The sequence below is a fragment of the Mesorhizobium sp. M1334 genome, from assembly GCF_040317995.1.
GTDB lineage: Bacteria > Pseudomonadota > Alphaproteobacteria > Rhizobiales > Rhizobiaceae > Mesorhizobium.
In genome coordinates this window covers 1-110,304 of sequence record NZ_JAMYLM010000014.1, presented here as the reverse complement: position 1 = coordinate 110,304, position 110,304 = coordinate 1, and the positions used below count along the sequence as shown (strand labels likewise).

120 protein-coding genes, 2 tRNA genes and 2 pseudogenes (1 of these 124 only partly in view) are annotated in these 110,304 nt (G+C 63.0%); 71 read left to right on the top strand and 53 right to left on the bottom strand.

What is annotated here, in order from left to right; translation table 11 throughout:
• A protein-coding gene (locus NKH17_RS22350; RefSeq protein ID WP_352479232.1) for an LTA synthase family protein crosses the window boundary here: on the bottom strand, positions 1-1,708 show its 5' portion. The gene continues 218 nt to the left of window position 1, outside the view; 1,708 of the gene's 1,926 nt are visible here — the first part of the coding sequence; the start codon lies at positions 1,706-1,708; the stop codon falls past the left edge of the window.
• A gap of 247 nt (positions 1,709-1,955) precedes the next feature.
• On the opposite strand from NKH17_RS22350, the gene fabD reads away from it, so the two are divergent.
• The 7 genes from fabD to gmk all read left to right on the top strand — a co-directional run bounded on the left by fabD (position 1,956) and on the right by gmk (position 8,472).
• Complete coding sequence (gene fabD, locus NKH17_RS22345; protein WP_352479233.1) at positions 1,956-2,921, top strand: ACP S-malonyltransferase; 966 nt, start codon at positions 1,956-1,958, stop codon at positions 2,919-2,921.
• A gap of 60 nt (positions 2,922-2,981) precedes the next feature.
• Positions 2,982-3,719 (top strand): 3-oxoacyl-[acyl-carrier-protein] reductase, encoded by a 738-nt coding sequence (gene fabG / locus NKH17_RS22340; RefSeq protein ID WP_352453223.1) that lies wholly within the window; start codon positions 2,982-2,984, stop codon positions 3,717-3,719.
• A 187-nt stretch (positions 3,720-3,906) separates the two neighbouring features.
• A complete protein-coding gene (locus NKH17_RS22335; protein WP_006203723.1) occupies positions 3,907-4,143 on the top strand; it encodes an acyl carrier protein in 237 nt (78 codons plus the stop codon).
• A 34-nt stretch (positions 4,144-4,177) separates the two neighbouring features.
• Positions 4,178-5,440, top strand: a complete 1,263-nt coding sequence (gene fabF / locus NKH17_RS22330) for a beta-ketoacyl-ACP synthase II (protein WP_352479234.1) — start codon at positions 4,178-4,180, stop codon at positions 5,438-5,440.
• Positions 5,441-5,533: 93 nt separating this feature from the next.
• A complete protein-coding gene (gene mltG, locus NKH17_RS22325) occupies positions 5,534-6,754 on the top strand; it encodes an endolytic transglycosylase MltG (RefSeq protein WP_352479235.1) in 1,221 nt (406 codons plus the stop codon).
• A gap of 137 nt (positions 6,755-6,891) precedes the next feature.
• A complete protein-coding gene (locus tag NKH17_RS22320; protein ID WP_352479325.1) occupies positions 6,892-7,782 on the top strand; it encodes a YicC/YloC family endoribonuclease in 891 nt (296 codons plus the stop codon).
• Positions 7,783-7,815: 33 nt separating this feature from the next.
• The gene (gene gmk, locus NKH17_RS22315) at positions 7,816-8,472 is read left to right on the top strand and encodes a guanylate kinase (RefSeq protein ID WP_254820312.1); all 657 of its coding nucleotides are present in this window, start codon (positions 7,816-7,818) and stop codon (positions 8,470-8,472) included.
• Here gmk and NKH17_RS22310 read toward each other — a convergent pair whose 3' ends face one another.
• The 7 genes from NKH17_RS22310 to lptF all read right to left on the bottom strand — a co-directional run bounded on the left by NKH17_RS22310 (position 8,473) and on the right by lptF (position 16,538).
• Complete coding sequence (locus tag NKH17_RS22310) at positions 8,473-8,766, bottom strand: DUF1330 domain-containing protein (RefSeq protein ID WP_352479236.1); 294 nt, start codon at positions 8,764-8,766, stop codon at positions 8,473-8,475. It lies immediately after the preceding gene.
• 74 nt (positions 8,767-8,840) lie between these two features.
• Positions 8,841-9,680 carry a 16S rRNA (adenine(1518)-N(6)/adenine(1519)-N(6))-dimethyltransferase RsmA gene (gene rsmA / locus NKH17_RS22305; protein WP_352479237.1) on the bottom strand — a complete coding sequence of 280 codons (840 nt, stop codon included), beginning with the start codon at positions 9,678-9,680 and terminating at the stop codon, positions 8,841-8,843.
• An 83-nt stretch (positions 9,681-9,763) separates the two neighbouring features.
• Positions 9,764-10,783: a 4-hydroxythreonine-4-phosphate dehydrogenase PdxA gene (gene pdxA / locus NKH17_RS22300; RefSeq protein ID WP_352479238.1), complete on the bottom strand. Its 1,020-nt coding sequence runs from the start codon at positions 10,781-10,783 to the stop codon at positions 9,764-9,766.
• A gap of 13 nt (positions 10,784-10,796) precedes the next feature.
• Positions 10,797-11,723: a peptidylprolyl isomerase gene (locus NKH17_RS22295; protein ID WP_352705349.1), complete on the bottom strand. Its 927-nt coding sequence runs from the start codon at positions 11,721-11,723 to the stop codon at positions 10,797-10,799.
• A gap of 113 nt (positions 11,724-11,836) precedes the next feature.
• Positions 11,837-14,254, bottom strand: coding sequence for an LPS-assembly protein LptD (locus NKH17_RS22290; protein ID WP_352896860.1), 2,418 nt, complete (start codon positions 14,252-14,254; stop codon positions 11,837-11,839).
• On the bottom strand, positions 14,254-15,339 hold the full coding sequence (gene lptG / locus NKH17_RS22285; protein ID WP_352479326.1) for an LPS export ABC transporter permease LptG: 1,086 nt from the start codon (positions 15,337-15,339) through the stop codon (positions 14,254-14,256). Before lptG ends, NKH17_RS22290 begins: the two co-directional genes overlap by 1 nt.
• Positions 15,336-16,538, bottom strand: coding sequence for an LPS export ABC transporter permease LptF (gene lptF, locus NKH17_RS22280; RefSeq protein ID WP_352896858.1), 1,203 nt, complete (start codon positions 16,536-16,538; stop codon positions 15,336-15,338). The genes lptG and lptF overlap by 4 nt, the downstream gene beginning before the upstream one ends.
• 354 nt (positions 16,539-16,892) lie before the next feature.
• Here lptF and NKH17_RS22275 point away from each other — a divergent pair, with 354 nt between their 5' ends.
• The 5 genes from NKH17_RS22275 to NKH17_RS22255 all read left to right on the top strand — a co-directional run bounded on the left by NKH17_RS22275 (position 16,893) and on the right by NKH17_RS22255 (position 21,601).
• Positions 16,893-18,059 (top strand): flavin-containing monooxygenase, encoded by a 1,167-nt coding sequence (locus NKH17_RS22275; RefSeq protein WP_352896856.1) that lies wholly within the window; start codon positions 16,893-16,895, stop codon positions 18,057-18,059.
• A 73-nt stretch (positions 18,060-18,132) separates the two neighbouring features.
• Entirely contained in the window at positions 18,133-18,516 is a 384-nt protein-coding gene (locus NKH17_RS22270; protein WP_352507925.1) for a VOC family protein, read from the top strand.
• Between the two features lie 81 nt (positions 18,517-18,597).
• Positions 18,598-20,094, top strand: coding sequence for a leucyl aminopeptidase (locus NKH17_RS22265; RefSeq protein ID WP_352972269.1), 1,497 nt, complete (start codon positions 18,598-18,600; stop codon positions 20,092-20,094).
• Between the two features lie 38 nt (positions 20,095-20,132).
• Positions 20,133-20,582, top strand: a complete 450-nt coding sequence (locus NKH17_RS22260) for a DNA polymerase III subunit chi (RefSeq protein ID WP_352896854.1) — start codon at positions 20,133-20,135, stop codon at positions 20,580-20,582.
• Between the two features lie 119 nt (positions 20,583-20,701).
• A complete protein-coding gene (locus tag NKH17_RS22255) occupies positions 20,702-21,601 on the top strand; it encodes an aminoglycoside phosphotransferase family protein (protein ID WP_352896852.1) in 900 nt (299 codons plus the stop codon).
• Positions 21,602-21,627: 26 nt separating this feature from the next.
• Here the strand turns inward: NKH17_RS22255 and NKH17_RS22250 are convergent, their stop codons facing one another.
• The gene (locus NKH17_RS22250) at positions 21,628-22,095 is read right to left on the bottom strand and encodes a carboxymuconolactone decarboxylase family protein (RefSeq protein ID WP_352896850.1); all 468 of its coding nucleotides are present in this window, start codon (positions 22,093-22,095) and stop codon (positions 21,628-21,630) included.
• Positions 22,096-22,180: 85 nt separating this feature from the next.
• On the opposite strand from NKH17_RS22250, the gene NKH17_RS22245 reads away from it, so the two are divergent.
• The 5 genes from NKH17_RS22245 (at position 22,181) to NKH17_RS22225 (ending at position 25,768) form a co-directional block, all read left to right on the top strand.
• A complete protein-coding gene (locus NKH17_RS22245) occupies positions 22,181-22,852 on the top strand; it encodes a TetR/AcrR family transcriptional regulator (RefSeq protein WP_352896848.1) in 672 nt (223 codons plus the stop codon).
• A gap of 4 nt (positions 22,853-22,856) precedes the next feature.
• Positions 22,857-23,468, top strand: coding sequence for a hypothetical protein (locus NKH17_RS22240; protein ID WP_352739657.1), 612 nt, complete (start codon positions 22,857-22,859; stop codon positions 23,466-23,468).
• Positions 23,465-24,313: a 23S rRNA (adenine(2030)-N(6))-methyltransferase RlmJ gene (locus NKH17_RS22235; RefSeq protein WP_352739655.1), complete on the top strand. Its 849-nt coding sequence runs from the start codon at positions 23,465-23,467 to the stop codon at positions 24,311-24,313. The genes NKH17_RS22240 and NKH17_RS22235 overlap by 4 nt, the downstream gene beginning before the upstream one ends.
• 124 nt (positions 24,314-24,437) lie before the next feature.
• Positions 24,438-24,890, top strand: coding sequence for a hypothetical protein (locus NKH17_RS22230; protein WP_352896846.1), 453 nt, complete (start codon positions 24,438-24,440; stop codon positions 24,888-24,890).
• Positions 24,891-25,015: 125 nt separating this feature from the next.
• On the top strand, positions 25,016-25,768 hold the full coding sequence (locus NKH17_RS22225) for a sulfite exporter TauE/SafE family protein (RefSeq protein ID WP_352896845.1): 753 nt from the start codon (positions 25,016-25,018) through the stop codon (positions 25,766-25,768).
• A 38-nt stretch (positions 25,769-25,806) separates the two neighbouring features.
• Here NKH17_RS22225 and NKH17_RS22220 read toward each other — a convergent pair whose 3' ends face one another.
• Complete coding sequence (locus NKH17_RS22220) at positions 25,807-26,442, bottom strand: TetR/AcrR family transcriptional regulator (protein ID WP_352896843.1); 636 nt, start codon at positions 26,440-26,442, stop codon at positions 25,807-25,809.
• 62 nt (positions 26,443-26,504) lie between these two features.
• Here NKH17_RS22220 and NKH17_RS22215 point away from each other — a divergent pair, with 62 nt between their 5' ends.
• The 3 genes from NKH17_RS22215 (at position 26,505) to NKH17_RS22205 (ending at position 29,037) form a co-directional block, all read left to right on the top strand.
• Positions 26,505-27,035, top strand: coding sequence for a DinB family protein (locus NKH17_RS22215; RefSeq protein ID WP_352896841.1), 531 nt, complete (start codon positions 26,505-26,507; stop codon positions 27,033-27,035).
• Positions 27,036-27,529: 494 nt separating this feature from the next.
• Complete coding sequence (locus tag NKH17_RS22210; RefSeq protein ID WP_352896839.1) at positions 27,530-27,949, top strand: hypothetical protein; 420 nt, start codon at positions 27,530-27,532, stop codon at positions 27,947-27,949.
• A 491-nt stretch (positions 27,950-28,440) separates the two neighbouring features.
• Positions 28,441-29,037 carry a glutathione S-transferase family protein gene (locus tag NKH17_RS22205; protein WP_352896837.1) on the top strand — a complete coding sequence of 199 codons (597 nt, stop codon included), beginning with the start codon at positions 28,441-28,443 and terminating at the stop codon, positions 29,035-29,037.
• A gap of 77 nt (positions 29,038-29,114) precedes the next feature.
• Here NKH17_RS22205 and NKH17_RS22200 read toward each other — a convergent pair whose 3' ends face one another.
• Entirely contained in the window at positions 29,115-29,765 is a 651-nt protein-coding gene (locus tag NKH17_RS22200) for an outer membrane protein (RefSeq protein ID WP_254820293.1), read from the bottom strand.
• Positions 29,766-30,184: 419 nt separating this feature from the next.
• On the opposite strand from NKH17_RS22200, the gene NKH17_RS22195 reads away from it, so the two are divergent.
• The 5 genes from NKH17_RS22195 (at position 30,185) to NKH17_RS22175 (ending at position 34,466) form a co-directional block, all read left to right on the top strand.
• On the top strand, positions 30,185-30,961 hold the full coding sequence (locus NKH17_RS22195) for an SDR family oxidoreductase (RefSeq protein WP_352896835.1): 777 nt from the start codon (positions 30,185-30,187) through the stop codon (positions 30,959-30,961).
• Positions 30,958-33,036, top strand: a complete 2,079-nt coding sequence (uvrC, locus tag NKH17_RS22190) for an excinuclease ABC subunit UvrC (RefSeq protein ID WP_352896833.1) — start codon at positions 30,958-30,960, stop codon at positions 33,034-33,036. Before NKH17_RS22195 ends, uvrC begins: the two co-directional genes overlap by 4 nt.
• A 100-nt stretch (positions 33,037-33,136) precedes the next feature.
• Complete coding sequence (gene pgsA / locus NKH17_RS22185) at positions 33,137-33,733, top strand: CDP-diacylglycerol--glycerol-3-phosphate 3-phosphatidyltransferase (protein WP_254820290.1); 597 nt, start codon at positions 33,137-33,139, stop codon at positions 33,731-33,733.
• A gap of 1 nt (position 33,734) precedes the next feature.
• Complete coding sequence (gene moaD, locus NKH17_RS22180) at positions 33,735-33,992, top strand: molybdopterin converting factor subunit 1 (RefSeq protein ID WP_352507910.1); 258 nt, start codon at positions 33,735-33,737, stop codon at positions 33,990-33,992.
• A gap of 3 nt (positions 33,993-33,995) precedes the next feature.
• Positions 33,996-34,466, top strand: coding sequence for a molybdenum cofactor biosynthesis protein MoaE (locus NKH17_RS22175; protein ID WP_254820288.1), 471 nt, complete (start codon positions 33,996-33,998; stop codon positions 34,464-34,466).
• Between the two features lie 18 nt (positions 34,467-34,484).
• Here the strand turns inward: NKH17_RS22175 and NKH17_RS22170 are convergent, their stop codons facing one another.
• From NKH17_RS22170 to NKH17_RS22155, 4 genes are read right to left on the bottom strand one after another with little or no spacing between them, the layout of a single operon-like run.
• Positions 34,485-34,979, bottom strand: coding sequence for a DoxX family protein (locus NKH17_RS22170; protein ID WP_352479255.1), 495 nt, complete (start codon positions 34,977-34,979; stop codon positions 34,485-34,487).
• Between the two features lie 5 nt (positions 34,980-34,984).
• A complete protein-coding gene (locus tag NKH17_RS22165) occupies positions 34,985-35,785 on the bottom strand; it encodes an HvfC/BufC family peptide modification chaperone (RefSeq protein ID WP_352479256.1) in 801 nt (266 codons plus the stop codon).
• Positions 35,772-36,698: an MNIO family bufferin maturase gene (gene bufB, locus NKH17_RS22160; RefSeq protein ID WP_352479257.1), complete on the bottom strand. Its 927-nt coding sequence runs from the start codon at positions 36,696-36,698 to the stop codon at positions 35,772-35,774. Before bufB ends, NKH17_RS22165 begins: the two co-directional genes overlap by 14 nt.
• A gap of 26 nt (positions 36,699-36,724) precedes the next feature.
• Positions 36,725-37,048, bottom strand: coding sequence for a BufA1 family periplasmic bufferin-type metallophore (locus NKH17_RS22155; protein WP_352479258.1), 324 nt, complete (start codon positions 37,046-37,048; stop codon positions 36,725-36,727).
• Between the two features lie 294 nt (positions 37,049-37,342).
• Between NKH17_RS22155 and NKH17_RS22150 the strand changes: the two genes are divergently transcribed.
• Together NKH17_RS22150 and NKH17_RS22145 are read left to right on the top strand one after the other, a co-directional pair.
• Complete coding sequence (locus NKH17_RS22150) at positions 37,343-38,110, top strand: YbaY family lipoprotein (RefSeq protein ID WP_352479259.1); 768 nt, start codon at positions 37,343-37,345, stop codon at positions 38,108-38,110.
• A 194-nt stretch (positions 38,111-38,304) separates the two neighbouring features.
• Positions 38,305-38,574, top strand: a complete 270-nt coding sequence (locus NKH17_RS22145) for a hypothetical protein (protein WP_254820285.1) — start codon at positions 38,305-38,307, stop codon at positions 38,572-38,574.
• A 75-nt stretch (positions 38,575-38,649) separates the two neighbouring features.
• On the opposite strand, the gene NKH17_RS22140 is transcribed toward NKH17_RS22145, so the two are convergent.
• The 5 genes and pseudogenes from NKH17_RS22140 to NKH17_RS22120 all read right to left on the bottom strand — a co-directional run bounded on the left by NKH17_RS22140 (position 38,650) and on the right by NKH17_RS22120 (position 42,441).
• A complete protein-coding gene (locus NKH17_RS22140; protein WP_352479260.1) occupies positions 38,650-39,258 on the bottom strand; it encodes a class I SAM-dependent methyltransferase in 609 nt (202 codons plus the stop codon).
• Positions 39,259-39,526: 268 nt separating this feature from the next.
• Complete coding sequence (gene ndk, locus NKH17_RS22135) at positions 39,527-39,949, bottom strand: nucleoside-diphosphate kinase (RefSeq protein WP_023677669.1); 423 nt, start codon at positions 39,947-39,949, stop codon at positions 39,527-39,529.
• 243 nt (positions 39,950-40,192) lie between these two features.
• On the bottom strand, positions 40,193-40,489 hold the full coding sequence (locus NKH17_RS22130) for a DUF1905 domain-containing protein (protein WP_352479261.1): 297 nt from the start codon (positions 40,487-40,489) through the stop codon (positions 40,193-40,195).
• A gap of 154 nt (positions 40,490-40,643) precedes the next feature.
• The gene (gene bluB, locus NKH17_RS22125; protein WP_352507903.1) at positions 40,644-41,279 is read right to left on the bottom strand and encodes a 5,6-dimethylbenzimidazole synthase; all 636 of its coding nucleotides are present in this window, start codon (positions 41,277-41,279) and stop codon (positions 40,644-40,646) included.
• A gap of 464 nt (positions 41,280-41,743) precedes the next feature.
• Positions 41,744-42,441 (bottom strand): annotated as a pseudogene (locus NKH17_RS22120) (glutathione S-transferase family protein).
• Between the two features lie 77 nt (positions 42,442-42,518).
• On the opposite strand from NKH17_RS22120, the gene NKH17_RS22115 reads away from it, so the two are divergent.
• The 3 genes from NKH17_RS22115 (at position 42,519) to NKH17_RS22105 (ending at position 44,264) form a co-directional block, all read left to right on the top strand.
• Positions 42,519-43,031: a DinB family protein gene (locus NKH17_RS22115; RefSeq protein ID WP_352479264.1), complete on the top strand. Its 513-nt coding sequence runs from the start codon at positions 42,519-42,521 to the stop codon at positions 43,029-43,031.
• Positions 43,032-43,045: 14 nt separating this feature from the next.
• On the top strand, positions 43,046-43,345 hold the full coding sequence (locus NKH17_RS22110; RefSeq protein WP_352479265.1) for a hypothetical protein: 300 nt from the start codon (positions 43,046-43,048) through the stop codon (positions 43,343-43,345).
• A 130-nt stretch (positions 43,346-43,475) separates the two neighbouring features.
• Entirely contained in the window at positions 43,476-44,264 is a 789-nt protein-coding gene (locus tag NKH17_RS22105) for a GGDEF domain-containing protein (RefSeq protein ID WP_352896826.1), read from the top strand.
• Positions 44,265-44,276: 12 nt separating this feature from the next.
• Here the strand turns inward: NKH17_RS22105 and NKH17_RS22100 are convergent, their stop codons facing one another.
• From NKH17_RS22100 to NKH17_RS22090, 3 genes are all read right to left on the bottom strand, one after another.
• Positions 44,277-44,579 (bottom strand): DUF982 domain-containing protein, encoded by a 303-nt coding sequence (locus NKH17_RS22100; protein ID WP_352452964.1) that lies wholly within the window; start codon positions 44,577-44,579, stop codon positions 44,277-44,279.
• A 165-nt stretch (positions 44,580-44,744) separates the two neighbouring features.
• The gene (locus NKH17_RS22095; RefSeq protein WP_352896824.1) at positions 44,745-46,826 is read right to left on the bottom strand and encodes an ATP-dependent helicase; all 2,082 of its coding nucleotides are present in this window, start codon (positions 46,824-46,826) and stop codon (positions 44,745-44,747) included.
• Positions 46,827-46,920: 94 nt separating this feature from the next.
• Positions 46,921-47,094, bottom strand: a complete 174-nt coding sequence (locus tag NKH17_RS22090) for a hypothetical protein (RefSeq protein WP_254820276.1) — start codon at positions 47,092-47,094, stop codon at positions 46,921-46,923.
• Between the two features lie 132 nt (positions 47,095-47,226).
• Between NKH17_RS22090 and NKH17_RS22085 the strand changes: the two genes are divergently transcribed.
• From NKH17_RS22085 to NKH17_RS22060, 6 genes are all read left to right on the top strand, one after another.
• Positions 47,227-47,406: a hypothetical protein gene (locus NKH17_RS22085; protein ID WP_254820275.1), complete on the top strand. Its 180-nt coding sequence runs from the start codon at positions 47,227-47,229 to the stop codon at positions 47,404-47,406.
• Positions 47,407-47,859: 453 nt separating this feature from the next.
• Complete coding sequence (locus NKH17_RS22080) at positions 47,860-49,737, top strand: ABC-F family ATP-binding cassette domain-containing protein (protein WP_352896823.1); 1,878 nt, start codon at positions 47,860-47,862, stop codon at positions 49,735-49,737.
• Positions 49,738-49,831: 94 nt separating this feature from the next.
• The gene (locus NKH17_RS22075) at positions 49,832-51,940 is read left to right on the top strand and encodes a molybdopterin-containing oxidoreductase family protein (RefSeq protein ID WP_352896821.1); all 2,109 of its coding nucleotides are present in this window, start codon (positions 49,832-49,834) and stop codon (positions 51,938-51,940) included.
• A gap of 56 nt (positions 51,941-51,996) precedes the next feature.
• Positions 51,997-52,695 (top strand): DUF2270 domain-containing protein, encoded by a 699-nt coding sequence (locus NKH17_RS22070; protein ID WP_352802630.1) that lies wholly within the window; start codon positions 51,997-51,999, stop codon positions 52,693-52,695.
• Between the two features lie 171 nt (positions 52,696-52,866).
• Complete coding sequence (locus tag NKH17_RS22065) at positions 52,867-55,089, top strand: cation:proton antiporter domain-containing protein (protein WP_502910618.1); 2,223 nt, start codon at positions 52,867-52,869, stop codon at positions 55,087-55,089.
• Positions 55,090-55,466: 377 nt separating this feature from the next.
• Positions 55,467-55,700 carry a DUF680 domain-containing protein gene (locus NKH17_RS22060; protein WP_352507893.1) on the top strand — a complete coding sequence of 78 codons (234 nt, stop codon included), beginning with the start codon at positions 55,467-55,469 and terminating at the stop codon, positions 55,698-55,700.
• 109 nt (positions 55,701-55,809) lie between these two features.
• On the opposite strand, the gene NKH17_RS22055 is transcribed toward NKH17_RS22060, so the two are convergent.
• The 5 genes from NKH17_RS22055 to NKH17_RS22035 form a co-directional block, all read right to left on the bottom strand.
• Positions 55,810-56,325 carry a SixA phosphatase family protein gene (locus NKH17_RS22055; RefSeq protein WP_352802522.1) on the bottom strand — a complete coding sequence of 172 codons (516 nt, stop codon included), beginning with the start codon at positions 56,323-56,325 and terminating at the stop codon, positions 55,810-55,812.
• A gap of 9 nt (positions 56,326-56,334) precedes the next feature.
• Complete coding sequence (locus NKH17_RS22050) at positions 56,335-56,667, bottom strand: hypothetical protein (RefSeq protein ID WP_352802525.1); 333 nt, start codon at positions 56,665-56,667, stop codon at positions 56,335-56,337.
• 49 nt (positions 56,668-56,716) lie between these two features.
• Positions 56,717-57,424 carry a phosphoribosylglycinamide formyltransferase gene (gene purN / locus NKH17_RS22045; protein ID WP_352802528.1) on the bottom strand — a complete coding sequence of 236 codons (708 nt, stop codon included), beginning with the start codon at positions 57,422-57,424 and terminating at the stop codon, positions 56,717-56,719.
• On the bottom strand, positions 57,421-58,485 hold the full coding sequence (purM, locus tag NKH17_RS22040; protein WP_352896816.1) for a phosphoribosylformylglycinamidine cyclo-ligase: 1,065 nt from the start codon (positions 58,483-58,485) through the stop codon (positions 57,421-57,423). The genes purN and purM overlap by 4 nt, the downstream gene beginning before the upstream one ends.
• A gap of 235 nt (positions 58,486-58,720) precedes the next feature.
• Positions 58,721-59,377 carry a glutathione S-transferase family protein gene (locus tag NKH17_RS22035; protein WP_352896814.1) on the bottom strand — a complete coding sequence of 219 codons (657 nt, stop codon included), beginning with the start codon at positions 59,375-59,377 and terminating at the stop codon, positions 58,721-58,723.
• Between the two features lie 237 nt (positions 59,378-59,614).
• Between NKH17_RS22035 and NKH17_RS22030 the strand changes: the two genes are divergently transcribed.
• The 3 genes from NKH17_RS22030 to hdaA are packed head-to-tail and all read left to right on the top strand — an operon-like array spanning position 59,615 to position 62,062.
• Positions 59,615-60,172, top strand: coding sequence for a CDP-alcohol phosphatidyltransferase family protein (locus tag NKH17_RS22030; RefSeq protein ID WP_023677645.1), 558 nt, complete (start codon positions 59,615-59,617; stop codon positions 60,170-60,172).
• Positions 60,144-61,355, top strand: coding sequence for an AI-2E family transporter (locus NKH17_RS22025; protein ID WP_352896812.1), 1,212 nt, complete (start codon positions 60,144-60,146; stop codon positions 61,353-61,355). Before NKH17_RS22030 ends, NKH17_RS22025 begins: the two co-directional genes overlap by 29 nt.
• Positions 61,356-61,360: 5 nt before the next feature.
• Positions 61,361-62,062, top strand: a complete 702-nt coding sequence (gene hdaA / locus NKH17_RS22020) for a DnaA regulatory inactivator HdaA (protein WP_352896811.1) — start codon at positions 61,361-61,363, stop codon at positions 62,060-62,062.
• Positions 62,063-62,260: 198 nt separating this feature from the next.
• On the opposite strand, the gene NKH17_RS22015 is transcribed toward hdaA, so the two are convergent.
• Entirely contained in the window at positions 62,261-63,262 is a 1,002-nt protein-coding gene (locus tag NKH17_RS22015) for a GlxA family transcriptional regulator (RefSeq protein WP_352896810.1), read from the bottom strand.
• 129 nt (positions 63,263-63,391) lie between these two features.
• On the opposite strand from NKH17_RS22015, the gene NKH17_RS22010 reads away from it, so the two are divergent.
• On the top strand, positions 63,392-64,219 hold the full coding sequence (locus NKH17_RS22010) for an alpha/beta fold hydrolase (RefSeq protein ID WP_352689607.1): 828 nt from the start codon (positions 63,392-63,394) through the stop codon (positions 64,217-64,219).
• A gap of 124 nt (positions 64,220-64,343) precedes the next feature.
• On the opposite strand, the gene NKH17_RS22005 is transcribed toward NKH17_RS22010, so the two are convergent.
• A tRNA-Pro gene (locus tag NKH17_RS22005) sits at positions 64,344-64,420 on the bottom strand.
• Positions 64,421-64,580: 160 nt separating this feature from the next.
• Here NKH17_RS22005 and NKH17_RS22000 point away from each other — a divergent pair.
• The 3 genes from NKH17_RS22000 (at position 64,581) to NKH17_RS21990 (ending at position 66,292) form a co-directional block, all read left to right on the top strand.
• Entirely contained in the window at positions 64,581-64,886 is a 306-nt protein-coding gene (locus NKH17_RS22000) for an ETC complex I subunit (protein WP_352479279.1), read from the top strand.
• 50 nt (positions 64,887-64,936) lie between these two features.
• A tRNA-Arg gene (locus NKH17_RS21995) sits at positions 64,937-65,013 on the top strand.
• Between the two features lie 58 nt (positions 65,014-65,071).
• Positions 65,072-66,292 (top strand): anion transporter, encoded by a 1,221-nt coding sequence (locus NKH17_RS21990; RefSeq protein ID WP_352649734.1) that lies wholly within the window; start codon positions 65,072-65,074, stop codon positions 66,290-66,292.
• A 106-nt stretch (positions 66,293-66,398) separates the two neighbouring features.
• Here the strand turns inward: NKH17_RS21990 and NKH17_RS21985 are convergent, their stop codons facing one another.
• The 4 genes from NKH17_RS21985 to NKH17_RS21970 form a co-directional block, all read right to left on the bottom strand.
• Positions 66,399-66,710: a cupredoxin domain-containing protein gene (locus tag NKH17_RS21985; RefSeq protein WP_352649754.1), complete on the bottom strand. Its 312-nt coding sequence runs from the start codon at positions 66,708-66,710 to the stop codon at positions 66,399-66,401.
• A 14-nt stretch (positions 66,711-66,724) separates the two neighbouring features.
• On the bottom strand, positions 66,725-67,249 hold the full coding sequence (locus NKH17_RS21980; protein ID WP_352896809.1) for a DUF4142 domain-containing protein: 525 nt from the start codon (positions 67,247-67,249) through the stop codon (positions 66,725-66,727).
• Positions 67,250-67,353: 104 nt separating this feature from the next.
• Positions 67,354-68,025 (bottom strand): RNA polymerase sigma factor, encoded by a 672-nt coding sequence (locus NKH17_RS21975; protein WP_352649732.1) that lies wholly within the window; start codon positions 68,023-68,025, stop codon positions 67,354-67,356.
• Positions 68,026-68,270: 245 nt separating this feature from the next.
• Positions 68,271-69,440 carry a cystathionine beta-lyase gene (locus NKH17_RS21970; protein WP_352649731.1) on the bottom strand — a complete coding sequence of 390 codons (1,170 nt, stop codon included), beginning with the start codon at positions 69,438-69,440 and terminating at the stop codon, positions 68,271-68,273.
• A gap of 427 nt (positions 69,441-69,867) precedes the next feature.
• Here NKH17_RS21970 and NKH17_RS21965 point away from each other — a divergent pair, with 427 nt between their 5' ends.
• From NKH17_RS21965 to NKH17_RS21945, 5 genes are all read left to right on the top strand, one after another.
• Complete coding sequence (locus NKH17_RS21965; protein ID WP_254820740.1) at positions 69,868-70,896, top strand: amino acid ABC transporter substrate-binding protein; 1,029 nt, start codon at positions 69,868-69,870, stop codon at positions 70,894-70,896.
• A 63-nt stretch (positions 70,897-70,959) separates the two neighbouring features.
• Positions 70,960-72,147: an amino acid ABC transporter permease gene (locus NKH17_RS21960; RefSeq protein WP_254820739.1), complete on the top strand. Its 1,188-nt coding sequence runs from the start codon at positions 70,960-70,962 to the stop codon at positions 72,145-72,147.
• 4 nt (positions 72,148-72,151) lie between these two features.
• Positions 72,152-73,309 carry an amino acid ABC transporter permease gene (locus NKH17_RS21955; RefSeq protein WP_352896808.1) on the top strand — a complete coding sequence of 386 codons (1,158 nt, stop codon included), beginning with the start codon at positions 72,152-72,154 and terminating at the stop codon, positions 73,307-73,309.
• Between the two features lie 69 nt (positions 73,310-73,378).
• The gene (locus NKH17_RS21950; protein WP_031194215.1) at positions 73,379-74,128 is read left to right on the top strand and encodes an amino acid ABC transporter ATP-binding protein; all 750 of its coding nucleotides are present in this window, start codon (positions 73,379-73,381) and stop codon (positions 74,126-74,128) included.
• 259 nt (positions 74,129-74,387) lie between these two features.
• Positions 74,388-76,304 carry a multicopper oxidase domain-containing protein gene (locus NKH17_RS21945; RefSeq protein ID WP_352896807.1) on the top strand — a complete coding sequence of 639 codons (1,917 nt, stop codon included), beginning with the start codon at positions 74,388-74,390 and terminating at the stop codon, positions 76,302-76,304.
• Positions 76,305-76,330: 26 nt separating this feature from the next.
• On the opposite strand, the pseudogene NKH17_RS21940 reads toward NKH17_RS21945, so the two are convergent.
• Both NKH17_RS21940 and NKH17_RS21935 read right to left on the bottom strand, forming a co-directional pair.
• Positions 76,331-77,353 (bottom strand): annotated as a pseudogene (locus NKH17_RS21940) (cation diffusion facilitator family transporter); the annotation flags it as partial.
• 5 nt (positions 77,354-77,358) lie between these two features.
• On the bottom strand, positions 77,359-77,622 hold the full coding sequence (locus NKH17_RS21935; RefSeq protein ID WP_023719742.1) for a metal-sensing transcriptional repressor: 264 nt from the start codon (positions 77,620-77,622) through the stop codon (positions 77,359-77,361).
• Positions 77,623-77,726: 104 nt separating this feature from the next.
• Here NKH17_RS21935 and NKH17_RS21930 point away from each other — a divergent pair, with 104 nt between their 5' ends.
• Positions 77,727-78,398 carry a TIGR02117 family protein gene (locus NKH17_RS21930; RefSeq protein ID WP_352896806.1) on the top strand — a complete coding sequence of 224 codons (672 nt, stop codon included), beginning with the start codon at positions 77,727-77,729 and terminating at the stop codon, positions 78,396-78,398.
• 15 nt (positions 78,399-78,413) lie between these two features.
• On the opposite strand, the gene NKH17_RS21925 is transcribed toward NKH17_RS21930, so the two are convergent.
• Complete coding sequence (locus tag NKH17_RS21925) at positions 78,414-79,643, bottom strand: FAD-dependent monooxygenase (protein ID WP_352896804.1); 1,230 nt, start codon at positions 79,641-79,643, stop codon at positions 78,414-78,416.
• 19 nt (positions 79,644-79,662) lie between these two features.
• A complete protein-coding gene (locus NKH17_RS21920) occupies positions 79,663-79,908 on the bottom strand; it encodes a zinc-finger domain-containing protein (protein WP_352896802.1) in 246 nt (81 codons plus the stop codon).
• 149 nt (positions 79,909-80,057) lie between these two features.
• Between NKH17_RS21920 and NKH17_RS21915 the strand changes: the two genes are divergently transcribed.
• Both NKH17_RS21915 and ppx read left to right on the top strand, forming a co-directional pair.
• Entirely contained in the window at positions 80,058-82,259 is a 2,202-nt protein-coding gene (locus NKH17_RS21915; RefSeq protein ID WP_352896800.1) for an RNA degradosome polyphosphate kinase, read from the top strand.
• Positions 82,259-83,791 (top strand): exopolyphosphatase, encoded by a 1,533-nt coding sequence (gene ppx / locus NKH17_RS21910; RefSeq protein ID WP_352896798.1) that lies wholly within the window; start codon positions 82,259-82,261, stop codon positions 83,789-83,791. The genes NKH17_RS21915 and ppx overlap by 1 nt, the downstream gene beginning before the upstream one ends.
• A gap of 167 nt (positions 83,792-83,958) precedes the next feature.
• On the opposite strand, the gene NKH17_RS21905 is transcribed toward ppx, so the two are convergent.
• The 5 genes from NKH17_RS21905 to betI all read right to left on the bottom strand — a co-directional run bounded on the left by NKH17_RS21905 (position 83,959) and on the right by betI (position 88,099).
• Positions 83,959-84,372, bottom strand: coding sequence for a DoxX family protein (locus tag NKH17_RS21905; protein WP_352508872.1), 414 nt, complete (start codon positions 84,370-84,372; stop codon positions 83,959-83,961).
• 118 nt (positions 84,373-84,490) lie between these two features.
• Positions 84,491-84,925 carry a DoxX family protein gene (locus NKH17_RS21900; protein WP_352472646.1) on the bottom strand — a complete coding sequence of 145 codons (435 nt, stop codon included), beginning with the start codon at positions 84,923-84,925 and terminating at the stop codon, positions 84,491-84,493.
• A 159-nt stretch (positions 84,926-85,084) separates the two neighbouring features.
• On the bottom strand, positions 85,085-86,482 hold the full coding sequence (gene fumC / locus NKH17_RS21895) for a class II fumarate hydratase (protein ID WP_352802563.1): 1,398 nt from the start codon (positions 86,480-86,482) through the stop codon (positions 85,085-85,087).
• A 143-nt stretch (positions 86,483-86,625) separates the two neighbouring features.
• On the bottom strand, positions 86,626-87,384 hold the full coding sequence (locus NKH17_RS21890) for an SDR family NAD(P)-dependent oxidoreductase (RefSeq protein ID WP_352802566.1): 759 nt from the start codon (positions 87,382-87,384) through the stop codon (positions 86,626-86,628).
• Between the two features lie 112 nt (positions 87,385-87,496).
• Positions 87,497-88,099: a choline-binding transcriptional repressor BetI gene (betI, locus tag NKH17_RS21885; RefSeq protein ID WP_254820639.1), complete on the bottom strand. Its 603-nt coding sequence runs from the start codon at positions 88,097-88,099 to the stop codon at positions 87,497-87,499.
• A 123-nt stretch (positions 88,100-88,222) separates the two neighbouring features.
• Between betI and choX the strand changes: the two genes are divergently transcribed.
• The 3 genes from choX to NKH17_RS21870 are packed head-to-tail and all read left to right on the top strand — an operon-like array spanning position 88,223 to position 91,460.
• Positions 88,223-89,158 carry a choline ABC transporter substrate-binding protein gene (choX, locus tag NKH17_RS21880; protein WP_352508868.1) on the top strand — a complete coding sequence of 312 codons (936 nt, stop codon included), beginning with the start codon at positions 88,223-88,225 and terminating at the stop codon, positions 89,156-89,158.
• Positions 89,155-90,003, top strand: coding sequence for an alpha/beta fold hydrolase (locus NKH17_RS21875; protein WP_352896796.1), 849 nt, complete (start codon positions 89,155-89,157; stop codon positions 90,001-90,003). Before choX ends, NKH17_RS21875 begins: the two co-directional genes overlap by 4 nt.
• Before the next feature lie 8 nt (positions 90,004-90,011).
• Positions 90,012-91,460, top strand: coding sequence for an amidase (locus NKH17_RS21870; protein ID WP_352896794.1), 1,449 nt, complete (start codon positions 90,012-90,014; stop codon positions 91,458-91,460).
• A 43-nt stretch (positions 91,461-91,503) separates the two neighbouring features.
• On the opposite strand, the gene NKH17_RS21865 is transcribed toward NKH17_RS21870, so the two are convergent.
• Positions 91,504-92,301: an NIPSNAP family protein gene (locus NKH17_RS21865; RefSeq protein WP_352896792.1), complete on the bottom strand. Its 798-nt coding sequence runs from the start codon at positions 92,299-92,301 to the stop codon at positions 91,504-91,506.
• 150 nt (positions 92,302-92,451) lie between these two features.
• Between NKH17_RS21865 and NKH17_RS21860 the strand changes: the two genes are divergently transcribed.
• Positions 92,452-93,063: an LmrA/YxaF family transcription factor gene (locus NKH17_RS21860; protein WP_352896791.1), complete on the top strand. Its 612-nt coding sequence runs from the start codon at positions 92,452-92,454 to the stop codon at positions 93,061-93,063.
• A gap of 49 nt (positions 93,064-93,112) precedes the next feature.
• Here NKH17_RS21860 and NKH17_RS21855 read toward each other — a convergent pair whose 3' ends face one another.
• Positions 93,113-93,706: a hypothetical protein gene (locus tag NKH17_RS21855; protein WP_352896789.1), complete on the bottom strand. Its 594-nt coding sequence runs from the start codon at positions 93,704-93,706 to the stop codon at positions 93,113-93,115.
• A gap of 119 nt (positions 93,707-93,825) precedes the next feature.
• Here NKH17_RS21855 and NKH17_RS21850 point away from each other — a divergent pair, with 119 nt between their 5' ends.
• Positions 93,826-94,956, top strand: a complete 1,131-nt coding sequence (locus NKH17_RS21850; protein ID WP_352896787.1) for a metallophosphoesterase — start codon at positions 93,826-93,828, stop codon at positions 94,954-94,956.
• A gap of 65 nt (positions 94,957-95,021) precedes the next feature.
• Here NKH17_RS21850 and NKH17_RS21845 read toward each other — a convergent pair whose 3' ends face one another.
• Positions 95,022-95,201, bottom strand: a complete 180-nt coding sequence (locus NKH17_RS21845) for a CsbD family protein (protein ID WP_254820647.1) — start codon at positions 95,199-95,201, stop codon at positions 95,022-95,024.
• 148 nt (positions 95,202-95,349) lie between these two features.
• Between NKH17_RS21845 and NKH17_RS21840 the strand changes: the two genes are divergently transcribed.
• The gene (locus NKH17_RS21840) at positions 95,350-96,018 is read left to right on the top strand and encodes a glutathione S-transferase family protein (protein ID WP_352508861.1); all 669 of its coding nucleotides are present in this window, start codon (positions 95,350-95,352) and stop codon (positions 96,016-96,018) included.
• Positions 96,019-96,095: 77 nt separating this feature from the next.
• Positions 96,096-96,851, top strand: coding sequence for an SDR family NAD(P)-dependent oxidoreductase (locus NKH17_RS21835; RefSeq protein WP_352896784.1), 756 nt, complete (start codon positions 96,096-96,098; stop codon positions 96,849-96,851).
• A gap of 19 nt (positions 96,852-96,870) precedes the next feature.
• Here the strand turns inward: NKH17_RS21835 and NKH17_RS21830 are convergent, their stop codons facing one another.
• On the bottom strand, positions 96,871-97,722 hold the full coding sequence (locus NKH17_RS21830; protein WP_352896782.1) for a LysR family transcriptional regulator: 852 nt from the start codon (positions 97,720-97,722) through the stop codon (positions 96,871-96,873).
• 97 nt (positions 97,723-97,819) lie between these two features.
• Between NKH17_RS21830 and NKH17_RS21825 the strand changes: the two genes are divergently transcribed.
• The 8 genes from NKH17_RS21825 to NKH17_RS21790 all read left to right on the top strand — a co-directional run bounded on the left by NKH17_RS21825 (position 97,820) and on the right by NKH17_RS21790 (position 101,515).
• Complete coding sequence (locus NKH17_RS21825) at positions 97,820-98,281, top strand: RidA family protein (protein ID WP_352508858.1); 462 nt, start codon at positions 97,820-97,822, stop codon at positions 98,279-98,281.
• Between the two features lie 66 nt (positions 98,282-98,347).
• Entirely contained in the window at positions 98,348-99,139 is a 792-nt protein-coding gene (locus NKH17_RS21820; RefSeq protein WP_352896780.1) for an SDR family oxidoreductase, read from the top strand.
• A 234-nt stretch (positions 99,140-99,373) separates the two neighbouring features.
• Positions 99,374-99,559: a hypothetical protein gene (locus NKH17_RS21815; protein WP_352896778.1), complete on the top strand. Its 186-nt coding sequence runs from the start codon at positions 99,374-99,376 to the stop codon at positions 99,557-99,559.
• A gap of 84 nt (positions 99,560-99,643) precedes the next feature.
• Entirely contained in the window at positions 99,644-99,853 is a 210-nt protein-coding gene (locus NKH17_RS21810; protein ID WP_010915421.1) for a cold-shock protein, read from the top strand.
• 472 nt (positions 99,854-100,325) lie between these two features.
• A complete protein-coding gene (locus tag NKH17_RS21805; protein ID WP_352479329.1) occupies positions 100,326-100,553 on the top strand; it encodes a hypothetical protein in 228 nt (75 codons plus the stop codon).
• Positions 100,553-100,960 carry a hypothetical protein gene (locus NKH17_RS21800; protein WP_254820653.1) on the top strand — a complete coding sequence of 136 codons (408 nt, stop codon included), beginning with the start codon at positions 100,553-100,555 and terminating at the stop codon, positions 100,958-100,960. Before NKH17_RS21805 ends, NKH17_RS21800 begins: the two co-directional genes overlap by 1 nt.
• 1 nt (position 100,961) lies before the next feature.
• A complete protein-coding gene (locus tag NKH17_RS21795; protein ID WP_023722752.1) occupies positions 100,962-101,126 on the top strand; it encodes a hypothetical protein in 165 nt (54 codons plus the stop codon).
• Positions 101,127-101,176: 50 nt separating this feature from the next.
• Positions 101,177-101,515 carry a YkgJ family cysteine cluster protein gene (locus NKH17_RS21790; protein WP_352896938.1) on the top strand — a complete coding sequence of 113 codons (339 nt, stop codon included), beginning with the start codon at positions 101,177-101,179 and terminating at the stop codon, positions 101,513-101,515.
• Between the two features lie 38 nt (positions 101,516-101,553).
• Here the strand turns inward: NKH17_RS21790 and NKH17_RS21785 are convergent, their stop codons facing one another.
• Positions 101,554-102,474, bottom strand: coding sequence for an AraC family transcriptional regulator (locus tag NKH17_RS21785; protein ID WP_352972240.1), 921 nt, complete (start codon positions 102,472-102,474; stop codon positions 101,554-101,556).
• Positions 102,475-102,590: 116 nt separating this feature from the next.
• On the opposite strand from NKH17_RS21785, the gene NKH17_RS21780 reads away from it, so the two are divergent.
• Both NKH17_RS21780 and NKH17_RS21775 read left to right on the top strand, forming a co-directional pair.
• Positions 102,591-103,064, top strand: a complete 474-nt coding sequence (locus NKH17_RS21780) for a nuclear transport factor 2 family protein (protein WP_352896776.1) — start codon at positions 102,591-102,593, stop codon at positions 103,062-103,064.
• A gap of 86 nt (positions 103,065-103,150) precedes the next feature.
• A complete protein-coding gene (locus NKH17_RS21775) occupies positions 103,151-103,762 on the top strand; it encodes a LysE family translocator (protein WP_352896774.1) in 612 nt (203 codons plus the stop codon).
• Between the two features lie 60 nt (positions 103,763-103,822).
• Here NKH17_RS21775 and NKH17_RS21770 read toward each other — a convergent pair whose 3' ends face one another.
• Positions 103,823-104,866: an AraC family transcriptional regulator gene (locus NKH17_RS21770; protein ID WP_352896772.1), complete on the bottom strand. Its 1,044-nt coding sequence runs from the start codon at positions 104,864-104,866 to the stop codon at positions 103,823-103,825.
• 182 nt (positions 104,867-105,048) lie between these two features.
• On the opposite strand from NKH17_RS21770, the gene NKH17_RS21765 reads away from it, so the two are divergent.
• Both NKH17_RS21765 and NKH17_RS21760 read left to right on the top strand, forming a co-directional pair.
• Positions 105,049-105,474: a GFA family protein gene (locus NKH17_RS21765; protein WP_352896770.1), complete on the top strand. Its 426-nt coding sequence runs from the start codon at positions 105,049-105,051 to the stop codon at positions 105,472-105,474.
• A gap of 54 nt (positions 105,475-105,528) precedes the next feature.
• Complete coding sequence (locus tag NKH17_RS21760) at positions 105,529-106,044, top strand: OsmC family protein (protein WP_352896768.1); 516 nt, start codon at positions 105,529-105,531, stop codon at positions 106,042-106,044.
• Between the two features lie 102 nt (positions 106,045-106,146).
• Here the strand turns inward: NKH17_RS21760 and NKH17_RS21755 are convergent, their stop codons facing one another.
• The 3 genes from NKH17_RS21755 to NKH17_RS21745 are packed head-to-tail and all read right to left on the bottom strand — an operon-like array spanning position 106,147 to position 108,059.
• Positions 106,147-106,533: a nuclear transport factor 2 family protein gene (locus NKH17_RS21755; protein WP_352896766.1), complete on the bottom strand. Its 387-nt coding sequence runs from the start codon at positions 106,531-106,533 to the stop codon at positions 106,147-106,149.
• Positions 106,534-106,550: 17 nt separating this feature from the next.
• On the bottom strand, positions 106,551-106,997 hold the full coding sequence (locus NKH17_RS21750; protein WP_352896764.1) for an OsmC family protein: 447 nt from the start codon (positions 106,995-106,997) through the stop codon (positions 106,551-106,553).
• Positions 106,998-107,048: 51 nt separating this feature from the next.
• Complete coding sequence (locus NKH17_RS21745; RefSeq protein ID WP_352896762.1) at positions 107,049-108,059, bottom strand: zinc-dependent alcohol dehydrogenase family protein; 1,011 nt, start codon at positions 108,057-108,059, stop codon at positions 107,049-107,051.
• 103 nt (positions 108,060-108,162) lie between these two features.
• Here NKH17_RS21745 and NKH17_RS21740 point away from each other — a divergent pair, with 103 nt between their 5' ends.
• Positions 108,163-108,774, top strand: a complete 612-nt coding sequence (locus NKH17_RS21740) for a TetR/AcrR family transcriptional regulator (protein WP_352802565.1) — start codon at positions 108,163-108,165, stop codon at positions 108,772-108,774.
• A gap of 235 nt (positions 108,775-109,009) precedes the next feature.
• Here NKH17_RS21740 and groL read toward each other — a convergent pair.
• Positions 109,010-110,304, bottom strand: a 1,295-nt coding sequence (gene groL / locus NKH17_RS21735) for a chaperonin GroEL (RefSeq protein ID WP_352972234.1), incomplete at its 5' end; no start/stop codon positions are given.

Here is a 110,304-nt window from a genome sequence, read left to right as displayed (position 1 = left end):
AGCCGGTGTAATACGGATGGCTGATGCCGGCCGTTTTCAGGATATGGTAGGGCAGGAAGGCCGGGCTGACGACGCCCAGATCCTCGGCCGGGCCGCTGCGGTTCGACCAGACGATCAATGGCGTCTGGTGGTGCTGCAGCATCTGGTCGGCCGCCTCCTTGCGCGGCGCGACATTGTCCTTCAGGAAACCGGTCTCGACGTAGACCGGCCCAAGCGGCGGCAGGTGATCGCCGAAGAATGCGATGACGGTCGGCCGCTCGCGTTTCTTCGCCCATTCGATCAGCCGCTCGAGGCCGCGGTCCGCATCGGAAGAGCCTTCGGCGTAGCTCAACAGCGATTCACGTGCCCATTGGCTGATCGGCGCCTGCACCTTGTGGGTCGGATTGATATAGCGATACGGCTCATACGGCCCGTGGTTCTGCAGGCTGACGGCGAAAAAGAAGACCGGCTCGGCGCTGGTATCGGCTTCGCGGATGATCTCGTCGGTCATCGCTGCGTCCGACGCGAGCGGTCCGCGCTTCTGCATGGGCGGCAACGTCTCCTCGGACTTGAAGTCGTTGAAGCCGAAATCGGCATAGACGGCCCCCCGATTCCAGAACCAGTTGGTGCCGGGATGGATGGCGCGCGCCCGGTAGCCCTGACTTTTCAGGAAGGTCGCCAGCGAGGGAGTCGGTGTCCGCACATATTGCTGGTAGGGAATGCTGCCCGCCGGCAGGAAGGCGTTGGAAAAGCCGGTCAGGGCCTCGAACTCGATGTTGGCCGTCATGCCGCCGAACTCGGGCGAGAACATGTAGCCCGTGCGCAGTGCCCGCACATTGGGGATAGGGTCGGGTGTGATGGTGACGCCGGGCAGCTTGGTCGGATCCCAGAAGGATTCGCTCATCACGACGATGATGTCGGGCTTCTCGGCAGGTACCGAGGCGATCACCTGCGGTTTGCCGATCGCTTCGATCGCCTTGTCGGAATAGCCGGGCGGCGCCGAGACATGCGCCATCGGGACGTTCAGCGCGAAGGCGAGCGCAAAACCGTTCGAGGCATAGTTTTCCTTCTGGTCCCACATAATCGGGATGATCTGCAGCCGGTCGCGCGTCCACGAGAAGGTGGCATAGTCCATGATGGAGACGAAGAAAGCGATCAGCGGCACCGTCAGCGTCAGCCGGGCAAGGCGGCCCTTGTGGCTGAGCGCCGGAACGCGGCGGCGCCATAACCGCCAGCCATAGACGAGCAGCGACAGCCCGCCGACGATGCCGATCGCCAGGGCAATGGCGGTTCCTGGGCGGTCGCGGACCAGGAGCGGCATCAGTGCCACGATCTGCCGGGAATAGAGGAAATCGGTCGGATAGAGCGGATCGCCGAGATAGAGCGACTTCTGGTGGCCGACGAACGCCAGCGACAATGTCAGCGGCGCGACGATCATCAGGCTCTGATGGCTGCGGCCGAGCACGGCGTCGAGGCCGATGAGGATCAGCGCAAAAATGATGATCGTGGTCCAGCCGGGTTTGAAAGGCTGCAGAAAGAAATCAATGGTGCCGGCAAAGTTGCCGCGCACGATCAGTTCGATGGCAAACACCAGGATGGCCGCAGCCAGCAAGCTGATAAGGCCATAGCGGATGACAGGCCATCTGCGCGCCGGCAGATAGCCAGTCGACGGATCGCCTTCAAGAAACTGTGGCGCCGCCTCGGCTGCGCTCTGCTTGGTCTTTGCCACTTCAATAGTTCCCCGGCCCGCAACAAAGGCGTCACTCGATTGTCATCGAACTGTCACGCAAAGCCTAGCGCCTGCGGCGGAAATAAGAAGAGCCAACAAACAAATCGTGAGCGGTTTTCATCATGAGTGATCGCCAAAAAGCCTGCCGAAACAGGCACTCGGCCGACGCTGAGCGGTCAAGGTTGGACTTGACTTGGGCGCACGCCTTGCGTCACAGGCAGCGAGAACCAGCAGCTGGGAGCCGACCATGGCCATCGCATTCACCTTTCCGGGGCAGGGCAGCCAGGCCGTCGGCATGGGCAAGGACCTCGCCGATACTTTTGTGGAATCGCGGCGGATCTTCGAGGAAGTCGACGACGCGCTCGGTGAAAAACTATCGCAGCTGATCTGGGAAGGCCCGGAAGAGACGCTGACGCTGACCGCCAATGCTCAGCCGGCGCTGATGGCGGTGTCACTCGCCGCAGTCCGGGCGCTGGAGGCGCGCGGCTTCTCCCTGAACGGCAAGGTCACCTATGTCGCCGGCCATTCGCTCGGTGAATATTCGGCACTTGCGGCCGCTGGTTTCGTTTCGGTCGCCGACGCCGCCCGGCTGTTGCGTATCCGCGGCAATGCCATGCAGGCGGCTGTACCGGCCGGCGAGGGCGCCATGGCGGCGATCATCGGGTTGGAACAGGCCGACGTCGAGGCCGCTTGCGCAGAGGCCGCCCAAGGCACCGCCAAAGATCCTGCGCAAGCCTTGGTTTGCCAGATCGCCAACGACAATGGCGGCGGCCAGCTGGTGATCTCCGGCGCCAGGCCGGCGGTCGAACTGGCGGCAAAGCTATGCACGGAGAAGGGCGCCAAGCGGGCGCTGATGCTGCAGGTCTCGGCGCCCTTCCATTCGGCATTGATGAAGCCTGCGGCCGAGATCATGCGGGAGGCGCTGGCCGCCGTGACGAAGCGTGCGCCGGTCGTGCCGCTGGTCTCGAATGTTACGGTGACCCCGACGAGCGATCCTGACGAGATTGCCCGCCGCCTCGTCGAACAGGTGATCGGGCGCGTGCGCTGGCGCGAAACGGTGGAGTGGTTCGGCAGCAACGGCGTTGCGACGCTTTACGAAGTGGGCGCCGGCAAGGTGCTGTCGGGGCTGGCCCGCCGCATCAACCGCGATATTGCCACCACTGCCATCGGATCCGCGGCGGATGTCGAGGCGGCGCTGGCGGCGCTTGCATAATCAACTGGCGATTTGACACCGCTCCATGCAAAGGGTGTTCGCTCAGATCAGGAGGCAAGAATGTTCGAATTGACCGGCCGCAAGGCGCTCGTCACCGGCGCATCGGGAGGTATCGGCGAGGCGATCGCCCGTGTGCTGCACGGCCAGGGCGCCATCGTCGGCCTGCATGGTACACGTATCGAGAAATTGGAGGCGCTGGCCGCCGAACTGGGCGACCGGGTCAAGCTTTTCCCGGCCAATCTTTCCAACCGCGACGACGTCAAGGCGCTCGGCCAGAAGGCGGAGGCCGACCTCGAAGGCGTCGACATCCTCGTCAACAATGCCGGCATCACCAAGGACGGGTTGTTCGTGCGCATGGCTGACGCCGACTGGGATAGCGTGCTCGAGGTCAACCTGACCGCCGTGTTCCGGCTGACCCGCGAGCTTACCCATCCGATGATGCGGCGCCGCCATGGCCGCATCATCAACATCACTTCAGTGGTTGGCGTCACCGGCAATCCCGGCCAGACCAATTACTGCGCCTCCAAAGCCGGTATGATCGGCTTTTCCAAATCGCTGGCGCAGGAGATCGCCACCCGCAATATTACCGTCAACTGCGTCGCCCCGGGCTTCATCGAATCGGCGATGACCGCCAAGCTCAACGACAAGCAGAAAGAGGCGATCATGGCGGCGATCCCGACCCGGCGCATGGGCACGGGCGCCGAAGTCGCCTCTGCCGTCGCCTACCTCGCTTCCAACGAGGCAGCCTACGTCACCGGCCAGACCATTCATGTGAATGGCGGCATGGCAATGATCTAACACTTGGGAAAACGCTTCATTCCGTCTTGGATGCACGGGATTTTTCGTGTAATGCCGCCCGCAACCCGGCGGTTCGGGCAAAAACCGGTCCTGTTCCGCTGCGTTTCCGGCAGGACCATCTTTCAGCTTGATTAGCGGCATTCTGCCCGCTAACGAAGACAGACAACCAAAAGACGAGGATGCCCAAATGAGTGACACCGCAGAGCGCGTCAAGAAGATCGTCATCGAGCACCTTGGCGTCGATGCCGACAAGGTGACGGAGCAGGCGAGCTTCATCGATGATCTGGGCGCGGACAGCCTCGACACGGTTGAACTTGTCATGGCGTTCGAAGAAGAGTTCGGTGTCGAGATCCCGGACGACGCCGCCGAGACCATCCTGACTGTTGGCGATGCGGTGAAATACATCGACAAGGCCTCGGCCTGACGCTATTTGCAGTCATCACCGAGGAGGACCTGCGATGAGGCGTGTCGTCGTCACGGGCCTTGGGCTGCTTTCGCCGTTCGGCATGGGCTTCGAGCACAGCTGGAAGGAGCTTCTGACCGGCCGCAGCGCAGCCAAGCGCATCACCGAATTCGAGGTGGAAGACCTTGCCTGCAAGGTCGCCCACTCCATTCCGCGCGGTGACGGCTCCAACGCCACTTTCAATCCTGAAGCCGTTCTCGAGCCGAAGGAACTGCGCAAGATCGGCGATTTTATCCTGTACGGGATCGCGGCCGCCGACGAGGCACTCAAGGATTCCGGCTGGCAGCCGAAGACGCACGAGGAACAGTGCGCCACCGGCGTGCTGATCGGTTCGGGCATCGGCGGCATCGAAGGCATCGCCGAGAATGCGATGATCCTCAAGGAACGCGGCCCGCGCCGCATCAGCCCATTCTTCATCCCCGGCCAGATCATCAACCTCGTCTCCGGCCAGGTCTCGATCCGGCATGGGCTGAAAGGCCCAAACCACGCCGTCGTCACCGCTTGCTCGACCGGTGCGCACGCCATCGGCGACGCCGCTCGCCTGATCATTTGGGGCGATGCAGACGTTATGGTCGCAGGCGGCGCCGAAGCGCCGGTCACGAGACTGTCGATCGCCGGGTTCGCCGCTTGCCGCGCGCTCTCCACCGAGCGCAACGACGCGCCGCAAACGGCCTCGCGCCCCTATGATCGCGATCGCGACGGCTTCGTCATGGGCGAGGGCGCCGGTGTTGTCGTGCTCGAGGAACTCGAACACGCCAAGGCCCGCGGCGCCAAGATCTATGCCGAGGTCACCGGCTACGGTCTGACCGGCGACGCCTATCACATCACCGCGCCTGCCGAGGATGGCGACGGCGCTTTCCGTTGCATGACAGCGGCGCTAAACCGGGCGAAGCTGACGCCCGCAGATGTCGACTACATCAACGCGCACGGCACATCGACCATGGCCGACACGATCGAACTCGGCGCCGTCGAGCGGCTGGTCGGCAACGCCGCCTCTAAGATATCGATGTCGTCGACCAAATCGTCGATTGGCCACCTGCTGGGCGCGGCTGGTGCTGCCGAGGCGATCTTTTCGATCCTCGCCATTCGCGACAACATCGCGCCGCCGACCATCAATCTCGACAATCCGGAGCGCGAAACGGCGATCGACCTGGTGCCGCACAAGCCGCGAGCCCGGCAGATCGACGTGGCGCTGTCCAACTCCTTCGGCTTCGGTGGCACCAACGCCTCGCTCGTCTTCCAGCGCTACAATGGCTGACCGCTCTGCCGGTTTCCGTCTGCCGTCAATTTTGCCATATTCGCCCCTACTCTGCCCGAGGGGATTCGTCGCAAGATCAGATGGTAGGGCGCTATGAACACAAATCCGGCCGATAACGGGGAATTCGGGCAACGGCCAGCAACGTCCGGCCCGATCGTGCCGAAAACGGCCAGCGAGGCGTTGCGGCCCGAGGCCGGCACGCCGCCGCCGAAGCGCTCGCGTGCCTCGCGCAGCCAGTTCGTCGTGTTCATGAACTTCGTCATCTCTTCGGTGATGCTGATGGTTCTGGCGGCAGGCGTTGCGCTGTATTTCGGCAAGCAGGAGTTCAACGAGCCCGGCCCGTCGGCCAATGGGGACACTTTCCTGGTCAAGCCGAATAGCGGCGTCCAGGAGATCGCCGACCAGCTTGAGCGGCGAGGACTGATCAGCGACGCCCGCATTTTCCGCCTTGGCGTGCGCGCCTTCGGCAATGATTCCGCCCTGAAGGCCGGCGAATACGAGATCAAGCCGCAGGCGTCGATGCACGACATCATGGAACTGCTGAAGAGCGGCAAGTCGGTGATGTATTCGCTGACTATCCCCGAGGGGCTGACGGTGGAGCAGGCGCTGCAACGGATCGCCGAGCAGGACGCGCTGACCGGCGATATGCCGTCGACCACCCCACCTGAGGGCAGCCTCGCCACCGACACGCTGCGCTTCACCCGCGGCGCAACACGCCAGCAGATGGTCGACAAGCTTCTGGCCGACCAGAAGAAGCTGGTAGACGAGGTCTGGCAGCGCCGAGCGCCGGATCTGCCGATCGCCAATGTTGAGGATTTTGTCACCCTGGCCTCGATCGTCGAGAAGGAGACCGGCAAGGGCGATGAACGCTCGCGCGTAGCCGCCGTCTTCCTCAATCGGCTGGCCAAGGGTATGCGGCTGCAATCGGACCCGACCATCATCTACGGCCTCTTCGGCGGCAAGGGCAAACCCATCGATCGCCCGATCTATCAGTCGGACATCCAGAAGCCGACGCCCTACAACACCTATCTGATCAACGGTTTGCCGCCGACGCCGATCGCCAATCCCGGCCGTGCGGCGCTGGAGGCCGTCGCCAATCCGTCGAAGACCAGCGATCTCTACTTCGTCGCCGACGGCAGCGGCGGCCACGTCTTTGCCTCGACGCTCGATGAGCATAACGAGAATGTCGCTCGCTACCGGGCACTGCTGAAAAAGCAGGCGCAGGACGCCGCCAAGGCCGGGGCAACCAATACCGGAGCCGACACGCCGGCGGGAGCCATCGTTGACGATGCGGGCGCCACCGCCGCCCAGTAGGGCCGGACGCCATCAGGTTGGCCCTGTGCATGTCCGGGTGGATGTGCAAGGGCTGCTATGGCATTGAAATTCACATGATCCTGCCCGGAGAAAATCGCTCCGGCTTGAGGGCATTCGGCAAAGGGACGCACGGCTACATGAACTTGCAGAGCATGACCGGTTTTGCGCGCAGTGTCGCCGAACACGACGGCACTTCGATTGCCTGGGAAGCCAAGTCCGTCAACGGCAAAAGCGTCGAGGTCAGGTTGCGGCTGCCGCAAGGTTTCGACCGGCTGGAGCCGGCCGTCCGGCAGACGGTGCAAAAGCGTTTTGCGCGCGGCAATTTCCAGATGACGCTGACCATTGGCCGCGCCGCCGGCGCGCAAGCGCAACCCGTGGTCAACGAGGCTTTCCTGAAGGATCTGGCGGGCTTGGCCAAGCGGCTGCAGGAGCAGTTCGGAGTAGCCCCTGCGGCGGCCGACGGCCTGCTTGCGCTGCGCGGCGTCCTCGACATTCCCGAAACCATCGAAACCGAAGAGGCGCGCAGTGCGCTCGATACCGCGATACTGTCGGCGCTGGAAGCAGCACTGAACGGGCTGCAGCAGGCGCGCCAGGGCGAAGGTGCCGCACTTCGTGCCCTGCTGTCCGGCCATATCGATGCCATCGAGGCGCTGACGCTGCGGGCCGAGGCCGATCCATCACGCGAGCCGGCCACGATCCGCGAAAGGCTCGCCGAGCAGATCCGCTTGTTGATGGACGCGTCCGCCAATCTGGACGCCAGCCGGCTGCATATGGAAGCGGCGTTTCTGGCCACCAAGGCCGACATACGCGAGGAAATCGACAGGCTGAAGACGCACGTGGCGTCGGGGCGGGCGCTGCTCGCCGGCGGTGGCGCCATCGGCCGCAAGCTCGATTTCCTGGCACAGGAATTCAACCGCGAATCGAATACGCTGTGTTCCAAGTCGAATGCTGCCGCGGTCACCGCCATCGGGCTGGAGCTGAAGGCGGTCGTCGACCAGTTTCGCGAACAGGTCCAGAATCTGGAATGATCCCGATGCCAAGCCACATGACTGCCAAGCCCCATGACCGCTAGGGATTTGGGTTCCCGCATTCGGCGCCGCGGGCTGATGCTGGTCTTGTCGTCGCCCTCAGGCGCCGGCAAGTCGACGATTGCGCGCAATCTGCTGGAGAGCGATTCCAGTCTAGAATTGTCGGTCTCGGTCACCACGCGGCCACGCCGCGGCAGCGAGATAGAGGGCGTCCATTACCACTTCCGCACCATGCGCGAGTTCGAGCGGCTACGCGATTCCGATGCGCTGCTCGAATGGGCGGAGGTGCACGGCAATTGCTACGCGACCCCGCGCGAGCCGGCCGAACAGGCGCTGGCCGAAGGCCGCGACATGCTGTTCGACATCGACTGGCAAGGCGCTCAGCAGCTCAAGGAGAAGATGCGCGCCGACATCGTCTCGATCTTCATCCTGCCGCCATCGATGAAGGAATTGAAGGCGCGGCTGAAGCGTCGCGCCGAGGACCAGGAAGCGGTGATCGAGACGCGGCTCAAGAACGCCCGCAACGAGATCGAGCACTGGAAGGAGTATGATTTCGTCATCGTCAACGACGATCTCGACCGCGCTTTCGCCGAGGTGCGCGGCATCGTTACGGCCGAACGGCTCAGACGCGATCGCCGGCCGGGCCTGTTCGATTTCGTCTCGGGGCTGCTCGATGAGAAGACGGATTGATCAAGGCGCTGTCCCCGCGACCAGGATCAGATTGCGGCTGAGCGCGGCGTCGCGCAGTTCCAATGCCGCGGCATATTCGGCGGAGCGGTACCAACGCCGCGCCGTGTCCATGTCGGGGAATTCCACGATGATCAGCGGCCCGGGAGACCAGTCGCCTTCCAACCTTTCCACCTCGCCGCCGCGTACCAGATAGCGCCCGCCATGCTGGGCGATGGAGGCAGCCGCGCGGGCGCGGTAGGCTTCGATAGCCTCGGCGTCACGGATCGTGACGTCGGAAATGACATAGGCGGCCACTGTTGTCTCCGGGCAGGGTTTGTCCGGCTATCTATGCCATGAGAGCGGAAATTCAACGCGGACGCTTCCCGGCATCACACCGCGTTGGTCAGGCGAACGAATTCCTCGACGCTGAGCGTCTCCGCACGCCTGGTCGGATCAATGCCGGCGCGGGTGAGCAGTGCCTCGCCGCCGAGGCTTTTCACGCTCTGCCGCAGCATTTTCCGGCGCTGGCCGAATGCCGCTTCGGTGACGCGGCTAAGCCGTTTGACCTCTGCCGGCAAGGGGCTGGCGCGCGGCACTAGATGCACCACCGAGGACGTCACCTTGGGTGGCGGCGTGAACGCCTGGGGCGGCACGTCGAAGACAATCCTCGCCTCCGTCCGCCAGCCTGCAAGCACGCCGAGCCGGCCATAGGCCTCGCTGCCGGGGCTGGCTGCAATGCGTTCGGCGACCTCGCGCTGGAACATCAGCGTCATCGACGCGTAGAAAGGCGGCCACTCGGTCACGGTCAGCCAGCGGATCAGCAATTCGGTGCCGATATTATAAGGCAGGTTGGCAACGATTTTCACCGACCCGCCGCTTCCCGGTATTCCTTTGGCAAGCGCTGCAAAATCAGTTTTCAGCGCATCGCCGGCCACGATCTCGAGCCGACCCGGATAGTGGTTCGCGATCTCGGCCAAGGCCGCCAGGCAGCGCTCATCGCGCTCGATCGCGACGACCCGGCGGGCGCCGTTGAGGAGCAGGGCCCGAGTCAGCCCGCCCGGACCGGGACCGACCTCGATAACCGTAACGTTGCTCAGGTCGCCGGCGGTCCGCGCAATCTTGCTTGTCAGGTTAAGGTCGAGCAGAAAATTCTGGCCGAGTGCCTTTTTCGCCTGCAGCCCATAGCGCTCGATCACCTCGCGCAGTGCCGGCAGGCCGTCTATGCTCATCGGGTTGGGCTCATCGGGCTGGGCTCATCGGGCTGGGCTCGTCGGGTTAAGGCCATCGAATTGGGCTCATTGGGCCCAGTGGCCTACGGCCTTTTCCCGGTATCGGCAAGCAGGCGAGCGAGTTTCAGCGCCGCAATCAGGCTGTCGGCACGGGCAATGCCCTTGCCGGCGATGTCGAAGGCGGTGCCGTGGTCGGGCGAGGTGCGGATGAAGGGCAGGCCGAGCGTGACGTTGACTGCCTCGTCAAACGCCAGCGCCTTGGCGGGGATCAGCGCCTGGTCATGATACATGCAGAGCACCACGTCATAGCCGGCGCGGGCGCGAGCGTGAAACAGGGTGTCGGCCGGCAATGGCCCGAAGGCTTCTATTCCTTCCTGCCTCAGCCTGTCGATCGCCGGGCGCACGATCCGCTCGTCTTCGGTGCCTATCGCGCCGCCTTCGCCGGCATGAGGGTTGAGGCCGGCGATGGCGAGCCGCGGCTTGGCAATTCCGAAGCGGTTTGCAAGGTCGGCGGCGGTAATGCGGCCGGTGGCGACGATCAGGTCGGTCGTCAGCGCCTTCGGCACCTCGGCCAGTGCGATGTGAATGGTGACCGGTACGGTGCGCAGGTCCGGACCGGCAAGCAGCATCACCGGCGTCACTTCGGTGCCGGTGTGAAGTGATGCCAGATGCGCCAGATATTCGGTGTGGCCGGGAAAGCGAAAGCCGGCATCGTAGAGCGGCTTCTTGGCAATCGGGCAGGTGACGACCGCGGCAGCGCGGCCGGCCAGGCAGTCGGCAACGGCGCGGTCGATCGCCTCGATGATTCCGGCGGCGTTGGCTGGATCCGGGCGGCCGGGACTGTCGACGAAACGGGCGGAAAGCGCCACCACCGGCAGCGCGCGCGAAAACACACTAGGCGCTAGCGCCGGCGTCGTCTCGGCAATCGCGATATCGGTGCCGAGCCCGTGCGCCCGCGCGGCAATCAGCGCCGGATCGGCAAGGAGATAAAAAAACGGAACGCCGGCGCTGTCGCGGGCCTGCCAAGCGGCGATGGCGATGTCCGGCCCCACACCGGACGGATCGCCGACGCTCAACGCCAGCGGAAGCTCTGTCTCAGGCACGGCGATGCCGACTTCAGCGCTCGATGATGCGGGCTTTCTTCCGCAACTCCTCGACGTATTTCTTTGAGAGCTCGTCGGCGTTCTTGTCGCTCGAGCCCTCGCTCTGGAACACCATCTGCGCGACTTTGTCGTCCGACACTTCGCGCGACGAGCAGATGCCGACGAATTCGACGCCGCGGTCGGTCTCGCGCGTCGCGGTGGCGCCGCCGACCTTGGTGGCCTTGATCTGCTCGGCCCAGTCCGGCGGCAGTTGCGGCGCCAGCACCCGGCCGAGGTCGCGAACGGTGACGTCGATCAGGCCCTTGGCAAATTCGCGCGTGGTGTTGCAGCCGTTGAAGCGGGCGCGCATGGCGTCGGCTTCGCGCTTGCGCTTGGCCAGCGTCGCGCTGCGCTCGGCTGCCGGCACGACGAAGATGACCTGCTGCAGCATGTATTCGGTGGCGCTCGGCTTGCTGCCGCCTTTTTCGAGCATGCGCTTGACGACGTCCTGCTCGCTTATGGCGCCGCCCCCGTCGGCGGAGCGGTAGCGCGCGGACAGCGCCTGGTTCCAGGCCATCTGCGCTCGGATGAATTCCTTGAAGTGCTCCTTGGTGACGCCTGATTGCGCCATCACACCGTCAAGCTGCTTGAGCTGCATCTTGTTGTTCGTGGCGAAACGCTGATAGGCGGCATCGACCTGCGCATCGCTGATGCGGATGCCTAGGCGCCGGGCCTCGGCCGAGCGCAGCGTCTGATCTATCATTTCCTGGCCGGCATCGCCCTTTCTGCGCTGCAGGCGCAGGAAAGCGGCCCGATGCTGGATGTCGCCTGTGGTGATCGGTACGTTGTTGACGACGTATTTGATCTCGGTGGCGAAAGCCGGCGGCGTCACTGCGGCGGTCGAGAACGCCACCAGCAGCGCGAACCCTGCCGAAAAGAGGTATTTCCTCATCGAAAGCATCCCAGTTCCATCCCGATTCGACCCAACCCATCCCAGTTCAGGTCGCCGAAATCCGTGCCTGCTCTATGCGGCGAAACAATGTCGTCCGCCAGCCACCCCGTTGCCGACTGCCGTTATTGGATGGTGTCGATGGAGCGTTGCGACGAGCCGAAATCGCCGAGCGTGCGGAACGACAGGTTGAAGCCGACGTTCTGCGACACTTCCCTGGTGTTAAGGTCACGTCTTTCCGAAAACGTCATCAAATAGGTAAAGCACGAATCACTATAGGCAAAGCCGACGCCGTCCTTGACCAGCACGCTCTGCTCAAGATCATATGTGCCGGTGCCAAAGACGCGCCAGTTCTCGGCAAGATGCGTCGAGGCGCCGAGCGTGACCTCATGGCGATCCGTGGAGAAGCCATAGAGCGGCTGCGCCTGGATGAAGGCGTATTTGGCGCTCAGCGATACCGGCAGGCCTGAAAAGGCGGCCTTTACCTCAGCGCGGCGGATCTCGAAGCTTTGCTCGTCGAAACGGCCGCTGACCGAGCCGGAAAATCCGCTGGGGCTGTTGAAGCCGACAAGGCCGACATAGTCGGAGGTTGCCGTTTCAAGACCCGAATAGGCACCGACGTTGACCAGATCCGGCGTGCCGAACGAGTTCTGGCCGCCGAGCTGGTAGGATTGGCCGAACGCTGCATTGGTGCCCCAGCCATTGTCATATGCACCGGAATAGCGGAGCCCGACATTGGCGCGTGTGCCGCCTTCCATGCGGTCATAGCCCGAGAATTTGTCGCGCTCAAACAGCGTCGTGGCGTCGAAGACGAAGCTCTGGGCGTCCTCGTTGGGAACCGCCAGCCCGCCGACATATTGCTCGTTCGGACGCACGAATACTTGCGCCATCGGCTCGAAGACATGGCTGGAACTGGTCATCGAGAACAGCACCGGCCAGCGCATCTCAAGGCCGGCGGTCGCCATGAAGCGGGCAAGCGATGAACGCATATCGTCCTCAACGCCGAGATTGGTCGCCATCTGGTTGATGGCGTCGAGCGAGGCGGAGGAGGCATTGACATAGCCGGCGTCGCCGCGCAGCGCCAAGAGCGGCGTCAGCAGCAGCCCGCCATCGGTGGTGATGGTGCGCTTCCATTCGGCTTCCGCGGTAAGACGGCCAGATTGACCGTCGATGCCACGAACGTTGTTGACGGACGAAGGGACGCCCGAATCTGCAAGAGCCGTATCGAGCCTGTCGCGGTCTATGACCCGCGCGTTGACGTCGAACGAGAGCTGCCCGCCGGCCACCGGCATGTCGGGGATATAGGCGTAGTCGAGCGAGGGCAGCACCCATGGCTGCTTGGCGGCGCGTGCGGTCGGATCGCTGGCGAGAGTGTCTTCCTGAACGTCGAAGTGCATGGCGCGCACATCGAAGTAATTGCGATCGTTGAGTCCCGTCAGATACACCTCGGAGCGGTGCACGCTGTCGTTGAAGCCATCGATGTCGTAAGTGCGCGCGAAATTCTTGTCGCTCTGCAGCAGGATGTCCCAACCGAAGTCCCAGCGCGGGTTGATAGCGAACTGGCCCTGGGTGCCCATCATGCCGCGGAACCTGTTCGGGTCGCCTTCGGTACCCGAATTGACGTTGTGGCCATTGTCGTCGATGAAGGCGTCGGGATTCTCCTGCCGGATGCCTGCAATCTTCAGGCTGTACTGACCATTGTTGAAGCGCTGCCTCCACTCGGCCTCACCGAGGAAACCTTGCTTGGTATAGCCGCTGCCGGTGACAGTGAGATCGTAGGTCGGCGAGAGCGCGAAATAATAGGGGACTTTAACACCCACGCCGAGGTCGCTCTTGTAGGCGACGCCGGGAATCAGGAAGCCGCTCTTGCGCTTGACCGTTGGGTCGGCGATCTCGAAAGCCGGCAGATAGGCCAGCGGAAAGCCGAAGAACTCGAAGTTCGAGTTTTCGAAGCGAACCGTCTTCTTTTCGCCGTTCCAGATGATCTTCCTGGCCTTGATACGCCAGGTCGGCGCTTTGTCGGGCTTGTCCTCGCACGGCTCGCACGCGGTGTAGACGCCATTGTGGAATGTCGTCAGCACGCCGCCCATGCGTTCCGCGCTTTCGGCGGCGAAGTAGGCCTTGTCTATGGTCTCGACCCGCAGCGCGTTGACGAACCCATCGGCGAAATCGTCAGTGATGTCGGCGTGCTGCGAATAGATTTTGGTGCCGTCGCTATTGACGAGTTCGACATTGCCGCTGGCGACGAGGCGTTTGGTGTTGCGGTTGTATTCGACCCGCTGGGCGACGAGACGGTTGCCGCCATAGTCGATCTGGACGCCGCCGACGGCCGTCACCGTCTGCTTGTCGTTGTCGTAGACCAGCGTATCGGCCGCCAGCAGCATCTGCGTGCCGCTCGGAACCTTCGTTGCCAGCTCACTGACGTCTTGGGCAAAAGCCGAAGCAATCGGGGCGACGCTGGCAAGCAGGCATGCCAAGGCGCTCGCCGCAGAGAGGCGTGCCAAACCGGCGTGCCTATGGCTGCGCAAAACCGCCTCCCTCACTAGCCGTCTTCCTTGTATAGCAGGAATGTCACCCCGAAGAACATAGCCACGACAACCGGGACCCAAGCCGCTACGGCAGTGGGTACGAATCCCGCTACGCCGAATGCCTTGACCAGCACCGAAACGACATAAAGCAGAAAGCCGGCCACGATGCCACCCAGAATCATCGTCGCCGACTGCCCCATCCTCGCAAATCGCATTGATACCGTTGCCGCAATCAGCGTCATCGCGACGAGCAGGAAGGGCAGCGCTACGAGGGAATCGAACTGCATGGCGAAGGCATTTGCCTTGAGGCCGAAGGAGCGGGCCACCTCGACTTTGCCGGGCAAATCGTAGAAGGGGATAGTCTCAGGGCGCGCCAACCGCTCTTGCACGAATTCCGGCTTGAGATTGGTCGGCAGCCGATCGCTGGGTAACGACTGGATGGTGCCGTCCCGGAACACCTTGACGTCCTGCAATTCCCAGTAGCCGTCCCGCAAAAAGGCGCGCGCCGCATCCTTGCGCTCGATGATATCACCTTGCGGACTGAAGCTGAAGAAGACCGCGTCGGCCATCTCCAAGCCTTGATTGAGAATGGCGCGCGCTCCGATGATGGTATCGCCGGAACTGGTTTTCTGCCTGATCCAGGGTGCGGCATCGGCCGAGACTGTATTCGACTTGCCCGAACGGAGCTGGGTCTCGATCTGCTCGGACCAGGAATAGGCGTGGGCGGCTATCGGATTGATGACGCCAACCGACAAGGCACCAAACAGCAGCGCCCCGATGCAGCATGGCAGCAGGAACTGCCATGCCGAAACCCCGGCGGAACGGGCGATGACCAATTCATATTTGCGGTTCAGCGACACCAGGGTCGCCATCGCCGAGAACAGGCCGACGAACGGCACCGTCTGCAGCATGATCATCGGCATCCTGAGCCCGGAAATGGCGAACGCAGTCCCGTAAGTGAAGCCCGGCACGCCGGTCGTGCGGCCGGAAAGCTCGGTGAAATCGATCAGGAACACCAGCGCCAGAAGGCCGATGAAGAACCAAATTGTGATCGTCACATAGCGAAAGAAGAAGTACCGACCCAGAGTCCAGCCCATCAGCCGGCTCCCTGTCCGGATGCGCCGCGCCTGGCAAAACGGAGCTTGATGGCGCTCCAGCCCTCACCGAAGCGGCCGGCAAGACTGGTCACCCAGTCGGCCCAGACAACAGGCAGTTCCATGGTCCGGTTGGAAACAATGAACCAGATGGCGATCGCCGATGCCACGATCGGGACGCCGTAGACCATATAGGCATATTGCGGCACCTTGTCGGCCTTGCCGGCGGCAAAGAACCCTAGCCAGCGCACGAACAGCGCGATCGCGATTGCCGTGATCAGCGGGTGCACACGCGCCTCGCGATGCGAGCGTGCATCTCCGGCGACGGCGAGCGCGATCAGAGCGAAGACGAGCGAATAGGACCACTCTGAAAAACGCTGGTCGAGCTCGGCCAGGTACCTGTTCGGCTTTTGCTGGTACATCTTGTCGTTCGGACTGGGATTGAGCAGATACTGGGTCGTCCGGTCCTTCGGCAAAAGCAGGATGTCGGATGATGCCGACATGAAAGCGGACAAATCGAAGGCATAGGAGGTGAACCGGATCACCGAGAGGTCGCCGGTCATGGTTTTGCGATGGATCACCCCGTCATTCATCATCAGCACCTTCTCCTCGCCGCGTTCGATGATGCTGCCGGACTTGGCATAATAGACGAGATTGACGCCTTCTTCGCGCGAATCGGCGACGAAGATGCCGCCGAGGCGATTGTCGGGAAGCCGTTCGCCAACCTGCAGGAACAGGCCGTCATCGATCTTGCGGAAGGTGCCTTCCTGGATGATCAACGACAACAGATCCGCACGCGAAGATGCTATCAGCTCGCGGTTCTTCTGGCGCGCGTAGGGGTCGACGCCATTGTCGACCGCGAACGAAAAAACGCTGGCTGCGAGTGCCAGAAGCATGATCGGCCTGACGATTGTCCAGCGTGAAGCGCCGGCGGCATTGATGACGGCGAGCTCCGAATCCGAATTCATCACGCTGAGGATCTGGGCGACCGCGACCACCAGGGCGAACGGTACGACGATCGGAACAATCGTCGGGATGATCAGCGCTGCGACTTCGAAGAAGGTGAGGGCCGACTGACCGCTATCGGTGACGAGGTCGATGCGGGCGAGGACCTGAGTCGTCCAGACGATCGCCAGCGTCCAGACGAGCGCCAGCGCGAATACCGCGAAGGCACGGCGCATGATGTAACGTTCAACGACCTTCATGAAGGCTTTTCTCGGCGATTTCGAACGGCATCATGCCTTGGAACAAGGTAGTCGTCCGGCGCCGGCTGCACAACTGGCTCAGTTTGGCGGTTCGATCCGGGTTCTGTCCCGTATCGTACATTCCGCTGGGCCGGAGTGTCGGCGGCAATGGATAAGAAAAGGCGAACATTGTTGGTTAACAACAGGTTGCGGCTGGAAGCGGGGCCGTGCCGCGACGAATCGTGGCTGGTTAGATATCGCATATGGGAGCGATTTCGGCCAAAGTCTTGTCAAATGCGGCAAAACGACCAAATGTCGCGCCGGTCGCGACCGCCGCGGCGTGCTAAGACGGGTCAGGATCTGTTGAGCCCCAGCATGGAAGCGGAAAAATTGCGCAGTCAAACCGGTCGAGAAACCGTCTTTGACGGCGCGATCGTGGTCGGCGCCGGCGCGGCCGGCCTTGCCGCCGCCCACGCCTTGATGAAGGCCGGCGTACCGACGCTCGTCCTGGAAAGGGAGAGCCGGCTTGCCGAACCCTGGCATCGGCGCCATCAGCGGCTGCACCTCAATACCCATCGCGATCTCTCGACGCTCCCCGGTGTCGGCTATCCCGCAGGCACCCCGGCTTTTCCGCATAAATCGGCCGTCATTCGCCATCTGAACGATTTCAGCCAGACGCATGGTCTGCCGGTCGCATTCGGCGTTGCCGTTGAAGAGGTCACGTTCGACGGCGATCACTGGACCGTGCGGACGAACGCCGGACGTCGTCTGGCGCGCCATGTCGTCGTCGCCACCGGGCGCGACCGGCAGCCGTTTATTCCCGCGTGGAAAGGCAAGAAGGATTTTGCAGGCCGGATTATCCATTCGGCCGATTTTGGCGATGCGAAGGACTACGCCGGCAAAAGGGTGCTGGTGGTCGGTGCCGGCAATTCGGGTTTCGACGCACTCAATCATCTGGCGAATGCAGACGCCCAAAGCATCTGGCTGTCGGCCCGCAACGGCCCCTCTCTGCTGCCGAAACGCATCGGCAAGGTCGCCGTCCACAGGCTTTCACCGTTAATGGCGAGCTTGCCGGTGCGGCTGGCCGATGCGGTGATGGCGACAACCCAGCGCCTGGTTTTCGGCGACCTGACGAAATTTGGGCTTCCGCCGGCGCCCACAGGCGGTGCGAGCCGTCTGAGCGCCGACTACACCGCGATCGCAGCCGACGACGGCGCGGTTCGCGCCATCAAGGCAGGCACGATCGTGGTGGTGCCACCATTGCGGGAATTTAGCCAAGACGGCATCGTATTGAATGACGGCAGGTTGATCACGCCCGATATCGTCATTGCAGCGACCGGCTATCGCACCGGTCTGGAGCAGATGGTCGGCAAGCTCGGCGTTCTCGACGGCAAGGGCGTTCCGCTTTTCAACGGCGGCGATGCCGATCCGAAATTGCCCGGCCTGTGGTTTACCGGCATGCGGCCGAGCATTCGCGGTTGTTTCGCCAATGCCCGCATTCAGGCCAGGGCGATAGCGGCGCGGATTGTCAAGCAGCGATAGTGAGCAGGGCTATGCCGATTGTACCGCCCGCAATTGACACGCCTTGTTGGAGCGTGCTCGAACCGAAAGGTCAGTGATCATGACGCCAGTCAGCATTCGCTACATGGTCGATGATGTCGCCACCTCGATCGATTTCTACTGTGGACAACTGGGCTTTACCGTCGAACAGGACGCGCGACCGGCTTTTGCCTCCGTCACGCGCGGCGCGTTACGGCTCCTTCTAAGCGGACCCGGCAGTTCGGGTGCACGGGCTATGCCGGATGGCAGGCAGCCGGTGCCGGGAGGCTGGAACCGCATCCTGTTGGTGGTGCCGGACCTGAAAGAAGAGGTCGCGCGCCTCAAGAGTGCTGGACTTGTCTTTCGCAACGATATCATAACGGGCGTCGGCGGTTCCCAGACCCTGCTCGAAGACCCATCGGGCAATGTCATCGAGCTGTTTCAACCCGCCGCTCACTGACGCAACAACACGGCACCTTTCGGTCCGACCAATCGAACGCCTCTCGCGATAATCCAACGCACTTCCCGAAAGCAGGACATCATGAATTCGAGACCCTCGATCGCCTTCGCCAAAATCGCCGCGCCCAAAAAGGGCAGCGTTTTCGTTCTGGCGGCCGACGAGGGCGACCTCAGCGATGCCGCCAGGGCTTGTGATCCGGCAAAGACCCTCGAGCGGGCTTTTCCGGTCGCCGACTTCACCGGCAAATTCGCCAGCCTGGTCGAAGTGCTGGCACCGGAAGGGACATCGCTCGAGCGGCTGGTAGCGGTCGGTGCCGGCAAGGGCTCCAATCTCGATGATTATGGTTGGCTGAAGCTCGGTGGCACGATTGCCGCGTCCTTTCGCAAGGCAACCGAAGTGGCCATCGTGCTCGATCTTCCCGGTGCCGCCATCAGCGGCAGGCAAGCCGTTCAGCTCGCAGCAGGCATCCTGCTGCGCAGCTATTCCTTCGACAAGTATAAGACCAAAAAGAACAATGGTGACGACAAGCGCGAGCCAAAAAAGCCGGTCAAGGTAACTATTCACACCGCCGATCCGGCAGCTGCAAAGAAGGCCTTCGCCGATGAAGCGGCGGTGATCGACGGTGTCTTGCTGGCGCGCGATTTGGTCAATGAACCGGCCAATGTTCTGGGGCCGGTGGAATTCGCCACCCGCATCGCCGAACTGGAGGCGCTCGGCGTCACGGTCGAGATCCTGGCCGAGAAGGAGATGAAGAAGCTCGGCATGGGTTCGCTGCTGGGCGTAGCGCAGGGCTCGCCGCGTGGCGCCCGCATCGCGGTCATGCGGTGGGACGGCGGCAAGGCCAAGGAAAGCCCAGTCGCCTTCGTCGGCAAGGGCGTCACCTTCGACACCGGCGGCAATTCGATCAAGCCGGCCTCGGGCATGGAGGACATGAAGGGGGATATGGGCGGCGCTGCTGCCGTCACCGGGCTGATGCACGCGCTAGCCGCGCGCAAGGCGAAGGTCAATGTCGTCGGCATTGTCGGGCTGGTCGAAAACGCCGTCGACGGCCACGCTCAGCGACCGGGCGACATCGTCACCTCGATGTCGGGCCAGACCATCGAAGTGCTCAATACCGACGCCGAGGGCCGCCTGGTGCTGGCCGATGCGCTGTGGTATTGCAACGACCGCTTCCAGCCGAAATTCATGATCAATCTGGCGACGCTGACCGGCGCCATCATGGTCGCGCTCGGCCAGCATTATGCCGGCCTGTTTTCCAACAATGACGAGTTGGCGGACCGGCTGACGGCGGCCGGACAGGCGACGCAGGAGCGGGTGTGGCGCATGCCGCTCGGTGCCGAATACGACAAGCTGATCGATTCCAAGAATGCCGACATGAAGAACATCGGCGGCCGCCACGGCGGCGCCATCATCGCCGCGCAGTTCCTGCAGCGTTTCGTCAAGGACACGCCTTGGGCGCATCTCGACATTGCTGGCACCGCTATGGGCGCGCCCTCCAACGAGATCAACCAGTCATGGGCTTCCGGCTTCGGCGTCAGGCTGCTCGACCGGCTGCTGCGCGATCATTACGAGCAATGAGCGGCTGGGGCGGGATTCCGAAAATGTAGACTGAACGCATGGCCGAGATTCTATTTTATCACCTGACCGAATCGACGCTGGAGGCTGCGCTGCCCGGCCTCCTGGAGCGCAGTATCGATCGCGGCTGGCGCGCCGTGGTACAGACCGGCACCGAGGAACGGCGCGACGCGCTGGACCAGCATCTGTGGACTTTCCGGGACGATTCATTCCTGGCCCACGCAACGGACCGCGAAGCCCGTCCCGCCGAGCAGCCGGTGCTTCTGACCGTCGGCCCTGACAATCCGAACCAGGCGCAGATACGCTTCCTGGTCGATGGGGCGGTGCCGCCGGAGCTTGGCGGCTACCAGCGCGCCGTGTTCCTGTTCGACGGTCACGATGCAGCCCAGCTAGAGGCGGCACGCACGCACTGGAAGACAATGAAGGAGGCGGGCCACACCGTGACCTACTGGCAGCAAACGCCCGACCGGCGCTGGGAACGCAAGGCTTAGAGAATTTGCCGCCTAGTGGAATCACTGGCACCGCAAGAATGCGACGCCAAAAAGATGGACTGCCGGCTATTCAAAAGACCTGAGCAAGCCCGATGCCGCCCGATGAACGAACACCAGGCATGCCGATAGATGCCGCACTTGTTCGCCGGCTGATTGCCGCGCAGTTCCCCAAATGGGCGGACCTGCCGGTAGAGCCGGTCGAGCCTGGCGGCTGGGACAACCGCACGTTCCGACTGGGCGATCACATGTCGGTGCGGCTGCCGAGCGCCGCGGCCTATGTCGCCCAGGTCGAGAAGGAGCATCGCTGGCTGCCCCGCCTGGCGCCTCACCTGCCTTTGCTGATACCCGTGCCGCTGGCCAAAGGCGCGCCCGGGGAGGGCTATCCATGGCCTTGGTCCGTCTATCGCTGGCTTGGCGGCAGACCGGCGGCTGGTGGACTGATTGCCGATCTTACTGAGCTCGCCCGTTCGCTGGCCGGCTTTTTGGTGGCGCTCTACCGGATCGACGCTGCCGATGGGCCACCGGCAGGGCAGCATAATTTCCACCGCGGCGGCCGGCTTTCGGTCTACGACGCCGAGACCCGAGCCGCGCTCTCGGCGCTCGGTGGCCGCATCGACAGGGCCGCCGCCGAGGCCGTGTGGGCGACGGCCCTTGCCTCGCGATGGCAGGGGCCGCCGGTCTGGGTCCATGGCGACGTCGCCTCGGGCAATCTGCTCGTCGAAGATGGCAAGCTCTGCGCGGTCGTCGATTTCGGCAGTTCGGCTATCGGCGATCCTGCCTGTGACCTGGTGATCGCGTGGACGGAATTTTACGGCGAGAGCCGTCAGGCGTTCCGCGATGCCATTGCGCTTGACGAGCAGAGCTGGGCGCGCGCACGGGGCTGGGCGTTGTGGAAGGCGCTGATCGTCGCTTCGGGACATGACGGCAACCAGCGCGAGGCGGAAAAATCGTGGCGGGTCATCAATGAGGTGCTGGCGGATCACACAAACAGTCAGAGCGGGAGGGCCAATTCAGTTTGAACGGATCCCGTCCTAATAACGAAGCATTACTGCCCGCCCATCTCCTTCCTGAACGTATCGAAATCGACCTGCATGCCGTTGAAGATGGTGCTCCAATGGCGGGTCAGCGCTGAAACGGCCACCGCCTCCTGGATCTCCTCGTCGGTGGCGCCGGCGCGCTTGGCGTCCTGCGTGTCCGACCAGATGCAGTAGTTGCACGGGATTTGCGCCGCCACCGCCAGCGAGATCAGCGATTTGACCTTCGGCGGCAGCGCCGTCTCGTCGCTGAGCTGGATGGCCTTGACCTCGGCCCATGCACCGGGCAGACCGGCTTTCGGGAACTGCTTTACGAACCCGGGCACCCCGCCCATGGTCGACTGGATGTCCTTGACGGTTGCGTCATACTCATCGGCATAAGAAGGGGCTGCAGCCAGGGTCAGCACACAGGCGGCGGCGAGCAGGCAGGCACGGCGGATGGAAGAGTGCTTTGATGAAAGAGTACGACAGACAGACATGACATTCTCCTCTGGCATTTGTTAGCCTTACGATGTAAGGTAATGTCGAAAATGAACCTTACAGCGTAAGTTGTCAAGCGGCACCATGGACACATCGATCAAAAAAAAGCGACCGCGCGGCCGGCTGTCTCGCGAGATGATTGAGGATGCCGCTTTGAAGGTGATCGAGAGCGAGGGCCTCGCCGGTTTTTCGATGCGCAAGCTGGCGACTGCACTCGGCTGCGAGGCGATGAGCATCTATCACCACTTTCCTTCGGTGGCGCATCTCTTCGAAGCCTTGGTGGACCGGCTGATCGGCTCTCTCGAAATGCCCGACACGGACCTACCTTGGCGACAAAGGTTGCGCATCGCCGTGCAGGATTTCCGCCGCGTCGCGCGTGAGCACCCGGCTTTCGCCAGCTTCTTCGTCACCTACCGGATGAACTCGCCGACCTGCCTTGCGTGGCTGAACGGCATCCTCGGCCTGTTCGAGGCCGGCGGCTTCGGACCGGAACTTGGTGCGCGGCTGTTCCGTACCACCGGCTATTATCTGATGGGTGCCATCCTCGACGAGACTGCCGGCTATGCGAAGGGGCCTTCGGCCGTGACCACAGTCAGCGATGAGCAACTGGCGCAGGATTTTCCAAAAGTAGCTGCGGCCGGGCGTTATTTCGGCACCGCCGAATTTGACCGGACGTTTGATCTCGGCCTTGACATGCTCCTGGACGAAATGGAGCGCGCCCGCGACGGCACCAGCGCGCCGAATACCGGGTCTTGACCTCATGCGCTCTCTGTTCGCCCTGATACTGCTCATCGGCACCGGCATCGGCGTCGTCTATCCCTGGGCGATGACCAATTTCTCCGGCCGTGAGATCGGCACCTGGAGGGTTTACGACCAGGGCCGGTTCAAGCCAGTGACGGTGGCCCTGAGCGCACGCGACGGGCCGCTACGCGTGCTGGTCGACCTAACGGCAAGAGCCGAGCGTATCGTCTCGCAGCAGCGCACCGTGTTGACCCTCACTGTCGCCACCGGCGGCAGGACGGTGCTTGCCTCGACGCTGCAGTTCAACCATTCCGACAATCCTCGGCAGGTCAGTCCGCAACTGCCGGACAGGATCTTTCGCGACGAGGCCGGCCTGATCCCGACGGTTACCGCCGGCCCCTACATTTTCACCGTTGGTCCAGGCGACGCCGAGGGCATTCCGATGCGGGCCGTCGATCTCGTCCTGCGCTCGGCTGCCGGCGAGGTCGACCGCCGGGCGCGACCGGTCGGTTTTTCCCTGATGGCGGCCGGCCTGGCCGGGCTGGTGCTGGCATTCCGTTTCGGCGGCCGCCGGCCGGAAAATCCGAACTCGCAGCCGCCGCCGCCTCGCTGGGGCAGGGGTTCCAATTGAACTATCGCCACGCCTACCATGCCGGAAACTTCGCCGACGTCGTTAAGCATGTCGTGCTCAGCCGGCTGATCGAATATCTGAAGCAGAAGGACAAGGCGTTTCGGGTCATCGACACCCATGCCGGGATCGGCCGTTACGATCTGTCCTCGACCGAAGCGCAAAAGACCGGCGAATGGCAAGGCGGCATCGGCCGGCTGGTCGATGCGGCCCTCGATGCGCCGGCGGCAGCACTGCTGGCGCCGTATCTTGAAGCCGTCCGCTCGCTCAATCCGGACGGCGGCGTGAAAAAATACCCGGGTTCGCCGCTGATCGCTCGGCACCTGATGCGCAAGCAGGACCGGCTGTCGGCGGTCGAGCTGCATCCCAAGGATGCCGCCAGGCTGAAGTCGCTGTTCGACGGCGACTTCCAGACCCGGGTGATCGAGCTCGACGGCTGGCTGGCGCTCGGCGCGCATCTGCCGCCAAAGGAGAAGCGCGGCCTCGTCCTCATCGATCCGCCTTTCGAGGAAGAGGGCGAGTTCGGTCGCTTGGTCGACGGGCTGCAAAGAGCCCATCGGCGCTGGCCAGGAGGGATTTACGGGCTCTGGTATCCGCTCAAGGACCGCAAGGCGGTCGCCGCCTTCCGCAAGGCGCTGAAGCAGACGGGCGTTCCCAGGCTGCTCGATATCGGTTTTGAGATCAGGCCGGCCTCCGTCGAGCCGAGCCTCGATGGCTGCGGCATGGTGGTGGTCAATCCGCCCTTCACCCTGGAGGGCGAGTTGCGGACGCTGCTGCTGGCGCTGCACCGGCTGCTTGCTGTCGAGCAGCCATCGCATTGGACGCTGGACTGGCTGGCGGGAGAGTAGTTTGAGATGCGGTCGTTGCCGTTCCCTCAGTGCAACCGCGTCACCACAACCATCGTCGCTACAACCGCTTGACCGCGCGCCAGCGAATCCGCACAGTGCGCGCAGTCGACCTTGAGAGGCTGCCATGACTCGCTTCGCCCAATCCGCCCTTGCCGCACTGCTTGCCTTTTGCACGCCGCTGGCTGCGCCTCTCGGCGTTACTCAGGCGGTGCAGGCCGCCGACCTTGCAATCTATACTGACGAGGACAGCGGCGTGTGCGGCGAGGCCTGGGTGCTGAACAAAATCACCGACCGCTTCTCCTATCAGGTGCATCACGTGCCGCATCTGCCGGATGTGCAGATCGTCGACTTCCAGCGCATCCACCAGCATCGCTATCTGCCGGCCGACGACGTCTGGCCGATCGGTCGCCGTTATTGCGGCGCGACCGTCAGCCTCTCCGACGGTCGCGCCCGCACCATCTGGTATTTGATCGAGGAAGGCCAGGGCTTTGCCTCGATCGGCGACAATGTCGAATTCTGCGTGTCGGGCTTCGACCGCTGGATGGTCTACAACGGCCGCTGCCGCGTCCTGCGCTGATCGCGCACTCGCTGATTCCGACTTTTTAGCACCGGCCACCTGATCGACCGTCACCGTTTCCATGCGGCGCAGCATTCGCGGGAAGCGCGATCTGCTGTCACGAGTTTGCGGGGAAACAGCACCACATGGATTTGCTTGTTTATACTGTTGCTCTCGGCGCGGTCGTTGCTGGCTTCGTCCAGGGGCTTTCCGGGTTCGCTTTCAGCCTGGTTGCCATGTCGATTTGGGTTTGGACCGTGGAACCCCAACTGGCTGCTGCCATGGCGATCTTTGGGGCGCTCACCGGTCAGATTATCGCTGCCGTCACCGTCCGCCGGGGTTTCGACCTCAGGCTTCTGCTGCCCTTCCTGATCGGCGGGACCATAGGGATTCCGGTCGGTGTCGCCATCCTGCCCTTGCTGGATGTGCAGTTGTTCAAGCTGGTCTTCGGCGCGCTGCTGGTCGTTTGGTGTCCCTTGATGCTCTTTGCGCGTCGCCTCCCTCCCATCACGGTCGGGGGTCCTGTTGCAGACGGCGCAATAGGTCTGGTCGGCGGCATCATGGGTGGACTTGGCGGCTTCACCGGCCCGGTTCCAACGCTGTGGTGCGTGCTGCGCCAATGGGAAAAGGACAGGCAGCGTATTGTTATCCAGAATTTCAACCTTGTGACCCTCTCCATGACGATGGCCGCCTATCTTGCGGCCGGAAAGATCAAGCTCGAAATGCTGCCGATGTTTGCCGTCGTCGCGCCGGCGATGTTGATACCGACACTCCTTGGCGCGAGACTCTACATCGGCGTTAGCGAGGCGACTTTTCGAAAGATCGTCCTCACACTCTTGGCCGCATCAGGTGCGGCATTGTTGGCATCGTCCTTGCCGCACCTCACAAGCCGGGTTTGAACGACACACAGAAATCCCGACTTCCGCCGGGCCATGCGCTATCGACCGATACGGCCCGCTCCCGATAGATAGGCGCAGATCAGTTCGACGAGTTGCTTTTGCAGCTCCGGCGCGGCGAGCATGTTCCGGCGTGCCGCGTTGTGGATCACACCTTCGATCGCTGACGACAGCACCCGCGCCACGGTCTCCATGTCGGCGCCTTTCCTTGGCTTGCGATAACTGGCGACAGCAGTCGCATAGTGATTGAGGTATTGTGCCTGGAACGAAGCATGGGCGGCCCTGGAGCCACGATCGCCAGGCGCCTCGTCGAGCAGCACCTGGTGTAGTGTCGGGTGAATGCTGTGTGCCGCGATCATGCCGCGCACCAGCTCCTGCGCGAATGTCCTGAGCGGCTTTTGGTCTTCCGCCGAATCGCGAATGACCGACAGCACATGATCGAAGTGACGGCGCCGGACGGCTGCGAGCAGGGAGAGCTTGTCGGGAAAATACTGGTAGAGCGTGCCGATGCTTACACCTGCTGTCTCGGCCACTTTGTTGGTGGTGAAGCCGGCCCAGCCCAGCCCGCTCAGAACATGAGCCGCTGCCTCGATGATCGCCTCGACGGTTGCCCTGGAACGCGCCTGGCGCGGCTGCTTGCGCATGCGCGTATGCGGTTTTGCAATGCGAGTAGACACGCCCTCTCATTCTCCTGAAAATATAAACAACATACTCGCATTTCCGGAAAAGGACACCGACCATGAGTGCGCTCGCTCTGCTTCGCAGCCTGTTTTGCCTATCAGGCCTGGGCCATGACGAACTGCTGGAAAAGCTCGCGAGTCTCGACCCGCATGTTCACGGCAAGGAACGGCAGGCCGTGATACGGCTCGTCGATCACAGCCATGTGGTGTCGCGGATATTCTCGGCGCACCTGGTTGACGCAAGCCATGGCTATTCCGCCGCCACCACTGAGGACACGCCGGCGTTCGACGAACTTCGCGCCGCGGTCGCAGCGACCGATCGCTGGTATCCCGATTATCTCGAAACCGTTTCGTCGCGGCAGCTGTCCGAGCCCCTCGCCTTCGTGTTCACCGACGGGGATAAGGTATTGATGTCGCGACAGGAAATGCTGACCCACGTCGTACTGCACGGCGGCTATCATCGCGGTGAAGCGGGGCGCATCCTGGCACAGATTTCCGTCATGCCGCCATGGGATACCTTCGCCGTCCATCTCCACAGGGCCGAGCCTTCGCGCCGGCTGCAGATGAGCCGTGAGCTGCCCGGCGCCTGAACGGCCAAGCGCTTTCGATCACGCGGTCGGCTCGACCCGATCTATCGAACGATATCCTGTCCTTCAGAAATGTGAGCTGTCTGCTTACTTTCATCGCGTCGTGCAAGATAGTGCAGCGGCGTGCTCGTCGCGTTGCTTCCTACTTACCTGTAGTTTATCTTTTCGAACAAGACGAGGCGGGTGACCGCCTTCGTTCTGGACAATGTTCGCGCTGAGCGTCGGACGTTGAAGCGCAAAGCTGGTCGAAAAGGTCCTGAGCTTGACGAGAAGACCGGTCGAGATAGAGCGGCCAGAATTTCTGTCGCAGAACTTCACTGCGGGGGACAAAGATTCGCAGCCGGTTTTTGCGCGGGTAAAATGGTCGTGCGCTCGCCGTAACCGAAACTTAAGCTGCAAAAATCATTCTAATGCTTCGCTGGCTAGCAAGCCGCGAGTCAGATATGCAATGCGCGCCGGGTCAATAACGGCCGTCGGCACAACGGAAGGGGCATGATATGGCTAAGCAGTCATCCAAGGCGCCGGCATCCAAGGCACCGGCAAAGAAAGCACCAGCAAAAGCAGCCGCGGCAAAGGCCGCAACTGCTGTGAAGAAAGCGGCACCCGCTGCCAAAGCGAAGGCCGCCGCGCCTAAGGCAAAAGCAGCGCCGGCCAAAAAGCCGGCCGCCAAGGCCGCGGCAAAACCGGCCGTGAAGAAAGCAGCGCCTGCCAAGGCAAAGGCAGCACCGGCCAAGGCTGCACCGGCAAAGAAGCCTGCACCGGCCAAGAAGCCGGCTGCAAAGGCCGCGGCGAAGCCAGCTGCGAAGAAGGCAGCACCGGCCAAGGCCGCCGCTGCGAAATCTTCTGCGGCAGTGAAGAAAGCAGCGCCCGCGGCCAAGCCGAAGGCAGCGCCCGCAAAGGCGAAGGCCAAGAAGTAATCGCCGCCCTGCTACCGTCGGGGACAGTACTCAAGATAGTCAGGGCGGGATGCCGGACAGGCGCCTCGCTTCTTGGTTGACGGTCGGGCAGAACGAGAAAGAGGCGGGAGGAAGACGTCTTTTCGCAGCTCCCAGGACTTCGCCATGCGGCGAAGTCCGGTGGGATTTTCGTGGCTGCCAAAGGCCAACCTTCGGTGCAAGGCCGAGTTGGTAGCCAATCGGATTTGGATTGTCCGACCCGCTCGCGTATGCCGCCGCACTGCGGCTTATCGCATCGCGATTGATATCGAGACAATGGTTGTATGCTGGCGGCGCGGTTTTCCGCCTCTGGCCGTTGATGAGCCCTGCATGATCGGTCAACAGTGCCCACGCACGAGCCCTTGTCGGAATCGATTTTCGGTGAGGGTCATGCGCGAAGTCACAATGCTACCGCGTCCTTTTGCGTGTCCAACGGGGCATATGGAGCTGTAGCCGGCAAACAGGAATCGACAATGCCCAGACTGCTCTACGCGTCTACTTCCCCCTACAGTTCCAAGGTGCGCATGGCAGCACTTTATGCTGGCATCGCGGTCGATCTCGTGCCGATAAAGACCGAGGAAAGGCCGGCCGAACTGATCGGCGCCAATCCGCTCGGCAAGATCCCGGTGCTGGTGCTCGATGACGGCCGCTCGGTCCACGACAGCCGCGCCATCACCCAGCATCTCAACCGGATGTCGAAGAACGCATTGTTTCCGCGCAATCCCGACAGGCGCCTTGAGGCGGAGGTGCTGGAGGCATTGGCCGATGGTATCTGCGACTGCGCGCTGTCGATGGTCTACGAGCGGCGCACGCGGCCGGAAGAGATGGTCTACCAGCCTTGGCTCGAGCGCCAGTGGGCGAAGATTTCGGCCGCGCTCGATCTGCTCAACGCCAACCCGCCGAAGCTGCCGAAGAAAATCACCTTAGGCCAAATCGCATTGCGCGCCTGCCTTGGCTATCTCTCGCTGCGCTTCGCCGGAAAATGGGAAAAGGGCCGCGGCCGGCTGACGCGCTGGGCGGCACGCTTCGACGAGAAGTTCCCGGAACTGAAGCCCGCCATCCCGGCTTGAAGGCGGGCGGCCTCAACCGGCGCCACAAAAAAAGCCGGGCGCGAGGCCCGGCTTTTTCGTGTCGTGGCTTGGACGACTTAGAACTTCATACCGACGCCGAAAGTGACGCGATTGTCGGTCGACTTGACTTTGCCGATACCGTCGAAGTCCTTCCTGCCGAAGTCCGTGTAACGATACTCGACACGGCCGAACACATTGTCGGTGATCTTGATGTCGGTACCGACGCCGGCTGTCCAGCCGAACTGCGTGTTGGTGTCGCTTACGCCGGCAGCTTCAATCTTCTGGTTCTTCAGCGCGCCACCGGCGGTGCCGTAGAGCAGGATGTCCGGGCTGACGGCATAGCCGAGGCGGGCACGCAGCGAGCCCTCGAAGCCACCCTTGGCCTCGATGCCGGCATCGTCGCCCTTGACGCCGTTGTAGCCGATATCGGCTTCGGCACCGTAGACGAAGTTCTCCTGCTGCCAATTATAGCCGCCGAAGACGCCGCCGACGAAACCCTTGGTGTCGACGTCGACGCCAATGTCTTTGGCTTTGGCGTGGCCAGCGAAGCCGTAGCCGACGCTCACACCGGCATAGGGACCGGCCCAGGATGCGACCGGAAGTTCTGCAATCGGGGCAGGTGCCGGCGGCTCTTCCTGAACCACGTCCGCGGCATAGGCGGTTCCGCCGAGGGCGAACAGCCCAAACGCCACCGCGAGCGGTCGCGCAAATTTAAGATTGGCTTGCATTGTTCTTTACTCCTTAAGCCACAGGACACAGGCTTGTTGTTTATGAGCGCCCTCAACCCGTCCGGGGGGTGAAACGGATCCGGCGTTCAACGGTTCCAAATGTCGTGTCGAAATGCGGCTGAAGCGAACCTGAACTTGGGTCATTCCCTGGCACGAATGAGGCAGAACCTTGACGTTGCATCTTCGCAACAGCCAATGTCAGCAGGTTCGCCGTGCTGCACTGCACACGGCTTGGTGTAAGGGCTCCAGCGCCCTATATTGCGGGCGGGCTGGTCCGAATTCCGGTCGAGCCAGAACGCCCACTGGCCACTTTGCCACAATCCTGCCCCAGGTGGAAATGGGATTTAACGCTTGGCGGGCCATAATTTGCCGGCGCGATCCCGGCAGGTCGGAATCGGCATCGGATTAAGGATTGACAGATGAGCAAGGTCGCCGCGACGGCACTGGTGACGGGCGGGGCGAAGCGGATCGGCAGGGCGATCGTCGAGGACCTTGCCGCGCATGGTTTTGCCGTCGCCATTCACTGCAATCGCTCGCTGGCCGAGGCGGAGGCACTGGCGGCCGAAATCAACAGTGGTCATTTTGGTCGACATGGCCGGGCCGCAGTGGTTGCTGCCGACCTGACCGACATGAGCGCGGTCGGCGACCTAGTCGGCCGCGCGGCGGCGGCGCTCGGGCCGGTGTCGCTGCTGGTCAACAACGCCTCGCTGTTCGAGCACGACAGTGTTGAGGATTTCGACTGGCCGGCCTGGGATCGCCATTTCGCCGTGCATGTCAAGGCGCCGGCGCTGTTGGCGCAGACTTTCGCCCGGGCCTTGCCGCAGAACGGTGAGGGGCTGATCGTCAACATGATCGACCAGCGCGTCTGGCGCCCGACGCCGCGTTATTTTTCCTATGCGCTGTCGAAGTCGACATTGTGGGCGGCGACCGAGATGATGGCGCAGGCGCTGGGTCCCCGCATTCGCGTCAATGCCATTGGTCCTGGCCCGACCTTGAAGAACACGCGCCAGCACGACAGCGATTTCGATGCCCAGATTGCCGGCCTGATCCTGAAACGCGGCCCGGAATTGCCGGAATTCGGTGCCACCATTCGTTATCTGTGGGCGGCACGCTCGGTTACCGGCCAGATGATCGCGCTTGACGGCGGCCAGCACCTTGCATGGCAGACGCCCGATGTGACAGGCATGGCGGAATGAGCCCCATGGACCAGAAACAAAAAACGCGCGGTGGCGCCGACGACCTGCCGCCCGAAATCGACCTCGAGGACGAGGCGGCCGAAGAGGTCGTCGAGCCTGCGGCCGGCGGTCCGGACGTCACCTTCACCGCCATCGACTGGACCCCGCATGCCGGCGACGCCGACGGCATGGTCGGCGCCGAGGTGATCCAGACGCTGGTCAAGCGGCTGCCCAATGCGCCCGGCGTCTACCGCATGATGAATGCCAACGGCGACGTGCTCTATGTCGGCAAGGCACGCAGCCTGAAGAAGCGGGTCACCAGCTACGCGCAAGGCCGGTTCCACACCAGCCGCATCGGCCGCATGGTGCGCGAGACGTCGACGATGGAGTTCGTCGTCACCCGCACCGAGATCGAAGCGCTGCTGCTTGAAGCCAACCTCATCAAGCGCTTGCGGCCACGCTTCAACGTGCTGATGCGCGACGACAAGTCGTTCCCCTATATCCTGTTGACCGGCGATCATGTCTCGCCCGGTATCTACAAGCATCGCGGCGCGCGCTCACGCAAGGGAGACTATTTCGGCCCCTTCGCCTCGGCCGGCGCCGTCGGCCGTACCATCAACTCGCTGCAGCGCGCCTTCCTGCTCAGGAGCTGCACCGACTCCTTCTATGAGAACCGCACCCGGCCTTGCCTTTTGTTCCAGATCAAGCGCTGCGCCGGCCCATGCACCGGCGAAATCTCGCATGGCGATTATGCAAGGCTTGTCGCCGAGGCGAAGGATTTCCTTTCCGGCCGCAGCCAGAAGGTGAAGACGGAGATCTCCGCCGCTATGCAGCAGGCTTCGGAGAACCTCAATTTCGAACGCGCCGCCATCTATCGCGACCGGCTGGCGGCGCTGTCGCATGTGCAGAGCCATCAAGGTATCAATCCGCAGACCGTCGACGAGGCCGATGTCTTCGCCATCCATCAGGAGGGCGGCCAGGTCTGCATCCAGGTGTTCTTCTTCCGCACCGGCCAGAACTGGGGCAACCGCGCCTATTTTCCCAAGGCCGATCCGGCGCTCGAAGCCGGCGAGGTGCTGGGATCGTTCCTGGCGCAGTTCTACGACGACAAGCCGACGCCGCGCACCATCCTGTTGTCGCATGGCGTCGAGGACCAGGAATTGCTGGCGGAGGCGCTCTCCACCCGGGCCGGCCGCAAGGTGTCGATCTCGGTGCCGCAGCGCGGCGAGAAAAAGGATCTGACCGACAATGCGCTGCAGAATGCGCGCGAAGCGCTCGGCCGGCGGCTGGCCGAAACCTCGACTCAGGCGCGGCTGCTCACTGGCTTTGCCGAGACCTTCGGCCTGGAAAAGCCGCCGGTGCGCATCGAGGTCTATGACAACTCGCATATCATGGGAACCAACGCCGTCGGCGCCATGGTCGTCGCCGGGCCGGAAGGGTTTGTGAAGAACCAGTATCGAAAGTTTAACATCCGCTCGACCGAGATCACGCCGGGCGACGATTTCGGCATGATGCGCGAGGTGATGCAGCGGCGCTTCTCGCGGCTGTTGAAGGAACATGGCGATGCCCCGCAAACCGAGGGCGCGGGCGAGGCAAGCCCTACCGAACCGGGCGACGATATCGAGGACGCGGGCGGCTTCCCCGCCTGGCCCGACGTCATCCTCATCGACGGCGGCCAGGGCCAGATGACGGCGGTGCGCAAGATCCTCGCCGATCTCGGCATCGAGGATCGCGTTGTCGCCATCGGTATCGCCAAGGGTCAGGACCGCGATGCCGGCCGCGAACGCTTCTTCGTCAAGGGCAGGGCCCCATTCTCGCTGCCCGTTCGCGATCCGGTGCTCTATTTCGTCCAGCGACTGCGCGACGAGGTCCATCGGTTCGCCATCGGTTCGCACCGCGCCCGCCGCAAGAAGGAGATGGTCAAGAGCCCGCTCGACGAGATCAGCGGCATCGGCCCGGGCCGCAAGCGCGCGCTGCTGATGCATTTCGGTACGGCCAAGGCGGTCAGCCGTGCCGCCGTCGAAGACTTGGTCAAGGTCGACGGCATTTCCGAACAGGTGGCGAAATTGGTCTACAATCATTTTCACGAGAGCTAAGACTTATTGCCGATATTTCGGCTGGCTAATCGATTCTGGCCTGTTGACCCCCCACATTCGCTTCTGATTTGACTAAGCAGGCAGAAAGAGTTCCCAAAACATGTCCCAGCGCGCGTTCAACCTGCCCAACATGCTCACTTACGCCCGCATCCTGGCGGTGCCGCTGGTGGTGCTATGCTTCTTCCTGGAGGGGCATCTGAAATCGAGCGACTTCGCGCGCTGGTCGGCGCTCATCATTTTCCTGCTCGCCTCGATCACCGATTACTTCGACGGCTATCTGGCGCGCGCCTGGCAGCAGACCTCTAACATCGGCAAGATGCTCGACCCGATCGCCGACAAGCTGCTGGTCGCCACTTGCCTGCTGCTGCTTGCCGCCGACACCGACCGCCATGCCGGCATCGCCGGCTGGTCGCTGTGGGCGGCGATCATCATCCTGTGCCGCGAGATCCTGGTCTCGGGCCTGCGCGAATATCTGGCGGCTTTGAAGGTCTCGGTGCCGGTGACGCAGCTCGCCAAATGGAAGACCACCATCCAGATGATCGCCATCGCCTTCCTGCTTGCGGGCCCGGCCGGCGACAAGCTCTTTCCGCTGACCACCCAGACCGGGCTGGTGCTGCTGTGGATCGCCGCCCTGGTGACGCTCTACACTGGCTACGACTATTTCCGCGCCGGCCTCAAGCACATCATGGACGAGTAGCATGTCGACGAAGCTCATTTATTTCGCCTGGGTGCGCGAGCGGATCGGCAGACCGGAAGAAGACGTCGAGTTGCCGGCCGGCATCGAAACGGTCGCCGACCTGTTGCGCTGGCTGAAATCGCGCGGCGAGGAATACGAGCACGCGCTGCAATATCCTGACGTGATCCGCGTCGCCATCAATCAGGAACATGTCGAGCACCGCGAAAAGATCGCCGGCGCGCGCGAGATCGCGCTGTTCCCGCCGATGACCGGTGGCTGAACCATGTCCGCGGTGGTGCCTGTCGTGCGCATCCAGGCGGAGGATTTCGACGTCGCCGCCGAGATCGCCAGGCTGACCAGGGGTCGCAACGACATCGGCGCTGTGGTGACCTTCTCCGGCCTTTGCCGCGACGAGCAAGGCAGGCTCTCCGCGCTCGAGCTCGAACATTATCCCGGAATGGCCGAAGCCGAGATATCCCGCATCGCCGGCGAGGCAATCGAGCGCTGGCCGCTGCAGGGGCTCACCGTCATCCATCGCCACGGCAAGATCGCGCCGGGCGAAAACATCGTGCTGGTGGTGTCCGCTTCCGCCCACCGGCAGGCGGCGTTCGACGCCGCGAATTTCCTGATGGATTATTTGAAATCACGGGCGCCGTTCTGGAAAAAGGAACACCATAGCGACGGTTCCGAAGGCGGCTGGGTCGACGCCAAGGAGGCCGACGACAAGGCGGCGAGCCGCTGGAAGCGAGACTGACCAGGCTTCCGCGAGCCCTCAACCTTTGTCAGTGCCGATCAGATGATCGAGCGAAATCCGGCCGGGTCCCCAGGCCATGATGCCAAGCGCCATCGCCGCCCAGGTAATGTGCAGCGGCCAGCCGTCCGGCACGGTGAACTCGATGACCAGCGTCATCAGCAGCAACCCGAATGCCGCCAGTCGCGTCGCCAGGCCGATAACAAGGAGAACTGGCAACACGAGCTCCGCTGACCCTGAAGCGAACGCCACCAGCGCAGGTGCCGGAAAATCATAAGGACCGCCCGGCAGATGCAATTTGAGTTCCGAGCTGAAAAGCAGCACTGCGACATCGTTCAACTGTAGAAAACCGTCCCATTTGTTGACGCCGGACCGCCAGAACGGGACAGCGAGGGCGCAGCGCAGGACAAGCTGCGTCAGCGATGGCGTCGCGATCGTGCGCAGGGCGGCATTTAGCCTTTCGACGAGAGCGGCGAACCCTCGCGGTTCGGTGCTCGCGTTCTGCCTATCGCTCATCGTGGTCACCTTTCCTGATGTGCAGTCGTGAAGGCTCCCGCTTCCAGCACGCCGGCAATGTTGGCGGAAAGCTCGAATTCGGCACTCTCCGCAAACGCCGCCGCGGCCGCGGCGCCGAGCGACTCGCCCGCGACCAGATGCGAGATAAATATTGCGCCGCCGGGTGGTAGGTGGCGGACGAAGACCTCTAGGCCGGGCCGCGTGACCAGCGCATCTTCAGCGCCCGTTGCCCGGATCGGCCCAACAGGACCGTCGTTCCGGTTTGCCGCGAAGACTGTGACTGCCGGGAACCGGGAGCGCGCGATCCGCGTCGCCGGATGCGGCCGCAGCACGGTGTCGGCAAGCCTCTCGCGAGGGATCGACGCCAGTGCCTCAGCCGACAGCGCCTTCGCGTCGGCGGCATGATAGGCATCGAGCCAGGCCCGCTCGATGCGCGCCACGTCGGCCAGCCACGGCATCGACTGCGCGTGTTCGTAGCGCTCGATGAAATCGGGAAAGTCGCGGCCATATTCGAATAGAAGCGGCGAGGTGGGTGGCGTTTCGCGGATGTGAAAGCGCGCCATCGCGCGAAAGAAATCCGGGCCGGTGATGCGCAGCGTCGCTGGAAAGCTGGCGGCCAGCGCATCGATCAGGCTGACCGTGACGTTGTTGCGGTAGACGGCATATCGCTTGATCGCAGCCTTCCCGTTCGGCCCCGAAACAGAGTCAGGCGGGGCACGGTCAGGATCGAGCAAACCGGCGGTGAATGCCGCGGCATAGTCAAACCGGCGGCCGAGATCGCCCGACTGGAGCTCATCCTGCGGCATGGGCTTTTCCGAAATAGTCGTCGGCATGACGGTCGAGGATGGCCTGGGCGGCGGCGGCTTCCGCCTTGAGCACCGGCCACTCGGGAATGTCGCTGTCCCATTCGATTAGCGTCGGCAGTGGCCCGCATCGGCCGATGACGATATCGAAGAGCTTCCAGACCGCGTCGGCAACCGGGCCGTCATGGCTGTCGATGAGCAGCAGGTCGCCCTCGTCGTCCTCCTGCCTGGCGTGCCCGGCCAGATGGATTTCGCCGACATGTTCGAGCGGGAAGTCCGCGAGATAAGAACGTGCCGAATAGCCGTGATTGGTGGCCGAAACGAAGACGTTGTTGACATCGAGCAGCAGGCCGCAGCCGCTACGCCGAACCAGCTCGCGGATGAAATCCGTCTCACTCATCGTCGATTCCGGAAAAAGCACATAGGTCGAAGGATTCTCGAGCAGGATCAGGCGGCCGATCGCGCCCTGGAGCTCATCGATGTGATCCGCCACGCGCGAAACCGTTGCCGGCGTGTAGGGCAGGGGAAGCAGGTCGTTATAATAGGTGGTGTCGTGGGTCGACCAGGCGAGATGCTCTGAAACGAGCGCCGGCTCGTAGCGGTCGACCAGCGCCTTGAAACGACCGAGATGCACCTTGTCGAGCGGCTGCGGGCCGCCGATCGACATGCAGACGCCATGCAGCGAGACGGGATAATTGCGGCGGATGCGGGCGAGCGCGTCGTGCGGCGCGCCGCCGGCGCCCATGTAGTTTTCCGCATGAACCTCGAAGAAGCCGCTTACGGGGCCGTCGCCGAGGATTGCGGATAGATGCTCATGCTTGAAACTGGTGCCGGCAAGGCCGGCGACCGGGTGCGCCGGAAAGCGCGAGGTCTTCGACGTGCGGGATGCTGGACGAGTCGGTTCGTTCATCGTCATCGCCGCTTTCCGGCATGGTGCATCGCTTACGACGGGACGTCGCGAGTCAGCTCGGTGGGTGAGCCCTTGCGGCCGCCGGGCAGGTCCATCGTCGTGCAGGTGCCGCCGTCGACGAACTTCCAGGCGTTGCCTTGGTAGTCGACGGTCGAGGTGCCTTGGCAGGTGGTCCCCGGGCCTGCCTTGCAGTCATTCTGTCCCTTCAAGGCGACGCCAAAGCACTTCTCCTTGCCAGCATCCATCGCTGCCTTGACCTGTGCCTCGGTCAGCGGCGCGGCCGTCGCAAAAGAAGCAAGAGCCGTGGCAACGGCGCTGGCCAGTAAGGCCGCGCTCACGGTTGATCTCGTTGACATGATTTCACCTCCGGTTGGGTTTCAGGCGCACTCTCCTCAGCGTGCATTGGTCAGTTCGGTCCGGACGCCCGCCGTGTTACCTCTGTTGGGAACACGAATTCGTGATCGTCTGAGGCTTGGCTGAGCGTGGACTGAACAGAGTTTGCGGAGCGGCCAAGAAGGCCGACGACAAGGCGGCGGGCCGCTGGAAGCGCCCGCCGTCCAAATAAATTCCTGGGACAGCCATGCCCATAGGCCGCCGGCCATTCATTGACCGCAATCCTGCGAAACCCTTGCCGGAAGGGGAGCAGGATCATGCTGGACAGGATCGCCGAGTTCTTCATCTTCGGACTGGTGCCGCTGGCCGTTGGCATACTTGCCGTTCCGGATCGTTCCGTGGCTGCCGAAAAGACCCTCAAAGGCGAGGTGATGTATCGCGAGCGCATCGCGCTGCCGCCCAATGCCGTGCTTTCCGTGCAGCTTGCAGACGTGTCGCTGGCCGACGCGCCGGCAGCAATCATCGGCGAGCGCAAGGTGGTGCCGGCCGGCCAGGTGCCGATCAAGTTCGAGATCAGCTTCGACCCGCGGGTGATCCGGCCTGATATGACCTACGCGCTGCAGGCGCGCATCACTGTCGATGACCGGCTGCTATTCGTCGCCGATACGCGCCATCAGGTCGACCCGCTCAGCGACGCGCCACAGACCATCATGCTGAAAATGGCGGCGCCGGGCGACGAGCCGGCGGCACCTTCCGTGTTCGGCCAAAGCTGGCTGGTCGAATATATCGACGGCATCGGCGTGATTGCCGAGCCGCGGGCGACATTCCGCATCAGCGAAGCCGGCAAGGCCGGCGGCAGCGGCCCTTGCAACGTCTATTTCGCCACCGCCAGGATAAACGGATCGACGATCGCAATCAGCGACATCGGCTCGACCTTTAAGGCCTGCGCGCCTCAGGTCATGGCCGAGGAAAAGGCGCTGTTCGAGGCGCTGGCCAAAGCAGCATCCTACCACGTCGACGCCGGCAAGCTTGTCATCGCCGACAAAGATGGCCGCGACATCCTGCGCTTCAATGCCGCGAGCTAGCGCTTAGTCCGCGCCGATTGGCCCGCGCGGCAGCCGCATGTCGATCACGATGTGTTTCAGCGGGAATAGGCCGGGCAGAGGGCGCGTTAGTTCCACATAAAATGGCGGGTAAGGCAAAAGGGACGTTTGTCCCTTCGTTGAAGCCGCCAGAATGGCTGCGGCTCGTTCTGGCCTTAACTCAAAGGAGTCCAGACATGAAAACGCACACGCTTATCCTTGCCGCCACCGGTGCATCGCTCCTTGCCTTTACCGGCCTTGCCAAGGCGGACGACCATCTTGTCAATGCTCTTGACCACGGTCTCAAAGCGGACAGCCAACCGTTCCAGACCAACAAGGCCGGCCATAGCGGCGATCTCGCACCGGGGCAGGGCAGCCCGTTTTCAGGTGAAGAGACCAAGACCCCGTCCACCGACACGGAGGCGGCGAATGAACATGCGAACGTGAAGGAACGCCAGGCGAAATAGACTGACAGAACCCGCCGCTAGGGGGCGGCGGGCGACATGTATCAGGCGACGATGCCGCATCTCACGCGATATTTCTCAATTCGTCGCGAGTTTGAATACCGCGCCATAGTGATAGGGCGGCACATCAACCAGCTCGGCGAGCTTGAACCCGCTCGCTTCCACCGACGCGGTGGTCTGTTCGGGCGACAGCCTCAGCTCGGTCTTTGGCCCGCGCGGCTCGCCCAGGACCGTGGTTTGCTCGCGCGGATACTGGTGCCAGTTGACGATGGCAAAACGACCGGCAGGGCCAAGCGTCGCGCGCACGGCGCGGGCAAGGCGCGGCCGGTCCGGAACGCCATGGAAAGCGTTGGCCATGAAAACGAAGTCGACGGTCTGAGGCACCAGCCCGGCAAGCTCATAGGCGTCGCCCGCCACAAACTCGCAATTGCCCGCGCCGCCTTTGGCCAACCGCCGCCTTGCGACTTCGAGCAGATCGGCATCGATGTCGATGGCGATTACATGACGGGCGACCCTGGCGATTGGCAGCGTGAACCAGCCGTCGCCGCAGCAGAGATCGACCACGTCCGTGCCGGGCTTCATGCCTACTGCCGCCAGGACGCTGGCGGGCTCGGGCCACAGCGATTCCCACCAGCCGCTGGTTGGCATTTCGGTGCCCTGGAAGAAGCCGGGAATGGCGCTGGTCATGGCCTTGTCGGCTCCCCAAAATCCTCATTGTCGGGACGGCGTTTGATCCGCCCTCCGAGCTTAACGCACCGGTGACCCGTCGAGGAGCCTGAAGCTGAAAATGTCCGCTACTGCATGTCGCGCAGCAGCGTGCAGCGGTTTTGCGATACCGACATGCACCAAAACAAGAACCTGAAGCGCATCGCATGAGACCGGTCGAACGCGACGGGCTTTGGCGAAAAAGGCCGGCGTTGCGCCGGCCTTTTTTGATGGGGTTCGGATGCCGGGCTTAGCCGACGATCTCGGTATCCGAGAACCAGTATTTGATCTCTTGCGCGGCGGTTTCCGGCGCATCGGAACCGTGCACGGAGTTCTCGCCGATCGACAGTGCGTGCAGCTTGCGGATCGTGCCTTCGGCGGCGCTTGCCGGATTGGTGGCGCCCATCACTTCGCGGTTCTTGGCAATGGCGTTCTCGCCTTCCAGTACCTGCACGACTGTCGGGCCCGACGACATGGATTCGACCAGCTCGCCGAAGAACGGACGTTCCTTGTGCACGGCATAGAAACCTTCCGCCTCGCGGCGGCTCATCCACACCCGGCGCGAAGCGACGACGCGCAGGCCGGCATCTTCCAGTATCTTGGTGATAGCGCCGGTGAGATTGCGACGGGTCGCGTCCGGCTTGATCATGGAAAAGGTGCGTTCGAGCGCCATGGGGTCGTCCTTGTGATGGAGAGTGGAATTGAGGGTGGCGGGCTCTATACAAGCCGCCCGCCGCCTTGCCAAGGGGAGGCCGGCGCAGCGCGCATTTCTGCGCTGGGGCGGCGGACTTTCAAGTCGAACCATGCCGCTGCTCATCTTTTTGTTGAGATCGGATTTTCCGACAACCGGTACCCACTTTGGATCCGACCGACTGGCCGCCCTATAGCGCGTCGTCGTCAGCCTGACCCGACGTCGTCATAACTGCATCTCGATCGTCAGGTTGGCCGTGTCGCCAGCCCCGAGGCCTTCGCGGACCCGCACCGCGGTCTTGATCGGCAAGAGCAGGCTGCCGGATTTCTTGTCGGGAAACAGCGATGTCCGCCATCTGGTCTGGCCGATGACGGCCTCCACGCCAAGCGAGCCCCAGGGCCTTGCCATCCCAACCATCGCCGTCTTGATCCGGGCTCCAAGCTCCGGCGGCAGGGTCACGAAATGCCAGCCGCCCTTGCCCGGATAGACCCAGATCTCGGCCTGCATGTCGTAGCGAAACATTCTATGCACTTCCTCAGGTCAAGGCCTTCACGACCGGCTTTGCCATGGTGTCTTGCTGGCATGCTGACGATCGGCGAACCATCCATGATATCCACAGCCCTGCTGGGGAGGAGTCATTCTTCCCCGCAAGGAGGATGGCAGCGCTGCCATTCCACTACCGCCTTGTCACGATAGACGGCCGCCGCGTTTCCCAGCCTTCCCGTTCCAGTTCCGGCACGCTGTGGTTCTCGCTGGGGTAGCCGATGCAGAAGTAACCGATCAGTGTCCACTCCGGCGGCACGTCCAGGATCGTCGCCATCTCGGCCGGGTCGAGGATCGAGACCCAGCCCATGCCTATTCCCTCGGCGCGCGCCGCCAGCCACATCGTGTGGACCGCCATGACAGCGGAATAGTCTATGGTGGCTGGCATGGTCTGGCGGCCAAGCCCATGCCCTTGCTCGGTTGCGCGGTCGGCGAAAACCGCAAGCTGGCAGGGCGCCTCGTTCAGGCCGGCAAGTTTCAGGCGCCCATACAGCGCGGCGCGTTCACCGCAAAAATTTGCGAGTGCCTCCGCGTTGCAGCGCTCGAAGCATGCCCTGACGGCGGCGCGGCATGTTTCGCTCTCGACGATGACGAAGCGCCAAGGTTGGCTCAGCCCGACGGACGGCGCGGCGCTGGCAAGCTCGAGCAGCCGCTCCAGCGCCCCTTCCGGGAGCGGCGTCGGCTTGAACCGCCTGACGTCGCGCCGCCACAGGAAGAGCTTGGCAAGCCCGGCGCGAAAATCGGCCGGGAACTCTGGGTTTGCGGTCATGGCGCGCTGCCTCTGTTGTGGTTGCCCGGTTCGCCGGTTTTTCGTCTTGTTTGCTTCGATCCGGGCAGTGATGCGGCGCCTCAAGCGACACTTCGTCTACCCGCGTTGTCGCATTTCGCCGGGCGGGAATTCTAATGCATGTCGCGCAAAAGTGTGCAGCGGTTTTGCGGCAACGACAAACAAGTGCATGCCGCGCAAAGGTGTGCAGCGGTTTTGCGGTAACGACATGCATCAAAACAAGAACCTAAAGCGCGTCACATGAGGCCGGTCGAACGCGACGCGCTTTAGCCGAGGCCGGGCGACGTTGCCGTCATCTACGCCGTTGAACCTTGATCGGCAAACAAAACCCGCCTCGGCAAGCCGGGCGGGTCGTCGGTACGAATCAGCACCATACCGAAATTAGTAGCATAGCTGCCGGCACAAAGCAAGAACAGAATGTGGCGTTGCCGATGAAGCTGCCGAGCTTAACTTGCGAGCGGGGCGATCACTGCCGGCGCGACCGTGCGGCCGAGGCCGCCATGCAGATCGAGGCATCGTTCGAACCATTGAGCCACGACATCGCTGTCGTCGAGCAGCCGGTAGGGCGTGGCGATGCGCGCCCATTGCAGCGCGCCGAAAACGATGTAATCGGCAAATAGCGGCGACGGGCCGCCAATGAAGGGCTGATAGCCGAGCACTCCAGCGAGGCGCGGAAGCCGGCGAGCCCGGCGTCGCGGGTGGCGTAAACCGCCTCCAGGCACCTGCCGAAGCGCTGCTCGCGGTTCTGCCGGAAATAGGCGGCGTTCGCTTCGTCCTGCATGGCATGCAGGTCCAGTAGCGCCGCGGTGGTGACGTAGGGATGGATGGTCAGCTGCGACCAGCGTTCGATGAAGCGCGCCGTCGCCTTACCGCCGTCGCCGGAAAACAATGTCGGCCGCTCGGGATAGGTCTCCTCGAGATAGAGCGCGATGGCGAAGGAATCGGCGACCACCGTCTCGCCGTCGCGGATCACCGGAACGAGCTTCGAGACGCCGCCTTCCACCTTCGGCACTTCGAGGAAACGGGTCGGCACGCTGGCGATGTCGAGTCCCTTGTGGGCCAGCGCCATCGCCGCCTTCCAGCAATGTGGGCTGAATGGGCGAGCGGCGTCGCGTCCAACAAGGTCGTAGAGCAGAATGGTCATTGGCGGCAGCGTCCTTGCAGTCTAACTATGGCCGAAACAGACCCGCGCGAAACAGGGTCCCGCAGGTCGAGAGAAGAATGAAACAGCATTTCAGGATGTTTGCGGCCTACAATCAATGGGCCAACGGCCGCATCTACGATGCCGCCGCCGATCTCGACGAGGAAGAGTTCGACCGCAATGTCGGCGTCTTCTTCGGTTCGATGATGGGAACGCTCAACCATCTCCTGGCAGCCGACCGTATCTGGATGAAACGCTTCACCGGCGAGGGCGACGCGCCGGCAAGGCTCGACACGATCTTGCACCGCGCCGTGCCAGGCTTGCGGCTGGCGCGCGAGGCCGAGGACAAACGGATCATCGACTGGGTCGACGGCCTGAGCGACAAGGCGCTGTCGGGCCGCTTCTCCTACATGACCGTCTCGGATATGCGCACCGTCTCCCAGCGGCTGGCGCCGGCGCTCGACCACTTCTTCAACCACCAGACCCACCACCGCGGCCAGGCACATGCGATCCTGACCATTCTGGGCAAGCCAAGCCTCGGACTGGACCTGACGATGTTCCAGCGCAGCGAGGAGGGCAGGGCTTTCGCCTGAACCTGGGGCGGCTGGTGAAGCGGACGGTGGATAGAGGACGATCCGCCGAGATTGCAAAACGCGCCAAAACATTTTATGGAGCGGACGGTCGTGAGGGCGGCCGCTCCAGCAGCATTCAGCAGCAACAGCGAGAATTGGCACGCATGCCCAATGAACCCTTGCGCCTTGTGGCGTTCTTCGCCGTGGTCTTGGCGCTTCTCAACTCCGGTTATTATTTCCACCAGGGCGACATTGTCGCGACCATCTATTTCATGATCGGCGCCATTCTTGTGACCGCGGTGACGCGGATGAGCATCAGAAGGCAGCTGATTTAGGACCGATCTTCTTATCTGGCCGCCATCTCGACGGCTGGTTCGCTTCGACTGCGATCGAATTGAAAGCAAAGTCTTAGGACTTCGTTTGTGCTGTTGCTTCAAGGTAGCCGGCTGAAGCAGGAGCAAAAGCATGCAGATCGATTTGTCCCCGACGAGCTGGGGCAGGGTCGTGGCGGTTACCGTTGCGGGCACGGCGGTCTGCATTGCAGCCGCATTCCTCGTCGATTCCTTCAATTTCCCATATTTGTCGCCGGAAGCGCTGTGGCGGGCGCAGCTGACCGACCTGCTGCTGCCGCTTATCCTGGCCAGCTCGTTCTTCTTTTTCCTGATGTGGAAAATGCGCCAGCTGGCGATCGCGCAAAAGGCACTGGCCGTCGTCGCGGCGACCGACAGCCTGACGGCGGTGTTCAACCGGGGTGCGTTTTCCATGCTCGTCGAGGCCTATCTCGAACAGGCCCGCAGCCATTCTGTCGTTAATGCCGGCGCCTTGCTGATCGTCGATGCCGACCATTTCAAATCCGTCAACGACCGCCTCGGCCACGACTGCGGAGACCAGGCGCTCAAGCTGACCGCCAAGACAATCCAGGGCCAGCTACGCGGCGCCGATATCGTCGGCCGGATCGGCGGCGAGGAATTTGCGGTTTTCCTTCCCGGCGCAGATCCTTCGCAGTCCTGGCTGGTGGCGGAGACAATTCGCCGACGCGTCCGTGAGGCGGAGTTCTCGCCTGGCGGCCGGCCCTGTCCTCTCTCGGTCAGCATCGGCGGCGTCGCCTTCAGCGGGCCGACCACCTACGCCGAGATGTTCGTGGTGGCGGACAAGCACCTTTACAAGGCCAAATCGAACGGCAGCGATCAGGTCAGTTTCGAACCCTCGGCAGCGGGCGACCCGCCGGGCGGCGGCCCGATGACGGTCCACTGATGGTCGTTTCGGTCAGGCGGCGTAGCCGCCGAGGCCCCGGGCGACCGGCTTGACCGAGACCGCCGGCTGGGCGGCCGGCCAGAGGATGCCTGCCGTCACGGCGAAGGTGATCAGGGCGTCGCGTGCCGCTTCGGCCGAGATCTCGCCGGCACGTGCCGCCTCGCAGGCCTTTACCGCGGCGCCATAGCTCAGCCGCCGGCGCGAAGGCGGGAACTCGGTCAGGAATTCGTGCATCTCGGAGAACGAAGCGATCGTACGCTTGTAGCCGGCGCCAACGGTTAGGGCAACCGGAGTGGAAAACGTCCTGTCGTGCATTCTGGCCTCTCGAATGGGCGGAGGTCACGGCGGACGCCGTTCTCCGGTCTGGGGGGTCGGGCAGAAACGCGGGTCACGGCGCGAGGTTCCATGTTGCCGGGATTGTTTTTTCGCTGGCTCCGGGAGCGATCGCCGTGAGAGCGGCGCCAGCGGCGAGGCGGATGCCTATTTCCACATGCCACGCATGCGGGCGCCGAGGTCGACGCGCACCTGCGGCTGGCGGCGCGGATCGTCCGGGGCCTGGACGCTGGCCCAAGCCACCTGTTCGAAGGCGCCTAAGATCGAGCGCGGGATGAAGCGCGTGCGCGAGGCATAGACATAGCGGTCGCCGCGCGCCGCCTGGCCGTGGACGAAAAAGCGATGCGGCATGACCAGGTGCAGGCTGTCCTTGGCCCGCGTCATCGCCACGTAGAGCAGCCGCCGCTCCTCGTCGACGTCCTCCTTGCTGCCGACGCCGAGATCGATCGGGATGCAGCCGTCGACGGTGTTGAGCACGAAGACGTTCTTCCACTCCTGGCCCTTGGCCGAATGGATCGTCGACAGGATCAGATAATCCTCGTCGCGGTGCGGCGGGCCAGCCTCGTCGCTGGTCGCGTCAGGCGGATCGAGTGTCAGCTCGGTGAGGAAGCGCTCGCGCGACGCATAGCCGGAAGCGATCTGCTCGAGCTGCAGGAGATCGGCCCGGCGCGTCGTGGCATCCTCGTGGATGCGTTCCAGATGCGGCTCGTACCAGAGCCTGACCTGCTCGAGGTCGGCCGGCCATTTTTGCGTGCCGGCGCGCAGGCCGCAATAGAGCGCGACAAAGCCTGGCCAGTCGTCGGCGGCACGCTGCGGCGGCCGATAGCGGGCAAGCCCCATTGTCTCGTCGAGCGATGTCGCCATGGTCTCGACGATCGCATTGGCGGCCGAAGGGCCGATGCCCGGCAGAAGTTGCAGCACGCGAAAGCCGGCGACGCGGTCGCGCGGGTTCTCGGCAAAGCGCAGCACGGCCAGCAAGTCCTTGACGTGAGCTGCATCGAGAAATTTCAGCCCGCCGAACTTGACGAAGGGGATGTTGCGGCGCGTCAGCTCGATCTCCAGCGGGCCGCTATGGTGCGAGGCTCGAAACAGCACCGCCTGTGCTTTGAGAACGGTGCCGGCTTCGCGTTCGGTGAGTATCGCCTGGCAGACATAGCTCGCCTGCTCGGTCTCGTCGCGCACGCTCACCAGCTTCGGCTTGTCCGCCGATTTGCGCTCGGTCCAGAGATTTTTGGTGAAACGTTCCGACGCTTCGCCGATTACCGCATTGGCGGCCGCCAGGATCGTCTCGGTCGAGCGGTAGTTGCGCTCCAGCATGACGACTTCCGCCGGCTGTGCGAACTGCTTGGGAAAATCCAGGATATTGCGCACTTCCGCGGCGCGGAACGAATAGATCGACTGCGCGTCGTCGCCGACCACCGTCAGCCCCGATCCGTCGGGCTTGAGCGCCGTCAGGATCGATGCCTGCAGCCGGTTGGTGTCCTGGTATTCATCGACCAGCACATGATCGAAACGCGCACCCAGATGCGCGGCGATTTCCGGCTCGCCGGCCATCTGCGCCCAGTAGAGCAGCAGGTCGTCGTAATCGAGCACATTCTGCGCTTGCTTGGCCTCGACATATCTGGCGAATAATTGCTTCAGCTGTTCGGCCCAACCGGCGCACCACGGGAACACCGAACCCAACACCCCACCAAGCGGCGCCTGTGCGTTGACGGCGCGCGAATAGATCGCAAGGCAGGTGCCCTTGGTCGGGAAGCGGGCTTCGGTCTTCGAAAAACCCAACTCGTGGCGGGCGAGGTTCATCAGGTCGGCGGAATCCTCGCGGTCGTGGATGGTGAAGGCCGGATCGAGACCGATCTCCAGCGCATAATCGCGCAGCAGCCTGGCGCCGATGCCGTGGAACGTGCCGGCCCAGCTCAGCGCATCGGTGATCACCGAGGCATCGCGCCCCAGCACCTCGCCGGCAATGCGCTCGACCCGCTTGGCCATTTCCGCTGCGGCACGGCGCGAAAATGTCATCAAAAGGATCCGCCGCGGGTCAGCACCCCTGACGATCAGATGCGCGACCCGGTGCGCCAGCGTGTTGGTCTTGCCGGAGCCGGCGCCGGCAATCACCAGCAACGGCCCGGCGATCTTGCCGTCGCCATGTTCGACGGCAAGCCGCTGCTCGGCGTTGAGCTTCGCCAGATAGGCCGGCTGGAAGGACGAATCACGGGCGGCGAGGTTCATCGCCCATCAAGCATCGTTTCTGCTTTGTTCGCAACGGTTTGCGGGGCCGGAATAGGGCCCGTGAACGAAGAAGCCTTGCGGGCAGGCCTGTCGACTAACGCTCGGGCTCGACGCCCATGCTTGCCGATTGCCGCCGCAGCGCCTCGCGATCGTCCTGTGGCGGCGGCAACAGCAGCGGATCGAAATCGTCGGGCACCTCGTCGATCACTTTCCTGGCGACGCGATAAGCAACATAGACGATTGCCCCGGCGATGAGCAGACGGATCATGCCTTCCTCCATTGATTGTGCAGCAACCGGAGACGCGGCATTTTGTTCCCCGGCTCCTCGGCGAATGCGGGAACGACACCGGCCGCGCAACCAAATCGCCGACGCCTCGTTGTCGGGCGAGAGGAGACTGCGATGAAAAAGCGCTCAATCCTGCTGCTTATGGCAGCTCTGACAGTTGCGGGTTGCGACAACAACATCCAGCCGACCAAGGCCCCTGGCGATACGGTCGAGCAGAACCCGCAGGTCGACAAGAATCCGGTGCCGAAATCGACGACCGGCGGCGATCAGCCCGGCACGCCGCCGAAACAATGATCGCCTCAAATGGAGTCGGCTCCGGTCAAGGAAGGTGGCCGGCGCCGCTTGGGAGGAAGCTGATGGCGCCGGCCAGGCGGAGATCAGGCCCGCCGCACACCCAAGAATAGCTGAGTCTTTCCGCAGCGTCATGGGCGATAGCGTACAGACGGCACGCCCCTGTGGACAAACCTGCCGGCCACAGCAGCGTTTGTTCATCACATAGTTCGTTCTTCCCATGGAACAAAGCGGGCTGCTGCGTGTTTGGGTGTCGATCGGACGCTCCCAAGGCCGCCGTTCACGAAAGGGCCCGCTCTCCTTGTCCCCCCTCAGGATAGCGGGTTCTTTTTTGCGTTTTGCGGGACGTTGCGGCGCGCGGAGTCGACGTCACCTGCTTGCCGGTTTTCGCGCCTTATGCGGCGAACCGGGTTCAAGGCCTTGCGAAGCATGGTTGTCCCGTGCAAAAGCCCGGCCATGCTGATCATCAACGACCTTTCGCTCCGCATGGCCGGACGCCTGCTTCTCGACCATGCCTCACTGACCTTGCCGGCCGGCAGCAAGGCTGGCCTTGTCGGCCGCAACGGCACCGGCAAGACGACCCTGTTCAAGGCGATCACCGGCGACCTCGCCTCCGAGACCGGCTCGGTCAGCCTGCCCAAAAACACGCGCATCGGCCAGGTCGCGCAGGAAGCGCCGGGCACCGAGGAGCCGCTGATCGAGATCGTGCTCAAGGCCGACCTCGAACGGAGTGCCCTGCTCGAAGAGGAAAAGACGGCGACCGACCCGCACCGCATCGCCGACATCCACATGCGGCTGGCCGATATCGATGCACACTCCGCCGAGTCACGCGCGGCCACTATTCTCGCCGGCCTCGGCTTCGACGATGCCGCGCAGCGGCACCCGGCCTCGTCCTTCTCCGGCGGCTGGCGCATGCGCGTCGCGCTGGCCGCGGTGCTGTTTGCCGAGCCCGATCTGCTGCTGCTCGACGAGCCGACCAATTATCTCGACCTCGAAGGCACGCTCTGGCTGGAAAATTACGTGTCGAAATACCCGCATACCGTGCTGCTGATTTCGCACGATCGCGACCTGCTCAACCGCGCCGTCAATTCGATCGTCCATCTCGACCAGAAGAAGCTGACCTTCTGGCGCGGCGGCTACGACCAGTTCGAGCGCCAATACACCGAGCAGCGCGAATTGCAGGAGAAGGGCCGCGTCAAGCAGGAAGCCGCGCGCAAGCACATGGAATCCTTCGTCGAGCGCTTCCGCGCCAAGGCATCGAAGGCGAGGCAGGCGCAGTCGCGCATCAAGGCGCTGGAGAAGATGAAGCCAATCGCCGCGATCGTGAACGACACGGTGCGGCCGTTCTCCTTTCCGGAGCCGGTGAAGACGGTGGCCTCGCCGATCATTGCGCTCAACAACGTCAACGTCGGCTACACCGAGGGCGAGCCGATCCTGAAGAAGATGACGCTGCGTATCGATGCCGACGATCGCATCGCGCTGCTCGGCGCAAACGGCAACGGCAAGTCGACTTTCGCCAAGCTGTTGGCCGGCCGGCTGAAGCCGGAGACCGGCAGCATGACGGTGGCGCCCGGGCTGAAGGTGGCAATCTTCGCCCAGCACCAGCTCGACGACCTCAGGCCCGATGAAAACGCCTATGAGCATGTCCGCCGGCTGATGCCGGATGCGCCGGAATCCAAGGTGCGCGGCCGTGTCGCCCAGTTCGGCCTGACCACCGAAAAGATGAACACCGCCGCCAAGGATCTGTCCGGCGGCGAAAAGGCGCGGCTCCTGATGGGCCTGTCGGCCTTCGAGGGGCCGAACCTTTTCATCCTCGACGAGCCGACCAACCATCTCGACATCGACAGCCGTGAATCGCTGATCCATGCGCTGAACGATTTTCCCGGCGCCGTCATCCTGATCTCGCACGACCGCCATCTGCTCGAAGCGACCGCCGACCGGCTGTGGCTGGTCAAGGACGGCGCGGTCAATCCGTATGACGGTGACCTCGAGGATTACAAGACGCTGGTCACCGGCGTCTCCGGCGACCGCCGCGGCAAGCGCGAGGCGGACAAAGCGTCGAAGGCCGACCGCCGCCGCGATGCAGCCGCGCGCCGTGCCGCCTTCGAGCCGCTCGCCAAGGAAATCCGCGCCACCGAAGCGCTGATGGACCGCCTCCGCAAGCGCATCGACCTGATCGAGGACGAACTCGCCAACCCGGCCGTCTACGAAAAGGACCCCTCGACCGCGACAAGGCTGGCCAAGGAGCGCTCACAACTCGCGCAACAGCTGGCCGGCCACGAGGAAAAATGGCTGTCGATGTCGGCCGAGTACGAGGAAGGCACCGCGGAGTAGCTGAGCGTAGTCTCCCGACTTGGGGACCCTTGGGGGGAGATCGGCTCGTCATCTGGCCCTACACCTAGTAGCCCAAAGCAGCTAGTTTGCGCCCATGAATCAGCACGCCAAGCTCAAAATCGGCCACTCGGCCTGTCCGCATGATTGCCCGTCGACCTGCGCGCTCGAGGTCGAGCTGCTCGACGCCAGGCGTATCGGCCGCGTCCATGGCGCCAAGGCCAACAGCTATACGGCCGGCGTCATCTGCGCCAAGGTCGCCCGTTACGCCGATCGCGTCCATCATCCCGACCGCCTGCTGAAGCCGCTGGTGCGGGCCGGCGCCAAGGGCGACGGCGCCTGGAAGGACGCGAGCTGGGCGGCAGCGCTCGACCTTGTCGCCGAGAAGTTCATTGCCGCCGAGGCGAAGTACGGGTCGGAGACGGTCTGGCCGTACTACTATGCCGGCACGATGGGGCTGGTGCAGCGCGACGGCATCGAACGGCTGCGCCATGCGAAAAAATATTCCGGCTTCTTCGGTTCGATCTGCACCAATCTGGCCTGGACCGGCTGGATGATGGGCGCCGGCGCGCTGCGCGGTCCCGACCCGCGCGAGATGGGCAAATCCGACTGCGTGGTGATCTGGGGCACCAACGCCGTGGTCACGCAGGTCAACGTCATGACCCACGCCATCAAGGCGCGCAAGGAACGCGGCGCCAAGATCGTCGTCATCGACGTCTACGAAAATGCAACGATGAAGCAGGCCGATCTCGGCCTGGTGCTGAAGCCCGGCACCGACGGCGCGCTGGCCTGCGCGGTGATGCACGTGCTGTTCCGTGACGGCATGGCCGACCGCGCCTATCTGGAGAAATACACCGACGATCCGCACGGTCTGGAAGCGCATCTTCAGACAAGGACGCCGCAATGGGCCGCTGACATCACCGGGCTTTCGGTCGACGAAATCGGGGCCTTCGCCCGTCTCGTCGGCACGACGAAGAAGACCTATTTCCGCCTCGGCTACGGTTTTTCGCGGCAGCGCAACGGTTCGGTCAACATGCATGCCGCGGCCTCGATCGCGGCGGTCACCGGCTGCTGGCAGTATGAGGGAGGCGGCGCCTTCCATTCCAATTCCGGTATCTTCAAGCTCAACCAGGAGCTGCTGGAAGGCACCAAGATGCGCGATCCCTCGATCCGCCATCTCGACCATTCGCGCATCGGCCCGGTGCTGACCGGCGCCAGGGATGCGCTCTATGGCGGTCCGCCGGTGACGGCGCTGCTGATCCAGAACACCAATCCGGTGAATGTCGCACCCGAGCAGCGGCTGGTGAAGCAGGGCTTCCTGCGCGACGACCTCTTCACCTGTGTGCACGAGCAGTTCATGACCGACACGGCAAAGCTCGCCGATGTGGTGCTGCCGGCGACGATGTTTCTCGAGCATGACGACGTCTACAAGGGTGGCGGCAACCAGCACATCACGCTCGGGCCGAAGCTGATCGACCCGCCGGAAGGTCCGCACACCAACCATTTCGTCATCGAGGAGCTCGGCAAACGGCTCGGTGTCGCCGATCGCCCGGGCTTCGGCATGACCGAGCAGCAGCATATCGATATCATTCTGGGCAAGCGCGGGCTGGGCAGCTTTTCGAGCCTGAAAGAGCAGAAATGGCTCGACCTGCAGCCGGATTTCGCGGCCGCGCATTTCCTGGACGGCTTCGGCCATGCCGACAAGAAATTCCATTTTCGCGCCGACTGGACGGGGCAGGCAGCGCCCAACCGGCCGCCGAAAAGCATGGGCCTGTTCGGGCCTGTGGAGCAGTTGCCGGAATTTCCCGATCATGTCGATCTGATCGAGGTCGCCGACGAGGCGCATCCGTTTCGGCTGACGACCTCGCCGGCGCGCAATTTCCTCAATTCGACCTTTGCCGAAACGCCGGTGTCGCAGGCAAAAGAGCGCCGGCCGGAGTTGCTCCTGCATCCCGATGATGCGGCGGCACTCGGCCTCGCCGACGGCGGACGTGTCGAAGTCGGCAACCAGCGTGGCGAAGTGGTGCTGCACGCAAAACTGTTCGACGGCATCAAGCGCGGCGTGGTCGTCGCCGAAGGCATCTGGCCGAACAGCGCCCATGAGCGCGGCGAGGGCATCAACGTGCTGACCGGCGCCGATGCGCCGGCGCCCTATGGCGGCGCCGCCTTCCACGACAACAAGGTCTGGCTGCGCCCGGCGGGTTGAGCGTCGGAACGATATCTCCACCCGGCCGTTTTCGCGTGGCGGGTGGAGGCATTGTCATGGCGGAAGTGTTGCCGGCGCCGGATCCCATCGGAAGGACATTGTCGTCCGGCGAACTCGTAACCACGATGTCCCACTTTCATCGCGCCGAGATTGCGCGCATGGCCGGGTGGCGCGACCGCCTGGACCGGACGAGCAACTGGGCGATAACCGTTGTAGCGGCGATGCTCTCCGTCTCGCTTTCGACAGCCAGCGCTCACCATGGCGTGCTGCTGTTTGCCATGCTGCTTGTCCTGCTGCTGCTGTGGATAGAGGCCCGCCGATATCGCTTTTTCGACTTCTATCGGGCTCGCGTGCGCCAATTCGAACGGCACTATTTCGCGCAGATATTCTCGCCGCAGCCGGACTTCGCGTCCGATTGGCTGTTGATCGTCGGCGAGAGCCTGCGCGCGCCGAAATTCCTGATTTCGCAACGCGTGGCTTTGGCGCGCCGCCTGCGTCGCAATTACATCTACATGCTGCTGATTCTGCTGCTGGCCTGGATCCTCAAACTGTCGACCCCCAGTCTTCTGACCGAAGGCGTCCCCATCGGCTTCGTCGGGTCGATGCGTGAGGCCGTCGCCAGTGCTGCGCTGGGTCCAGTTCCTGGTGGCGCCATCGTCGTGCTGGTCGCCATCCTCTATGCAGGCCTGCTGGTGACAGCCTTTTTGACAGAGAGCGACGACGGCGAACTCTCCTTCGGTGACGTTCACGTCTAGCAACGCAACGCCCTGTCGCGCGTTGTTGGACACGAGCATTTGGGCGATGGGGGTTTCATGGCTTGGCAGGCTCCGACACGTTCCAGCCTGGCGCTGTTGGTTTGCGCTTTCGTCCCCGCAGGCGAGGCCGGGGCAGCGGAGACGCTTGTTGCCGGGACCAAGGCCTCCGGCATGGGTGGCTCGGGCGAAGGCGCTTTCGTCGCCGAGATTGTGCTTCTGCTGCTTGTCGGGCGCGGCCTGGGCGAAGTGTTGCAGCGCTATGGCCAGCCGGCAATCATGGGCCAACTCATCGGCGGCATCCTGCTCGGTCCTTCGCTGTTCGGCTGGCTGTGGCCGTCGGCCCAGCACCTGATCTTTCCCCCCGATCCCGCGCAAAAGGGCATGATCGACGCCGTCTCGCAGCTCGGCATCCTGATGCTGCTTTTGCTGACCGGCATGGAGACGGACCTGCGGCTGGTACGCCGGGTTGGCGCGGCCTGTTTTTCCATTTCGGCTACCGGCGTCGTGATGCCCTTCATCTGCGGTTTCGCGCTGGCGCAGTTCCTGCCGGACGCATTGCTGCCCAACCCGACGCAACGCACCGTTGCCGGGCTGTTCCTGGGCACCGCGCTGTCGATCTCGTCAGTCAAGATCGTCGCCATGGTGGTGCGCGAGATGAACTTCATGCGCCGCAACCTCGGACAGGTGATTATCTCCTCGGCGATCATCGAGGACACGATCGGCTGGCTGGTCATCGCCGTTACCTTCGGCATCGCCACCAAGGGCAGGCTGCAGCTCGTACCGCTGGCGACCACCATCGCCGCCGTGGCACTGTTCATGGTGTTCTCCTTCACCATTGGCCGCCGTCTTGTCTTCACCTTGATCCGCTGGACCAACGATCAATTCCGCAGTGAGTTTGCGGTGATCACCATGATCCTTATCATCATGGGCGTCATGGCGCTGATCACCAACATGATAGGCGTCCATACGGTGCTGGGGGCGTTCGTCGCCGGCATCCTTGTCGGGGAATCGCCTATCCTCTCCAGCCATATCGAAGGCCAGCTGCGCGGCGTCATCACCGCGCTGTTCATGCCGATCTTCTTCGGCATGGCGGGGCTTTCCGCCGATCTCACAGTGCTCGCCGACCCGACGCTTGCCATGCTGACGGGCGCACTTGTGGTCATCGCCAGCATCGGCAAGTTCGGCGGCGCATTCATCGGCGCCAAGCTCGCCGCCATGTCGTTCAAGGAAGCAATCGCCGTCGGCAGTGCAATGAACGCGCGCGGCTCGACCGAGGTGATCGTCGCCAGCATCGGCCTGTCGATGAACATCCTGTCGCACAACCTCTTCACCATGATCGTCACCATGGCCGTGATCACCACCTTGGCCATGCCGCCGATGCTGCGCTGGGCGCTCGGCCGGCTGCCGGTTGGGCATGACGAGCAGCAGCGTGTCGAGCGCGAGGCGTTGGACGAATACGGCTTCATTTCCAGGTTGGAGCGGCTGCTGGTGTTGGTCGACGACAGCAGGATCGGCAAGTTCACTGCCTATCTCGCCGGACTGGTCGGTGGAGGCAGCGGCATGCCCACCACCTTGCTTCGCCTGCCCACCACCTTGCTTCAGCCGAAAGACGGCCGAGTTGACAGGCCGACCGACAGCAAGGGACAGGAGCGCGCCCTGCAGGAAATCAAGAAGGGCGCAAAAAAAAGCGCTCAGGCGGTGAAACGGATCGAAGATACGCTTGTCGACAAAGTCCACCTGACGGCCCGCACCGAATTGGAGGCCACGGGTGAGACGATCGCCGAAGAGGCCCGCAAGGGATACGGTCTGTTGCTGGTCGGCCTTGACAATGTGCTGACCGCCGATGGCGCCTTCGCGCCGGCCCTCAACGACATTGCCGCAGGATTTGACGGCCCGCTTTGCCTGGTCCTGAACGGCGGCAATGCTGCCGAAAAGATGCCGACGCTGAAGGCCGGAACCAGCATTCTCGTCCCCGTCAACGGTACCCAGGTGGCGCGTCGCGCCGCCGACTTGGCGCTGGCGCTGGCCCGTCCAAACCGGGCACGGATCAAAGTTCTCTACGTTTCGCAAAAGGCAGCCAAGGGCCGCAGGTCGACATCGGTGTCGCATAGCCGCGAAGAGGCCGTGCTGAAAGACATCGCCGATTTGGCGGGCCGCTACGGCCTGCATATCGACACAGCGTTCCATACCCGCGTCACACCCGACAAGGCCATCACCCGGGAGGCGGCCAACGGCGCGGCGATCGTCGTGATGGGCGTCACCCAACGTCCGGGTGGGGACCTGTTCTTCGGCGAAACCGCCGGCGCTGTTTTGGCCGCCTGCAATTGCCCCGTCGTGCTTCTGGCCAGCGCGCGGCCCAAGCATGACGCCGCTGGCGCTGAGCTGGCGGCGTGATTTTCATGGCGCGCACTGACCCGTCGGTAGACATGTCGATTGAGGCTCTGAAGCGCTGATCAGTCAAACGTAAAGAACTCGAACCGAACGGTTCGGTTCTGTTGACGGAGCGTACAGGAAAGGGTGAACGCCGGCTCCCAGAATGTTCGCCAAGAAAATCACCAATGACCGCGTAACCAATTGACAATAAAGAAGAACAGTGTGGCGGAAGGAGCCGCATGTCGAATTTCAAGCGGCCAATTTGGCGCACCCGAACAAAATTTTCGTGATTGGAAACGACAGGCTTGCCGACCCATCTCGGGGTGGTCCGAGCGACGCGAATTCCTCCCAAGGCACGCCACTTGACGGACAGAACAAAGACTACCGGAGTACCCGAAATGACCAAGATCGCTCTTACCGCCGCCGCCATCCTTGTTGCCACCGGCACTGCTTTTGCCGGCAGCGACCATTATGGCTCGGACAACGTCAACCAGCCGGCCGCTCCTGCTGCCAACGTCGACAACACGTTTACCGGCTCGATCCGCAAGCCGGTTACTTCCGAGCATGCTGGTGCCAAGACGACTTCCGAGTCGGTGGCGCCTGAATCCGGCCAAGGCATCTGGGGCCGCTGATTATCACGGCCCCGGAGCACAAAGAGCGGCGGGCTTGGCCCGCCGCTCTTGTTTGGTGCGAAGCGGGTTTGGCCGAAGGTCGGCGATCCCCCGGCCTGCCAGGCAATCCCTAGCGAAGATCCTTCGGCCAGATGCAGTGCGTCAGCCGGGCGCCGCCGAAGGTGAGACCGGCCCAATCGCCATCGACGTCAAACCGAGCCAGGGCCGCGGTCGGGAATTTATCCGCCAGTTTTTTCAGCGCCGCTTCATCCGATCCAGCCCCGGCAAGACCGCGCGCGAACTCCTCCAACCCGGGATTGTGGCCGAGCAGCAGCAGCGTTCCGGTTCCCGCCTTTACTTGCCGCACCTTGGCGAGGATGTCCGCCGCCGCTGCCTCGTAGAGCGCCTGGGCAAATTTGACCTGCACCTTCGCCGGCAATTCCGCCGAGAGCAGCCGCCACGTGTCGCGGGTGCGCAGCGCCGGCGATACCAGCGCCAGCTCCGGCAGCCAGCCGCGCCGGGCCAGTTCGCGTCCGACCAGCGGCGCTGCCTTCAGCCCGCGCGCGGACAGCGGCCGGTCGAAGTCGATGAGGTCGGGATCGTCCCAACTCGACTTGGCGTGACGCAGCAGCAGCAGTTGCTTCATGGATTAAATTCAAGTCCAAGGGATGTCCGGCTGAAAGTCTTTCCCATATCCGCCGCCATGTCTTGCACCCGTGACGGCATCAAAACTCGCCCAAAGCGCACCAAAGATAAACAGGCCTACGCACCGTTCATCTTTATCCCATCTGACCGAAATGTCTGCTTCAGTAATGGCCCAATCGCCCGATCGAACGTGAATTGCACCAACGACAGGACCTACTCGCCCGTCCTCGATCCGACAGAGATAAAAATATGCCGTGGCAGTTTTCGGATGGTCCGCCTCGTCGTACTCGAAGACGCCGGCCAGATCACGCTTTGTCCGGATCGCGCTGTCGAAAACGTCCATTGGTCTATTTCTGCCGACCCGACGATTTATTGGCTTTTTCGACGGACCCTTACGGGGTGATCCGCGCCAGGTGCTCGAGATCGGTCTCTTCGCGCAGCGGGTCGGGCGCGATCACCACCGACGTGGCGTTGTCGGCATCGTCGGCGAAGCGCGAAAACACCGTGCGGCCGCCTTCCATCCGCGCCTTGCCTTCGGCGACCAGCCCCAGCGCCAGCGGATAGAGTTGGTGCTCAGCCTTGAGCACGCGCGCGGCCAGCGTATCCTCATTGTCGCCGACCATCACCGGCACCGCGGCCTGGGCGATGATCGGCCCATCATCCATGTCGAGCGTGACGAAATGCACTGTGCAGCCATGGATGCGCATGCCTGCGCGGAGCGCCCGCGCATGTGTATCCAGCCCCTTGAAGGCAGGCAGCAGGGCAGGGTGGATGTTGACCATGCGGCCCTGCCACTTCTCGACGAAACGCGCGCCGAGAATGCGCATATAGCCGGCCAGCGCGACGATCTCGGCGCCAAAAGAGACAAGGGCCGCGTCGATCGCCCCGTCATGCGCTTCCTTGCTGGCATGGTCCGAGCGCGAAATCACCTTGGTGGCGATGCCGCGCGCCGCGGCGATACCGAGGCCGGCGGCATTGGCGCGATCGGAGATGACGCCGACGATTTCGGCCGGATAGGCCGGGTTGCTTGCCGCCGCGATCAGCGCCGTCATGTTGGAGCCGCGCCCCGAAATAAGCACTACGGTGCGTTTTCTGGTCATAGGCCGATCGAGCCCCGATAGATGACGCCGGCATCGCGGCGCGGCACGATCTGGCCGATCGGCGTCACCGTCTCGCCGGCCTCCTGCAGAACGGCGGCGACCTGCGCCGCCTGGCCCGAGGCGACGACCAGGATCATGCCGATGCCGCAATTGAAGGTGCGCATCATCTCTTCCGGCGCGACGCCACCGGTCTTGGCCAGCCACGAAAACACCGGCGGCACCTCGATGGCGCCGAGATCGAGCTCGGCCGAAAAATCCTTGGGCAGAACGCGCGGGATGTTTTCGGGAAAGCCGCCACCGGTGATATGGGCCAGCGCCTTGATGCCATGCGTGTTGCGGATCGCCTTGAGGATCGACTTGACGTAGATGCGCGTCGGCTCGAGCAGCGCCTCGGCCAGCGTCGCCTCGTCATTGAACGGCGCCGGATCGCCCCAGCCAAGGCCGCTTACCGCGACGATACGGCGGACCAGCGAAAAGCCGTTCGCATGCAGGCCCGACGAGGCAAGGCCGAGCAGCACGTCGCCCTCGACGATGTCGTCGGTCGGCAGCAACTGGCCGCGTTCGGCGGCACCGACTGCAAAGCCGGCAAGGTCGTAGTCCTTGTCGTGATACATGCCGGGCATTTCCGCCGTCTCGCCACCGATCAGCGCGCAGCCGGCCTGCCGGCAGCCGGCGGCAATGCCGCCAACGATCGAAGCGCCCTGATCGGGATCGAGCTTGCCGGTGGCAAAATAGTCGAGGAAGAACAGCGGTTCGGCGCCCTGCACGACGATGTCGTTGACGCACATGGCGACGAGGTCGATACCGATCGTGTCATGCTTGCCGGTATCGATGGCAATCTTCAGCTTGGTGCCGACGCCGTCATTGGCGGCGACCAGCACCGGATCGGTAAAGCCGGCTGCCTTGAGATCGAACAGGCCGCCGAAACCGCCGATCTCGCCATCGGCGCCCGGCCGGCGGGTGGCGCGCACCAGCGGCTTGATCTTCTCGACCATGAGATTGCCGGCGTCGATGTCGACGCCCGCTTCGGCATAGGTGAGCCCGTTCTTGCGCTTGCTCATTACTCTTTCCCTGCTTTCTCGGGCTCTTCGCATGAACGGTTTCGGTCCGCAAGGATAACGGCGCTGAAACTGCCGATCTCCCCACTTGAGGGGGAGATGGCCGGCAGGCCAGAGGGAGGCGCTGTCCAGGGCTCTGTCCGCCGACCTGCCGATCGGCACCATTGCGCATCCAGATCAAACCCCAACCGGGTTCCAGATATCGATGAGCTTGAGAAAGACCTGCTGTCGGCTCAGCTTATGAGGTAATGCTGGTTGATGAGGCGTTGATCGCAAATTGCGCGGTGAAAGCCCGGATATAAGCCGGCCGTGCTTCCCCGCGCGCTACATAGGCAGCCAAGTTTTGATATTCGTCCAAAATGCCGGACATTCTTAGTCGCAGCAGCACTGACACCATCAATAAATCGCCCGCGCTGAACGTATCATCGAGCCAGTCGGCGACGCCTAAGTAGGCCGAGAGTTTGTCCAGACGAGCCCGAACACGGTCCTTTACCAACGGCAAGCGCTCCTCGCTCCAAGGCATGTCACGTTCGAATATTCTTGCCGTCGTTAATTCGAGGATCGGCGGCTCGACGGTGTTAAGTGCGGCAAACATCCACGTGATCGCACGCGCGCGGGCATTGCGATCCTTCGGCAGCAATCCCGTATGCTGCTCAGCAAGGTGAAAGACGATCGAGCCGGTTTCGAACAGCGAGAGAGAACCTTCCTCATAGGTGGGGATCTGGCCGAAGGGATGGATGGCCAGATGGCCAGGCGCCTTCATTTCTGCAAAGGAAACAAGACGAACCTCATACGGCTGCCCCACTTCTTCGAGCGCCCAGCGAACGCGCGTATCGCGCGCCAGTCCCTTGCCGCCATCGGGCGATCGTTCAAAAGCTGTGATAGTGATTGTCATCGCGTCCGTTTTCCTTGCTCGCGGTCCAGGAAGGTCTGGGCGAATTCTTCGGCTTCCCATCGTGAGACGAATGAGCCTCCCCGAAATCGACATCTGTCTTGACCTATTTCATTTGTCTTGACCTATTTCATTGCTGGCGCCCTCGAGGGGTGATTGGCAGCTTCTGTGTCGCTTCTCACTTGCCGTAACCCTCCTTCTCCATCATGTATCGACAAACAAGAGCGACGGGATATGCGTTTGACCATCCCTAACATGATCACGATCATGCGCTTCGTGCTGGTGCCGGCAGTGGTGCTGGCCATGCTGCAGGAACGCTGGGACTGGGCGTTTGCCGGCTTCCTCATTGCCGGCATTTCCGACGGCGTCGACGGCTTCATCGCCCGCCATTTCAATCAGTTTTCCAGGCTCGGCGCCTATCTCGATCCGATGGCGGACAAGCTGCTGCTGGTCTCGGTTTTCGTGGTCCTAGGCTTCAGCGGCGAACTGCCGCTGTGGCTGGTCGTTACCATGGTATCGCGCGACGCACTGATCGTCTGCGCCGTGCTTTTATCCACCGTCATGGCGCATCCGGTTGAGATGAAGCCGCTCCTGGTGTCGAAGGCCAACACCGCGATTCAGATCGTACTGGCGGCAGTGGTGCTGGGCGAACTGGCCTTCGACATCCGTCTCGATCCGCTGAGGCCGGCCCTCATATTGCTGTCCGGGGTCTTGACCGTGGCTTCGGCCGCGGCCTATCTCGTGGCTTGGCTGAGGCATATGAGCGGCTATGGCGAAGGCTCCACACCCGGCACCTGAACATCGGGCACCTGACGAACGGTCCATCGACGCCGAGGCCGAAGCCGCGGCAGCGGAGGCTGCGGCATCGGCGTCGTTTCGCCGGCAGATCCGCTTCTGGCTGGTCAGCGCCATCATCCTCGCCGTCTTCCTTTACGTCTTCAGCGGCATCCTTCTGCCCTTCGTTGCCGGCATGGTGCTCGCCTATTTCCTCGACCCTGTCGCCGACCGGCTGGAGCGTCTCGGCCTGTCCAGGCTGATGGCGACGGTGGTCATCCTCGTCGCCTTTATCGTCGTCCTGGTGCTGGCCGTCGTCATCCTGGTTCCGGTGCTCGCCTCGCAGATGGCTGATTTCGCCAGCAAGCTGCCGGACTATCTGACCCGGCTGCAGAGCCTGATCACCAGCTTCGACCCGAAATGGCTGGAAGAGAAATTCGGCGTCGACGCCAATGGCCTGCGTGAAGGCTTGAACTCGCTGCTGACCTCCGGCTTCGGCCTCCTGACCACCGTCTTCACCTCGATCTGGAGCTCCGGCGTTGCGCTGGTCTCGGTCGTCAGCCTGTTTGTGGTGACGCCGGTCGTCGCCTTCTACATGCTGCTCGACTGGGACCGCATGGTGGCAATCGTCGACAGCTGGGTGCCACGCGACTATGTCAAGACCGTCAGGGCGATCGCCAGGGATATCAACACGGCAACCGCCGGCTTCGTGCGCGGACAGGGCACGCTGTGCCTGGTGCTGGGCGCCATGTATGCCACCGGCCTGACGTTGACGGGCCTGAATTTCGGCATCCTCATCGGCCTGTTTGCCGGGCTGATCTCGTTCATCCCCTATGTCGGCTCGCTGACCGGCCTGGTGCTGGCCGTCGGCGTCGCCTTCGTCCAATTCTGGCCGGACTGGACCATGATCGCGGCGGTGGCCGGGGTGTTCTTCGTCGGCCAGTTCATCGAGGGCAATATCCTGCAGCCGCGGTTGGTCGGCAAAAGTGTCGGCCTGCATCCTGTGTGGCTGATGTTCGCGCTGTTTGCCTTCGGCGCGCTGTTCGGCTTCGTCGGCCTGCTGATCGCCGTTCCGGCTTCCGCCGCCGTTGCCGTTCTGGTGCGCTTCGCCATCGCGCGCTATCTCGAATCGCCGCTCTACAAGGGCCATGCCAACGAGCCGGTGCCGCCGCTGCAGGTGCGCCGCCGCGGGGGCGCGCGCGGTTGAGCCAGATGCCGGACAAGATCGATCCGCCGCGCCAATTGCCGCTCGATCTAGGCCACGGCACCGGCTATTCGCGCGACGAGCTCGTCGTCTCCAGCACCAACAGCCAGGCGGCGGCGCTTGTCGACCGCTGGCCGGACTGGCCGTCGCCGGTTGTCGTGCTGGCCGGGCCGGCCGGCTCGGGAAAAACCCATCTGGCCTCGATCTGGCGGACCCGCGCCGACGCGGTGAAAGTGGAGGCCGGCCGCATCGGCGACTGCATCGAAAATCTCGGCGCGCATCCGGCCCTGATCGACGATGTCGATGCCGGCCCGGTCGACGAGCACGGTCTGTTCCACCTGATCAATGCGGTGCGCGGCGCCGGCTCGACCTTACTGTTGACGGCGCGCCGCTTTCCCTCCGCCTGGGGCGTCCGGCTGCCCGACCTGGCATCGCGGCTGAAGGCGGCGGCTACCGTCGAGATCCACGAGCCCGACGACCTCTTGCTGGCCGGCGTCATCACAAAGCTGTTCGCCGATCGACAGGTCGAGGTCGAGCCGCATGTCGTGCAATATCTGGTGCGCCGCATCGAACGCTCGCTGGCCACCGCAATGCGGGTGGTCGAACGGCTCGACCGCGCCGCGCTCGAGCGCAAGACGCCGATCACCCGCGCCCTAGCAGCCGAGACCGTCAGCGCCATGGATGAAGGGCAGGGCGAGTTCGCGATTTAGAGGATTCCAGTTCGGCCGCCGTCCCATTTTGGGAAAAAAGGCTGGCATCTGTCTTGCAAGAAAGAGCTTGCCGGCTAATCCCGGTCCTGATTGCGTATCAAATCAGGTAGTAGGCTCGCCGGGATGGAGTGGTTGGGGTTCTCGCCCGGCGAGCTTGCCGTCAGATGCATCTGGTAGCGCCATTGCGGCGGCCAGGTCTCAACTTTCACCTCCGGCAATCGCGGCTCGTTCCACGCCAAAGCGCCGGCGATAATCGCCGGGCACCAGGCCGGTTATCCTGGCGAATACCTTGCGGAAGGAGCCGGGATCGTCATAGCCGACCTCCCAGGCGATCTGGTCGATCGATCGCATCGTGGTTTCCAGCATCTCGCGCGCCTTGCCGACCCGCAGGTGCTGACAATATTCGGTCGGCCTGAGGCCAGTGGCGTTGCGGAAGCGTCGCAGAAAGGTCCGCTCCTCCAGCCCTGCATGCTCGGCCATGGCACCGAGCGTCACATCGCGGGCGCCGTTCGCCTGCAGCCAATGCTGCACCTTGAGGATCGCTTCGTCGTCATGGGTCAATCGCGGCGCAAACGGGCTGTAAAAACGTTGCTCGCGGCCCGGTGGATCGACCAGCATGAAACGCGCCGTGTCCATCATGACGGCTGACCCGAGCACCCTGTCCACCAGCTTCAGGCCGAGATCGGTCCAGGCCATGTAGCCGCCGGCGGTAATGATATCGCCATCGTCGATGACCAGCCTGTCGGCGTCGAGCAGGATGTCTGGGAAGCGTAGCGCCAGCGCGTCGCGATAAGCCCAGTGCGTCGTCGCGGCGCGACCGGACAACAGGCCGGTCTCGGCAAGCACGAAGGCACCGGCGCAGACCGAACCGAGCGTCGCGCCTGCCGTGTGGCGATCCCTGAGCCAGCCGGCATAGGGCGCGGCTGCTTCCCGAGCGATCGGATCCCCCAACGTCGGCGGGAGGATAACCATGGCTGGTTCATTGTCGGCGCCGGGCTCGCTGTCGAAGGTGCGGACTACGGTGTGGCCCGCGTCCTCCAATTGCCAATGACTGACGCGAAGCCTCAACGCGTCCAGCGACCGCTCGACAGCCAGCCGGTTTGCCAGCATGAAAAGATCGGTCAGGCCGAGCACGGCTGCTTCCTGCACGCCGGGATACAAGACGAGGCCGATTTCGATCAGATCACGCGCAGCCGTCATTTGTCAGTTTTGCCACGTTGAATGTCCGTTTTGCCAATGCTCACCCTGACCGCACTGTTATAATTTTTCCAGCTGAGGGGGCTAAAAGCTTCCCTGTTACCCCCAACTTTTCCATCAAGGAGTAGGACGATGAGCACATTCACCACCCATGACGGCACCGAGATTTTCTACAAGGATTGGGGCAAGGGCCAGCCGATCGTGTTCCATCACGGCTGGCCGCTGAGCTCAGACGACTGGGACAACCAGATGCTGTTCTTCCTCGAAAAGGGCTACCGCGTCATCGCACATGACCGCCGCGGCCACGGCCGCTCGTCGCAGACCGCGACCGGCAATGAGATGGACACCTACGCCGCCGATGTTGCGGCGCTGGCGGCGCATCTCGATCTCAGGGATGCGATCCACATCGGCCACTCGACCGGTGGCGGCGAGGTGGCGCGTTACGTCGCGCTTTATGGCGGCGGCGGCCGTGTTGCCAAGGCGGTGCTGATCGGCGCCGTGCCGCCGATTATGCTCAAGACCGACAGCAACCCCGGCGGCTTGCCGATCGAAGTCTTCGACGGCTTTCGCGCCGCCCTGGCCGCTAACCGCGCCCAGTTCTACAGGGATGTGCCGGCCGGCCCGTTTTATGGCTTCAACCGCGAGGGTGCCAAGGTCTCGCAAGGCGCCGTCGACAATTGGTGGCGCCAAGGCATGATGGGCGGAGCCAAGGCCCATTACGACTGCATCAAAGCCTTTTCCGAGACCGACTTCACCGACGATCTAAGGAAGCTCGACGTGCCCGTCCTGATCATGCACGGCGACGACGACCAGATCGTGCCGATCGCCGATTCCGCGCTGCTTGCGATCAAGCTGGTGAAGCATGGCACGCTCAAGGTCTACAAGGGCCTGCCGCACGGCATGTGCACCACCCATCCGGAGATCATCAATCCGGATCTGCTGGCCTTCATCCAGGGCTGACGGCTTGCGTATCGGACGGGCAGCGCAGGCTCGTGCTGTCCGTCCGTCGCTTGCGTATCACCGGCGACGGCAGACACGCTCGAGCGTGATCCGCTTGCGCTGCCGACGAGATTTGCTTGATGAATGGTCGGAGTGGAGAGATTCGAACTCCCGACCCTCTGGTCCCAAACCAGATGCGCTACCAGGCTGCGCTACACTCCGAACGGTCTGTTGCCTAGTGATTTCAGCCCACCAAAGCAAGCGTAAAAAGCCATCGGCCTTGCTGCCGGCGGCATTGCGCAGTAATGACGGGCTAGTGCATGGCCAGAGAACAGTAATCTGGTGTCGCGGTCGTGCGCTTGCAACCAGCAATGAGGTGGTCATGTCAGCCCGCATTTTCAGCCCAGCCAAAACCGCGATGCAGTCCGGCAAGGCCAAGACCGGCCATTGGGTGCTGGAGTTCGATCCGGAGCAGCGCAAGAAGATCGATCCGCTGATGGGCTACACCACGTCCGGCGACATGCGAAGCCAGATCAGGCTGACCTTCGACACAAGAGAAGAGGCGGTCGCCTATGCCGAGAAGGAAGGCCTGGCTTTCCGCGTTGAGGAGCCGAAGGAAATCAAGCGCCGCCAGATTTCCTATGCGGAGAATTTCCGCTATGACCGCAGGACGCCCTGGACGCATTGATCCCATACCGGCCCTGCCAGCACAATCCGCCGGTCATGCGGCCGGCCAGTGGTCCCGTAGCTCAGCTGGATAGAGCACCGGCCTTCTAAGCCGATGGTCACAGGTTCGAATCCTGTCGGGATCGCCAATATCTTCAGGTCCATTCCGGACAGGTTCACTCGCCAGTCGCACAGGATTTCCAACACATGACAGCGATGGGCGCGGCGGCGCTGCTGATCCTTGTCCTGACCTATGCCGGCGTTGCCGTCGGCAGGGTACCCGGGCTGCGCCTCGACCGCGCAGGGATAGCACTGCTCGGCGGCGCGGCGATGATCGCCATCGGCGCGCTCGACATGGAAGACGCCTACCGCGCCATCAGCTTCGACACCATCACGCTTCTGCTCGGCATGATGATCGTCGTGGCGCATCTGAAAGTGTCCGGCGCCTTCCGCGCGCTCGGCGGGTTCGCCATCGAGCATGCGCATGCGCCATTCATGCTGCTGGTGATGGTGACGCTGTTGACCGGCGTCCTGTCGGCATTCCTCGTCAACGACGCTATCTGCCTGGTCATGGCGCCGATCGTCGTCCATGTCACCCGCGTCATCAACCGCAACCCGGTTCCCTATCTGATCGCCACGGCGACCGCATCCAATTGCGGCAGTGTCGCGACCATCACCGGCAATCCGCAGAACATGGTCATCGGCGCCCTGTCGGGGATTTCCTATCCGGCCTTCTCGGCGGCGCTTGCGCCGGTGGCCCTGTTCGGCCTCGTCGCCGTCATCGTCATCGTCCGCATCGTTTACCATGCCGAATTTTCGCGCAAGGCCGAGCTCAGCCCCGAAGTCTACCGAGGCCGCATGCTGCCGGGACAGGTGCTGAAGGCGGTGGTCGTCTGTATCGGTTTGGCCATCGCCTTCTTTGCCGGCGTTCCGGTTGCCAAGGCGGCGCTGATCGGCGGCGCGATTCTGTTGCTGACCCGCGCCATCAAACCTGAGCGCATCTATCGCGAGATCGATGGGCCGCTGCTGTTCATGTTCGCCGGGCTGTTCATCGTCGTCGCCGGAGCCGAGAAGACGCTGCTTACGCCCGACATCGTCGCTTCGGCAAAAGACCTTGGGCTGAATGATGTGTGGCGGCTGTCCGGCTTCACCGCGGTGCTGTCCAACATCATGAGCAATGTCCCGGCCGTGCTGGCGCTGAAGCCGTTCGTGCCCGGACTGGAAAACCCCGAGCGGGCCTGGCTGGTCGTCGCCATGAGCTCGACGCTGGCCGGCAATTTCACGTTGCTCGGCTCGGTCGCCAATCTGATCGTTGCCGAGCACGCGCGGGTCTCCGGCAAACCGCTGGGCTTCATCGCCTTCTTCAAGGTCGGCCTGCCGTTGACGCTGGTCACCCTTCTTGCCGGGACGGCATGGCTGGCGGCCTAGAAGCGCGTCGCATTCGACCGACCTCATGCGGCGCGCATTAGGCTCTTTTTCATCATGTCGTTGTCGCAAAACCGCTGCACACTTTTGCGCGGCATGCATTAGCCGGTCAGGGCGATATCACCGTCAGATGGCCTTTCATGTTGGGATGGAAGCGGCAGAAATAATCGACCGATTCCGCCTTCTTTACCGTCAGGCTCGCCGCCTTCTTCGGCGGGATCATCACTTCCCAGGCGCCGTTGACGGTTGCCGTGTGGGAGAACACGTCCTTGTTTACCCACCTGATCGTGTCGCCGACCTTCGCCTCGATCATCGCCGGCGAAAACACAAGCTTCTCGATCGTCACCTCGATGGTTTCGGCCTTGGCCGGCGCGGCACCCATAGCCAATGCCAGAGCAACCCACAGATGCCGCCGCGACATCATTGGCTCGATCCTCACTTCAGCATGCCGGCGACGTGTTCGGCGTGCTGTTCGTGGCCCTGGAATATTTTCAGGCCGGTTTCCAGCAGGCTCTTCAGCTCGGCATTGCTGGCGGACGGGATCAGCAGAGTTTCGAGCGCGCCATTGACCTGTTTGTGGTAGGCCACCTCGCTCGCGACATAGGCCTTGTCGAACGCTGCGCCCTTGAGCTTGGCAAGCTTGGCACGTTCCTCGGTCGCCGCCTTGGTCAGCGCTTTGCTGGTCGGATTATCCTCAGGCGTGACCTTGAGCTTCTTGACCAGGTCGAGAGCCTGTTTGTTGACCGCCTCGTGATCTCGCACCATGTCCTTGGCGAAGTCCACGACCTCCTTGTTCTTCGATTTCTTCAGTGCCTGCTTGGCCGCCTCGACGTCGAGCACGCCCGCTGTGTAGGCGATATGTGCGATCTGCGGATCGGTCGGTTTGTCGGCAGCTTGCGACAAGGGCGCCGCGCCAAGCAGGAAAATTGCGGCCAGTGCCGTAGTCGATCGAATAAACATGATGCTCTCCTTCGCCCCGACGCGGAACTGCATCGGGCTTCGTTTTCAGTGATGCTCATTGGATGCAGGTCACGGGAAAACGTTCCCGCGAAAATCGGTGCGGCCTATCCGGAAAGACCAAGCCGCTGCATCACGGCATTGGTCAGCCGTTCGCAGCGCCGGCCAGCGAACGGAAAGGCGTCGAGCAGCACCGGGCCGATCTGGTCGTCCAGCGCCTTGCGCACCAGCGCGCGGGCGCGGTGCAGCCGGGTCTTGATGGTTTCTGGTCGCACGCCAAGCAGTTCGGCGGTTTCCTCGATGCTCAATCCCTCGATGACGCGCGCCACGAACACCATCCGGTAGACATCGGGAAGACTGTCGGTTGCCCGTTCGACAAGCTCAAGGATCTGCCGTTGCGCCATCGTCCGCTCCGGATCGTCGCTCGGATTGAAGGGAAACCGGATGATTTCGGCTTGCGGGTTTTCTGGCATCGCTACCATTCGCCGCCTTTTGCGCAAGCGGCCGAGGGCTTCGTTGATGACGATACGCGACAGCCATGTGGCGAGCGAGGCATCGCCGCGAAAGGACTCGAGATGGGCAAAGGCGCTGACATACGCCTCCTGGACGATGTCCTCGGCCTCGCTGTCGTTCCGCACAACACCGCGGGCGATGCGGTAGAGCCTTTGGTTGTGCGTCTTGATGATGGTGCGAAATGCATCGCCATCACGTGCCAGCGCGCGGCCGACAAGCTGCATATCGCCGGAAGCGGCGGGCGTTGCCGTCAACGCAGCAGGCATGGCCGATCTCCTGATAGGCTTCTCATCGCGACATTGGATGCATCGGCCGACAAAAGGTTCCCGACCGATCCCGCCGGCCAACCTCGATCCGTTTCAAGGACTGGCAGAGACTATTCTACCGCCTTCACCACACTGCCGCCCCTGTTTTGTAGAGTCGACCGATCGGTCGCCGTGATATCGCTCAGGATCGCAATTTTTCCAGGCTGTTACGCCGATTTTCTGACTCAGTCTGGAATGGTGCTGGCTCAGGCATCAGCGGCCGCCGCCAGCCCGCGCGCCAGGTCGGCCTTCAAATCCTCGACATCCTCGAGCCCGATCTGCAGGCGCACCAGCGGCCCGTCATACGGGCCCTTGGCGATTGTGCGGTCGCCAAGAAATACCGGCACGGCAAGGCTCTCATAGCCGCCCCAGGAATAGCCGAGGCCGAAAAACTTCAACGCGTCGAGGAAGGCGTGCTGCTGCTTCTGTCCGCCGCCCGCGAGAACGATCGAGAAGATGCCGCTCGATCCGCAAAAATCGCGCTTCCACATAGCGTGGTCGGGATGACTGGGCAGCCCCGGATGCAGCACCTGCGCTACGCCGGGCTGATCCTCCAGCCAGCCGGCGAGGGAAAGCGCGCTCTTTTGATGATGCTCCAGCCGCACGCCCATCGTGCGCAGGCCGCGCAGCACCTGGTAGACGTCGTCCGGTCCGGCGCAGCAGCCCATCGTGTTGAACGTCTCGCAAAGCTGATTCCAGCAAGCTGCATTGGCCGACACCGTGCCGAGCAGCACGTCGGAATGGCCGGCCGGGTATTTCGTCGCCGCGTGGATCGAGATGTCGACGCCGTGGTCGAGCGGGCGGAAGTAGAGCGGCGTCGCCCAGGTGTTGTCCATCATGACGATGGCGCCGGCGGCATGTGCTGCCTTGGCGATGGCCGGTATGTCCTGCACCTCGAAAGTGTTGGAGGCCGGCGATTCGGTGAACACCACCTTGGTGTTGGGCTTGATCAGCGCCGCGATGCCGGCGCCGATGCGCGGTTCGTAATACTCGACCTCGATGCCCAGCCGCTTCAGCATCGTGTCGGCGAAGTTGCGGGTCGGATGATAAACGGAATCGACGATCAGCAGATGATCGCCGGCCGACAGGAAGGCGAGCAGCGGCAGCGTCACCGCCGCCAGGCCGGACGGTACCGCGACCGTGCCTGCCGAACCTTCCAGCGCATCGATCGCGCTGTTCAGCGCATCGGTGGTCGGCGTGCCGCGCGTGCCGTAGGTGTATCTCTGGCTGCGTGAAGCCATCGCCGCCGCATTGGGATAGAGCACGGTCGAGGCATGCACCACCGGCGGATTGACGAAGCCGAAATAGTCATGCGGGTTGTTGCCGGAATGGGCGAGCCGCGTGTTGACGCCCATCTCGCTGCCGTCTTTTGCCATTGCTTTTCGTCCCATGGGTTGGTCGTTAGCCATAGTGCGGCGGCATTGGCCGCGCAACCGCACCGCACTCGCCAGGCCAAGGTCTTGAATATGCCAATTCAGCAATGCGCCGTAGATCCTCTGAACGGCTGCCAGGTGCGCTTGGCAAGTCACGGTCGGACTTTGCCGGCTTAATTGGCGCGCTGACCAATTTGCGAGCGCGTTTGTCTGCAATTCAGGCATTTCAGGCGGTTGGTTTTCAAAGTCTTTCGGATTTGGTCATTTCCCTTGACCTCACAGGAATAATCGCCTTCGATGTTGTTCGTGAATGGGAGGCAGCGCGTCGGTTACGATGCGCGATTCCGGTGATGGGCCGGGATTACATAGCTGCGTTCACACGGGAAAAAGTCAGGTTCGCCTGGAAAAAACAGAAAAGGGTCTGTGGGTCATGAAACACATTGCAATCGGCGTTTTGGGCGCCGCCGCGTTTGGATTCGCGGCTTCGGCGGCTTCGGCGGCCACGCTCGACGATGTCAAAGCGAAGGGCTTCATCCAATGCGGCGTCTCGACCGGTCTGGCCGGCTTCTCGGCGCCGGACGACAAGGGTGAGTGGCAAGGCATCGACGCGGACTTCTGTCGCGCTGTGGCGGCTGCCGTGTTCGGCGATGGCACCAAGGTGAAGTTTACACCGCTCAGTGCCAAGGAGCGGTTTACCGCTCTGCAGTCGGGCGAGATCGACATCCTGTCGCGCAATACCACCTGGACCATCAATCGCGACACCGCACTCGGCCTGAACTTCATCGGCACGACTTATTATGACGGCCAGGGCTTCATGATCAACGCCAAGAAGCTTCCGGGCGTGAACTCGGCGCTGCAGCTTTCGGGCGCGGCGGTCTGCGTGCAGAGCGGTACCACGACCGAGCTCAACCTTGCCGACTATTTCAAGTCGAACAAGATGGAGTACAATCCTGTCGTCTTCGAAAAGCTGGAAGAGGTTAACGCCGCCTATGACGCCGGCCGCTGCGACGTATACACCACCGATCAGTCGGGCCTCTATGGCATCCGCCTGACACTCGGTGCGCCGGCCGACCACGTCGTGTTGCCCGAGATCATCTCCAAGGAACCGCTTGGGCCGGCCGTACGCCAGGGCGACGACCAATGGTACCACATCGTCAAGTGGACCTATTTCGCCTTGCTCGACGCCGAGGAACTCGGCATCACCAAGGCCAATGTCGACGAGATGAAGAACTCGGACAGTCCCGAGATCAAGCGCGTGCTCGGCCAGGAAGCCGACACCAAGATCGGCACCGATCTCGGCGTCTCCAACGACTGGGTCGTCAACATCGTCAAGGCCGTCGGCAATTACGGCGAGATGTTCGAGCGCAATGTCGGCTCGGGCAGCCCGCTGAAGATCGCGCGCGGCATCAACGCGCTGTGGACCAAGGGTGGTCTGCAATACGCTCCGCCGATCCGCTGATCGAAAATGGATTCGGAAGGCAGATCGTCTGCCTTCCGGTCTCTCTTTCCAGAGGACTGTCGAATGGCATCGCAGGAAGTTCTTCGCGAGGGGCCAAGCCGCGGTTCCCTCATTAATGATCCTCGTGTCCGCGGTATATTCTTTCAAGCGCTGGTCCTCGTCCTGCTGGTAGCGGGGGTCTGGTGGGTTACCCACAACGTCATCGTCAATCTGACGCGCTTGCACATCGCTTCCGGTTTCGGCTTTCTCAAGGGCCGCGCCGGCTTCGACATCAGCGAAAGCGCTATCGCTTATTCGTCGGATTCGACTTATTTCCGAGCCATCCTGGTCGGCTTCATCAACACCGTGATCGTGGCCGTCGTCGGCATTATTACCGCCAGCATCATCGGTTTCATCGTCGGCATTGGCCGACTGTCGCGCAACTGGCTGATCAGGAAGATCTGCACGGTCTATGTCGAGGTCTTCCGCAACATCCCGCCGCTGCTGGTCATCTTCTTCTGGTATTCCGGCGTGCTCGCCGTGCTGCCGCCGCCGCGCGAGAGCATTAATTTGCCGTTCGGCTCCTTTCTCAACCAGCGCGGCTTCTATTTTCCGCGCGCTGTCTGGGGCGAGGGCTCCTGGTTGATCCTGGTCGCCCTGCTCCTCGGCATTGCCATGGCCTGGTTCGTCGCCCGCAAGGCGCGGCAGCGGCAGATGGCGACGGGTCAGCCATTCCCGGTGCTCTGGACATCGATAGCGTTGATTGTCGGCCTGCCGCTGCTGGCCTACGCGCTGAGCGGCTTTCCTCTGAGCTTCGAATTCCCGAAGCAATCGACTTTCAACCTGGTCGGTGGCTTTCAGGTCAGACCGGAGTTCCTGTCACTCTATCTGGCGTTGTCCTGCTATACGGCCGCCTTCATCGCCGAGATCGTGCGCGCCGGCATCAGGGGCGTCAGCACGGGCCAGACCGAGGCGGCCGCGGCACTTGGGCTGCGCTCGGGATCGATCCTCAGGCTTGTCGTCGTGCCGCAGGCGATGCGCATCGTTATTCCGCCGCTGACCAGCCAGTATCTGAACTTGACCAAGAACTCTTCACTCGCCATCGCCATCGGCTATCCGGACCTGACGGCGACTGCCGGCACTGTCTTGAACCAGACCGGGCAGGCGGTTGAAGGCGTGGTGATCATGATGGCTGTCTATCTCGCGCTAAGCCTGATCACGTCGGCGATCATGAACGTCGTCAATGCCAGGATGGCGCTGGTGGAGAGGTAGGGCCATGCAGGAACACGACATGTCCTGGGTGCGGACGGAGATGGCGCTGGCCCAACCGGCGCCGTCGAGCGAGCGTGGCCTCACCGCCTGGATCCGCAAGAACCTGATTGCCACCACGGGCGACACCATTCTCACCGTCGTCGGCATCGCGCTGGTCGCTATGATCCTGCCCCAAATCATCAATTGGGCCTTCATCAACGCCCAGTGGACCGGACCGGATCGCTCGGTCTGCGCCACCGTAGCGCAAGGCGGCATCCAGCCGGATGGCTGGACCGGTGCTTGCTGGGCATTCGTCAACGCCAAATTCGGCCAGTTCATGTTCGGCACCTATCCTATCGAGGAGCGTTGGCGGCCGATCGTGGTGGCCATCCTGTTCGTGGCACTGTTGGTGCCGCTGCTCATTCCGCGCGTACCACGCAAGGGGCTGAATGCCATTCTTCTCTTTCTTGTACTGCCGGTCGTCGCCTTCGTTCTGTTGGTCGGCGGCCTATTCGGCCTGCCGCATGTCGAGACGTCGCGTTGGGGCGGACTGCTGGTGACGCTCAGCCTGTCCTTCGTCGGCATTGCCGTGTCGCTGCCGATCGGCATCGTGCTGGCGCTCGGCCGGCGCTCGAACATGCCGATCGTCAAGCTGCTGTGCGTGATCTTCATCGAGACGGTACGCGGCATCCCGCTGATTACGGTGCTGTTCTTTGCCAGCGTGATGCTGCCGCTGTTCCTGCCGGCCGGCGTCAGCTTCGATAAGTTCCTGCGCGCGCTGATCGGCGTGTCGCTGTTTGCCGCCGCCTACATGGCCGAAGTGGTGCGTGGCGGCCTGCAGGCGATCCCCAAAGGCCAGTATGAGGGCGCCGATTCGCTCGGCCTCAGCTACTGGCAGAAGATGGGCCTGGTCGTCATGCCGCAGGCGCTGAAGCTGGTCATTCCCGGCATCGTCAACACCTTCATCGGCATGTTCAAGGACACCAGCCTGGTCATCGTCATCTCGATGTTCGACCTCCTCGGCATCGTCAAGCAGAACTTCTCCGACGCCAATTGGGCGACGCCGCAGACGGCCAGATCCGGCCTGGTGTTCGCGGCCTTCATCTTCTGGCTGTTCTGCTTCGGCATGTCGCGCTATTCAATGTACACGGAACGCCGTCTCGACACCGGCCACAAACGCTAAAAAGGGGACCTTGTCATGGCCATAGAAAACGCCGTCAGCGCGGAAGAGATCAAGGTCAATGCCGCCAAGATGCACATTTCCACCACCGATGTCGCCATTGACATCATCGCCATGCACAAATGGTACGGCGAATTCCATGTGCTGAAGGACATCAATCTAAAGGTGATGCGCGGCGAGCGCATCGTCATCTGCGGCCCGTCGGGCTCCGGCAAATCGACGATGATCCGCTGCATCAACCGGCTGGAGGAACACCAGAAGGGCAAGATCATCGTCGACGGCAAGGAACTGACCAACGATCTGAAGAAGATCGACGAGGTGCGCCGCGAGGTCGGCATGGTGTTCCAGCACTTCAACCTATTCCCGCATCTGACCATTCTGGAAAATTGCACGCTGGCGCCGATCTGGGTGCGCAAGATGCCGAGGAAGCAGGCCGAGGAAATCGCCATGCATTTCCTCACGCGCGTCAAGATTCCGGAACAGGCCAACAAATATCCCGGCCAGCTTTCCGGCGGCCAGCAACAGCGCGTGGCGATCGCCCGCTCGCTGTGCATGAACCCGCGGATCATGCTGTTCGACGAGCCGACCTCGGCTCTCGATCCGGAAATGATCAAGGAAGTGCTGGAGACGATGGTCGGGCTGGCGGAGGAAGGCATGACCATGCTCTGCGTCACCCACGAGATGGGCTTTGCGCGCAAAGTCGCCAACCGGGTGATCTTCATGGACCAAGGCCAGATCGTCGAGCAGAACACGCCGGCCGAGTTCTTCGACCACCCGCGCCACGAGCGCACGAAACTGTTCCTGTCGCAGATACTGCATTGATCCTGTACGCCGGGTTCGGGACAAGAGCGGGCGGATCAAGCCTCTCTGTCTTGCTCGGCTCCGAGCATATTCGACGAGCGCTGACCTTGCGTTGCGCGAGAAGATAGCAAGCGTGCTTCAGGTCGTTCGAGTGGTCACGTTGCAACCTGGTAACTAAGGCCGGCGCGGATCATAAGCGCGCCGGCTGCGTTCATTGCCATTGGGAGTTGTATAGCGAGCCGCGTGGGCGCGTGCGGCGGCAGGTCACGGGTTCATCCTGATGCTCATCCAACCGATCGATTATTTCCTCGTCGTCTGGTTCGCGCTGGCGCTGGCTTCGACGCTTTATGTCGGCTTCGACCAATATCGCAACAATCCCGAGCCGGTGGTGATGAAATGGGGCTTCATTCTGGTCACCCTCTATATGGGTCCGCTCGGCTTGCTGCTCTACGTGCTCGCCGACAAGGAGCCCCGGCCCGGCGAGCATGAACTCTTCACCCGGCCGCTCTGGAAGCAGGGCGTCGGCTCCACCATCCACTGCGTCGCCGGCGATGCCACCGGCATCATTCTTGCCGCCGCCGTCACGGCGGCGCTCGGCCTGCCGATGTGGATCGACCTGATTGTCGAATATCTGGCCGGCTTTGCCTTCGGCCTGTTCATCTTCCAATCGCTGTTCATGAAATCGACGATGGGCGGCACCTATTGGGAGAACGTGCGCAAGAGCTTCCTGCCCGAGTTCATCTCCATGAACTTCATGATGGCCGGCATGGCACCGGTCATGAGCTTCCTGATGATGGGCCGCGACATGCGCGCGATGGAACCGACGGAGCTGTTGTTCTGGGGCGTGATGTCGATCGGCGTCATCGCCGGCTTTGCGCTTGCCTACCCGGCCAATGTCTGGCTGGTCGCGCGGGGGCTGAAGCATGGGCTGATGACGCAGCGCGCGCAGGCAGCCGGCATCGATGGTCGGGAGCAGCCTGCCACGAGGCAACATGCGCAGATGCAAATGCAGCAGGCCGACGCCAGCGGCCATCGCGGGCAGCGCCACGATATGGCTTCCCACAAAGGCAAAGGCGGCGGCCATCACATGGAGACAGATGCCACGACGCCGCAGGTCGCTGCCCTAGGTGCCGTCTCCCTGCTGGCGCTCGGCATCGGCATGATCGCGCCGGCGAACTGGCTGAACCTGACGCTGTCGGCGCGCGACGTCGGCGGGGTGATCATGCCGCGAGGCATGATCATGGATCGCGACACGCCGGCCGATACGATGCGTGACATGGCCGCCACCGATCCGCGCCTCGTGGCCGCCTCTTATGGCCTGACGGTAAGGGGTGACCAGGACCTGCCGTTTCGGATGGAGAACGGCATCAAGGTATTCGAGCTCAGGCCTTCGGTGGTCCGCTGGCAAATCCTGCCGAACATTGCGGTCGATGCCTACGCCTATAACGGCCAGATTCCTGGTCCGCGTATCCACATCCGCCAGGGCGATCGGGTCAGGATCAACGTCACCAACGGCCTGCCTGAGGAAACAACCATCCATTGGCACGGGATGATCTTGCCGAACCAGATGGATGGACCGGCTGAGATTACCCAACCGCCGATCGAGCCTGGACAATCGTATTCCTATGAATTCACGGCGACCCAGCACGGAACCTATTTCTACCACCCCCATGCCAAGCCGGACCGGACCCAGGCGCTCGGCCTCTACGGTGCGCTGATCATCGATCCCGCCAATCCCGCCGACGAGGTCGCGGCCGACCATGATTACGTCATCGAGCTTCAGGAATGGCTGGAGCGGGAAGGGCTGACCTACCCGTCGATGCCGATGGACGGCGGCATGCCGAATTTCTTCACCATTAACGGCAAGGCCTATCCCTCGACCGAGACGATCCCGATGAAGGTTGGCGAGACGCTCAAGGTGCGGTTCATCGGCACCAACAACGGCTTCATCCATCCGATGCATATCCATGGCGGACCGTTCGAGGTCGTTGCCCGCGACGGCGAAACGATCCTTGCCTCCGGTCGTTTCCTTGCCGATACGGTCAATGTCGGGCCGGGTCAGCGCTACGACGTGATCTGGAAGGCGCAGCGTCCGGGCAAATGGCTGATCCATTGCCACATCCCGCATCACACCACGAACAACAATGTCGAGGAGAAGGGCGGAGGCGGGCTGATGGTCGTCATCGATGTCACCTGACCGTAGCCGTCTAAAAGGGAGCGTCAGTGCTCGTGGCCGTGGTTTTCGTCATGCACTTCTCGTGAGGGTGAGGATTGGTCGTTCTCTCCACGTTCGGTTGAAAACCGCACATTCGCCGTAGCCAAGGCCGGCATATGCTGGGACAGTTCGTCCTTCAGCGCTGCCGCGATGTTGTTCGCTTCCGAGAGCGGCAGGGTTTCGTCTGCGGCAATTGCGATGTCGGCGTGCAATCTATGACCGATCCAGCGCGCCTTGGCATCGACAATGCGTGCGCCCGGAACGTGCTCGGCGGCATGTCGGATTTCATCCATCACACCGGGTTCGATTCCATCGAGCATGCGGGTCAGCACCGAGCGGGCCGATTGCCAGACGATACCGAAGATCGCAATCGTGATCAGCAGGCCGACAATCGGGTCGGCCAAGGAAAAGCCGAGCCAGACGCCGATGGCTCCGATGACCACGGCAAGGCTGGTAAGTCCGTCGGTGCGGGCGTGATAGCCGTCGGCAATCAGTGCCGCGCTGTTGATTTCGCGGCCGACGCGGATACGGAACACGGCAACCGCCTCGTTGCCGAGGAAGCCGACAATGCCCGCCGCCGCCAGCCAGCCCAGGTGCGTCACCGCTTGTGGATTGATCAGCCTGTCGATGGCTTGGTAGGCGGCGACTACAGCGCTGAACAGTATGATGAGCACGATGATGATGCTGGCCAGATCCTCGACCCGGCCCAAGCCATAGGTGAAGGTCCGCGACGGCTTGCGCTGCGCCAGCACGAACGCAATCCATAGCGGGATCGCCGTGGTCGCGTCGCCGATGTTGTGGATCGTGTCGGCCAGCAGCGCCACACTTCCCGACAGCACAACCACGACCATCTGCAGCGCTGCGGTGATAACCAGGATTGCGAACGACCATTTGATTGCCCAGATGCCCCGATCGGTGGTGGCAATTGTCGCATCGATGACGCCATGGCTGTGATCGTGCGGACCGTGATCGCCGTGATGATGTGCGGCGTGCGAGCCGAACCCGAGCCATTCCAGAATGCGGGCTACGATGGCATTCACAGATATTTCGCCAGCTGCTTGAGTTCCGCCAGCGAGTTGCCGCCGGTTTCGACGCTGTCCGTCAGGCAATGCTCGATGTGATCGTTGATCAGCTCGCGCTTGGCGCTGCTGATGGCCCGTTCGACGGCATGAAGCTGCTGCGCCAGATCAACGCAAGGGCGATGCGCCTCGATCATCGCCAGCACCGCCGCAAGGTGGCCTTGCGCGCGCTTCAGGCGCTTTATGATGGAAGGATGCGAAGCGTGGAGGTGATCTGACATGCCTCTGGATATCCTCCCCGGGAGGATACGCGTCAAGCTCTAAGTCAGCTGTGCAATTTCTCGAGAGGCTTCACCTTGAACATTGCCTGGCCTATGTCTTCCCCATGAAGAAGCTTGCTCGTTTTCTCGGCCTGCTGGTCGTTGCAGCAGTCCTTGCGGTGGCGATGGGCACCCTGCTGCCGCGCCCGCTCTGGCCGGCGGCCGCTGCCGATCCGATCGGCGCAAGCCACCGCATCGTGGTGCTGAAAAATCCGATCCACACCGACATCGCCATCCCGGTCGACGACGATGTGCGCCGGCGCTTCCACTTCCTGGTCGATGCCGGCATTCCGGCCGACATGGCGGAGGTCCGCTACATCGTCTTCGGCTGGGGCGGCCGCGCCTTCTATCTCGAGACGCCGACCTGGTCGGAACTGAAGGCAGTGCCGGTGATGAAGGCGCTGACCGTCGATGCCTCGGTGATGCATGTCGACATTTCAGGCGAAATCGCCGAGCCGCATCCCGACGTCGCCGGCTTCGACGTAAGTGAGGAACGCTTTGCGGCGCTGCTCGATTTCATTGCAGCGAGTTTTCAGCAGGGACCGAACGGGGCCATGCCGATCGAGGATGCGGCCTACTCCCGTTTCGATCGTTTCTTCGAAGCCAATGGCCATTTCAACGCGCTGGTCGGCTGCAACACCTGGGCGGCGGCGGCACTGCGCACCGCCGGCCTGCGCACCGGCTGGTGGAACCCGCTGCCGGCCTCGCTTAGCCTGTCGATGCGGCTTTACAATTGACAAGGCTCCGATGACTTAGGACCGCCGAGCGTCCGCCCGCCAGCCATAGAGCCAGTCCAGATCAGCGGCGAGTTTTTCGGGTGAGCGCATCGCCAGGAACAGGTTGCGGGCCATCGCCACCGGCCCGGCCGCATGCCAGGCGAGGCGGTTGAGGGCGCCGCGGCGGGCGACCTGGGATACGCGCGGCCGCCGCGCCTGTTCCCAGGCGACAAGCGCGCTGCTGAGGTCGGCAGGCGAGCTGGCAACGAAACCGGCAAGGGTTACCGCGTCTTCGATCGCCATCGCCGCTCCCTGTGCGGCAAACGGCGTCATCGCATGCGCCGCATCGCCAATCAGCGCTATGCCCTCCGGCGTCGTCCACCGCCGCTGCTCGACGGTATGGATCGGCCATGCCGTCCATGGCGCGGCCTCGCTCGCCAGACGGACCAGCGCCGGCGCGGTACCGCGCATGGCGCTGGCGAGGATGGCGGGGTTGGCATGTCCCGACCAGCTCTCGGCGATGCGCTCGCCCTTGGTGAAGGCCGCGAGGTTGAAGACCGCGCCACGGCTGACCGGATAGGCGACCATATGGAAGCCTGGATAGAGGAATGTGGTAACGCAATCCGGCGCACCGATCACCCTGAAGGCTTGTCCGGCGAGGCTGTCCGCGGCCACCGTTGCGCGCCAGGCCAGCTCGCCCGAGAAGCTGCTTCTCCGGAAATCGGCCCCCTCACGGGCGAGCGTTTCTCGCACCGACGACCAGACGCCATCGGCTCCGACCAGCAACGATGCTTCGGCTTCGATGGTCGTGCCGGCAACGACTGTTGCGGTGATGCCATTCGGTCCGGTTGCGACGCCGCCGACGCGGGCACCGGTGACAAGCTTGACCTCGGACCGCTCGGCTATCCGCTCCATCAGCGCTGACTGCAGGTCGGCGCGGTGGGCGACGAGATAGGGTGCTCCCCAGCGCGTTTCAGCCACATGGCCAAGCGGTACGCGCGCCAGCTCGCGCAGCGTGACGGCATCCTTCAGCACGACCGCCTCCGGCCGCACCGCCGTCGGCAACAGCCGATCGAGTACGCCGAATTGTCGAAGGATGCGTGTCGCGTTGGGTGAAAGCTGGATGCCGGCGCCGGCAGCCTCGAGATGCTGCGCCTGTTCGAACAGTTTTATCCGATAGCCGCGCTCGGCGAAGGCCAGTGCCGCGGTCAGCCCGGCGACGCCCGCCCCGGCGATGACCACCTGCCGGGACTGCGTTTGTCGCATCAGGCTTGTCGCGGAAGAATCAGGCGGCCTGGTCGATATAGAGGCAGCCCGGCGGCTGCGTTTCCAATGCCCTCAGCTTGGGCGAATAGCGATAGAGCGTCGAGCAATAGGGGCAGACTTTTTCATTGTCGTCGCCCATATCGAGAAATACATGCGGGTGGTCGAAAGGCGGATTGGCCCCGGTGCACATGAATTCCTTGACGCCGATGTCGATTGCCGGATAGCCCGCATCGTTCTGGAAATGGGGAATGGAACCGCCTGCCATCGTCGTCTCCTGATCTTGTCGATTGCATCTGGATCATAACCCATCTCTTTGCAAGATCGATGAAATGAAACTGTCGCAAAAGCCTGTCAGAGGATAAGTTGAGCCGGTTAAGGCTGTGATCGTCGAACGGTGTGCGAAGAGCGGGAATCATGAACGAACTGAAGCCGGTCCAGAACGAATTCATCAGTGTCGAGGCCGCGAGCCGCGAAGGCGGCAATCCCGACCGCTTCGTCAATCGCGAGTTTTCCTGGCTGCAATTCAACCGGCGCGTGCTCGAGGAATCGCTGAACGCAAATCATCCGCTGCTCGAGCGCGTGCGCTTTCTGTCGATATCGGCCGCCAATCTCGACGAGTTCTTCATGGTCCGCGTCGCCGGTCTTGCCGGCCAGGTGCGCGAGGGCATCGTGCTGAAGAGCCCGGATGGGCGCACTCCCGAGCAGCAGCTCGAACAATTGCTGCGCGAGGTCGAGCGCCTGCAGGAGGACCAGCAGAACAGCCTTTCGGCGCTGATGCTGCTGCTCGACAAACAAGGCATCGAAAGCATCACTCGCGATGCGCTGACCAAGGACGAGAAGACCTGGCTCGAGGACCATTTCCAGGAGCAGGTATTTCCGGTCCTGACCCCGCTGTCGATCGACCCGGCGCATCCGTTTCCATTCATTCCCAATCTCGGTTTCTCGATGGCGCTGCAATTGCGCCATCGCAAAAACGGCGAGGAAATGAGCGCGCTTCTGCGCCTGCCGGTGGCGCTGAGGCGCTTCATCCGTTTGCCGGATCGCAAGCATCATGTCCGCTTCATTCCACTCGAAGAGGCGGTCAGTCTCTATATCGGCAAGCTGTTCCCCGGCTATGAGGTCAAGGGCTCCGGCACGTTCCGCATCATCCGCGACAGCGATATCGAGGTCGAGGAAGAATCAGAGGATCTGGTGCGGCTGTTCGAGACGGCGCTGAAGCGGCGACGCCGCGGCTCGGTCATCCGCATCGAGTTCGACAGGTCGATGCCGGCCGAATTGCGCGATTTCGTCGCCGGCGAGCTCGGCGTCTCGGCCAGCCGGATCAGCGTGCTCACCGGTCCGCTGGCGCTCAGCCAGATCTCGGAGATCGTCGCCGTTGCTCGCGACGATCTGAAGTTCACGCCTTACAATCCGCGCTTTCCCGAGCGCATCCGCGAGCATGGCGGCGACTGTTTTGCCGCGATCCGCGAGAAGGACATCATCGTCCACCACCCTTACGAATCCTTCGACGTGGTGGTGCAGTTTCTGCGCCAGGCAATGGCCGACCCGGAAGTGGTGGCGATCAAGCAGACGCTCTACCGCACCTCCAACGACAGCCCGATCGTACGGGCTTTGGTCGATGCGGCGGAAGCCGGCAAGTCGGTGACGGCGCTGGTCGAGCTCAAGGCGCGCTTCGACGAGGAGGCCAACATCCGCTGGGCGCGCGACCTCGAGCGCGCCGGCGTCCAGGTCGTCTTCGGCTTTCTCGAACTGAAGACCCACGCAAAGATGTCGCTGGTCGTGCGGCGCGAGGACGGCAGGCTGCGCAATTACGTGCATCTCGGCACCGGCAACTACCACCCAGTCACCGCCCGCATCTACACCGATCTGTCCTTCTTCACCACCGACCCGACAATCGCGCGCGATGTCGCCCAGTTGTTCAACTTCATCACCGGCTATGCCGAGCCGGCCGAGCAGATGCGGCTGGCCATCTCGCCGTTCACGCTGCGCGACCGCATCCTCCAGCACATTTCGGATGAGATCAGCCACGCGCTGGAGGGCAGACCGGCCCGCATCTGGATGAAGATGAACGCCTTGGTCGACCCGATCGTCATCGACGCGCTCTACGATGCCAGCCGCGCCGGCGTTGAGATCGATCTCGTCGTGCGCGGCATCTGCTGCCTGAGACCGCAGGTGCCCGGCCTGTCGGAGAACATTAGGGTGAAGTCGATCGTCGGCCGCTTCCTCGAGCACAGCCGCATCTATTGCTTCGGCAACGGCCACGGCCTGCCCTCGGACGGGGCGATCGTCTACATCTCCTCGGCCGATCTGATGCCGCGCAATCTCGACCGCCGCGTCGAGACCATGGTGCCGATCACCAATCCAACTGTGCATGAGCAGGTGCTCGGCCAGATCATGCTCGGCAACATCATGGACAACCAGCAAAGTTTCGACGTATTGGCTGACGGAACCTCCCGGCGCGTCGTGCTGGAGGAGGGCGAGGAACCGTTCAACGCGCAGGAATATTTCATGACCAATCCGAGCCTGTCCGGAAGGGGCGATGCGTTGAAGTCGCATGCGCCCAAGCGCATCGCGCAGTTCAAACGCCGCAAGAAACAGAACGCAGCGACGGGCTGATGATTTCAGCGTCCCAGGGCCGGCTCCAGGACCGCCGACCGCTGTCCATCATCGATATCGGGTCGAACTCGATCCGTCTTGTGATCTATGAGGGGCTGGCGCGCTCGCCGACCTTGCTGTTCAACGAAAAGATGCTGGCCGGCCTCGGCCGCGGCATCGTTTCGACCGGAAAGCTCGATCCCGAGGCGGTGACGCGTTCGATGGAAGAGTTCCGCCGCTTCCGCGCGCTCTCCGACCAGGCTGGCGCCGAGCGCATGTATGTGCTGGCCACCGCCGCCGCTCGCGAGGCCGTCAACGGCCCCGACTTCATCCACCGCGCCGAGGATGTGCTCAGGACTGAGATCCAGGTGCTCAGCGGCCGCGAGGAAGCCCATTATTCGGCGCTCGGCGTCATCTCCGGTTTCCACCCGGCCAACGGCATCGCCGGCGACCTTGGCGGCGGCAGCCTCGAACTGATCGATATCGACGGTGAGACGATCGGTGACGGCATCACGCTGCCGTTGGGCGGCTTGCGCCTGCAGGACATGGCGAAGAACTCGCTGGCCCAGGCGGCAAGGATCACGCGCGAGCAACTGGCGCGGGCGAAATTGCTGAAGGGCGGGCAGGACAGGGCCTTCTACACGGTCGGCGGCACCTGGCGAAACCTCGCCCGGCTGCACATGGAAATGACCAACTACCCGCTCGGCGTCATGCACCACTACGAGATCGGCATCGAAAGCGCCGCGAACTTCCTCAGGCAGGTCGCCAAAGCCGAGATCGATAAGATCAAAGGCATCGAGGGCATCTCCAAGAACCGCCGCTCGCTGCTGCCCTATGGCGCCATCGTGCTGCAGGAGATCATGGCGGCGATGCAGCCGTCGAAGATCATCGTGTCGGCGCTGGGCGTGCGCGAGGGCTTTCTCTATTCGCTGCTCGACAAGGTCGAGCAGAAGGCCGATCCACTGATCTCGGCGGCGGAAGAGCTTGCCCGCCTCCGCTCGCGCTCGGTCGACCACGCGCATGAGCTTGTCGAATGGACCGGCAAGGCGTTCGCCGCCTTCGGCATCGACGAAACCAGGGATGAGGCGCGCTACCGCCACGCCGCCTGCCTGCTCGCCGATATCGGCTGGCGTGCCCATCCCGAGTATCGCGGCAAGCAATCGCTCAACATCATCGCTCACGCCTCGTTTATTGGCGTCGACCATCCCGGCCGCGCCTTCCTGGCGCTTGTCAGCCTGTTTCGCCACGAGGGCGTGTTCAATGAAGCCGCTCCGGAAATCCGCGGGCTGGCGACACCGCGCTATCTCGAGCGCGCCCGCGTGCTGGCCGCGCTGCTGCGCGTCGTCTATTTGCTGAGCGCGGCAATGCCCGGCGTCATGCCGCGACTGAAATGGGAAAACCGCGGCAATGGCGTGCTGGCGCTGGTGCTGCCGGCAGCGCTGGCCGATCTTTACGGCGAGCGGCCGGCCGGCCGGCTGGCACAGCTGGCAAGGGTCACCAACCGCCGGCTGGTGCTGGCGGTCGAGGGCGGGCCTAGCATGTCTGTCAAATAGACGCCCGCGCTGTCGCGTCGCGACCGTTGAGGAAGGGAAACGCGGTGAAATCCAGGCAGGTTCTTCAGCTGTTGGTTACCGGGATCTTCGTCCTCTTCGCGGGCCCGTCAATGTGAGCCGTCTCGCAACGTTCGTTTTTCTGGACACCGAATAAACCGGGCGGCAGCTTAGGCGCTCGCTGCAACCAGCCGCCCGTCGGCCGACCAGGCGCCCGCACCAGCCATTGCCAGCGCCAGGAAACCGCCTGCTATTGCGATGTCCTTCATCAGCATCTGTGAATGCATGAAGGTCAGCGTCGGATCGTCGCCGCCCTGGCCATAATGACCGAGGAAGCCCGCCGCGATGCAGAACGCAGCGAGCAGCAACGCCACGACCGGCGTCTTGAAACCGACGAGGATGAGCAGCCCGGCGATCAGCTCGAACAGGCCTGTCGCCCAAGCCACCAGCGTCGGCAGCGGCAGGCCGAGGCCGGCGAAATAGCCTGATGTGCCGGCGATGTCGGCAAGCGCATGGAAGCCGGACGGCACGAACAGCGCGGCGAGCAGCAGCCGGGAAAGCAAGAGCAGCGCATTGCGAGGCATGGTCTCCTCCGATATCGGCCACCGATCCTAGCAGAGTTCCAGCCAGCGGATATGAACCGACAACGAAAAAGGGGCGCGGAAAATTCCGCGCCCCTTTGTTCAGGAACGCTGGACTGCTTCAGCCGCGCTTGGCGTCGATCGAATACGCGCCTGGGCCCGAGGAGGCGAGCACGAGGAAGCCGCCGGCAATGCCGAGGTTCTTCATGAAATTGATCATCTGCATCTGATCGGCCCAGCCGGTGTGGGCGACCAGCGCGGTGGCGACTGTGAAGATCGCCATTACCCAGCCGACGATCCGGGTCTGGAAGCCGACGAGGATGGCCAGGCCGCCAAGCAGTTCGATAAGGCCGACGACAATGGCGGTCACCATCGGCAGCGGCAGGCCAAGGCTGCCGAAATAGCCGGCGGTGCCGGCAATCGCCGTCAGCTTGCCGAAACCGGAAAGCAGGAAGATGACAGAAAGCAGGATGCGGCCGAGCAGGATCGTGCCCGACGCGCCGGCGGCGGTGCCGGAACCGGCAAACGAAGTGTTGGTGGATGTGTTGGTGGACATGCGTAACTCTCCAGAAGGGTTTGGCCAAACGGCTTGGGATACCCGCCTAGTTAGCGCAGGCCGACTGTTCACCAAAGACGCCAGATTGGTTACGGATTGTTCACCCAGGTAACGTTTTCGCGATGAACATGGGTGTTGTGATCCAGGCATATCAACACCCTAGCCCGGATGCGTCATGTCCTCCGGCCGCACCAGCCGCTCATAGTCGGCTTCGCTGACCAGCCCGGTGGCCAGCGCTTCCTGGCGCAGCGTGGTGCCGTTCTTATGCGCCGCTTTGGCGATCTTGGCGGCGTTGTCGTAGCCGATCGTCGGCGCAAGCGCCGTCACCAGCATCAGCGAACGGTCGAGCGCCGCCTTGATGTTGTCTTCGCGGGCCTCGATGCCGACGACGCAATTGTCGGTGAAGGACACCGAAGCGTCGGCCAGCAGTTGTACCGATTGCAGGAAACAATAGGCCATCAGCGGATTGTAGACGTTGAGCTCGAAATGGCCCTGACTGCCGGCGAAGCTGATCGCCGCATTGTTGCCGAACACCTGCACGCAAACCTGTGTCATCGCCTCGCATTGGGTCGGATTGACCTTGCCAGGCATGATCGACGAGCCCGGTTCGTTTTCCGGCAGCGACAATTCGCCGAGGCCCGAACGCGGGCCGGAGCCGAGCAGGCGGATGTCGTTGGCGATCTTGAACAGCGCCGCCGCGCAGGCATTGATGGCGCCGTGCGAGAACACCATGGAATCATGTGCGGCCAGCGCCTCGAACTTGTTCGGCGCAGTGACGAAATCGATGCCGGTGATCGCGGCGATGCGCGCCGCCACCTTTTCGGCAAAACCGACCGGAGCGTTGAGACCGGTGCCGACCGCGGTGCCGCCTTGCGCCAATTCCTGCAGGCCGGGCAGGGTCATTTCGATGCGCTTGATCGATGAGGCGACCTGCGCCGCATAGCCGGAGAACTCCTGGCCGAGCGTCAGCGGCGTCGCGTCCTGCGTGTGGGTGCGGCCGATCTTGACGATGTGGGCGAAAGCCCTGGTCTTGGCGTCGAGTGCCGCGTGCAAATGTCTCAGCGCCGGCAGCAGGTCGTGAATGATGCGCTCGGCGCAGGCGATGTGCATGGCCGTCGGATAGGTGTCGTTCGACGACTGGCTCATGTTGACGTGGTCATTGGGATGCACAGGCTTCTTCGACCCCATGACGCCGCCCAAAAGCTCGATCGCGCGGTTGGAAATCACCTCATTGGCGTTCATGTTGGACTGCGTGCCTGAGCCGGTTTGCCAGACGACCAGCGGGAAATGGTCGTTCAGCTTGCCGTCGATGACCTCCTGGGAGGCCTCGATAATGGCCTTGCCGATCGCCGGATCGAGTCGCTTCAGCTTCATGTTGGCTTCGGCGGCCGCCCGCTTGACGATGCCCAGCGCCCGCACGATCGAGGCCGGCTGTTTCTCCCAGCCGATCTTGAAATTGGCCAGCGAACGCTGCGCCTGCGCGCCCCAATAGCGGTCCGCGGCGACCTCGATGGGACCGAACGTGTCGGTTTCGGTTCTGGTCTCTGGCGCGCTCACGAAGTCTCTCCGGTTTGCAATTTGCAAACGGCGTATCGCGTTGCACAAACGCCTTCAAGCGGAGATTGCGGGCGATGGAGATGCAAATCGGTTGAAGCCGCGCCTTTTCCTTCTCCCCTGCGGGAGAAGGAAGAGCGCGCTCATCACCCGGCCGTATACCCGCCGTCGATCGCAAAGATACCGCCGCTGGTCCATGCCGCCTCGTCGCTGGCGAGATAGACCGCGATGCCGGCAAGGTCGCTGGTCCGGCCGATGCGGCCGAGCGGATAGCTGCGCTCGACATAGGCCTTGAGCTCGGCTTGCGCGGCTTCCGGCAGGTTTTCGATCGACCTGCGCCGCATCGCTGTGTCGACCGTGCCGGGCGCGATGGCGTTGACCCTTATGCCGCGCGGCCCGAGCTCGAAGGCGAGCGATTTGGTCAGCGAATTGAGCGCGCCCTTCGACAGCGAATAGAGGCTGGACGGCCGCTTCGGGATCATCTTGTGCGCAAAATAGGACGAGATGTTGATCACGGAAGCCGCGCCCGGCGCGAGATGCGGCAACAGCCGTTGCGTGAGGAAGAATACCGCCGTGACGTTGAGCGCGAACGATTGCTGGAACTGGTCCTCGCTGACGGTCTCGAACGGTACCAGGAATGCCACGCCGGCGTTGTTGACGAGGATATCGAGAGGTGGGCCGCGCCTGGCATGCTCGACCACGGCGTCGATGCCGGCGCTGGCCGACAGGTCGGCCGACAGCGTTTCGACATTATTCCCGAGCTGCTCGCGGGCGGCGTCGAGTTTTTTGCCGTTGCGGCCGACGATCAGCACGTCCGCGCCTTCGCGCGAGAAAGCCTCGGCGATTGCCAGCCCGATCCCCTCCGAACCGCCGGTGACCAGTGCCCGTTTGCCGCCTAGTCTCATCCAACACGCCCGCGCATTGCCGTCTTGTCTGGTAAGGAGAGCAGCGCCGTTGCCGATTGTGGTCAAGCCTCCGGCTTATCCTACGATATGAACTTTCGGCTGATGCGCCTGGCTATTCGGCAGCGGCTGCACCGCGCCGAACAGCCAGCCGGGTAGCGACAAAATCCTTGACCTGATGAATGGCCTGTTCACGCGTAACGCTGCCGGGCTGCAGGCCAAGCCGCAACCACAGCCCGTCGATCAGGGCGGTGACGCCGAACGCGATCTCGTCAGCATCGCGCGCCGGCGCCAGAACGCGCAGGCCGGACAGCAGATTGGAGCGCATGCGCGCATGGATCACCTTCTGGATGCGGGCAAGCTTTTCGTCGCGCGGCACCTCCGCGCAAAGTGAAAGCCAGGCGTGGCAGAGGGACGGCTGGAAGAGATGCGGCTCGAAATTGCCTTCGATGATGGCATCTATCCGTTGCATTGGCGTACGCGCCTGCCTCAACCGCTCCACCACCGCATGACGCAGCACCAGGTTCGATTCGCGCATGGCATGCTCGAAAAGCTCCCGCTTGCTGTTGAAATAGTGCAGCACGATGCCCTTCGACGCGCCGGCCTGTGCCGCCACTTTCTCTATGGTGGCGCCAGCTATGCCTTCGCGCTGAAGCACGGCAAACGCGGCTTGCCGCAGCTCCTTGCGGCGTATGTCGCTGAGACGCTTGAGTTTCACGGGCCGGGATCCATGCATCGAAAACCGACGTTGACATTTTTGTCCGCCGAGATCAATGATTGACCGTTGGGACAATTTAAAAACCGAATGGTCAACATCGTTGGTGAAATGAGGAGAACCGAAATGCTTCGTTGCCTTGGAATAGGCGCCTCGCTCTGCGTCCTGCTGGCGATCCAGCCGGCCTTTGCGGCTGAACCCGAGCAGTGCAAGGTCGTGCGCATGGCCGAGCCTGGATGGAACGACCTTGCCTTCACCACCGGCGTCACCAGCGTCTTGCTCGATGCGCTCGGCTACAAGCCGGCAAGTTCGCTTCTGGGCATCAACGTCATCTATGAATCCTTGAAGAACAATGATTTAGACGTGTTCCTTGGCTATTGGGATCCGGCGATGATCACCTACTACGAGCCCTATAAGAAGGACGGCTCGGTGGACGATGTGCGCGTCAATCTCGTCGGCGCCAAATACACCTTTGCCGTGCCGACTTACGTCTGGGAGGCCGGCGTCAAGGATTTTGCCGACCTGCAAAAGTTCGCCGACAAGTTCGGCAGGAAGATGTACGGCATCGAGCCGGGCTCGAACCAGCTGATGATGGACGCCATCGCTGATAAGTCGCTCGGCCTCGATGGCTGGCAGGTCGTCGAATCGAGTGAAGCCGGCATGCTTTCCGAGGTCGGCTACGAGATCAAGGAAAAGCGCTTCATCGTCTTCCAGGGTTGGGCGCCGCATCCAATGAACACGATGTACGACTTCAAATATCTGAGCGGCGGCGACAAGTTCTACGGCCCGAACTTCGGCGCCGCGACGGTGACGACGCAGGTGCGCAAGGGCTATCTGCAGCAATGCCCGAATGTCGGGCAGTTGCTGAAGAATCTCGCCTTCGACATTGATTTCGAAAATCTCGGCATGAGCTATCTCATCAATGACGGCATGAAGCCGGAGGAAGCCGGCCTGAAGGCGGTCAAGGAGAATCCGGATAGGCTCGGCGCCTGGCTTGCCGGTGTCACCACATTCGATGGCAAGCCCGCGCTCGACGCAGTCAAGCAGCAGCTCGGCCTGTGATATCGGCCGATCAGGCGGGCTGGAACGGCCGCAAGCGCAAGGTCGGTATCGGCAGCACTGAAGCGGCCTGCGTCGAAATCGCCGGGCAGGAGCCCGCGCTGGTGCTGGTGCACGGCTTCTCCGACACGAGCCGCAGCTTCTCGCTGCTGGCGCCGCATCTCGCCGGGCGCCGGCTTGTCATTCCAGACCTGCGCGGGCATGGCGCCTCGCCGGCCGGGACACGCGGCTTCGCCCCGGCGGATTTCGCGGAAGATGTGGCAGGTTTGATCGAGCGATTGCGGCTCGAGCGGCCGGTTCTGGTCGGGCATTCCCTGGGCAGCATGGTGGCGATCGAGGCAGCCGCGCGCTACCCCGAGATGATCGGTGGCCTGGTGCTGATGGCCGGAACGCTGCGGCCGCAGATCGGTGAGGATCACCCGATGACCATTGGTGTGCGGGCACTTCGAGACCCGATATCGCCGGCCGATCCGTTCTATGAATATTGGCATGCCTGCGAGGCCGAGGTTCCAGCGGACTTCCTGACCATGGCTGCAAAGGAAGCGTCAGCCATGCCGGCGGCACTTTGGTGCGCAATCCTGGAGCAGGTTCGGCGCGTCGATCTGACCGACAAGGCGCGCACGCTGCACCTGCCGGCGCTTGTCATTGCGGGCGGGCGCGACCTGCTCTTCGACGAAACGCACCAACGGCGGCTCCTCGAAGAAATCCCCGCCGCCGCGTTTGTAAGCGCGGTGCGATGCGGACACAACCCGCACTGGGAGGATCCGGCATTGGTTGCGGCAGCCATCGCCCGGTATTTCAAGGTCTGGAATGAAGCCGACCTCGAAGCGACCGGCAATCTGGGCTGAGAGCAGTCATGAACCTTTCCGAATACGTGGCGTTGGATGCCGTCGCCCTGGCCCGGCATGTTCGCTCGGGTGAACTGTCGGCTGTCGAGGTCGTTGAGGCGGCTATCGAAGCGATCGAAAGCATCAATCCCGCCATCAATGCCGTGACACTGATGGATGCGGACCGGGCGCTTTCCGCGGCGGCAAGCTGCAACCGGCAGGCCGCACTCGCCGGCATTCCCTTCTTGGTCAAGGACACCGGCGTCAATGTACGGGAGTGGCCGACGACGCACTCGTCGCTCTACTTCAAGGATGCCGCGCCGAAGCCCGACAGCGAGATCGTCCGGCGCTGGCGGGCCGCCGGTCTGATCTTGCTGGGCAAGACAAACACGCCTGAATTTGCCAACGACTTCGTGACTGAACCCAGCTTTCGCGGCCCTACCTTGAACCCCTGGGATCCTTCGCTGACGGCGGGCGGTTCGAGCGGTGGTGCTGCTGCCGCAGTGGCAAGCGGCATGGTGGCGGTCGCCCACGGCTCCGATATCGGCGGATCGATCCGGGTGCCGGCTGCCTGTTGCGGCGTGTTCGGCATGAAGCCGTCGCGCGGGCTCACGCCTGTCGGGCCTGGTCGAGGTCAGGTCGGCGCCGGGCTCTACGCTGAGAACGTCCTGTCCCGCACCGTTCGGGACAGCGCCGCCATGCTGGACATGACTGCCGGTCCAGAACAAGGAGCGCCTTACTCCGTGCCGAAATCGGTGCCGTCCTACCTGCACTGGCTGTCTTCCCCCGGCGAGCGTCTGCGCGTCGCGTGCCTGGCGCACCGGCCGGATGGCACGCCGGTCGCGTCCGAGATCGGGGCAAAATTCCAGGAAGCCATGATCCTCCTCGAGGACATGGGGCACGAGGTCACAGAGGCGCGTTTCCCGCGGGAAGCCAGCGCCGAAGCGGACTGGGGTATCTTCTGGATGTCGGAGGTTGCGCGGCTGGTTGGCGAGCGCGCCGACGAGATCGGGCGGATGCCGGGGGCCGGCGAAATCGAAAGCCTGACTCGTCACGCTCTCGACAGTTTTCGGCGATCCTCGGCCGCCGATTATCTCAGAGCGCTGGACCATGTGCACAGCGCTTCGCTGGCGATGGCGATGGCGTTCGATGGGTTCGACCTGATCATGACGCCGACGACGGCCGAGCTTACGCCCCGGCTTGGCGCCATCCATGGCGATGGTGCTCTCTTCGATTACGAGGCTTGGGCGAGCCGGGCCTACGGCTTTGCGCCCTTCACCGAAATCTTTAATGTCACCGGGCAACCGGCCGCCAGCCTGCCGCTTTTTCAGTCGAAGGGCGGCCTGCCGATTGGCATTCAGCTTATTGGCCGCAAGAACGACGACCACCGGCTGCTTCGTGTTTCCCTTGACCTGGAGCAGGCAACCGCATGGACGGCGCTTTACCAGGCGATCCATGCCAGACACTTTCAGGCATGAACCAGGAGGCTCCGGCGACGTAGGGGGCGTCGACGATGTTGGTTCATACCGAAATTGGGTGCTGCCCGAGCAGCGATCGCTCCGTCGGTAACAGACGCAAAACCTCCGCGGGCCTGGCGAATTCCCCTTGTACGGTCTGCTGAAGCGCCTGCCACTCCGGGGAGGCGGCCAAGGCCGCTTCGTGCCGGGCATACGCTTCGGCGCTGGCGAAACCCGTGACGCTGATGAAGACGTTTTCGCTGGCCCGCACCGGCAGCCGCGGAAAGCTGTTTTCGGCATGTTCGGTGACGAAGGCGGCCAGCGGCTGTGCGCCAAGTGCGGCAAGCACCGGAAGAGCCGCGATCTGGAAGTCCCTGGCGAAGCCGGCTTCCAGGCCCGGTCGCAGATGATGAATCTTGATGACAACAATTGTCTGCAAAGCATTGCTTGTGCTTGGTTCTTCGAGATCCGTCTGGATTGCTCGTTGCGATCCCGAGAGGTCGAAGCCGGCGCCCGGCCAGGCCGGCCTCAGCAGCAGCACGTCGTCGGAATCGATCATCGTGGCGTTGGCGGCGTCGCGCCAGGCAGCCCAGACCGGCCCGTCATAGAAGGCGGTCAGAGCGTTTTTCCGCGCTTCCATGCCGTCGAAGCCGCGCAGCCAGACGAACGTGTCCGGCCGGTCGAGATCGCGGAACTGGCCGATGATGGTCATTCCCGCGGTTTCCTGCCCCTCGACCAAGTGATTGTCGAAGATGCCGATCAGCGTCTCGCGCCGGCCGGGTTTCAGCGTGTATTGCCTGAGTTCGACGACCGGCGAGGCGAGCAGATCGGGATTAGGTATGGCGTTCAAAGGCAGGTTCATCGCGCGAGCTCCAAAACAGGACAGTCATCCTGTTTTGCAAAACAGACCGGTTGTCCTGTGTTGTCAATCTGCTATCGTGTGAAGATGTCAGCAGAGATATCCGCTCGCCCAAGGTCGCGGGCTCAAAAACGCACCAACGACCCCGAAGGCATGCGCAAGAAAGTGCTCGACGTCGCCGAGGAGGCGTTTCAGGCACGCGGCTATCATGCGTCCAGCATGGGCGACCTGATGGCGACGGCGGGCGTCACCGGTGGTGCGCTGCACCACCATTTCGCGACCAAGAAGGCGCTGGCGCTTGCAGTGATCGAGGAGCGGGTCGCCGCCGCGGTCGAAGAGATATGGATCGCACCGGTGCGGATGGCTCCCTCAGCGCGCGAGGGCGTGCGCTCCGTGTTCGCGGCCGTCGCGGCGGAGCTGGAGCGGCAAGGTTTCGTGCGCGGTTGCCCGCTCAACAACCTGGCGCATGAACTGTCGCTTGCCGATCCGGATTTCCGCATTGCCCTTGCCGGCATTTTTTCGGCCTGGCGCCAGGCGATCGCCGACAAGATCAGCGCCGACCAGCGGGCGGGACGGGAGCTGGGCACCGATCCGCAGCGCTTCGCAGCGCTCGCCGTCGCCAGCTATTCGGGCGCCATGTCGATGGCCAAGACCGCACAGGACGCAAGCGTGCTGCGCGACTGCCTGATGGCGTTGGAGCAGGGAGTTATGTCGTCCAAAACAGGAACGAGGCGACGTAGCAGGATACTGCACAGAGCCCTTTGACGCCCGCAGGACCGTCGCTCACTATGACCGAGGCGGGGAGGCCGAGCTCTTAATTCGCTAGCGGCTTGATCAGCTCGTAGCCGACCACGCTTTCGGCGCTGGTGCCCTCGTCATAGCGCCTGGCCACAACTGCCTGCAGATCGGGTGCGTAAAGCGCGGTGAACTCGTCCCGCGTCTCGCCGGCCTCGCTCCTGATCGTCTGCTTGACCGCGAGCACGGCGTATTTGCAATCACCCAGGCTGAACGTCTCCTTGCCCTTGACGTTGATCTCCAGCGTCTCGGTGGCCTTCGGCGGCTTGTTCGGTGCAAGACGGGCAAACACGATCTTGCTCTTGGCCCCCGCCTTCAGTGGGAACACCTTCCTGAGATCGGAGAACGGGATCATCGCCATCTGCCCTGTACTGCTGTCGCGAAACACTTCGATCAGACCGCCGAACAGGTACTGCGACTGCGGCGATTGCGACTGGTATTTGTTGGCAACCGCCACCATTCCGCCCGCCGCCGGACGAAATTCGCTGTGGATGCCAGGCCTTTCGAGAACGAAGCCGGCCTTGGCCGATTTGGCGTCGATGCACGCGGAGGCGTGCGCTGCGCTCGTCATCGCCAGGATCGCCATTGTCATGCCGATGGATGCAGTTTTCATGGCGTCCTCCTCTGCCCGCGCAAGTTGAATGCCGAAAGCAATGCCAGACCTGGGAGAACGTGTCGACACACTTTGCGAGCAACTGGACTGCCGGTTCGCGTCGTGCTGAATTTTAGCGCATGATGCATCGCATTTCCGCCCGACCGGTCTCCCGGCGCAGTTTCCTGATGAAGGCAGCGGCCGTTGCCGCGGCCGGCGCCGTTTCGCGCCCGGCCTTCGGCCAGACCGGGCAGCGCATTCCGCCGATCGACGCCACCTTCTTGTTTATCGCTGATGTCCATGCCTGCCGCATGGCGAACGGATTGAGCCCGCACTGCGAGCAGGAGGGCAAGACCGACGCCGCCCTGCTGCGCAATGTCGCCGCGCTCAACGGCATCGCCGACAGACAATGGCCGGCTGAAGTCAACGGCGTCGCCACCGGTCTGCATTCGACGGGCAATATCGGCACGCCGCTCGGCCTCGTCGTTGGCGGCGACATCACCGATGATGGTGGCGGCCAGATCACCCAGCCCAGCGAAGGCACGCAGCTGCTCCAGTTCAGCCAGCGCTACCAGCAGGGCGTTGGCCCCGACCGCGTGCACATGCCGGTCTATGTCGGCCTCGGCAATCACGACCTCGACCAGAACGGCCCACGCTCGCATGTCGACTGGTACCGCCGCGAAATGCGCGACTACGTCGAGGTCAATCACCGCCCCGGCGTTTTCTTCAAGCCGCCCGCGCCGGCGACCAACTACGATCTCGAGACCGATTGCTATTCATGGGATTGGGGCGGTCTGCATCTTGTCCAGACGCACCGTTTTGCCGGCGATACCGGCCATGGCGCAGTCAGCAGCCTGCCATGGCTGAAGCAGGACCTGGCGACCTATGCCGGCGACGGCCGCCCGGTCATCCTGTTCCAGCATTATGGCTGGGATAATTTTTCGATCGAAAGATGGGATGCCGCCGAGAAGACCTTCGACGACAACGGCACGGGCCCACCGCATTGGTGGAGCGAAGCCGACAGGCAGGCGCTGCTGGCTGTGCTGAAGGGCTACAACGTCGTCGGCATCTTCCATGGCCACCAGCACGCGACGCCGATGATCTACCACCGTGACGGGCTCGATTTGTTCAAGCCGAAGGCTGCCTTCATGGGCGGCTTCGCGTTGGCGCGGGTGACCGGCAGCAGCATGGATGTGGTGCTGGGCGAAGCCGCCGGAGATCATGGCGAGGTCGCCTTCACCAATGCGTACAGCAAAAGCCTGACTTTCTGACAAGCAGGAGAGGGCGCAAAAAAGGCGGCCGAGCCGCCTTTTTCTGGTTTGCGAAGAGCTCGGCGTCAAAGCGCCTTCTTCACCTTGTCCTTCACGTCGCCGTAAGCCTTCTGCATCTTGCCGGTCGCCTTGTCGACGTCGCCTTCGGCCTCGGTGCGCCTGTTGCCGGTGGCCTTGCCGGCGGTCTGCTTGACCGAGCCCTTGGCTTGCTTGGCAACGCCGGCAACCTGATCCTTGTTCACCATCTCGCATCTCCTGAACCGTTCGCCTGGAGAAACGGTCGCGGATCGCTTAGGTTCCGGGTTCGGCCCGTCGATTGCGATAGCTTCCGGCCGCGAAGCCGACAGGATAGGGTGCGCCAGGACGCCCGAACAGACAGGGGCCGGAGGGACAATGGCTGAATTCACGCTCTTCATCGGCAACAAATGTTTTTCGTCGTGGTCACTGAGGCCGTGGCTGGCGATGAAGTATCTGGAGATCCCGTTCGAGGAAGGTCTTGTGCGCCTGCGCACGCCCGAGACCGCGGCCAATCTGGCCAGGATATCGCCGACAGGCCAGGTGCCGGTGCTGAACCATCGGCTGCCGAATGGCGAGGTCCGGATCGTCTGGGAAACCCTTGCCATCCTTGAATACCTCGCCGAGCTGTTTCCTGGGAAAAAGCTCTGGCCGGCCGACATCGGCGCCCGCGCACTGGCCCGCTCGGCGGCGACAGAGATGCATTCCGGCTTTCGCGAGGTCCGCTACGGCTGGCCGATGAATTTGCGCCGGCCAAAAGGCCACAAGCCGCTCGACGCCGAAGGTGAGGCACAACGGGCGCGCATCGAGGAGCTATGGCGCGAATGCCGCGAAAAATACGGCAAAGGCGGCCCGTTCCTGTTTGGCCATTTCACCGCGGCCGACGCCATGTACGCGCCGGTCGTCACCCGCTTCGACACCTATGGCGGCACGCTGGCAACCGATACCCGCGCCTATGTCGACGCCGTGCTTTCGATGCCGGCGATGCGCCACTGGTATGCCGAGGCGGCGAAAGAGCCTTGGCCGGAGCCCGGCCCAGACGAATAGAGCCGAGCAAAGCTGGTCTTCCACTTCGCCGCCCGCGGCCTATCTGAAGATCGGGCTGGGGCCTTGGAGACTTCACAATGATATCTGTTCCTTCCGCATTGGCCGGCAAGGTTGCGCTGGTCACCGGCGCATCGTCGGGCATTGGCGAGGCGACCGCTGCGGCTTTGGCCGCCGCCGGGGCCAAGGTGGCGATTGCGGCGCGCCGGGCCGATCGCCTCGAAGCGCTGGCCGCGCGTATAGAAAAGGCCGGCGGCGCGGCGCTCCGCATCGAGGCCGACGTCACCAGCAACGATGATGTCACCGGCATGGTCGACAAGGTTGTCGACGAATGGAGCCGCCTCGACATCCTCGTCAACAATGCCGGGGTGATGCTTCTGTCGCCGGCCGCCGAAGCGGTGCTCGACGACTGGCGCCGCATGGTCGAGCTCAACCTGCTGGCGCTGATGGGGGTCACCAAGGCGGCGCTGCCGCATCTCAGGGCCGCCAAGGGTCACATCGTCAACGTCTCGTCGGTCGCCGGCCGTGTCGCCAATCCGGGGGCCAGCGGCTACGCAGCAACCAAGTTCGGTGTCGTCGGCTTTTCCGAATCGCTGCGCCGCGAAGTCTACGCCGACAAGGTTCGCGTCACCGTCATCGAGCCCGGCCTGGTGCGCACCGAGCTCGGCGACCACATCACCAATCCGGCGTTCAAGGCTGATCTGGACAAGCGGCTCGCCGCCATGGAGGCGCTGACCGCCGAGGACATCGCCGCGGCCATTCTCTACGCCGTGAGCCAGCCGCCGCACGTCAACGTCAACGAGATCGTCATCCGCCCGACCGACCAGGAACGATGAACGGCGTCGGATCTTTTCGCTACGCCTCGAATCCCGCCCGCAGGAAGTCCCCACATTCCTCGACCAGCCGCGACGGGTCCGTCGCGAGGTAGACGCCGAAATCCGCCGTCGGCGCCGGCGGCAGGTTGAAGCGTCCGTTGAGGCTTTGGCAATCGGGCGGCAGCCCCTCCTGCAGCAGAAGCCCGATGCCAAGCCCGGCCCTCAGCGCCGAGATTAGTGTCGCGAAGGTCGACACGCGGCAGCCGATCTTCCAGCCGATCCCGGCCTCGGCGAGCGAAGCCAGCATCCTGTCCTGCCAGGAGCAGGCGCCTTCGAAGATGATCAGCGGCAGCTCGACCTCGTCGTCGATCTCGATCATGCGGCTTGCCGCCCAGACCAGCTGTCGCGACAGATGGCCTCGCGGCGCCATTGTGAAGCGCGCTGGATCGGCCATGACGATGTCGCATCTTCCTTCGCCCAACGCCTTGCTGAGATCGCTGCTGCTGGCCGATGTCAGTTCGATCTCCACGGAAGGATGCCGGCGCCGGAAGTCGGCGATGATCAACGGCAGCCGCGTTACCGCCAAATCCTCGACGATGCCCAGCCGGACACGGCCGACCAGCCTGCGGCCTTCAATCTCACGCCTGGCATCGTCGCCGATCGCGATGGCCTTGCGGGCGAAGGCGAGCAGGATCTCGCCGGCCTCGGTCAGCGTCACGCCCCGCGGCGAGCGGTGCAGCAGCTCCGCGCCGACTTCGCCCTCGAGGCGCTGAAGCTGCATGCTCACCGCCGCCTGGGTGCGGGCAAGCCGATCGGCTGCCCGGCTCACCGTCCCGGTATCGGCCACGGTGACGAAGGCGCGCAGCAGTCTGACGTCGATATCTCCGGTCATAAGAATTCCTGATAGCTGTGTCAGCATTATCAGGCTATCCGAAAGCCAGATCTGAATTCAAGGTCTGCTCGCGCGAACGAAAACAGGAGCAGCCACCTTGTCCTACAGAAGAAGATTTGAGGAGTTCGGTGTCGCCTGGCCGTCGCTCGAGCGGCCCGCTTTGCCGTTCTCGCCGACGGTTCGCGTCGCTGACATCGTCTATGTCTCCGGCCAGATACCCGAGATCGGGTCGGATATCGCCGCAATCGGCCGGGTTGGCGCAGAGATCGATCTGGCTGCTGCGCGCAACGCCGCCCGGCTTTGCGCGGCCAACGTCGTCTATTGGCTGGACAAGGAACTGGACGGCAATCTCGACCGCGTCGTGAAATTCGCCAAGCTGACCGTCTATGTGAATGCGGCGGCCGGCTTTTCGGCCTATTCGGAGGTCGGCAACGGAGCATCCGAATTTCTGCTCCATGTTTTCGGCGGGCGTGGCGAGCACGCCCGCTGCTCGCTCGGCATGGCCGGCTTGCCGGCCAATGTTCCGGTCGAAGCCGACGCTATCGTGCATGTCCGCTGATGCACCCCAAAGCATGCCCTCGGGCCTGACCCGAGGCTACGCAGTCGAACCAGGAGGAGGCTTGGCTTGATAAGTGCAAATCTTGAGGGACGGAGGGCACTTGTTCTCGGCGGAGGCAAGGGCCTCGGTTTCGGCGTTGCCGAAGCGCTCGCGGCGAAAGGTGCCGAGATCATCCTGGTCGGACGAGGGGAGGCGACCCTGGATGCGGCACGGCGCGCGATCGAGGCCGCCGGCCACATCTGCTCGACCTTCAGCGCCGATCTCTCCGACAACAACAGCGTCTCCCGACTGATCCGTGCCGTCGAGGACGAGCATCAGCGGATCGACATCGTCCTGCTCAATGGCGGCGGCCCGCCGCCCTTCGCGGCCAGCGTCTTCGATGCGAGCGTCTGGGAGAAGCAGTTCACCAGCATGGTGCTGAGCCAGATGCGCATCGCCATTTCTTTCCTGCCAGGCATGCGGGCGCGGCGCTGGGGGCGCATTATCGCCGTTTCCTCTACATCCGTCCGCGAGCCGATCCCCGGCCTCACCGCTTCGAATGCGCTGCGTGCGTCGCTCGCCGGCTGGGCCAAGACGCTGGCCGGCGAAGTGGCGGCGGACGGCGTCACCGTCAACCTGTTGCTGCCGGGCCGTTTTGCGACGGACCGGACGAAAGAGTTCGACGCCATGGACGCAGCCGACAGGGGTGTCGACGCCGCCGTGATCGCCGCCGAGAGTCAGGCCGAAATCCCGGCAAAGCGTTATGGCACCCCCGCCGAGTTCGGCGCGGTCGCTGCGTTCCTGGCCAGCGACGACGCCGCCTATATCACCGGAGTGGCGTTGCCGGTGGATGGTGGACTCAGCCGCGGCATGCTGTGAGGGGCAGGTGATATGACGGCACGATTGCGTGCATCTCACAGGAACGCCCCTCGTGCCTTTTATCTGCGCGGGGGCGTCCTGTTTGTCATCCGCCTTGCTCAAGATCGCTTTTCGAGAACGGCTTTCGACATCGAAAAAAATGCCCTGGCGCCGAAATGGTTCCCGGCTGGAGCAATTCCAGGACAAGTGTGAACGATTTTCCGTCCGGATTTGCGCAAAAACAAAGAGCTCCAAGTGGTTTTTTGGCAGGCAATAGCCCGGCTTTTGCTGTCGGATTTGCCGGCGCGCCGGTCGCCGACGCGCGTCTCGGCGAGTGTCGCAAATCAAAAAATTGACACGGCGCGCAAAGAAGTCTATAAGAATTTTGTCGATGTTTGTTTGACCGACTTTTGTTATCCGCGTGCCAAGGCGCGCCTTTGACGAACTTCCCCATCAAAATCGAGACAAACGTTGTTGTGCATCCGCATGACGACGAACGAATATTTGCCATGGAAAGGGTTCGTTATGAGCACAGGCACAGTTAAATGGTTCAACGCCACCAAGGGTTTTGGTTTTATTCAGCCTGACGACGGTTCTGCCGACGTTTTTGTCCACATCTCAGCCGTCGAGCGCGCCGGAATGCGCGACATCGTCGAGGGCCAGAAGCTTGGCTACGAGATGGTCCGCGACAACAAGTCGGGCAAGATGTCCGCCGACCAGTTGAAGGCGGCGTAAAACGGAATTCAGCCTCACCGGTGACCACGGATGTACTGGCACCGGTGAATGGCTAATTCCAGCGCATGATCGCAGGGAGGCTAAGTCCCCAGTTCATGCGCATGAGAAGAGCGTCTCTTTGCGCGTCTCTCGGGATGCGCAGGCGCTCTCATGGAAGGTCAGGCGGTGCCTGGCCTTTTTCATTTTTGCGCTTCGACCGCCGAAAGAGCGCTGCTCGACGGCCCGGACGTGCTAAGAGGCTGTTTCGAAATTCGCTCTGGCGAGTCATATGGTGGTGGTTTCGAGAACCGGAGCGCAGCGGACATTTGGGCCCGTGAGCACCGGAAGCGCGTAAAGCGCCATCAGATGGGCCGTCAGAGTAGAATTTCCCAGCAATTTGAAACCGGCTGCCGTATTGCTTTGTGCGGGATCCTGGCCGAAAGACCAGTCTCGTCACCTTTTGGGCGGCGCGCTCCGAACCGGGAGAAAGACCTTGACCGAAACTTCAAAAAAAACCCGCGACCAGGCTGAATCCATCTTCAGCAAGACGCGGACCCAGTCGATGTCGCTCGACCGCATCAATTCCGAACGGGATGCCGTCAGCCAGGCCCGCGAAGCCAAGACCGCGCGGCTGCGCGAACTGCGGCTGGAAAAGGAAGCCGATGACATCGCGGCAACGGCTGCGCTCGCGGCCTCGCCAAAACGCGCAGGCAAACGCTGATGGCCACCAAACGTGTGCCTCAAAAGGCGATCGCCGCCGATTCGACCATTGCCGATGTCGTAGGCGAACTCGACAAGCCGGTCGAATATGTCCGGCGCGTGCTCGAAAAGCTCGAGCGCTGCCGGCGTGTCCACGGCGATGCCCAGGTGCGGCTCGGCGTGCGCGGCCGCGCCGAATGCCCCAATTACCTGATCGAATATGTCCGGGAAAACGCCAAGACGCACGAGCGCGTGACCTTTCAGGACGCCGCGTACAGCGGCAGCACGCATCGCGAGCTGGCCCCCCGGCACATCGAGGAGGCCAGGAACTGGTCGCCCGAAGAAATGAACATCACGGCCGTTTCGGCGCTCATCGGCCGCCTTCGCAATCCGAACGCGCCATCATCGCGTTTCTCTGACGAGGATTGATATGGCAATCAAGTTTTCCGCCAAGGGGCAACCGGCAGCACCTGCTGCCGCCGTGAAGCCGGCCAAGCCGGCCGCCGCGCCAAAAACCGGCGAAGCCGCCGAAGCGGGCACCGATCTGTTCAGGTCGCCAGCCGAAGCACCGCCGCGCAAGCCGAAGAAGAAATAGCACCCTTGCAGCAAAATGCCGGCCGGAAATCTGCGCCAAGGCTGCTTGCTCTGGCGGTCGCAGAGGATTTTTCGTCGCCACAAGAGGGCGCCGGTCCGGTTGCCTTCGATTGCCAGACTTGTGGCGCCTGCTGCGCCTACTCGTCCAGATGGCCGCGCTTCTCCACCGAGGATGACGCGCAGCTCGACCTTATCCCGCAAAAATACGTGGCTGCCGACGAAGCCGGCATGCGCTGCGAGGGCGCGCGCTGTTCGGCACTGTGCGGCGAAGTCGGCAAGTCGACCGCCTGCGGAATCTACGAGATCCGTCCCGACGTCTGCCGCGCGTGCATGCCGGGCGATGACGACTGCCTGATGGCGCGCCGGGCTCACGGACTGCCGACGCTGTAATGACAGCACACGTGCTGGCGTCCCCAGTTTAAATTTCCTCAGTCGGATGATCGAAAGTCGCTGCGGTAGAGGCCGGGCGATCTTCCGGTCAACCGTTTGAACGCCTGCGAGAACGATGGCACCGATTCATATCCCACGGCGCGCCCGATCTCGCCAATGTTCTGGTTCGTTTCCCGCAGAGCCCTGGCGGCAAGGTTCATCCGCCACCGGGTCACATAGGATAGCGGCGGCTGTCCTACCAGTTGAGCGAAGCGACGCGCGAAGGTGGCTCGAGACTGTGCCGCGCCGCTGGCAAGGGAAGCGATGGTCCAGGGATTGCCCGGCTGCTCGTGGATCATGCGCAAAGCCTGCGCAATGCCTTTGTCGCGCAAGGCGCCAAACCATCCTCCTGTTCCGAGAGGCTGATGTTCTATCCAGGCACGCAGCAAGAAGATCAACGTGCTGTCGAGAAGGCGTGGGGCGACAATGTCGTGGCCGCCGAGATTGCCTTTCGCTTCGACCTGCAGAAGTTCCAGGGCAAGCCGCAGCGGCTCGCTGGTGTCGATCTGATTCCGGGTCAAATGAATCAGCGGAGGAAACAGCGAAACCATCGGATATGGCCCGACGCCGTCGAGTGAATATCTCGCACAAAGAAGAGTTGTCGCGCCGCTCTCGCTTTTCGGTTCTGGTCCGCTCCGATTTGCGGAAAGGACGGCGGATATAGATGCCGTTGGTGCATCCAACGGATTACAAAGAGCATGTCCCACTCCGCTCGCGACAAGGATGACGTCTCCTTCGCCCAAGCGGATCGACTCCTTTTCACCGGCTAGCCGCAGCCAGCATTCGCCGTTCTGTATGACGTGGATGGCGGCATTCCTTGTCGGATCGACCGAAATACCCCACGGCCGATGCAGGGTCGCGCTGCCGATCATGGCGCTGCCAAATCGCAGCGAAGCAAGAACTTCGGACAAGGCGTCCATGAGAACCATCCTCCGACGATGAACCAGATGACGATATTAGACGATTGGATAAGAATCCAGGTGAATAGCGTATCGACCATCTCACAATCGCGACAGATTATGTTGGCAATGTCGGCGTGCGGACGCTTCTGTCCGCACCGGGCAGAAGCAGGCACCTGACGGAGCAAAACATGCGTGACGAACCATCAAATCCACTTCCAGCCAAGATTCATAGTTCGCTCGAGACCAACAAGATGATCGTCCTGGACTTCATCGACAAAGCGGTAAACCAGGGCAACATCGAAGCTGCTTCGATGCATTTTGGCGAACGCTACATCCAGCACAATCCGAACATTGCGGATGGCGCGGACGGCTTCAAAGCCTATCTGCAGCAGCTCAAACAGTCATTTCCCCTCGTGAGGGGAGAGGTGAAGCGGATTTTTGCCGAAGGGGATTTCGTCATCGTGCACATGCACGCAAAACGCGAACCGGAGGAGGAAGGCTTGGCCATCGTCGACATTTTCAGGCTGAAGGACAGCAAACTCGTCGAACACTGGGAAGTTCGGCAGCCCATCGCCGACAGCAAGCTGCACGCCAACAGCATGATCTGAATTCGCATAGGCTCTCAGGCTGGCTTGTGCCCGCACGCTTCGCTGATTACGCTGCCGGCGGCAGGGCCAACGCCGGGAGACCATCCGTGAGCATCGAATTCCTGTTGACGTCGCTGATTGTCGTGGCTTCGCCCGGCACTGGCGTTCTCTATACGCTGAGCGCCGGGCTTTCGCGTGGTGCGCGCGCCAGCATCATTGCCGCTGTCGGCTGCACGCTCGGCATCATTCCGCACATGGCGGCCGCCATCACCGGCCTCGCGGCTCTGCTGCATACGAGTGCGGTCGCCTTCGAAACGCTGAAATATCTCGGCGTCGCCTATCTTCTCTACATGGCCTGGAATACGCTGAAGGAGAAGGGCGGCCTGAGCGTCGAAGAAGATGTCGCGGCGCGATCCGCCGGCAAAATGATCGCCTCCGGCATTCTGATTAACATCCTCAATCCGAAGCTGTCGATCTTCTTCTTTGCCTTCCTGCCGCAATTCGTCAGCACCACCGAACCGCATGCGCTGTCGAAGATGCTGGAGCTCAGCAGCATCTTCATGCTGCTCACCTTCGTGGTCTTTGTCGGCTACGGCGTTTTCGCGGCGTCGATCCGCAGCCATGTCGTGTCGCGGCCAAAGGTGCTGACCTGGATGCACCGTACCTTCGCCGGAGCCTTTGTCATGCTCGGCGCCAAACTGGCGCTGGCGGACCGGTAGCTCTCGCTCTTTTGACGCAATTCCGGACGGGAAACCGTTTTCACACCCTTCCTGGAATGCTTACCGCTGCGGATCGGCCGGCCCGCCTGCGGTTTCGGAAGCCTCGCCGCCTCCGAAACCGGGCGCAGCGCGAACACCCAGCCGCCAGGCCGATGGCGGGACGCCGATCATCTTCTTGAAGGCACGGCTGAACGCCGCCTCGGACTCGTAGCCGATTTCCGCCGCCATGTTTGCGACGTTGCTGTTGCCGGTGCTGAGCAGTTCCGAGGCAATCTGCATCCGCCATTTGGCGAGATAGTGCACCGGCGGCATCCCGACGAGCCTGGTGAAGCGCTCGGCCAGCACGGTGCGCGACAGCGCGGCCTCCTTCGCCAGCGCCTCCACCGTCCAATTGTGCGCCGGCCGGTCGTGGATCAGCGCCAGCGCCTTGCTCAGATGCGGATCGCGCAGGCCCGCCAGCCAGCCGGTTTGTTGTGGCGGCAGCGACTCCACATAACGGCGCAGCACGTCGACGAACATCAATTCGCTGAGCTTGGTGAGCACCGTCTCGCTGCCCGCACGCTTTTCCGCGACCTCCGACACCGCCAGCTTGATGAACTGGCCGAGCCAGCCGCCGTCGCCTTTCACGTCTCCGGCCTTGATGACCGGCGGCAGCGCTTCGAGCAGCGGATTGAAGGGCAGCGCATCGCAAGCGAGATAGCCGCATACCAGCCGGGCCGACAGCGATCCGTCCTTGACGTAGTTGATGGGAAACGGTGTCTGGCTGGCGGCGGCGATATCCAGCACATCCGCGGTCGGCGGATCCGCGCGCAGGGCCGGATCGCTCGACATGATATGCGGATCGCTCCTGGTGAAGACCACGACTTCGCCGGCCTCCACGGGTATCGCCTCCTTGCCGATGATGCGGGCGAAGCAGCGGCCGGCCGTGAGCACGTGGTAGGAAATCAGGTGATCCGCGCCCGGCAGTATCCTCGGCAGTATCGAGGCGGGGGAGGGCGAGCAGACCGCCCAGGGGTCCTGGGCCGCGATGTCGAAAAATGTCGCGCCGGTTAGACGCACCTTTTTCAAGAGGTCAGACAGAGGGTCCCCGGCCATTCCATCCATGTCCCGTAAGTTGCGCGGCAACCCGGCGCGACATCCCTTTCGAGTTCCGGACGCGCTGTCAAGTGAGGCGGACGCCCCGTCATTCCGTTCATTGCCGGAAGCTTTAAACCCGTCGGCGCTGAGCTCTGTCTCAAATCAGGTGCTGAGCGCAGTCGAACTCAAGAAAAATGAGGATCTAAGTTATGACGATACATAAGGGCGGGTGTTTTTGCGGCGCCGTGGAAATCGAAGTGCACGGAGCGGCCGAGGCAATGGGCTACTGCCATTGCAGTTCCTGTCGTTCGTGGTCGGCGTCTCCCGTGAACGCGTTCACGCTGTGGAAGCCGGAAAACGTCAAGGTCACCAAGGGCGAGGAGTTCCTGTCCGGCTTCGAGAAGTCAAACATGAGCGACCGTCAGTTCTGCACGAAGTGCGGCGGCCATCTGATGACCGATCATCCGCCGCTCGGACTGGTCGACGTCTATGCGGCCACGATACCGACGGTGAAGTTCACGCCGGGGGTTCACGTCAACTACGCCGAGACGGTCCTGCCGATGAAGGATGGATTGCCGAAGCTGAAGGACCTCCCCGCCGAACTCGGGGGCTCGGGCGTGAGCGTGCCGGAGTAACCCGGCAATGACCTACGATTTCGAACAGCGACATCTCACGACAGGAGAATATGCATGGACATCACCACATTTCGCGCCACGCAGGAGCCGATCAAGGGTCTATATCGCAAGGATGCGCGGGCGACACTTCTTACGCTGAAGGCCAAGGGCAGTGCCGACGACTCCAAGGTCACTTGCAAGGTCGAGACAGGACGTGGGCTCGCGCTGGCGGGCATCCATCCGAAGGCCCGGGGCAGCGGGCAGGAGCTTTGTTCCGGCGACATGCTGCTGGAAGCCCTTATCGCATGCGCCGGCGTTTCGATGAGGGCGGCGGCCGCCGTCCTCGAAATACCGATCAAGTCGGCCGAAATCTCCGCCGAGGGCGACGTCGATCTTCGCGGCACGCTCGGCGTCACCGAAGGTGTGCCGGTCGGCTTCAAGGAGATCCGCCTGCGGTTCGACATCGAGACCGACGTTGCGCAAGACCGGCTGACTGACCTGCTCGAGCTCACCGATCGCTACTGCGTGATCTTCCAGACGATCCAGCGCAGTCCCAAGACCTTCGTGAAGCTTCACAAAGTCGTGCGGTAACCGCGCCCTGCCCGGAATCCTAAACTTTGGGGATTCCTGGCTGGGCCTGAGCGCGGCCTCACTGAATGCAGCTTGGCTGAATGCAGCTGGTCGCGCCAAGCGTTATCCCTTCACGTAGCCCATTGCCTCGACGATCTGCCCGTCCGCCACGCGCATCAGGTTGACGCCGCGCAGCGAATTGCCGTCGGCCATCCAGTAGCGCCAGCGGATCGTCGCCCGGTCTCCGGCGACGAAGGTTTCTTCGATGTCGAAGCGCGTGCCGGGTCCGGTCGCGATCGCCGACCACAGTTCGACGCAGGCGCCCTTGCCGATGCGGCGGCCGCCGTCCGGGGCCGGCGTGGTGTTCTCGATCACGCAGTCTTCCGCCACCAGGTCGTCGAGCGCCGATGGGTCGTGGCGCTGGAAGACGTCGTTGTAGCGCCGCATGATCTCGGCCGTTTCGGCGGAGCGTTTGGCCGCGGCGATGTCGATGATGAGTTCCTGTGTCATTGGATATTCCTTTCCCTTCAGTGATCAGTAGCGGTTTCGATGAGGCGGGCCTTGAGCGTGATCACGGCGACGCCGGCCAGCGCCCGCGATACGAGGCAGCTCTCCTTGGCCGTCTGCGCCAGCCGCTCGAAATCTCCCGCCGCCAGCCCGGCGACGCTTGCCTCGGTCTCCAGCTCGATACGGGTCAGCGTCGGTCCGGCCCCGGTGGCGCCGAGATGCGCTTTCGCGGTCGTGTGGATGCGCGCGGGGGTGTAACCTTCGCGGCCGAGAATGGCGCTTAGCGCCATCGAGAAGCAGCCGGCATGCGCCGCCGCAATCAATTCCTCCGGGTTGGTGCCGGGACCGTTCTCGAAACGCGACGGGAAGGAGTAGGCGCCTTCGAAGACGCCGCTACCTAGTCTCAGCCGACCCGAACCTTCCTTCAACGATCCCTGCCATTGAGCTTCTGCTTCACGAATGGTCATTGCGTCTCTCCTTTTAGTTTGAGGCTCGATCGAATTTTGGGGGTGAACCAGTCAGGCGCCGTCGACGACCACTTTCCCGAAGACGTCGCCTTGCTGGAAATAGCGGTAGGCGTCTTGGGCCTCGTCGAAGGCGAACACCTTGTCGATGACAGGCTTAAGCCGATGCACCGAGATGGCGCGCAGCATGGCTTCGAGGTTGGTGCGATTGCCGACGAACAGCCGGCTGATGGTGGCGAGGCTGCGCTGGTAGACCGGGCCGGGGATCTGCACCGTCCCGCCTTTCGCATCCTGTATGGTCAGAAGCACGATGCGCCCGTAAAGCGCGCAGGCGATCATCGATTGCGCGAAGGTCGGCGGGCCGCCGGTCTCGACGACGAGGTCGATGCCGCCGGTCTGCTCGCGCACCGCAGCACCCCATTCCGGCATGCCGGCTGTCGAGACGACGAGGTCGGCGCCCAGCGCCCGCAGCCGGTCCAGCTTCTCGCTGCGCGAACTGACGGCCACGACCCGGCAGCCGAGCAGCTTGGCGAATTGCAGCGCAAACAGCGCGACGCCACCTGAACCGATGACAAGAACCCATTGGCCGGGCTTCGGCATCTCGGCCGCCGTCACCGCATTCCAGGCGGTCAGGCCGGCGCAGGTCAGCGTCGCCGCTTGATGCCAGTCGAGGTGATCGGGAAGCCGCACCGCCCATTGCTCATCGAGCACCGCGTATTCGGTCAGCATCCCGTCCAGCGTGCAACCGAGCTGGTCGATCAGCCCGGCATTGATGTGGCCGTCGATCCAGCGCGCAAAATAGCTGCCGGTGATGCGGTCGCCGACGGCGAAGCGGGTGACGGCATCGCCGACGGCAACGACTTCACCGGCACCGTCGCTCAGCGGGATAACGCCCTGGCGTGGCGCCAGTGGATAGGTGCCGTTGAGGATCATCGTGTCGCGGCGGTTGAGCGAAGCGGCGCGCACACACACGGCGATCTCGTGTTGCTTCGGCGCCGGCTGCGCCTCGTCGCGCCTCACCAGGCGTTCGATTCCGCCGGTTCCTTCAAGGCGATAACTGCGCATATCGGCTTTCTCTCCCGAATATGTAGACTGATCTACATATTATGTAGACCGATTGCTATATTCGACGCAAGGCCTATAGTGTTCACTCCTGACAGAGGTTGACATGGCGAACGACACCCGGACCCGCATACTCGAGACGACGGCGCGGCTGCTGAGGCAGCGCGGCTACCACGGCACTTCGCTCAATGACATATTGAGCGCCTCGGGTGCGCCTAGAGGCTCGCTCTACTTCCACTTTCCGGGCGGCAAGGACCAATTGGTCATCGAGGTGACGCGCGACAGCGTCGACGAGGTGACGCAGAGGCTGGGCGCCGCGCTCGCCGCCGAAAGGGACCCGGCGGTGGCTGTCCACCACATCTACCAGTCGGTCGCGCGCATGCTGGAAGACAATCAGTTCACGCTCGGTTGCCCGATCGCGCCCGTGGTGCTGGACTCGCCGGCAGACATGCCGGAGTTGGCCGAATTGTGCCGCTCGGCTTTCGAGCAGTGGATAGGCTTGCTCAGGGCCGCCTTCGTCAGGGCAGGGGTGCCCGAGCGCCGCGCGCACGCGCTCGCATTGCTGGTCGAATCATCGCTGGAAGGGTTGATGGTGATCGCACGCGCCACCCACGACCGTGCCCCTGTGCTGGCAGTAGCCGATGAAGTCGCGGCGCTGATTGAGGGTGCATTGCCTGCCAAAATCTCACCCTCGCGGCGGATTGACGCCGCCGTCTGAGCGGGCAAACCGCTAAGCAAAGCAAACAAAAAGGGCGACCTCTCGGCCGCCCTTTTCGTATCTGAAGGTAGATGGGCTGGACTAGAAATCCATGCCGCCACTCAAGCCCGCTTGCGGGCTTGAGCAACGTGAGTTCATGGGCGTGCTTTATGGACTTCTTAGAAGTCCATGCCGCCACTCAAGCCCGCTTGCGGGCTTGAGCAACTTGAGTTCATAGGCGTGCTTTATGGACTTCTTAGAAGTCCATGCCGCCCATGCCGCCCATGCCGCCGCCGCCCATGCCGCCAGGCATGCCGCCGCCAGCCGACTCCTTCTTCGGAGCCTCCGCGATCATGGCTTCGGTGGTGACCAGGAGGCCGGCGACCGAGGCCGCGTCCTGCAGAGCCGTGCGCACAACCTTGACCGGATCGACGATACCCATGGCGATCATGTCGCCATATTCGCCGGTCTGGGCGTTGTAGCCGAAGGTCGCGCCCTTGTTCTCGAGGATCTTGCCGGCAACGATCGATGCTTCCGCACCGGCGTTGGACGCGATCTGGCGGGCCGGAGCCTGCAGCGCGCGACGCACGATGGCGATGCCCGCGGTCTGGTCGGAGTTGGCACCGGTTGCCTTGATGGTCAGCGAGGCACGCAGCAGTGCGACGCCGCCGCCGGGAACGATGCCTTCTTCGACGGCCGCGCGGGTCGCGTTGAGGGCGTCATCGACGCGGTCCTTCTTTTCCTTGACTTCCACTTCGGTCGCACCGCCGACGCGGATCACGGCAACGCCGCCCGCCAGCTTGGCGAGACGTTCCTGCAGCTTCTCCTTGTCGTAGTCCGAGGTGGTCTCCTCGATCTGCTGCTTGATCTGGGCGACGCGGCCCTGGATCTCGGCCTTCTTGCCGGCGCCGTCGACGATGGTGGTGTTCTCCTTGGAGATCGACACCTTCTTGGCGCGGCCGAGCATGTTGAGGCCGACATTCTCGAGCTTGATGCCGAGGTCTTCGGAGATGACCTGGCCACCGGTGAGAATGGCGATGTCTTCCAGCATGGCCTTACGGCGATCACCGAAGCCCGGCGCCTTGACGGCAGCGATCTTCAGGCCGCCACGCAACTTGTTGACGACCAGCGTCGCCAAGGCCTCACCTTCGACGTCTTCGGAGATGATGACCAGCGGCTTCGAGGTCTGCACGACAGCCTCGAGGATCGGCAGCATGGCCTGCAGGTTGGAGAGCTTCTTCTCGTGGAGGAGGATGTAGGCGTCTTCCAGATCCGCAACCATCTTTTCGGCGTTGGTGACGAAGTAGGGCGAGAGATAGCCGCGGTCGAACTGCATGCCTTCGACGACTTCGAGCTCGGTCTCGGCGGTCTTGGCTTCCTCGACGGTGATGACGCCCTCATTGCCGACCTTCTGCATCGCTTCAGCGATCATCGAGCCGACCGAAGCATCGCCATTGCCGGCGATGGTGCCGACCTGGGCAACCTCTTCCGAGGTCTTGATCTTCTTGGCGTTCTTGATCAGCGTCGCGACGACGTCGGCGACGGCGAGGT

Coding starts and splice junctions, on each gene's coding strand:
- NKH17_RS22145 (WP_254820285.1), top strand. CDS start 38,305: ATGAAAACGCACACGCTTATCCTTGCCGCCACCGGTGCATCGCTCCTT.
- NKH17_RS22170 (WP_352479255.1), bottom strand. CDS start 34,979: ATGAGCGATAGGCAGAACGCGAGCACCGAACCGCGAGGGTTCGCCGCT.
- moaD (WP_352507910.1), top strand. CDS start 33,735: ATGTCGACGAAGCTCATTTATTTCGCCTGGGTGCGCGAGCGGATCGGC.
- bufB (WP_352479257.1), bottom strand. CDS start 36,698: ATGACGATGAACGAACCGACTCGTCCAGCATCCCGCACGTCGAAGACC.
- NKH17_RS21865 (WP_352896792.1), bottom strand. CDS start 92,301: ATGAACCTGCCTTTGAACGCCATACCTAATCCCGATCTGCTCGCCTCG.
- NKH17_RS22255 (WP_352896852.1), top strand. CDS start 20,702: ATGCCGATAGATGCCGCACTTGTTCGCCGGCTGATTGCCGCGCAGTTC.
- NKH17_RS21970 (WP_352649731.1), bottom strand. CDS start 69,440: ATGGCAAAAGACGGCAGCGAGATGGGCGTCAACACGCGGCTCGCCCAT.
- NKH17_RS22015 (WP_352896810.1), bottom strand. CDS start 63,262: ATGACGGCTGCGCGTGATCTGATCGAAATCGGCCTCGTCTTGTATCCC.
- NKH17_RS22140 (WP_352479260.1), bottom strand. CDS start 39,258: ATGACCAGCGCCATTCCCGGCTTCTTCCAGGGCACCGAAATGCCAACC.
- NKH17_RS22260 (WP_352896854.1), top strand. CDS start 20,133: ATGGCCGAGATTCTATTTTATCACCTGACCGAATCGACGCTGGAGGCT.
- NKH17_RS21840 (WP_352508861.1), top strand. CDS start 95,350: ATGGCTGAATTCACGCTCTTCATCGGCAACAAATGTTTTTCGTCGTGG.
- NKH17_RS21800 (WP_254820653.1), top strand. CDS start 100,553: ATGGCCACCAAACGTGTGCCTCAAAAGGCGATCGCCGCCGATTCGACC.
- NKH17_RS21890 (WP_352802566.1), bottom strand. CDS start 87,384: ATGAGACTAGGCGGCAAACGGGCACTGGTCACCGGCGGTTCGGAGGGG.
- lptF (WP_352896858.1), bottom strand. CDS start 16,538: ATGAAGGTCGTTGAACGTTACATCATGCGCCGTGCCTTCGCGGTATTC.
- NKH17_RS22275 (WP_352896856.1), top strand. CDS start 16,893: ATGGAAGCGGAAAAATTGCGCAGTCAAACCGGTCGAGAAACCGTCTTT.
- NKH17_RS22130 (WP_352479261.1), bottom strand. CDS start 40,489: ATGTTTCGCTACGACATGCAGGCCGAGATCTGGGTCTATCCGGGCAAG.
- NKH17_RS22195 (WP_352896835.1), top strand. CDS start 30,185: ATGAGCAAGGTCGCCGCGACGGCACTGGTGACGGGCGGGGCGAAGCGG.
- NKH17_RS22025 (WP_352896812.1), top strand. CDS start 60,144: ATGGCGAAGGCTCCACACCCGGCACCTGAACATCGGGCACCTGACGAA.
- NKH17_RS21755 (WP_352896766.1), bottom strand. CDS start 106,533: ATGACACAGGAACTCATCATCGACATCGCCGCGGCCAAACGCTCCGCC.
- NKH17_RS21770 (WP_352896772.1), bottom strand. CDS start 104,866: ATGGATGGAATGGCCGGGGACCCTCTGTCTGACCTCTTGAAAAAGGTG.
- pgsA (WP_254820290.1), top strand. CDS start 33,137: ATGTCCCAGCGCGCGTTCAACCTGCCCAACATGCTCACTTACGCCCGC.
- NKH17_RS21835 (WP_352896784.1), top strand. CDS start 96,096: ATGATATCTGTTCCTTCCGCATTGGCCGGCAAGGTTGCGCTGGTCACC.
- NKH17_RS22265 (WP_352972269.1), top strand. CDS start 18,598: ATGAATTCGAGACCCTCGATCGCCTTCGCCAAAATCGCCGCGCCCAAA.
- NKH17_RS21870 (WP_352896794.1), top strand. CDS start 90,012: ATGAACCTTTCCGAATACGTGGCGTTGGATGCCGTCGCCCTGGCCCGG.
- NKH17_RS22105 (WP_352896826.1), top strand. CDS start 43,476: ATGCAGATCGATTTGTCCCCGACGAGCTGGGGCAGGGTCGTGGCGGTT.
- NKH17_RS22000 (WP_352479279.1), top strand. CDS start 64,581: ATGTCAGCCCGCATTTTCAGCCCAGCCAAAACCGCGATGCAGTCCGGC.
- NKH17_RS22075 (WP_352896821.1), top strand. CDS start 49,832: ATGAATCAGCACGCCAAGCTCAAAATCGGCCACTCGGCCTGTCCGCAT.
- NKH17_RS21850 (WP_352896787.1), top strand. CDS start 93,826: ATGATGCATCGCATTTCCGCCCGACCGGTCTCCCGGCGCAGTTTCCTG.
- NKH17_RS21965 (WP_254820740.1), top strand. CDS start 69,868: ATGAAACACATTGCAATCGGCGTTTTGGGCGCCGCCGCGTTTGGATTC.
- NKH17_RS21860 (WP_352896791.1), top strand. CDS start 92,452: ATGCGCAAGAAAGTGCTCGACGTCGCCGAGGAGGCGTTTCAGGCACGC.
- NKH17_RS22320 (WP_352479325.1), top strand. CDS start 6,892: ATGAACTTGCAGAGCATGACCGGTTTTGCGCGCAGTGTCGCCGAACAC.
- NKH17_RS21980 (WP_352896809.1), bottom strand. CDS start 67,249: ATGTTTATTCGATCGACTACGGCACTGGCCGCAATTTTCCTGCTTGGC.
- NKH17_RS22090 (WP_254820276.1), bottom strand. CDS start 47,094: ATGATCCGTCTGCTCATCGCCGGGGCAATCGTCTATGTTGCTTATCGC.
- NKH17_RS21785 (WP_352972240.1), bottom strand. CDS start 102,474: ATGGACGCCTTGTCCGAAGTTCTTGCTTCGCTGCGATTTGGCAGCGCC.
- NKH17_RS21845 (WP_254820647.1), bottom strand. CDS start 95,201: ATGGTGAACAAGGATCAGGTTGCCGGCGTTGCCAAGCAAGCCAAGGGC.
- NKH17_RS22035 (WP_352896814.1), bottom strand. CDS start 59,377: ATGACAATCACTATCACAGCTTTTGAACGATCGCCCGATGGCGGCAAG.
- NKH17_RS22250 (WP_352896850.1), bottom strand. CDS start 22,095: ATGTCTGTCTGTCGTACTCTTTCATCAAAGCACTCTTCCATCCGCCGT.
- NKH17_RS22080 (WP_352896823.1), top strand. CDS start 47,860: ATGCTGATCATCAACGACCTTTCGCTCCGCATGGCCGGACGCCTGCTT.
- NKH17_RS21950 (WP_031194215.1), top strand. CDS start 73,379: ATGCACATTTCCACCACCGATGTCGCCATTGACATCATCGCCATGCAC.
- NKH17_RS21900 (WP_352472646.1), bottom strand. CDS start 84,925: ATGTCCACCAACACATCCACCAACACTTCGTTTGCCGGTTCCGGCACC.
- NKH17_RS22165 (WP_352479256.1), bottom strand. CDS start 35,785: ATGCCGCAGGATGAGCTCCAGTCGGGCGATCTCGGCCGCCGGTTTGAC.
- ppx (WP_352896798.1), top strand. CDS start 82,259: ATGATTTCAGCGTCCCAGGGCCGGCTCCAGGACCGCCGACCGCTGTCC.
- NKH17_RS22230 (WP_352896846.1), top strand. CDS start 24,438: ATGACTCGCTTCGCCCAATCCGCCCTTGCCGCACTGCTTGCCTTTTGC.
- NKH17_RS22205 (WP_352896837.1), top strand. CDS start 28,441: ATGCCCAGACTGCTCTACGCGTCTACTTCCCCCTACAGTTCCAAGGTG.
- NKH17_RS22100 (WP_352452964.1), bottom strand. CDS start 44,579: ATGCACGACAGGACGTTTTCCACTCCGGTTGCCCTAACCGTTGGCGCC.
- NKH17_RS22335 (WP_006203723.1), top strand. CDS start 3,907: ATGAGTGACACCGCAGAGCGCGTCAAGAAGATCGTCATCGAGCACCTT.
- NKH17_RS22085 (WP_254820275.1), top strand. CDS start 47,227: ATGAAAAAGCGCTCAATCCTGCTGCTTATGGCAGCTCTGACAGTTGCG.
- NKH17_RS21830 (WP_352896782.1), bottom strand. CDS start 97,722: ATGACCGGAGATATCGACGTCAGACTGCTGCGCGCCTTCGTCACCGTG.
- NKH17_RS22150 (WP_352479259.1), top strand. CDS start 37,343: ATGCTGGACAGGATCGCCGAGTTCTTCATCTTCGGACTGGTGCCGCTG.
- NKH17_RS21975 (WP_352649732.1), bottom strand. CDS start 68,025: ATGCCTGCTGCGTTGACGGCAACGCCCGCCGCTTCCGGCGATATGCAG.
- NKH17_RS22245 (WP_352896848.1), top strand. CDS start 22,181: ATGGACACATCGATCAAAAAAAAGCGACCGCGCGGCCGGCTGTCTCGC.
- NKH17_RS22295 (WP_352705349.1), bottom strand. CDS start 11,723: ATGCTTTCGATGAGGAAATACCTCTTTTCGGCAGGGTTCGCGCTGCTG.
- purN (WP_352802528.1), bottom strand. CDS start 57,424: ATGACCAGAAAACGCACCGTAGTGCTTATTTCGGGGCGCGGCTCCAAC.
- NKH17_RS21930 (WP_352896806.1), top strand. CDS start 77,727: ATGAAGAAGCTTGCTCGTTTTCTCGGCCTGCTGGTCGTTGCAGCAGTC.
- NKH17_RS21745 (WP_352896762.1), bottom strand. CDS start 108,059: ATGCGCAGTTATCGCCTTGAAGGAACCGGCGGAATCGAACGCCTGGTG.
- NKH17_RS21750 (WP_352896764.1), bottom strand. CDS start 106,997: ATGACCATTCGTGAAGCAGAAGCTCAATGGCAGGGATCGTTGAAGGAA.
- NKH17_RS22010 (WP_352689607.1), top strand. CDS start 63,392: ATGAGCACATTCACCACCCATGACGGCACCGAGATTTTCTACAAGGAT.
- NKH17_RS22215 (WP_352896841.1), top strand. CDS start 26,505: ATGAGTGCGCTCGCTCTGCTTCGCAGCCTGTTTTGCCTATCAGGCCTG.
- NKH17_RS21925 (WP_352896804.1), bottom strand. CDS start 79,643: ATGCGACAAACGCAGTCCCGGCAGGTGGTCATCGCCGGGGCGGGCGTC.
- NKH17_RS21795 (WP_023722752.1), top strand. CDS start 100,962: ATGGCAATCAAGTTTTCCGCCAAGGGGCAACCGGCAGCACCTGCTGCC.
- fabF (WP_352479234.1), top strand. CDS start 4,178: ATGAGGCGTGTCGTCGTCACGGGCCTTGGGCTGCTTTCGCCGTTCGGC.
- NKH17_RS21810 (WP_010915421.1), top strand. CDS start 99,644: ATGAGCACAGGCACAGTTAAATGGTTCAACGCCACCAAGGGTTTTGGT.
- bluB (WP_352507903.1), bottom strand. CDS start 41,279: ATGACCGCAAACCCAGAGTTCCCGGCCGATTTTCGCGCCGGGCTTGCC.
- purM (WP_352896816.1), bottom strand. CDS start 58,485: ATGAGCAAGCGCAAGAACGGGCTCACCTATGCCGAAGCGGGCGTCGAC.
- fabD (WP_352479233.1), top strand. CDS start 1,956: ATGGCCATCGCATTCACCTTTCCGGGGCAGGGCAGCCAGGCCGTCGGC.
- NKH17_RS22200 (WP_254820293.1), bottom strand. CDS start 29,765: ATGCAAGCCAATCTTAAATTTGCGCGACCGCTCGCGGTGGCGTTTGGG.
- NKH17_RS21905 (WP_352508872.1), bottom strand. CDS start 84,372: ATGCCTCGCAATGCGCTGCTCTTGCTTTCCCGGCTGCTGCTCGCCGCG.
- NKH17_RS22050 (WP_352802525.1), bottom strand. CDS start 56,667: ATGGACGTTTTCGACAGCGCGATCCGGACAAAGCGTGATCTGGCCGGC.
- NKH17_RS21990 (WP_352649734.1), top strand. CDS start 65,072: ATGACAGCGATGGGCGCGGCGGCGCTGCTGATCCTTGTCCTGACCTAT.
- NKH17_RS22095 (WP_352896824.1), bottom strand. CDS start 46,826: ATGAACCTCGCCGCCCGTGATTCGTCCTTCCAGCCGGCCTATCTGGCG.
- ndk (WP_023677669.1), bottom strand. CDS start 39,949: ATGGCGCTCGAACGCACCTTTTCCATGATCAAGCCGGACGCGACCCGT.
- rsmA (WP_352479237.1), bottom strand. CDS start 9,680: ATGAGCATAGACGGCCTGCCGGCACTGCGCGAGGTGATCGAGCGCTAT.
- NKH17_RS22065 (WP_502910618.1), top strand. CDS start 52,867: ATGGGTGGCTCGGGCGAAGGCGCTTTCGTCGCCGAGATTGTGCTTCTG.
- NKH17_RS21955 (WP_352896808.1), top strand. CDS start 72,152: ATGCAGGAACACGACATGTCCTGGGTGCGGACGGAGATGGCGCTGGCC.
- NKH17_RS21945 (WP_352896807.1), top strand. CDS start 74,388: ATGCTCATCCAACCGATCGATTATTTCCTCGTCGTCTGGTTCGCGCTG.
- NKH17_RS21760 (WP_352896768.1), top strand. CDS start 105,529: ATGGACATCACCACATTTCGCGCCACGCAGGAGCCGATCAAGGGTCTA.
- NKH17_RS21855 (WP_352896789.1), bottom strand. CDS start 93,706: ATGAAAACTGCATCCATCGGCATGACAATGGCGATCCTGGCGATGACG.
- NKH17_RS22070 (WP_352802630.1), top strand. CDS start 51,997: ATGGCGGAAGTGTTGCCGGCGCCGGATCCCATCGGAAGGACATTGTCG.
- NKH17_RS21960 (WP_254820739.1), top strand. CDS start 70,960: ATGGCATCGCAGGAAGTTCTTCGCGAGGGGCCAAGCCGCGGTTCCCTC.
- NKH17_RS21920 (WP_352896802.1), bottom strand. CDS start 79,908: ATGGCAGGCGGTTCCATTCCCCATTTCCAGAACGATGCGGGCTATCCG.
- NKH17_RS22175 (WP_254820288.1), top strand. CDS start 33,996: ATGTCCGCGGTGGTGCCTGTCGTGCGCATCCAGGCGGAGGATTTCGAC.
- NKH17_RS21985 (WP_352649754.1), bottom strand. CDS start 66,710: ATGTCGCGGCGGCATCTGTGGGTTGCTCTGGCATTGGCTATGGGTGCC.
- NKH17_RS22155 (WP_352479258.1), bottom strand. CDS start 37,048: ATGTCAACGAGATCAACCGTGAGCGCGGCCTTACTGGCCAGCGCCGTT.
- choX (WP_352508868.1), top strand. CDS start 88,223: ATGCTTCGTTGCCTTGGAATAGGCGCCTCGCTCTGCGTCCTGCTGGCG.
- hdaA (WP_352896811.1), top strand. CDS start 61,361: ATGCCGGACAAGATCGATCCGCCGCGCCAATTGCCGCTCGATCTAGGC.
- NKH17_RS22210 (WP_352896839.1), top strand. CDS start 27,530: ATGGCTAAGCAGTCATCCAAGGCGCCGGCATCCAAGGCACCGGCAAAG.
- NKH17_RS22240 (WP_352739657.1), top strand. CDS start 22,857: ATGCGCTCTCTGTTCGCCCTGATACTGCTCATCGGCACCGGCATCGGC.
- NKH17_RS21740 (WP_352802565.1), top strand. CDS start 108,163: ATGGCGAACGACACCCGGACCCGCATACTCGAGACGACGGCGCGGCTG.
- NKH17_RS21935 (WP_023719742.1), bottom strand. CDS start 77,622: ATGTCAGATCACCTCCACGCTTCGCATCCTTCCATCATAAAGCGCCTG.
- gmk (WP_254820312.1), top strand. CDS start 7,816: ATGACCGCTAGGGATTTGGGTTCCCGCATTCGGCGCCGCGGGCTGATG.
- mltG (WP_352479235.1), top strand. CDS start 5,534: ATGAACACAAATCCGGCCGATAACGGGGAATTCGGGCAACGGCCAGCA.
- fabG (WP_352453223.1), top strand. CDS start 2,982: ATGTTCGAATTGACCGGCCGCAAGGCGCTCGTCACCGGCGCATCGGGA.
- uvrC (WP_352896833.1), top strand. CDS start 30,958: ATGAGCCCCATGGACCAGAAACAAAAAACGCGCGGTGGCGCCGACGAC.
- NKH17_RS22115 (WP_352479264.1), top strand. CDS start 42,519: ATGAAACAGCATTTCAGGATGTTTGCGGCCTACAATCAATGGGCCAAC.
- NKH17_RS22060 (WP_352507893.1), top strand. CDS start 55,467: ATGACCAAGATCGCTCTTACCGCCGCCGCCATCCTTGTTGCCACCGGC.
- NKH17_RS21765 (WP_352896770.1), top strand. CDS start 105,049: ATGACGATACATAAGGGCGGGTGTTTTTGCGGCGCCGTGGAAATCGAA.
- NKH17_RS21915 (WP_352896800.1), top strand. CDS start 80,058: ATGAACGAACTGAAGCCGGTCCAGAACGAATTCATCAGTGTCGAGGCC.
- NKH17_RS22225 (WP_352896845.1), top strand. CDS start 25,016: ATGGATTTGCTTGTTTATACTGTTGCTCTCGGCGCGGTCGTTGCTGGC.
- NKH17_RS22055 (WP_352802522.1), bottom strand. CDS start 56,325: ATGAAGCAACTGCTGCTGCTGCGTCACGCCAAGTCGAGTTGGGACGAT.